The 112,971-nt window shown below is 65.9% G+C and carries 108 protein-coding genes, 1 tRNA gene and 1 pseudogene (2 of these 110 only partly in view); 77 read left to right on the top strand and 33 right to left on the bottom strand.

The window, feature by feature from the left end:
• Positions 1–644: the 3' portion of an aldolase gene (locus QF040_RS10695; RefSeq protein WP_429610994.1), read on the top strand. Its footprint begins 112 nt before the window's first position; only the last 644 of its 756 coding nucleotides appear in the window; the start codon falls outside the window, past its left edge; the stop codon is at positions 642–644.
• Positions 641–1,954, top strand: a complete 1,314-nt coding sequence (locus QF040_RS10690; RefSeq protein ID WP_429610993.1) for an MFS transporter — start codon at positions 641–643, stop codon at positions 1,952–1,954. The genes QF040_RS10695 and QF040_RS10690 overlap by 4 nt, the downstream gene beginning before the upstream one ends.
• 20 nt (positions 1,955–1,974) lie before the next feature.
• Here QF040_RS10690 and QF040_RS10685 read toward each other — a convergent pair whose 3' ends face one another.
• On the bottom strand, positions 1,975–3,714 hold the full coding sequence (locus tag QF040_RS10685) for a hypothetical protein (RefSeq protein ID WP_429610992.1): 1,740 nt from the start codon (positions 3,712–3,714) through the stop codon (positions 1,975–1,977).
• 13 nt (positions 3,715–3,727) lie between these two features.
• Positions 3,728–4,141 carry a response regulator gene (locus QF040_RS10680; RefSeq protein ID WP_307607488.1) on the bottom strand — a complete coding sequence of 138 codons (414 nt, stop codon included), beginning with the start codon at positions 4,139–4,141 and terminating at the stop codon, positions 3,728–3,730.
• Between the two features lie 143 nt (positions 4,142–4,284).
• On the opposite strand from QF040_RS10680, the gene QF040_RS10675 reads away from it, so the two are divergent.
• The 3 genes from QF040_RS10675 to QF040_RS10665 all read left to right on the top strand — a co-directional run bounded on the left by QF040_RS10675 (position 4,285) and on the right by QF040_RS10665 (position 6,697).
• Positions 4,285–4,641, top strand: a complete 357-nt coding sequence (locus QF040_RS10675) for a response regulator (RefSeq protein ID WP_429610991.1) — start codon at positions 4,285–4,287, stop codon at positions 4,639–4,641.
• 62 nt (positions 4,642–4,703) lie between these two features.
• Positions 4,704–5,678, top strand: a complete 975-nt coding sequence (dusA, locus tag QF040_RS10670) for a tRNA dihydrouridine(20/20a) synthase DusA (RefSeq protein ID WP_429610990.1) — start codon at positions 4,704–4,706, stop codon at positions 5,676–5,678.
• A gap of 233 nt (positions 5,679–5,911) precedes the next feature.
• Positions 5,912–6,697 (top strand): IclR family transcriptional regulator, encoded by a 786-nt coding sequence (locus tag QF040_RS10665; protein WP_429610989.1) that lies wholly within the window; start codon positions 5,912–5,914, stop codon positions 6,695–6,697.
• Between the two features lie 119 nt (positions 6,698–6,816).
• On the opposite strand, the gene QF040_RS10660 is transcribed toward QF040_RS10665, so the two are convergent.
• Positions 6,817–7,464: a GntR family transcriptional regulator gene (locus QF040_RS10660; protein ID WP_429610988.1), complete on the bottom strand. Its 648-nt coding sequence runs from the start codon at positions 7,462–7,464 to the stop codon at positions 6,817–6,819.
• Positions 7,465–7,597: 133 nt separating this feature from the next.
• On the opposite strand from QF040_RS10660, the gene scpA reads away from it, so the two are divergent.
• From scpA to QF040_RS10625, 7 genes are read left to right on the top strand one after another with little or no spacing between them, the layout of a single operon-like run.
• Positions 7,598–9,760: a methylmalonyl-CoA mutase gene (gene scpA, locus QF040_RS10655; protein WP_429610987.1), complete on the top strand. Its 2,163-nt coding sequence runs from the start codon at positions 7,598–7,600 to the stop codon at positions 9,758–9,760.
• A gap of 14 nt (positions 9,761–9,774) precedes the next feature.
• On the top strand, positions 9,775–10,251 hold the full coding sequence (locus QF040_RS10650; RefSeq protein WP_429610986.1) for a GNAT family N-acetyltransferase: 477 nt from the start codon (positions 9,775–9,777) through the stop codon (positions 10,249–10,251).
• Positions 10,245–11,294: a methylmalonyl Co-A mutase-associated GTPase MeaB gene (gene meaB, locus QF040_RS10645; protein WP_429610985.1), complete on the top strand. Its 1,050-nt coding sequence runs from the start codon at positions 10,245–10,247 to the stop codon at positions 11,292–11,294. The genes QF040_RS10650 and meaB overlap by 7 nt, the downstream gene beginning before the upstream one ends.
• A gap of 37 nt (positions 11,295–11,331) precedes the next feature.
• Complete coding sequence (locus tag QF040_RS10640) at positions 11,332–12,876, top strand: acyl-CoA carboxylase subunit beta (protein WP_013542168.1); 1,545 nt, start codon at positions 11,332–11,334, stop codon at positions 12,874–12,876.
• A gap of 17 nt (positions 12,877–12,893) precedes the next feature.
• Entirely contained in the window at positions 12,894–14,942 is a 2,049-nt protein-coding gene (accC, locus tag QF040_RS10635) for an acetyl-CoA carboxylase biotin carboxylase subunit (RefSeq protein WP_429610984.1), read from the top strand.
• Positions 14,942–15,973, top strand: coding sequence for a biotin synthase BioB (gene bioB / locus QF040_RS10630; RefSeq protein WP_306878443.1), 1,032 nt, complete (start codon positions 14,942–14,944; stop codon positions 15,971–15,973). The genes accC and bioB overlap by 1 nt, the downstream gene beginning before the upstream one ends.
• On the top strand, positions 15,970–16,458 hold the full coding sequence (locus QF040_RS10625; protein ID WP_429610983.1) for a VOC family protein: 489 nt from the start codon (positions 15,970–15,972) through the stop codon (positions 16,456–16,458). Before bioB ends, QF040_RS10625 begins: the two co-directional genes overlap by 4 nt.
• 81 nt (positions 16,459–16,539) lie before the next feature.
• Here the strand turns inward: QF040_RS10625 and QF040_RS10620 are convergent, their stop codons facing one another.
• Positions 16,540–17,037 (bottom strand): Lrp/AsnC family transcriptional regulator, encoded by a 498-nt coding sequence (locus QF040_RS10620; RefSeq protein ID WP_307644200.1) that lies wholly within the window; start codon positions 17,035–17,037, stop codon positions 16,540–16,542.
• 121 nt (positions 17,038–17,158) lie between these two features.
• Between QF040_RS10620 and yedA the strand changes: the two genes are divergently transcribed.
• A complete protein-coding gene (gene yedA, locus QF040_RS10615; protein WP_429610982.1) occupies positions 17,159–18,070 on the top strand; it encodes a drug/metabolite exporter YedA in 912 nt (303 codons plus the stop codon).
• Positions 18,071–18,084: 14 nt separating this feature from the next.
• Here yedA and QF040_RS10610 read toward each other — a convergent pair whose 3' ends face one another.
• The 4 genes from QF040_RS10610 to QF040_RS10595 all read right to left on the bottom strand — a co-directional run bounded on the left by QF040_RS10610 (position 18,085) and on the right by QF040_RS10595 (position 22,166).
• Positions 18,085–18,723 carry a LysE family translocator gene (locus QF040_RS10610; RefSeq protein WP_429610981.1) on the bottom strand — a complete coding sequence of 213 codons (639 nt, stop codon included), beginning with the start codon at positions 18,721–18,723 and terminating at the stop codon, positions 18,085–18,087.
• On the bottom strand, positions 18,720–19,355 hold the full coding sequence (locus QF040_RS10605) for an RnfABCDGE type electron transport complex subunit B (RefSeq protein WP_429610980.1): 636 nt from the start codon (positions 19,353–19,355) through the stop codon (positions 18,720–18,722). The genes QF040_RS10610 and QF040_RS10605 overlap by 4 nt, the downstream gene beginning before the upstream one ends.
• A gap of 17 nt (positions 19,356–19,372) precedes the next feature.
• Positions 19,373–20,812 (bottom strand): polyhydroxyalkanoate depolymerase, encoded by a 1,440-nt coding sequence (locus QF040_RS10600; protein WP_429610979.1) that lies wholly within the window; start codon positions 20,810–20,812, stop codon positions 19,373–19,375.
• 157 nt (positions 20,813–20,969) lie between these two features.
• Positions 20,970–22,166, bottom strand: a complete 1,197-nt coding sequence (locus QF040_RS10595) for an amino acid aminotransferase (RefSeq protein ID WP_429610978.1) — start codon at positions 22,164–22,166, stop codon at positions 20,970–20,972.
• Between the two features lie 105 nt (positions 22,167–22,271).
• Here QF040_RS10595 and uvrB point away from each other — a divergent pair, with 105 nt between their 5' ends.
• From uvrB to QF040_RS10545, 10 genes are all read left to right on the top strand, one after another.
• Positions 22,272–24,389 carry an excinuclease ABC subunit UvrB gene (gene uvrB, locus QF040_RS10590; protein ID WP_307505193.1) on the top strand — a complete coding sequence of 706 codons (2,118 nt, stop codon included), beginning with the start codon at positions 22,272–22,274 and terminating at the stop codon, positions 24,387–24,389.
• A 234-nt stretch (positions 24,390–24,623) separates the two neighbouring features.
• On the top strand, positions 24,624–25,160 hold the full coding sequence (gene iscR / locus QF040_RS10585; protein ID WP_007828186.1) for a Fe-S cluster assembly transcriptional regulator IscR: 537 nt from the start codon (positions 24,624–24,626) through the stop codon (positions 25,158–25,160).
• A gap of 88 nt (positions 25,161–25,248) precedes the next feature.
• Positions 25,249–26,469 carry an IscS subfamily cysteine desulfurase gene (locus tag QF040_RS10580; RefSeq protein ID WP_093431823.1) on the top strand — a complete coding sequence of 407 codons (1,221 nt, stop codon included), beginning with the start codon at positions 25,249–25,251 and terminating at the stop codon, positions 26,467–26,469.
• 50 nt (positions 26,470–26,519) lie between these two features.
• Positions 26,520–26,939, top strand: coding sequence for a Fe-S cluster assembly scaffold IscU (gene iscU / locus QF040_RS10575; protein ID WP_013542156.1), 420 nt, complete (start codon positions 26,520–26,522; stop codon positions 26,937–26,939).
• A 1-nt stretch (position 26,940) separates the two neighbouring features.
• The gene (gene iscA / locus QF040_RS10570; RefSeq protein WP_007828190.1) at positions 26,941–27,264 is read left to right on the top strand and encodes an iron-sulfur cluster assembly protein IscA; all 324 of its coding nucleotides are present in this window, start codon (positions 26,941–26,943) and stop codon (positions 27,262–27,264) included.
• A 63-nt stretch (positions 27,265–27,327) separates the two neighbouring features.
• A complete protein-coding gene (hscB, locus tag QF040_RS10565; RefSeq protein WP_429610977.1) occupies positions 27,328–27,846 on the top strand; it encodes a Fe-S protein assembly co-chaperone HscB in 519 nt (172 codons plus the stop codon).
• Positions 27,847–27,852: 6 nt separating this feature from the next.
• Complete coding sequence (gene hscA, locus QF040_RS10560) at positions 27,853–29,715, top strand: Fe-S protein assembly chaperone HscA (RefSeq protein WP_429610976.1); 1,863 nt, start codon at positions 27,853–27,855, stop codon at positions 29,713–29,715.
• A 9-nt stretch (positions 29,716–29,724) separates the two neighbouring features.
• Entirely contained in the window at positions 29,725–30,063 is a 339-nt protein-coding gene (gene fdx, locus QF040_RS10555; RefSeq protein WP_013542153.1) for an ISC system 2Fe-2S type ferredoxin, read from the top strand.
• Between the two features lie 85 nt (positions 30,064–30,148).
• Positions 30,149–30,871, top strand: coding sequence for a DNA polymerase III subunit epsilon (dnaQ, locus tag QF040_RS10550; protein WP_429610975.1), 723 nt, complete (start codon positions 30,149–30,151; stop codon positions 30,869–30,871).
• Positions 30,872–30,928: 57 nt separating this feature from the next.
• Positions 30,929–31,003, top strand: a tRNA-Val gene (locus QF040_RS10545).
• 51 nt (positions 31,004–31,054) lie between these two features.
• Here the strand turns inward: QF040_RS10545 and QF040_RS10540 are convergent.
• Positions 31,055–32,020 carry a DUF1266 domain-containing protein gene (locus QF040_RS10540; RefSeq protein ID WP_429610974.1) on the bottom strand — a complete coding sequence of 322 codons (966 nt, stop codon included), beginning with the start codon at positions 32,018–32,020 and terminating at the stop codon, positions 31,055–31,057.
• A 23-nt stretch (positions 32,021–32,043) separates the two neighbouring features.
• On the opposite strand from QF040_RS10540, the gene QF040_RS10535 reads away from it, so the two are divergent.
• From QF040_RS10535 to QF040_RS10520, 4 genes are all read left to right on the top strand, one after another.
• The gene (locus QF040_RS10535) at positions 32,044–32,166 is read left to right on the top strand and encodes a hypothetical protein (protein ID WP_013542150.1); all 123 of its coding nucleotides are present in this window, start codon (positions 32,044–32,046) and stop codon (positions 32,164–32,166) included.
• 31 nt (positions 32,167–32,197) lie between these two features.
• Positions 32,198–33,301 (top strand): NAD(P)/FAD-dependent oxidoreductase, encoded by a 1,104-nt coding sequence (locus tag QF040_RS10530; protein ID WP_429610973.1) that lies wholly within the window; start codon positions 32,198–32,200, stop codon positions 33,299–33,301.
• A 130-nt stretch (positions 33,302–33,431) separates the two neighbouring features.
• Positions 33,432–33,728, top strand: coding sequence for a glycine zipper domain-containing protein (locus QF040_RS10525; RefSeq protein WP_013542148.1), 297 nt, complete (start codon positions 33,432–33,434; stop codon positions 33,726–33,728).
• Positions 33,729–33,797: 69 nt separating this feature from the next.
• The gene (locus QF040_RS10520) at positions 33,798–34,508 is read left to right on the top strand and encodes a phage holin family protein (protein WP_429610972.1); all 711 of its coding nucleotides are present in this window, start codon (positions 33,798–33,800) and stop codon (positions 34,506–34,508) included.
• A 19-nt stretch (positions 34,509–34,527) separates the two neighbouring features.
• On the opposite strand, the gene QF040_RS10515 is transcribed toward QF040_RS10520, so the two are convergent.
• A complete protein-coding gene (locus QF040_RS10515) occupies positions 34,528–35,601 on the bottom strand; it encodes a quinone-dependent dihydroorotate dehydrogenase (RefSeq protein WP_429610971.1) in 1,074 nt (357 codons plus the stop codon).
• 45 nt (positions 35,602–35,646) lie between these two features.
• On the opposite strand from QF040_RS10515, the gene rpiA reads away from it, so the two are divergent.
• A complete protein-coding gene (rpiA, locus tag QF040_RS10510; RefSeq protein ID WP_429610970.1) occupies positions 35,647–36,360 on the top strand; it encodes a ribose-5-phosphate isomerase RpiA in 714 nt (237 codons plus the stop codon).
• Positions 36,361–36,379: 19 nt separating this feature from the next.
• Here the strand turns inward: rpiA and QF040_RS10505 are convergent, their stop codons facing one another.
• From QF040_RS10505 to QF040_RS10485, 5 genes and pseudogenes are all read right to left on the bottom strand, one after another.
• Positions 36,380–37,027, bottom strand: a complete 648-nt coding sequence (locus tag QF040_RS10505; RefSeq protein WP_429610969.1) for a glutaredoxin family protein — start codon at positions 37,025–37,027, stop codon at positions 36,380–36,382.
• A 30-nt stretch (positions 37,028–37,057) separates the two neighbouring features.
• Positions 37,058–39,116 (bottom strand): annotated as a pseudogene (locus QF040_RS10500) (M3 family metallopeptidase).
• A 5-nt stretch (positions 39,117–39,121) separates the two neighbouring features.
• The gene (folD, locus tag QF040_RS10495) at positions 39,122–39,973 is read right to left on the bottom strand and encodes a bifunctional methylenetetrahydrofolate dehydrogenase/methenyltetrahydrofolate cyclohydrolase FolD (protein ID WP_429610968.1); all 852 of its coding nucleotides are present in this window, start codon (positions 39,971–39,973) and stop codon (positions 39,122–39,124) included.
• Between the two features lie 76 nt (positions 39,974–40,049).
• Positions 40,050–40,682 (bottom strand): response regulator transcription factor, encoded by a 633-nt coding sequence (locus tag QF040_RS10490; protein ID WP_012747279.1) that lies wholly within the window; start codon positions 40,680–40,682, stop codon positions 40,050–40,052.
• Complete coding sequence (locus tag QF040_RS10485; RefSeq protein ID WP_013542141.1) at positions 40,679–43,219, bottom strand: PAS domain-containing sensor histidine kinase; 2,541 nt, start codon at positions 43,217–43,219, stop codon at positions 40,679–40,681. The genes QF040_RS10490 and QF040_RS10485 overlap by 4 nt, the downstream gene beginning before the upstream one ends.
• A gap of 217 nt (positions 43,220–43,436) precedes the next feature.
• Here QF040_RS10485 and aceE point away from each other — a divergent pair, with 217 nt between their 5' ends.
• From aceE to lpdA (QF040_RS10465), 4 genes are all read left to right on the top strand, one after another.
• Positions 43,437–46,166 (top strand): pyruvate dehydrogenase (acetyl-transferring), homodimeric type, encoded by a 2,730-nt coding sequence (aceE, locus tag QF040_RS10480; protein ID WP_429610967.1) that lies wholly within the window; start codon positions 43,437–43,439, stop codon positions 46,164–46,166.
• Positions 46,167–46,215: 49 nt separating this feature from the next.
• Complete coding sequence (gene aceF, locus QF040_RS10475) at positions 46,216–47,892, top strand: dihydrolipoyllysine-residue acetyltransferase (RefSeq protein WP_429610966.1); 1,677 nt, start codon at positions 46,216–46,218, stop codon at positions 47,890–47,892.
• A gap of 70 nt (positions 47,893–47,962) precedes the next feature.
• Positions 47,963–48,556, top strand: coding sequence for an MFS transporter (locus QF040_RS10470; RefSeq protein ID WP_013542138.1), 594 nt, complete (start codon positions 47,963–47,965; stop codon positions 48,554–48,556).
• Entirely contained in the window at positions 48,553–50,376 is a 1,824-nt protein-coding gene (gene lpdA / locus QF040_RS10465) for a dihydrolipoyl dehydrogenase (RefSeq protein ID WP_429610965.1), read from the top strand. Before QF040_RS10470 ends, lpdA (QF040_RS10465) begins: the two co-directional genes overlap by 4 nt.
• An 81-nt stretch (positions 50,377–50,457) precedes the next feature.
• Here the strand turns inward: lpdA (QF040_RS10465) and QF040_RS10460 are convergent, their stop codons facing one another.
• Positions 50,458–51,045 carry a C40 family peptidase gene (locus QF040_RS10460; RefSeq protein ID WP_013542136.1) on the bottom strand — a complete coding sequence of 196 codons (588 nt, stop codon included), beginning with the start codon at positions 51,043–51,045 and terminating at the stop codon, positions 50,458–50,460.
• A 241-nt stretch (positions 51,046–51,286) separates the two neighbouring features.
• Here QF040_RS10460 and QF040_RS10455 point away from each other — a divergent pair, with 241 nt between their 5' ends.
• On the top strand, positions 51,287–52,417 hold the full coding sequence (locus tag QF040_RS10455) for a PQQ-dependent sugar dehydrogenase (RefSeq protein ID WP_429610964.1): 1,131 nt from the start codon (positions 51,287–51,289) through the stop codon (positions 52,415–52,417).
• A gap of 7 nt (positions 52,418–52,424) precedes the next feature.
• On the opposite strand, the gene QF040_RS10450 is transcribed toward QF040_RS10455, so the two are convergent.
• Both QF040_RS10450 and QF040_RS10445 read right to left on the bottom strand, forming a co-directional pair.
• Positions 52,425–53,198 carry an alpha/beta hydrolase gene (locus tag QF040_RS10450; RefSeq protein ID WP_429610963.1) on the bottom strand — a complete coding sequence of 258 codons (774 nt, stop codon included), beginning with the start codon at positions 53,196–53,198 and terminating at the stop codon, positions 52,425–52,427.
• 10 nt (positions 53,199–53,208) lie between these two features.
• On the bottom strand, positions 53,209–54,828 hold the full coding sequence (locus tag QF040_RS10445) for a 4-hydroxyphenylacetate 3-hydroxylase family protein (protein WP_429610962.1): 1,620 nt from the start codon (positions 54,826–54,828) through the stop codon (positions 53,209–53,211).
• Between the two features lie 113 nt (positions 54,829–54,941).
• Here QF040_RS10445 and QF040_RS10440 point away from each other — a divergent pair, with 113 nt between their 5' ends.
• From QF040_RS10440 to QF040_RS10405, 8 genes are all read left to right on the top strand, one after another.
• Positions 54,942–55,646, top strand: coding sequence for a TetR/AcrR family transcriptional regulator (locus QF040_RS10440; protein WP_429610961.1), 705 nt, complete (start codon positions 54,942–54,944; stop codon positions 55,644–55,646).
• A gap of 12 nt (positions 55,647–55,658) precedes the next feature.
• Complete coding sequence (locus tag QF040_RS10435; RefSeq protein WP_429610960.1) at positions 55,659–56,261, top strand: isochorismatase family protein; 603 nt, start codon at positions 55,659–55,661, stop codon at positions 56,259–56,261.
• 112 nt (positions 56,262–56,373) lie between these two features.
• Positions 56,374–58,311: a propionate--CoA ligase gene (locus tag QF040_RS10430; protein ID WP_429610959.1), complete on the top strand. Its 1,938-nt coding sequence runs from the start codon at positions 56,374–56,376 to the stop codon at positions 58,309–58,311.
• Positions 58,312–58,491: 180 nt separating this feature from the next.
• Positions 58,492–61,368, top strand: a complete 2,877-nt coding sequence (locus tag QF040_RS10425) for a 2-oxoglutarate dehydrogenase E1 component (protein WP_013542129.1) — start codon at positions 58,492–58,494, stop codon at positions 61,366–61,368.
• Between the two features lie 55 nt (positions 61,369–61,423).
• Positions 61,424–62,689, top strand: a complete 1,266-nt coding sequence (gene odhB, locus QF040_RS10420; RefSeq protein WP_429610958.1) for a 2-oxoglutarate dehydrogenase complex dihydrolipoyllysine-residue succinyltransferase — start codon at positions 61,424–61,426, stop codon at positions 62,687–62,689.
• A gap of 146 nt (positions 62,690–62,835) precedes the next feature.
• A complete protein-coding gene (gene lpdA, locus QF040_RS10415) occupies positions 62,836–64,263 on the top strand; it encodes a dihydrolipoyl dehydrogenase (RefSeq protein WP_429610957.1) in 1,428 nt (475 codons plus the stop codon).
• A 96-nt stretch (positions 64,264–64,359) separates the two neighbouring features.
• Positions 64,360–65,457 carry a cell division protein ZapE gene (gene zapE / locus QF040_RS10410; RefSeq protein WP_429610956.1) on the top strand — a complete coding sequence of 366 codons (1,098 nt, stop codon included), beginning with the start codon at positions 64,360–64,362 and terminating at the stop codon, positions 65,455–65,457.
• Positions 65,454–66,119, top strand: coding sequence for a hypothetical protein (locus QF040_RS10405; RefSeq protein WP_429610955.1), 666 nt, complete (start codon positions 65,454–65,456; stop codon positions 66,117–66,119). Before zapE ends, QF040_RS10405 begins: the two co-directional genes overlap by 4 nt.
• 17 nt (positions 66,120–66,136) lie before the next feature.
• Here QF040_RS10405 and QF040_RS10400 read toward each other — a convergent pair whose 3' ends face one another.
• Positions 66,137–66,931 (bottom strand): PP2C family protein-serine/threonine phosphatase, encoded by a 795-nt coding sequence (locus QF040_RS10400; RefSeq protein WP_429610954.1) that lies wholly within the window; start codon positions 66,929–66,931, stop codon positions 66,137–66,139.
• A gap of 108 nt (positions 66,932–67,039) precedes the next feature.
• Here QF040_RS10400 and QF040_RS10395 point away from each other — a divergent pair, with 108 nt between their 5' ends.
• Positions 67,040–67,243 (top strand): YdcH family protein, encoded by a 204-nt coding sequence (locus QF040_RS10395; protein ID WP_041943815.1) that lies wholly within the window; start codon positions 67,040–67,042, stop codon positions 67,241–67,243.
• Complete coding sequence (locus tag QF040_RS10390) at positions 67,240–69,306, top strand: ATP-dependent DNA helicase (protein ID WP_429610953.1); 2,067 nt, start codon at positions 67,240–67,242, stop codon at positions 69,304–69,306. The genes QF040_RS10395 and QF040_RS10390 overlap by 4 nt, the downstream gene beginning before the upstream one ends.
• A gap of 67 nt (positions 69,307–69,373) precedes the next feature.
• On the opposite strand, the gene QF040_RS10385 is transcribed toward QF040_RS10390, so the two are convergent.
• Positions 69,374–70,180 carry an outer membrane protein assembly factor BamD gene (locus QF040_RS10385; RefSeq protein ID WP_307644229.1) on the bottom strand — a complete coding sequence of 269 codons (807 nt, stop codon included), beginning with the start codon at positions 70,178–70,180 and terminating at the stop codon, positions 69,374–69,376.
• Positions 70,181–70,251: 71 nt separating this feature from the next.
• On the opposite strand from QF040_RS10385, the gene QF040_RS10380 reads away from it, so the two are divergent.
• From QF040_RS10380 to QF040_RS10285, 20 genes are all read left to right on the top strand, one after another.
• On the top strand, positions 70,252–71,220 hold the full coding sequence (locus tag QF040_RS10380; protein WP_429610952.1) for an RluA family pseudouridine synthase: 969 nt from the start codon (positions 70,252–70,254) through the stop codon (positions 71,218–71,220).
• A gap of 129 nt (positions 71,221–71,349) precedes the next feature.
• Positions 71,350–72,249 carry an SMC-Scp complex subunit ScpB gene (scpB, locus tag QF040_RS10375; protein WP_429610951.1) on the top strand — a complete coding sequence of 300 codons (900 nt, stop codon included), beginning with the start codon at positions 71,350–71,352 and terminating at the stop codon, positions 72,247–72,249.
• Positions 72,236–74,032, top strand: a complete 1,797-nt coding sequence (locus QF040_RS10370; RefSeq protein ID WP_429610950.1) for a pseudouridine synthase — start codon at positions 72,236–72,238, stop codon at positions 74,030–74,032. Before scpB ends, QF040_RS10370 begins: the two co-directional genes overlap by 14 nt.
• Positions 74,033–74,184: 152 nt before the next feature.
• Positions 74,185–74,610, top strand: coding sequence for a nucleoside-diphosphate kinase (ndk, locus tag QF040_RS10365; protein ID WP_013542117.1), 426 nt, complete (start codon positions 74,185–74,187; stop codon positions 74,608–74,610).
• 21 nt (positions 74,611–74,631) lie between these two features.
• Complete coding sequence (rlmN, locus tag QF040_RS10360) at positions 74,632–75,777, top strand: 23S rRNA (adenine(2503)-C(2))-methyltransferase RlmN (RefSeq protein WP_429610949.1); 1,146 nt, start codon at positions 74,632–74,634, stop codon at positions 75,775–75,777.
• A gap of 13 nt (positions 75,778–75,790) precedes the next feature.
• Positions 75,791–76,645: a type IV pilus biogenesis/stability protein PilW gene (pilW, locus tag QF040_RS10355; protein WP_429610948.1), complete on the top strand. Its 855-nt coding sequence runs from the start codon at positions 75,791–75,793 to the stop codon at positions 76,643–76,645.
• Entirely contained in the window at positions 76,638–77,603 is a 966-nt protein-coding gene (locus tag QF040_RS10350) for a helix-turn-helix domain-containing protein (protein ID WP_429610947.1), read from the top strand. The genes pilW and QF040_RS10350 overlap by 8 nt, the downstream gene beginning before the upstream one ends.
• Entirely contained in the window at positions 77,600–78,877 is a 1,278-nt protein-coding gene (ispG, locus tag QF040_RS10345; RefSeq protein WP_429610946.1) for a flavodoxin-dependent (E)-4-hydroxy-3-methylbut-2-enyl-diphosphate synthase, read from the top strand. The genes QF040_RS10350 and ispG overlap by 4 nt, the downstream gene beginning before the upstream one ends.
• Positions 78,878–78,892: 15 nt before the next feature.
• The gene (gene hisS / locus QF040_RS10340) at positions 78,893–80,203 is read left to right on the top strand and encodes a histidine--tRNA ligase (protein ID WP_429610945.1); all 1,311 of its coding nucleotides are present in this window, start codon (positions 78,893–78,895) and stop codon (positions 80,201–80,203) included.
• A gap of 6 nt (positions 80,204–80,209) precedes the next feature.
• Positions 80,210–80,902: a YfgM family protein gene (locus tag QF040_RS10335; protein WP_429610944.1), complete on the top strand. Its 693-nt coding sequence runs from the start codon at positions 80,210–80,212 to the stop codon at positions 80,900–80,902.
• Between the two features lie 7 nt (positions 80,903–80,909).
• Positions 80,910–82,052: an outer membrane protein assembly factor BamB gene (bamB, locus tag QF040_RS10330; RefSeq protein ID WP_429610943.1), complete on the top strand. Its 1,143-nt coding sequence runs from the start codon at positions 80,910–80,912 to the stop codon at positions 82,050–82,052.
• A gap of 60 nt (positions 82,053–82,112) precedes the next feature.
• Complete coding sequence (der, locus tag QF040_RS10325) at positions 82,113–83,456, top strand: ribosome biogenesis GTPase Der (RefSeq protein WP_429610942.1); 1,344 nt, start codon at positions 82,113–82,115, stop codon at positions 83,454–83,456.
• Between the two features lie 174 nt (positions 83,457–83,630).
• The gene (gene hfq, locus QF040_RS10320; protein ID WP_012747311.1) at positions 83,631–83,876 is read left to right on the top strand and encodes an RNA chaperone Hfq; all 246 of its coding nucleotides are present in this window, start codon (positions 83,631–83,633) and stop codon (positions 83,874–83,876) included.
• Between the two features lie 55 nt (positions 83,877–83,931).
• Positions 83,932–85,101 carry a GTPase HflX gene (hflX, locus tag QF040_RS10315; RefSeq protein WP_429610941.1) on the top strand — a complete coding sequence of 390 codons (1,170 nt, stop codon included), beginning with the start codon at positions 83,932–83,934 and terminating at the stop codon, positions 85,099–85,101.
• 74 nt (positions 85,102–85,175) lie between these two features.
• On the top strand, positions 85,176–86,549 hold the full coding sequence (gene hflK, locus QF040_RS10310) for an FtsH protease activity modulator HflK (RefSeq protein ID WP_013542107.1): 1,374 nt from the start codon (positions 85,176–85,178) through the stop codon (positions 86,547–86,549).
• Between the two features lie 17 nt (positions 86,550–86,566).
• Positions 86,567–87,466 (top strand): protease modulator HflC, encoded by a 900-nt coding sequence (hflC, locus tag QF040_RS10305; protein ID WP_013542106.1) that lies wholly within the window; start codon positions 86,567–86,569, stop codon positions 87,464–87,466.
• 16 nt (positions 87,467–87,482) lie between these two features.
• The gene (locus tag QF040_RS10300; protein ID WP_013542105.1) at positions 87,483–87,671 is read left to right on the top strand and encodes a DUF2065 domain-containing protein; all 189 of its coding nucleotides are present in this window, start codon (positions 87,483–87,485) and stop codon (positions 87,669–87,671) included.
• 44 nt (positions 87,672–87,715) lie between these two features.
• A complete protein-coding gene (locus tag QF040_RS10295) occupies positions 87,716–88,876 on the top strand; it encodes an ATP phosphoribosyltransferase regulatory subunit (RefSeq protein WP_429610940.1) in 1,161 nt (386 codons plus the stop codon).
• 22 nt (positions 88,877–88,898) lie between these two features.
• Positions 88,899–90,230, top strand: a complete 1,332-nt coding sequence (locus QF040_RS10290; RefSeq protein WP_307644240.1) for an adenylosuccinate synthase — start codon at positions 88,899–88,901, stop codon at positions 90,228–90,230.
• A 16-nt stretch (positions 90,231–90,246) separates the two neighbouring features.
• Positions 90,247–90,771, top strand: a complete 525-nt coding sequence (locus QF040_RS10285) for a phosphoribosyltransferase (protein ID WP_013542102.1) — start codon at positions 90,247–90,249, stop codon at positions 90,769–90,771.
• 11 nt (positions 90,772–90,782) lie between these two features.
• Here the strand turns inward: QF040_RS10285 and QF040_RS10280 are convergent, their stop codons facing one another.
• The 3 genes from QF040_RS10280 to QF040_RS10270 form a co-directional block, all read right to left on the bottom strand.
• Positions 90,783–91,247, bottom strand: coding sequence for a VOC family protein (locus QF040_RS10280; protein ID WP_429610939.1), 465 nt, complete (start codon positions 91,245–91,247; stop codon positions 90,783–90,785).
• Positions 91,248–91,310: 63 nt separating this feature from the next.
• On the bottom strand, positions 91,311–92,177 hold the full coding sequence (locus tag QF040_RS10275) for a helix-turn-helix domain-containing protein (protein WP_429610937.1): 867 nt from the start codon (positions 92,175–92,177) through the stop codon (positions 91,311–91,313).
• A 65-nt stretch (positions 92,178–92,242) separates the two neighbouring features.
• Positions 92,243–92,584 (bottom strand): DUF5713 family protein, encoded by a 342-nt coding sequence (locus QF040_RS10270; protein ID WP_429610936.1) that lies wholly within the window; start codon positions 92,582–92,584, stop codon positions 92,243–92,245.
• A 115-nt stretch (positions 92,585–92,699) separates the two neighbouring features.
• Here QF040_RS10270 and QF040_RS10265 point away from each other — a divergent pair, with 115 nt between their 5' ends.
• The 3 genes from QF040_RS10265 (at position 92,700) to QF040_RS10255 (ending at position 95,141) form a co-directional block, all read left to right on the top strand.
• Positions 92,700–93,893, top strand: coding sequence for a PLP-dependent transferase (locus QF040_RS10265; protein WP_429610935.1), 1,194 nt, complete (start codon positions 92,700–92,702; stop codon positions 93,891–93,893).
• Positions 93,894–93,908: 15 nt separating this feature from the next.
• A complete protein-coding gene (locus tag QF040_RS10260) occupies positions 93,909–94,868 on the top strand; it encodes a hypothetical protein (protein ID WP_429610934.1) in 960 nt (319 codons plus the stop codon).
• 69 nt (positions 94,869–94,937) lie between these two features.
• Positions 94,938–95,141 (top strand): hypothetical protein, encoded by a 204-nt coding sequence (locus QF040_RS10255; RefSeq protein ID WP_013542096.1) that lies wholly within the window; start codon positions 94,938–94,940, stop codon positions 95,139–95,141.
• Between the two features lie 80 nt (positions 95,142–95,221).
• Here the strand turns inward: QF040_RS10255 and QF040_RS10250 are convergent, their stop codons facing one another.
• Positions 95,222–95,869 (bottom strand): arylesterase, encoded by a 648-nt coding sequence (locus QF040_RS10250; protein ID WP_429610933.1) that lies wholly within the window; start codon positions 95,867–95,869, stop codon positions 95,222–95,224.
• Positions 95,870–95,905: 36 nt separating this feature from the next.
• Between QF040_RS10250 and QF040_RS10245 the strand changes: the two genes are divergently transcribed.
• From QF040_RS10245 to rlmB, 4 genes are read left to right on the top strand one after another with little or no spacing between them, the layout of a single operon-like run.
• The gene (locus QF040_RS10245; protein WP_280807105.1) at positions 95,906–96,628 is read left to right on the top strand and encodes an ABC transporter ATP-binding protein; all 723 of its coding nucleotides are present in this window, start codon (positions 95,906–95,908) and stop codon (positions 96,626–96,628) included.
• A gap of 46 nt (positions 96,629–96,674) precedes the next feature.
• Positions 96,675–97,181: a ribosomal protein L7/L12 gene (locus QF040_RS10240; protein WP_429610932.1), complete on the top strand. Its 507-nt coding sequence runs from the start codon at positions 96,675–96,677 to the stop codon at positions 97,179–97,181.
• Between the two features lie 4 nt (positions 97,182–97,185).
• Positions 97,186–98,166 carry a hypothetical protein gene (locus QF040_RS10235; RefSeq protein WP_429610931.1) on the top strand — a complete coding sequence of 327 codons (981 nt, stop codon included), beginning with the start codon at positions 97,186–97,188 and terminating at the stop codon, positions 98,164–98,166.
• 42 nt (positions 98,167–98,208) lie between these two features.
• Entirely contained in the window at positions 98,209–98,955 is a 747-nt protein-coding gene (rlmB, locus tag QF040_RS10230; protein ID WP_307505315.1) for a 23S rRNA (guanosine(2251)-2'-O)-methyltransferase RlmB, read from the top strand.
• A 7-nt stretch (positions 98,956–98,962) separates the two neighbouring features.
• Here rlmB and QF040_RS10225 read toward each other — a convergent pair whose 3' ends face one another.
• The 3 genes from QF040_RS10225 to QF040_RS10215 all read right to left on the bottom strand — a co-directional run bounded on the left by QF040_RS10225 (position 98,963) and on the right by QF040_RS10215 (position 101,165).
• On the bottom strand, positions 98,963–100,162 hold the full coding sequence (locus QF040_RS10225; RefSeq protein WP_429610930.1) for an NAD(P)/FAD-dependent oxidoreductase: 1,200 nt from the start codon (positions 100,160–100,162) through the stop codon (positions 98,963–98,965).
• A gap of 131 nt (positions 100,163–100,293) precedes the next feature.
• Entirely contained in the window at positions 100,294–100,464 is a 171-nt protein-coding gene (locus tag QF040_RS10220) for a hypothetical protein (RefSeq protein WP_176656803.1), read from the bottom strand.
• 101 nt (positions 100,465–100,565) lie between these two features.
• Positions 100,566–101,165 (bottom strand): helix-turn-helix domain-containing protein, encoded by a 600-nt coding sequence (locus tag QF040_RS10215; protein WP_429610929.1) that lies wholly within the window; start codon positions 101,163–101,165, stop codon positions 100,566–100,568.
• Positions 101,166–101,207: 42 nt separating this feature from the next.
• On the opposite strand from QF040_RS10215, the gene QF040_RS10210 reads away from it, so the two are divergent.
• A complete protein-coding gene (locus QF040_RS10210) occupies positions 101,208–101,729 on the top strand; it encodes an N-acetyltransferase family protein (RefSeq protein WP_429610928.1) in 522 nt (173 codons plus the stop codon).
• On the opposite strand, the gene QF040_RS10205 is transcribed toward QF040_RS10210, so the two are convergent.
• From QF040_RS10205 to QF040_RS10190, 4 genes are read right to left on the bottom strand one after another with little or no spacing between them, the layout of a single operon-like run.
• Entirely contained in the window at positions 101,726–102,208 is a 483-nt protein-coding gene (locus QF040_RS10205) for a DUF3237 domain-containing protein (RefSeq protein ID WP_429610927.1), read from the bottom strand. The two genes, QF040_RS10210 and QF040_RS10205, sit on opposite strands and share 4 nt — an antisense overlap.
• A gap of 14 nt (positions 102,209–102,222) precedes the next feature.
• On the bottom strand, positions 102,223–103,188 hold the full coding sequence (locus QF040_RS10200) for an aldo/keto reductase (protein WP_429610926.1): 966 nt from the start codon (positions 103,186–103,188) through the stop codon (positions 102,223–102,225).
• A gap of 49 nt (positions 103,189–103,237) precedes the next feature.
• Entirely contained in the window at positions 103,238–103,837 is a 600-nt protein-coding gene (locus tag QF040_RS10195; protein WP_176656808.1) for a chromate transporter, read from the bottom strand.
• A gap of 58 nt (positions 103,838–103,895) precedes the next feature.
• Positions 103,896–104,486 (bottom strand): chromate transporter, encoded by a 591-nt coding sequence (locus tag QF040_RS10190; protein WP_429610925.1) that lies wholly within the window; start codon positions 104,484–104,486, stop codon positions 103,896–103,898.
• 82 nt (positions 104,487–104,568) lie between these two features.
• Between QF040_RS10190 and QF040_RS10185 the strand changes: the two genes are divergently transcribed.
• Complete coding sequence (locus QF040_RS10185) at positions 104,569–105,492, top strand: YihY/virulence factor BrkB family protein (protein WP_307598708.1); 924 nt, start codon at positions 104,569–104,571, stop codon at positions 105,490–105,492.
• A 135-nt stretch (positions 105,493–105,627) separates the two neighbouring features.
• On the opposite strand, the gene QF040_RS10180 is transcribed toward QF040_RS10185, so the two are convergent.
• Entirely contained in the window at positions 105,628–106,179 is a 552-nt protein-coding gene (locus QF040_RS10180; RefSeq protein WP_429610924.1) for a DUF924 family protein, read from the bottom strand.
• A 116-nt stretch (positions 106,180–106,295) separates the two neighbouring features.
• Here QF040_RS10180 and QF040_RS10175 point away from each other — a divergent pair, with 116 nt between their 5' ends.
• The 4 genes from QF040_RS10175 to QF040_RS10160 all read left to right on the top strand — a co-directional run bounded on the left by QF040_RS10175 (position 106,296) and on the right by QF040_RS10160 (position 109,685).
• Positions 106,296–106,745 (top strand): CHRD domain-containing protein, encoded by a 450-nt coding sequence (locus QF040_RS10175; protein ID WP_013542080.1) that lies wholly within the window; start codon positions 106,296–106,298, stop codon positions 106,743–106,745.
• Between the two features lie 76 nt (positions 106,746–106,821).
• Positions 106,822–108,030: a patatin-like phospholipase family protein gene (locus QF040_RS10170; protein WP_429610923.1), complete on the top strand. Its 1,209-nt coding sequence runs from the start codon at positions 106,822–106,824 to the stop codon at positions 108,028–108,030.
• A gap of 79 nt (positions 108,031–108,109) precedes the next feature.
• The gene (locus QF040_RS10165) at positions 108,110–108,859 is read left to right on the top strand and encodes an acetoacetate decarboxylase (RefSeq protein WP_013542078.1); all 750 of its coding nucleotides are present in this window, start codon (positions 108,110–108,112) and stop codon (positions 108,857–108,859) included.
• Positions 108,860–108,902: 43 nt separating this feature from the next.
• Entirely contained in the window at positions 108,903–109,685 is a 783-nt protein-coding gene (locus QF040_RS10160; protein WP_306878338.1) for a 3-hydroxybutyrate dehydrogenase, read from the top strand.
• A gap of 3 nt (positions 109,686–109,688) precedes the next feature.
• Here QF040_RS10160 and QF040_RS10155 read toward each other — a convergent pair whose 3' ends face one another.
• Complete coding sequence (locus QF040_RS10155; RefSeq protein ID WP_429610922.1) at positions 109,689–110,639, bottom strand: bifunctional helix-turn-helix transcriptional regulator/GNAT family N-acetyltransferase; 951 nt, start codon at positions 110,637–110,639, stop codon at positions 109,689–109,691.
• A 162-nt stretch (positions 110,640–110,801) separates the two neighbouring features.
• On the opposite strand from QF040_RS10155, the gene QF040_RS10150 reads away from it, so the two are divergent.
• Positions 110,802–112,971 carry the 5' portion of a YgiQ family radical SAM protein gene (locus tag QF040_RS10150; protein WP_429610921.1) on the top strand. Its footprint extends 233 nt past the window's final position, so only the first 2,170 of its 2,403 coding nucleotides appear in the window; it begins with the start codon at positions 110,802–110,804; the stop codon falls past the right edge of the window.

Genomic DNA, 112,971 nt, shown 5'->3' with positions numbered 1-112,971 from the left:
CCAAGGAAGGGCACTCCGAAACATTGGCCGGGCAGGTCACGGTGCGGCAGGCCGACGGCACCTTTCTCACGACGCCGCTCGCGCACGCCTTCAGCGAGATTCGCCCGCAATCGGTGATGCGCATCGACGATTCGCTGCGCGTGCTCGAAGGCAGCGGCGTGCCGAACCCTGCTGTGCGTTTCCACCTCTGGGTCTACAGGCGAAGGCCCGATGTGAACTGCGTGATGCACACGCATCCACCGTATGTGTCGGCCCTGTCGATGACCGGCGAGCCGCTGCAGATCGCGCACATGGATGCCACGCCGTTCTTCGACGACTGCGCGTTCCTCGCCGAATGGCCCGGCCTGCCGATTGCGGATGTGGAGGGCGAAATCATCTCGGCCGCGCTGGGTAAGAAGCGCTGCGTGCTGCTCGCCAATCACGGCTTCCTCGCCGCAACGCAGAGCATCGAGGAATCGCTTTACATGTCGGTGCTCATCGAGCGCGCGGCGCGCAACCAGCTGATCGCGCAGTCGGCCTACGGTCGGCTCAAGCTGGTAGACCCGGTGCTGGCGAAGGAGTCGCACGACTTCCTGCTGCAGCGGAGCATCGTCAATGCCAGCTTCGCGATGTTCGCAAGGCAGATCACCGGGGAGCAGCCATGAGCAGCATCGCTTCGCCATCCTCGAGTCTGCAGGGCGCTGCCGTGGAGATGAAGCGCCAGAGCGTGTGGAAGATCGGCGCCGCTACCATGGTCGGCACGGCCATCGAGGCCTTCGACTTCCTGGCCTACGGGACCGCCGCGGCGCTGGTGTTCAACAAGCTCTTTTTCCCCAACTTCGACCCGACCGTCGGCACGCTGGCCGCGTTCGGCACCTTCGCGAGCGGCATGCTGGCGCGGCCGCTGGGCGGCATCGTCTTCGGGCATTTCGGCGACCGTCTGGGGCGCAAGTCGATGCTCACGCTGAGCCTGTTGATGATGGGCATCTGCACCGTGCTGATCGGCCTGTTGCCCACCTATGAATCGATCGGCCTCTGGGCCGCGGTGCTGCTGGTGCTGCTGCGCATCGGGCAGGGCTTGTCGTTCGGCGGCGAGCTCGGCGGCGCGATGCTGATGGCCGTGGAGCATGCGCCGCCCAAGTGGCGCTCGCTGGTGGGCAGCATGCCGCAGATGGGCGCACCCATCTGCGTGCTGCTGTCCTCGGGCGCCTTCGCGCTGGTGACGCAACTGCCCGAGGCGAGCTTTCTGAGCTGGGGCTGGCGGCTGCCGTTCCTGGCGAGCGCGGTGCTGATCGTGCTGGGCGTTTTCATCCGCATGAAGGTGGAGGAGTCGCCCGAGTTCATGCAGGTGAAGGTGCACCGGAAGACGGCGGTGCTGCCGGCGCGCGAAGTCGTGGTGGCGCATTGGAGGCCGTTGCTGCTGACCATCGGCGGCAAGCTGGCCGAGGTGACGCTGATCTACACGATCCTGGTGTTCTCGATCTCGTATGCGACGAGCCGCCTCGGGTTCTCGCGGGCCGATGCGCTGCACGCGCTGATTGCGGGCTCGGTGGTGATGGTCTTCACCATTCCGGCCAGCGGCTGGCTCGCGGACAAGGTGGGCGCGCGGCGGCTCTATGTGTTCGGCGGGGTGCTGCTGGCCCTCATGGCGGTGCCGCTGTTCCAAGCCATCGGCAGCGGATCGCTCACGGCGTACACGGTGGCAATGGTGGTGGCGCTGTCGATCAACTATGCGCTGATGTTCGCGCCGCAGTCGAACCTGTATGCGGCGCAGTTTCCGGCAGAGCTGCGCTACTCGGGCATTTCCATCGGCATCCAGTTTGCGGCGGCCATCGGCGGCGGGCTGGCGCCGATCATCGCGGCAACGCTGGTCGCGAAGTATTCGAGCATCGTGCCGGTGGGGATTTATGTCGCGGTGCTGGGGGCGATCGCCGCAGTGTGCGCGTACCTGATGCGGCCTGCATCGAACGAGTGAATCGAACGAGTGCGCGGTTTTCAGGAGTGGCCATCCACTCGCATCTGGAAAAGGAAGTAGGGCGGAATGCACGCGCCGCGCCCTTCAGGCTGGCCTTCGGCCTGCGCGCAGATGTAGTCGTCGCGGCAGGGCTGTTGCGCCGAGCAACTGCGCAGGTTGCCGGGGCGCGTGTGTTTGGCGAGGCACTCGCCGAAAGGCTTGTTCGCGGCGAGGCACTGGTTGAAGTCGCTGAGGACGGCGATGCCGCCGCAGGTGCCGTTCTTGTCGAGCGGATCGCACGGCCCCGAGCACATGCCGCCGGGGAAGCCAACGGAGGTTTTCTCGCACACGGAGAGCACGCCTTCGCAGGCGACGCGCGGCAGCTTCTCGGCGCGGTCCAGCCACGGGTTGGCGGACTGCGTGATGCGTGTGGGTTCGCAGCTTGCGCCGACGGTGGCTCTCGCCGGCGCGGCGTTCGCGACATCCGGTTCGGCGAGCGGCCGGAACGGATCGGGCTGCGGCGTCGACAGCGCGGCGTGCACGTACGTGCCGCGACGCGCCAGTTCGTCCTGCAAGTGCGGCGAGTGCGGCAGGGCGAGTGCGTTGCCCGTCGTGAAGGTGCGCGATGCGCCGCGCCGGTCGATGCCCAGCAGATGAAAGCCCGCGACCGCGCGACTCTGGTGGCAACCCGCGCAGCTCAGATCGTCGAGCCGGCGCAGCACGGCCTGCGGCGATTGCAGCGTGCGGCTGTCGGGAACGGCCTGCCACTCGCCGGGCGAGAAGACCTGCGCGAACGGCCGGTTCGCAAGGCGCGCAAGGCCGCGCGGTGCGACCGAGATCGATTCAGTCGCGAGGAATTTTTCGGGGATCTGCACGGTTGCTTCGTCCAGCGCGCGCAGGTTGGCGGGCTGCTGCAGCCACTGCTGAAGTTCCTTGCGCAGTGGCGCATTGGCCTTGAGGCGCGCGACATCGGGCGTGTTCTCGAGCGGTGCCACGTCGAAGCGCTTGGTGCCGGCATTCCATCGGAAGGCGCGCAGCATGTACTCGGCATGGCCACCGAGATCGGGCCGCACCGCGGAAGGCCAGCGCACGCTCTGCAGGTTGGTGGTGACCTGCGCGATGCGCGCGGGTGCGAGTCGCTGCGGTGCGAGCGGACCTTCTGCCGACACCAGCCAGCGGCCGAGCGCCTCGTCCTTCATCGAAGGCTGCGGCGGCTGCCAGAGCCGCGCGGCGGCAGCGCAACTGCCGGTTGCATCCGGTGCGTCGCCGCGCAGTTCCACGTTGATGGTCATCGGCAGGCGCGACTGCATCGCGGCGGTGCGATACGCGAGCCGGTACACGAGCCGCGTCTCGCCGCATGCGCCGTTCTGGAAAGGCCGGCGGTCCATGCGGTTGGCCACGCCGACGAGTTCGAAAAAAGCATCGGGGCTCGCGAGCCAGCGCGCATCGAACAGCCGGTGCGGATAGCGCGAGATGCCGACGCCGGCCTGCTTGTCCGTGCGCTGGATGCGCGCGAGGCTTTCGCCGAGCGGCGTGGCGATGGATTGCCAGGCCGCGGAGCGCATCAAGGACTGGTTGGTGGCGATGCCATCGGGGGACGCGGGCGCATCGCCGATCCAGTGGGCGAAGCTGGCGCCGGATTTTTCGGCGGCTTGCAGGGCGGCAGGCGAAGTGACGAGGAGCAGCGGGTCGCCCGCGTGCGCGAGGGCCGGCGTGAGCGTCAGTGCAAGAGTGCTTGCAAGGGTGGTTGCAAGGGAAAGGCAGTGTTTGAAGAGCGGCACGCGGCCGATTGTGTCAGCGCCGGGGCGTGATGTTCAGCTTCGCGCAGAAGTCGTAGAAGGCCTCCAGTTGCAGCGACTTGTCGAACACCGCGTCGACCCCCGCCGACAGCGCGCCTTCGCGCACCTCCGAGGTCGCATAGTTCATGAGCACCACGGTGCGCTGCTCGGGCAGCTTGTTGTCTTTCAGGTATTGCGCCACGGTCAGGCCGTTGCCCTTGGCGAGAAATACATCGATCACCGCCGCATCCCATTCGCCGGGGTTGGCCTTGAGCCAGTCGATGGCTTCATCGGAAGTGGTTGCGGTGCCGATGACATCGCATTCGGAAAATTCTTGCAGCCCGTCGGTCAGCGTCGTCGCGATCAGAGGGTTGTCTTCTATGAGATAGATGCGGGTCATTGTTGTGTACGAAAGCGAGGTGCGGTCCATCGGCTTGTCTCGGCCGAGGAAGTCATTGTCGGGACGGACTCCCGGCGCCGAGTAAGACAACGCCGCCATCTGTCGTACATCCCTGTAGGGTGGTGGGCCCAGGTGGCTGCAGCAGGCCTTGTTGTCTGGAAAAATGTCACGCAATGACAAATGCCCCGCCACCCAAGCTTCGTGTACTGCTCGTGGAGGACGACGCCGACACGCTCGCTGCCACCCTGAAACTGCTCGAGGCTCTGGGGCACTGGGCCACGGGCGTCAAAAGCGCCGAGGCCGCGATCTCGCGCTTCTTCGAGGGCGCCTTCGATGTGGTGATGGTGGACATCGGCCTGCCCGCGCTGTCGGGACACGACCTGGCCGAGCGGCTGCTGCGCGACTACCGCGTGCCCGTGATCTTCGTGACCGGGCAGGCGCAACCCGCGAAGCCAATGGCGGGAACCGCCTGGCTGCGCAAGCCCTATACGGTCGAGCAGTTGACCGAGGCGCTCGCGCTGGCCGCGTGAGAAAATCGCCGCCTTCTCTGCCCGATGTCCGGGCCGATGTCGACACCACAGGATCACGCGTTTTGGAAGAGAAGGTCATCTCCGTTGCCCCGATGATGGACTGGACGGACCGTCATTGCCGGTACTTCCACCGCCTGATGTCCCGCCACGCGCTGCTCTACACCGAGATGGTGACGACCGGCGCACTGGTGCATGGCGACGTGCCCCGCCACCTTCGCTTCAACGCCGAAGAACACCCCGTGGCGCTGCAGCTCGGTGGCAGCGAGCCGGCCGACCTCGCGCACTGCGCCAAGCTCGGCGAGGAATGGGGCTACGACGAGATCAACCTCAACTGCGGCTGCCCGAGCGAGCGCGTGCAGCGCGGTGCGTTCGGCGCCTGCCTCATGAACGAGCCGCAGTTGGTGGCCGATTGCGTGAAGGCGATGGTCGATGTGGTGAGCGTGCCCGTCACGGTCAAGCACCGCATCGGCATCGACAAGATCGAGCGCTATGAGTTCGTGCGCGACTTCGTAGGGCAGGTGAGCGAAGCGGGGTGCGATACCTTCATCGTCCATGCGCGCAATGCGTGGCTGCAGGGCCTGAGCCCGAAGCAGAACCGCGAGATCCCGCCGTTGCGCTACGCGCTGGTGCATCGGCTGAAGCACGACTTTCCCCACCTGAAGTTCTCCATCAACGGCGGCATTTCCGTCAACGAACAAGTGCATGAACACCTGCGCCTGCTCGATGGCGTGATGGTCGGGCGGGAGGCGTATCACAACCCCTGGTGGCTGGCCGAGTGGGACGCCGAATTCTTCGGCGCCGTACCGCAGCCGCTGACGCGCGAAGAGGTGGAGTCGCTGATGTGCGACTACATGGTTCGCGAGGCGGCCGAGCACGGCACGCAATGGTCGTCGATCGCGCGCCACATGCTGGGCCTGCGCAACGGCCTGCCCGGCGCGCGCCGCTGGCGGCAGGTCTGGAGCGACCATCGCATGAAGACGCGCCCGCCGCACGAGGTGATGGCGCTGGCGCACGAGCCGGTCGCGCAGGCTGCCTGACCGGGCCGGCCGCCCCGGCCGGTTTCTCTGCTTTCGCCGTTCACTCAGGCCATCTCCAAACTCGGAGATTTCGTGTTTTTGTTTGCCCGAATACGCCCTTTTTAGCCGCTGAATCGGTACCTTTCATCGACTTTTAACGGAACATGGTTCCGAAACAATGCAGCAACAAGTGTGGCTTGTGCGCCTGTTTTTGCTCAAGAATAAAGAGGTCAGGGAAACAAAAAAGGTTCTTCATGAGTGAAGCTGTTGGCAGCAAAGAGGAAGTGAGCGCGCTCGCACGCGGCTTGTCACTGCTCAAGACCATCGGGATGGCTGCCGCCCCGATGGGCAACCGGGATCTGGCCGACACGACGGGCATTCCCAAGGCCACCGTCTCGCGGCTGACCGCGACGCTGGTAGGCGCCGGCTACCTGCGCCAGTCTCGCGACAGCGAGCGCTTCAGCCTGGGGCCGGCGCTGCTCGACATGAGCAGCCGGTATCTGCGGCATTTCGACCTGCGAACGGTGGCGCGGCCGCATTTGACGGAGCTGTCCGAATTCGCGGGCGCCAGCATCCACATGGGCGTGCGCGACGATCTCGACCTGCTCGTCATCGATTCGCTGCGGCCGCGTTCGGCCCTCATCAGCTCGCGCATCGAGGTCGGCTCGCGGCTGTCGATCACCACGTCGGCCGCCGGCCGGGCCTACCTCGCGGCACTGCCTCAGCCCGAGCGCGACGCGCTGCTGGAGCAGATCCGCATCGAGACGGGCGAGAACTGGTTTGCCGTGGCGCCGCGGCTGATGGCGGGCATCGAGGAATACGAGCGCCTGGGCTATTGCAGCTCGTTCGGCGAGTGGCATCCCCACATCCACGCCCTCGGCTTTGCGCTGCAGGGGCCGCGCGGCGAACGCTACGGCCTGAGCTGCGGCGGCCCAGCCTACCTGCTGCCCAAGGACGTCATGCTGGAGCGCGTGGCGCCCCGGCTGCTGGAAGCGGCGCGGCGGATTGCGGCCGAAGCCGGCACCATCAGCCGCGACTGAACGCGAATAAGGCGTGCCTTTTCGCGGGATACCGCGGAACCGGCTTTGCCGGGCCGCAGGTATCGCCCCCGGAAGGGGGAAGGCGAAGCGACACGAAGTGCGCGAAGCCTGGGGGGAGCCTATGCGGCCGCTTCGAGGCCGCTCTTGAAGTGCTCGCGCATGCGGGCCATGGCGGCCGCCGCGTCGCGTGCCTCGATGGCGGCCATCACCGACCGGTGCTCCGCCAGCGACTCGGCAATGCGCCCCGCCTTCAGCAGCGAGTTGTGCCGGTTGAGCTTCATCACCTTGCGCAGGTCCGCCACCATCTGGTCGCGCCACTTGTTGTTGGCGATGGCCAGGAGGCGCATGTGAAAGCGCTCGTTCACCGCAAAGAAATGCTCCCGGTCTTCCTTGCCCGGCGCGGCGGCGGCTTCGAGCTCGGTGTGCAGCTTCTTCAGTTCGGCGCGCTCGGCTTCGGTGGCGCGCTCTGCGACCACGCCTGCGGCATCGCTCTCCAGCAGGGAGAGCAGGTGGTAGACGTCCGCCAGGTCCTGCTCGGACACCTCGGTCACGTAGGCGCCGCGGCGCACCTTCATCGTCACCAGCCCTTCGGCGGCCAGCACCTTCAGGGCTTCCCGCAGCGGGGTGCGGCTGATGCCGTATTCCTCGGCCAGCTTGAGTTCGTCGATCCAGCTGCCGGGCTCCAGCTCGCGGCGGAAAATCCGCTGGCGCAGCAGCTCGGCCACCTCTTCGTAGAGGGCTCGCGGGGTGAGGGTGACAGCGGACATGGGCAGGAATGTACCGCAAAAACTGGGTTTGAATTAATAATTACGGATCGGTTAGACTCGCGGCCGGCCTGCAAATCCCTGCGGGCGAAATTGCGAATTCCCTGCAAGACAACTGCAAAGCGGCGTCCTTCTCATGAGCAGCACACCCGAACCCACCTTCAAGCCCGCCGACCTCGACGCCTGGGCGAAGTTCGCCGCCAAGTCCGCGCCCGGTGGCGATGTGAATGCGCTGAACTGGATCACGCCCGACGGCATCACCGTCAAGCCGCTCTACACCGCGGCCGACCTGCAGGGCCTGAAGTACACCGACACGCTGCCCGGCTTCGAGCCCTACCTGCGCGGCCCGCAGGCCACCATGTACGCGGTGCGCCCGTGGACCATCCGCCAGTACGCGGGCTTCTCGACCGCGGAAGAGTCGAACGCCTTCTACCGCAAGGCACTCGCTGCGGGCGGCCAAGGCGTGAGCGTGGCCTTCGATCTGGCCACCCATCGCGGCTACGACAGCGACCATCCGCGCGTGACCGGCGACGTCGGCAAGGCCGGCGTGGCAATCGATTCGGTGGAGGACATGAAGATCCTGTTTGACCAGATCCCGCTGGACAAGGTCTCCGTGTCGATGACGATGAACGGCGCCGTGCTGCCGGTGCTCGCGGGCTACGTGGTCGCGGCCGAAGAGCAGGGCGTGGCGCAGGACCAGCTGAGCGGAACCATCCAGAACGACATCCTCAAGGAGTTCATGGTCCGCAACACCTACATCTTTCCGCCGGCGCCGAGCATGCGGATCATCGGCGACATCATCGAGTACACGGCAGAGAACATGCCGAAGTTCAACTCGATCAGCATCAGCGGCTATCACATGCAGGAGGCCGGCGCCAACCAGGCGCTCGAGCTCGCATTCACGTTGGCCGACGGCAAGGAATACGTGAAGACCGCGTTGGCCAAGGGCCTCGATGTCGACGGTTTCGCCGGGCGCCTGAGCTTCTTCTGGGCCATCGGCATGAACTTCTATCTCGAAGTGGCCAAGATGCGCGCGGCGCGCCTTCTGTGGTGCCGCATCATGAAGGAGTTCGAGCCCAAGAACCCCAAGAGCCTGATGCTGCGCACGCACTGCCAGACCTCGGGCTGGTCGCTCACCGAGCAGGACCCGTACAACAACATCGTGCGCACCACCATCGAGGCGATGGCCGCGGTGTTCGGCGGCACGCAGAGCCTGCACACCAACGCGCTGGACGAAGCGATTGCGCTGCCCACCGAGTTCAGCTCGCGCATCGCGCGCAACACGCAGCTCATCATCCAGGAAGAGACGCACATCACGAACGTGGTCGACCCCTGGGCCGGCAGCTACATGATGGAAAAGCTCACGCAGGACATGGCCGATGCGGCCTGGGCCATCATCGAAGAGGTCGAGGCCATGGGCGGCATGACCAAGGCGGTCGACAGCGGCTGGGCCAAGCTCAAGATCGAGGCGGCCGCCGCCGAGAAGCAGGCGCGCATCGACTCGGGCAAGGACGTGATCGTGGGCGTCAACAAGTACAAGCTCAAGAACGAGGACGCGATCGACAGCCTTTCGATCGACAACGTGATGGTGCGCGACCAGCAGGTGGCGCGGCTGCAGAAGATCCGCGCCTCGCGCGACGCCGCCAAGGTGCAGGCCGCGCTCGATGCACTCACCGAAGCGGCCGAGAACGGCACCGGCAACCTGCTCGCGCTGAGCATCGACGCGGTGCGCCTGCGCGCCACGGTGGGCGAGATTTCGGACGCGCTCGAAAAATCATTCGGCCGCCATCGGGCCGACACGCAAAAGGTGACCGGTGTGTACGCAGCTGCCTATGACTCGGCCGAAGGCTGGGAAAACCTCAAGACCGAAATCAACGCCTTCGCCGAAGCGCAGGGGCGCCGTCCGCGCGTGATGATTTCCAAGCTCGGGCAAGACGGACACGACCGCGGCGCCAAGGTGGTGGCGACCGCCTTCGCCGACTTGGGCTTCGACGTGGACATGGGCCCGCTCTTCCAGACGCCCGAAGAGTGCGCGCGGCAGGCCATCGAGAACGACGTGCATGCCGTCGGCGTGAGCACCCTCGCAGCCGGCCACAAGACCCTCGTGCCCGCCATCATCAACGAGCTGAAGAAGCAAGGCGCGGACGACATCATCGTGTTCGTCGGCGGCGTGATTCCGCGGCAGGACTACGACTTTCTCTACGAGGCCGGGGTCAAGGGCATCTACGGACCGGGCACGCCGATCCCGGCCAGCGCGAAGGACGTGCTGGAGCAGATCCGCGCGGCGGTCGCGGCCTGAGCGGGACGCCAGACGTGGGCGATCTCCTGTCGCGGCTGTCGCTGCAGCCCGTGGATTCCAGCGATTTCGAGGACATGCTGGCCGTGCGCATCGATGCGATGCGCCCGAGCCTGGAGCGTCTCGGTCGCTTCGACCTCACGCGTTCGCGCGAACGGCTGAGCGCTGGTTTCATCGTGCCGTTCATGCATCACATCGTGCTGGACGGCGATCAACGCGTGGGCTTCGTCACCCTCAAGCCCGAGGGCGCCGATGCGCTGCGGCTGGATCACCTGTACCTGCGCACCGGCTTTCAGGGCCGCGGCATCGGCGAATGGGTGATGCGCTGGGCGAAGGCCGAGGCAAGAGAAAAGAACCTCGACATCAAGCTCACCGCGCTCGTGCAGAGCGATGCCAACCGCTTCTACCTGCGGCACGGCTTCGTGCTCGAAGGCGAGGAGGGCGTCGACCTGCATTACCGCTGGCGCGTGACGACTGCGGAGGCCGCGTGCTGAGCACGGTGCAGGCGCTGGAAAGCGCGGTCACCGATTCGCCGGGCATGGCGCAGCGCCGTGCGATCGCCAAGGCCATCACGCTGCTCGAATCGACCCGCACCGACCATCGCGCGCAAGCAGACGAACTGCTCACCGCGCTGCTGCCGCGCACCGGCAATTCCTTTCGCCTCGGCATCTCGGGCGTGCCCGGTGTCGGCAAGTCGACCTTCATCGAAACGCTCGGCCTGCTGCTGATCGACAAGGGCCATCGCGTCGCGGTGCTCACCATCGATCCGTCGTCCACGGTTTCGGGCGGTTCCATCCTCGGCGACAAGACGCGCATGGAGCGTCTCTCGGTGCACGAGCGCGCCTACATCCGCCCGAGCCCGTCGAGCGGCACGCTCGGCGGCGTGGCCGAGAAGACGCGCGAGGCGATGCTGGTGTGCGAGGCCGCCGGCTACGACATCGTGATCGTCGAGACCGTGGGCGTGGGCCAGAGCGAAACCGCCGTGTCCGGCATGACCGACATGTTCGTGCTGATGCAGCTCCCCAATGCCGGCGACGACCTGCAGGCGATCAAGAAGGGCGTGATGGAGCTGGCGGACCTTGTGGTCATCAACAAGGCCGACATCGACAAGGACGCCGCCACGCGCGCGCAAGCGCAGATCACCTCGGCGCTGCGCCTCTTCGGCCACCAGGGCAACCCCGACCACGCGCATGCGGTGCACGACGCGCACAGCGGCGCCGAGGTGCGCTTCTGGCTTCCCAGGGTGCTGCAGCTCAGCGCGCTGGCGGGCACGGGCGTCGATGCGTTCTGGGATGCCGTCACCGAATTCAGGCAACTGCAGACCGCCAACGGCAAGCTCGCCAAGCGCCGCGAAAAGCAGGCCACCGCATGGATGTGGGAACGCATCGACGCGGGGCTGAAGCAAGCCTTCAGGCAGCACCCGCAGGTCCGCGAACTGCTGCCGCAACTCACCCTGCAGGTGGCGCAGGGCGCGCTGCCCGCATCGACCGCGGCGCGCAGCCTGCTCGCCGCAGCGGCCATCACGGCCAGGCCCTGAGCCATCTCATTCAAGACCACAGCTTCGGAAGCACACCATGCAAGAACTGATCGAACAACTCGAAAAGCGCCGCGCCCAGGCGCGGCTCGGCGGCGGGCAAAAGCGCATCGACGCGCAGCACGCCAAGGGCAAGCTCACCGCGCGCGAGCGCATCGAGCTTCTGCTCGACGACAACACGTTTGAAGAATGGGACATGTTCGTCGAGCACCGCTCGGTCGACTTCGGCATGGCCGAGCAGAAGATCCCGGGCGATGGCGTGGTCACCGGCTACGGAATGATCAACGGTCGCCTGGTGTTCGTGTACAGCCAGGACTTCACCGTCTTCGGCGGCGCGCTCAGCGAAGCGCATGCCGAAAAAATCTGCAAGGTGATGGACCAGGCGATGAAGGTCGGCGCACCGGTCATCGGCCTCAACGATTCCGGCGGCGCGCGCATCCAGGAAGGCGTGGCCTCGCTCGGCGGCTATGCCGATGTGTTCCAGCGCAACGTGATGGCCTCGGGCGTGGTGCCGCAGATCAGCATGATCATGGGACCGTGCGCGGGCGGCGCGGTGTATTCGCCGGCCATGACCGACTTCATCTTCATGGTGAAGGACTCCAGCTACATGTTCGTCACCGGCCCCGAAGTCGTGAAGACCGTGACGCACGAAACCGTGACGGCCGAGGAGTTGGGTGGCGCCGTCACCCACACCACCCGCAGCGGTGTGGCCGACATGGCATTCGAGAACGACGTCGAGGCGCTGATGATGCTGCGGCGCCTGTACAACTACCTGCCGCTCAACAACCGCGAGAAGCCGCCGGTGCGACTGGGCAACAACGGCCAGGGCGATCCGGCGGACCGGCCCGACTACTCGCTGGACACGCTGGTGCCCGACAACCCGAACAAGCCCTACGACATCAAGGAACTGATCCTCAAGGTGGTGGACGACGGCGACTTCTTCGAGCTGCAGCCCGACTACGCGAAGAACATCGTGATCGGCTTCGCGCGCATGGAAGGCCAGACGGTCGGCATCGTGGCGAACCAGCCGCTGGTGCTGGCGGGGTGCCTGGACATCAAGAGCAGCATCAAGGCCGCGCGGTTCGTGCGGTTCTGCGATGCGTTCAACATCCCGGTCGTCACCTTCGTCGACGTGCCCGGCTTCATGCCTGGCACCGGGCAGGAGTACGGCGGCATCATCAAGCACGGCGCCAAGCTGCTGTATGCGTATGCCGAATGCACGGTGCCGAAGATCACCGTCATCACGCGCAAGGCTTACGGCGGTGCGTACGACGTGATGGCGTCCAAGCACCTGCGCGGCGACGTCAACCTCGCCTGGCCGCGCGCCGAGATCGCGGTGATGGGCGCCAAGGGTGCGGTGGAAATCATCTTCCGCGAGGACAAGAACGACCCCGAGAAACTCGCCGCACGCGAAGCCGAATACAAGGCGCGCTTTGCGAACCCGTATGTGGCCGGCGCGCGTGGCTACATCGACGACGTGATCCTGCCGCACGAGACGCGCAAGCGCATCTGCCGCTCGCTCGTGATGCTGCGCGAGAAGAAGCTCGAGAACCCGTGGCGCAAGCACGGGAACATCCCCCTTTGAGCGGCCTGGAGAAGAACATGTTCAAAAAAATCCTGATCGCCAACCGCGGCGAAATCGCTTGCCGCGTCATCCAGACCGCGAAGAAGATGGGCATCCTCACCGTCGCCGTCTATTCCGACGCCGACAAGGAAGCGCGCCACGTCGAGCTGGCCGACGAAGCCGTGCACATCGGCGCCGCGCCCAGCCGCGAGAGTTATCTGCAGGCCGACCGCATCATCGCGGCCTGCAAGCAGACGGGCGCCGAGGCGGTGCACCCGGGCTACGGCTTCCTCTCGGAGAACGAAGCCTTCGCCCGCAAGGTCGAGGAAGAGGGCATTGCCTTCATCGGACCGAAGCACTATTCGATTGCCGCGATGGGCGACAAGATCGCCTCGAAGAAGCTCGCGAACGAAGCCAAGGTCAACACGATTCCAGGCTGGAACGACGCCATCGAGACGGCCGAGCGTGCTGTTGAAATCGCCAAGGACATCGGCTATCCCGTGATGATCAAGGCCTCGGCCGGTGGCGGTGGCAAGGGCCTGCGCGTGGCCTTCAACGACAAGGAGGCCTTCGAGGGCTTCACCTCGTGCCGCAACGAGGCGCGCAACAGCTTCGGCGATGACCGCGTGTTCATCGAGAAGTTCGTCGAGGAGCCGCGCCACATCGAGATCCAGGTGCTGGGCGATTCGCACGGCAATGTGATCTACCTGAACGAGCGCGAATGCTCGATCCAGCGGCGCCACCAGAAGGTGATCGAAGAGGCGCCTTCGCCCTTCATCACCGATGCCACGCGCAAGGCGATGGGCGCGCAGGCGGTGCAACTGGCCAAGGCGGTGAACTACCAGAGCGCGGGCACGGTGGAGTTCGTGGTCGGCAAGGACCAGAGCTTCTATTTCCTGGAGATGAACACGCGGCTGCAGGTGGAGCATCCGGTCACCGAGTGCATCACGGGGCTGGACCTCGTCGAGCTGATGATCCGCGTCGCGGCCGGCGAGAAGCTGCCACTCACGCAGGCCGAAGTGAAGCGCGACGGCTGGGCCATCGAGTGCCGCATCAACGCCGAAGACCCGTTCCGCAGCTTTCTGCCTTCGACCGGCCGCCTCGTGAAATTCCAGCCGCCCGCCGAGACCATGTTCGCGAGCGACACCGAGCACCTGAACGGCGTGCGCGTGGACACCGGCGTGTACGACGGCGGCGAGATCCCGATGTACTACGACTCGATGATCGCCAAGCTGATCGTGCACGGCAAGGATCGCCAGCACGCGATTGCCCGCATGCGCGAAGCGCTCAACGGCTTCGTGATCCGCGGCATCAGCAGCAACATCCCGTTCCAGGCGGCGCTGCTTGCGCATCCGAAGTTCGTGGCGGGCGATTTCAACACCGGCTTCATCGCCGAGCACTACGGCAAGGGCTTCCATGCGGAAGACGTGCCGCACACCGATCCGTCGTTCCTCGTCGCGCTCGCGGCCTATGTGCATCGCCGCTATCGCGCGCGCGCCTCGGGCATCAGCGGGCAGCTCGAGGGCCATGGTGTGAAGGTGGGCGAGCAGTTCGTTGTGGTGGAGCTCGGGCCGGAGGGCAAGCATGTGCATCACCCGGTGTCGGTGACCGACTTCCACGGCAAGACCGGTGCGAGCGCCATTGCCGTCGGCGGCAAGAACTACAAGATCGACAGCGGTTCCGCGCTCGGCGCGATCCGCGTGCAGGGCATGGTCAACGACAAGCCCTTCACCGCGCAGGTCGAGCGCGGCGCGGGCAAGAACCCGCTGGCGCTGCGCGTGTCGCACGACGGCACGCAGATCGAGGCCATGGTGCTGTCGCCGCTGGGCGCGCGCCTGCTGGAGCTGATGCCCTACAAGGCGCCGCCGGACCTGAGCAAGTTCCTGATGTCGCCGATGCCGGGCCTCCTGGTCGAGGTGTCGGTGGAGCCGGGGCAGCAGGTGCGCGCCGGCGAGAAGCTGGCCGTGATCGAGGCGATGAAGATGGAAAACGTGCTCTTCGCCACGCAGGACGGTGTGGTCGGAAAAATCTCGGCGGGCAAGGGCGAATCGCTCGCCGTCGATCAAATCATTCTGGAGTTCAATTGATGGGTGCCAACGACCTGCAACAGACGATCACGCTGCACCGGCCCGCGAAGCCGGTGACGCCGCAAGGCCCGTGGTCTGTCGAGGCGATCCAGGCGCTGCTCGACAAGCCGCTGATGGACCTGTTGTTCGAGGCGCAGACGGTGCACCGACAGCACTTCCCTGAGGGCGATATCGAGCTCGCGACGCTGCTCTCGGTCAAGACCGGCGGCTGCCCCGAGAACTGCGGCTACTGTCCGCAGTCGGCCGAGTTCGACACCGGCGTGAAGGCGCAGAAGCTCATGGAGGTCGATGAGGTCGTGCGCGCCGCGCAGGCCGCCAAGGACGCGGGCGCCACGCGCTTCTGCATGGGCGCCGCATGGCGCGCGCCGAAGGACCGCGACGTGGAGAAGGTGGCCGTGCTGGTCGAGGCGGTGAAGGGTCTCGGCATGCAGACCTGCGCCACGCTCGGCATGCTGGAACCGCATCACGCGCACCAGCTGAAGGCTGCCGGCCTCGACTACTACAACCACAACCTCGACACCGCGCCCGAGTACTACACCGACATCGTCGACACGCGCAGCTATCAGGACCGGCTCGACACGCTGGCCCATGTGCGCAGCGCTGGCATCAGCGTTTGCTGCGGCGGCATCGTCGGCATGGGCGAGCAGCCGGTGCACCGCGCGGGGCTGATCGCGCAACTGGCCAACCTGAATCCGTACCCGGAGTCGGTGCCGATCAACAGCCTGGTGCGCGTGCCGGGCACGCCGCTGGCCGATTCGGAGCCCGTCGATCCCTTCGACTTCGTGCGCATGATCGCGGTCGCGCGCATCACGATGCCGACGGCGCGCGTGCGGCTGTCGGCCGGGCGCCAGCAGATGGGCGATGCGGTGCAGGCGCTGTGCTTCATGGCGGGCGCGAATTCGATCTTCTATGGCGACAAGCTGCTGGTCACCGGCAATCCCGATGTGGACGCCGACGTGCAGTTGCTGCGCAAGCTCGGCTTGCAGTCGCGCCGTACCACGACGACTGAAACGGTGGAGGTCTGCGCATGACGACCACGACGGCACGTCCCTTCAAGGTGCTGGGCATCCAGCAGATCGCCATCGGCGGGCCCGACAAGATGCGCTTGCAGAAGCTCTGGGTCGACATGCTGGGGCTCGAAGTCACCGGCACCTTCAAGAGCGAACGCGAGAACGTCGACGAGGACATCTGTTCGATGGGCAGCGGTCCGTTCAAGGTCGAGGTCGACCTGATGCAGCCGCTGGACCCGGAGAAGAAGCCTGCGGTGCACGCGACGCCGCTCAACCACGTGGGGCTGTGGATCGACGATTTGCCCAAGGCGGTCGAATGGCTCACCGCGCAGGGCGTGCGCTTTGCACCCGGTGGCATCCGTCAGGGTGCGGCGGGTTTCGACATCTGCTTCCTGCACCCGAAGGCGAACGAGGAGTTCCCGATTGCGGGCGAGGGCGTGCTGATCGAGATGGTGCAGGCGCCGCCCGAGGTGGTGAAGGCTTTCAACGCGCTCGCGAACCACTGACTTCCAACAACCGTTCGGGCTGAGTTTGTCGAAGCCTTGCGCGAGGCTTCGACAAGCTCAGCCCGAACGGTTTGAGGGCTATCAGGCGTTCAGCACCTTCCTGATCGGCGGCCGCACATCGGAGCGGTGCGGCGGCAGCATCGGCTGGTGCTCGCGCGCCGGGTTCAGGATGATCGAGGTCGCCGTCTCGGTGAGGATGCAGAACTTGGTGACCACCGCGTCGAGGTGGCTCACATCGATCACGGCGATCTCGAGGATCCAGCTGTCCTCGCCGGTCACGTTGTAAGCATTCACGCATTCGGGCGTGTCCTGCACCAGCTTCACGACAAGGTCGTAGTCGGCGCGGCCGACGCGGATGATCGCGCGGATGCCATAGCCCAGCTTGCCGAGGTTGACGGTGGCGCGGTAGCCGCTGATGACGCCCGCGGCTTCCAGCTTCTTCACGCGCTCAGTCACGGCCGGCTGGCTCAGGTGCACGCGGCGGCCGAGCTCGGCCATGGTGAGGCGCGCATCGTTCTGCAGCTCGGCGAGGATGCGGGTGTCGTGGGCGTCCAGCGCGGGGTTCAAGGTGAAGTCCATGGAACTCCTTTAAATCGACGGTGGTGAAGCGGTAGAACCGTGGAATCTCCATGGCTCGACGAAGGCGGCTTTCATACCATGGGCGGCGCTTCAGTACCAACAAAAACAGAGACCCCTCGATATGCCGACCCTTGCCGCTCCCGCCACGCCCGGCGCCAACCGTGGCGCGCTGCCGCCTCTGCTATGGCTCTGCCTTGCCGCCACCTGGGTGGTCTGGGGCTCGACCTACTTGGCGATCAAGTACGCGCTGATCAGCTTTCCGCCGTTCCTGCAGATGGGCTCGCGCTTTCTCTTTGCGGGCGTGCTGCTCGCGGTGTGGATGCGTTGGCGCGGTGCCGCGTGGCCCTCGCGGCTGCAATGGCGCAATGCGCTGGTGGTCGGCGCGTTGATGCTCGGCGGGGGCATGGGCGGTACGGCCCACGCCGAAGTGACGATCGGCTCGGGGCTCGTGGTGGCGTTCATCGCGGTGGTTCCGCTCTTGATCGCGTTGCTCAATTTGATCTGGGGCATCAAGCCGACGCGCATGGAAGCGGCGGGCATCGCGCTCGGCCTCGTCGGCGTGCTGATGCTCACGCAAGGCAGTGGTTTCCAGTCGTCGCCCGCGGGGCTGGCGGCGATTTCGATCGCCTGCATCTGCTGGTCGATGGGCAGCGTGCTGAGCCAGCGCAGCCTGCCGCTCGCGCCCGGTGCGATGGGCTTTGCCAGCGAAATGATCTGCGGCGGCGTGGTGCTGCTGGTGCTGGCGGCCGTCTCGCGCGAGAGCCTGGTGTGGCCGCCCGCGCCCGAGGCCGTCTGGGCCTGGCTGTACCTGGTGGTGTTCGGCTCGCTGATTGCCTTCAACGCCTACATGGTGCTGCTCGCGAAGGCGCCGGCTGCGCTGGCGGCGAGCTACACCTTCGTGAACCCGGTGATCGCGATGCTGCTGGGCGTGTGGATCGCCAACGAGACCGTCACGCGCTTCGAGTGGTACGCGGTGGCGGTGGTGCTGGCGGGGGTGCTGTTGCTGCTCTTCAAGCGTCCGAAGAAGGACTGAAGCGCTGAAGGCCTTCAGGTCCCTGGGCGGCGCCAGAACGCGAGCGTGGCGGCGAGAAGCCACATGCCGGCCGCGCAACTGCGGTTCAGCACCTTGAGGCCGCGGCGCGAGAGCCAGCGCACGGCCTGCGTGCCGGCAGCTGCGTAGGCCAGCATCACGCAGGTGTCGAGCACCACGAAGATCGCGCCGAGCAGCAGGTACTGCGGGCCTTGCGGCTGGGCGATGTCGATGAACTGCGGCAGGAAGGCCGCGAAGAACAGCACCGTCTTCGGATTCGAGAGCGCCACGAGCAGGCTGCGCATCAGCGCGACGCGGCCATGCGGGCGGACCTCGATGGCGGACTTTGCTAGCGCCGTGCCGAGGTCGGTCGCTTCGCTGCGCCAGAGCTTGATGCCGAGCCAGACGAGGTAGGCGACGCCCGCAATGCGGATCGCGTTGAAGAGCACTTCCGATGCCGCGAGCAGCGAGCCCAGCCCGAGCGCAACGACCGCGATCAGCGTGATGCTGCCGAGGGATGCGCCTGCAATGCCCCAACTCGCGCGCCGCATGCCGCCGTCGATGCCGTTGGACAGCGCCAGCAGCATCGTGGGGCCGGGAATCACGGCGAGGGCGAGCGAGGCGACGACGTAGATCAGGAGGGTGTCGAGTGTCATGGCTTGGGGGCGGTTTTTTCGCGTTGTTCGGCGGCGGCGCGGGCGCGCGCCAGGGCGGCTTCGACGATGGAGCGCTTGCGGGTATCGGCGGCTTGCGGCTCGGCGAGGACAGGGGCTGCTTCGGCCTCGCGCTTTATGGCAGCGCGGTGCTGGCCATGGAGCTTGTAGCGTTGCAGCGCGGCCTCGGCCTGTGCCTCTGACCATGCCTGCCAGCCGCTGCGGCCGGGCGTTTCGATTTCGAGCGAGATGCAATCGACGGGGCAGACCGGAATGCAAAGCTCGCAGCCGGTGCAGTGCGCCTCGACGACCGTGTGCATGCGCTTGTTGATGCCGACGATCGCATCGGTCGGGCAGGCATCGAGGCAGAGCGTGCAGCCGATGCACCACGCCTCGTCGATGACGGCCATGGCGCGCGGGCCTTCAGTGCCGAATTGCGGATCGAGCGGCAACGCGGGGCGGCCGGTGAGCAAGGCGAGGCGCTCGATGCCTTCGGCGCCACCGGGCGGGCATTGGTTGATGCCCGCTTCGCCATCGGCCACGGCTTGCGCGTAGCCGGCGCAATCGGGGTAGCCGCACCGTGTGCACTGCGTTTGCGGCAGTGCGTCGTTGATGCGTGCGGCCAGCCCGTTCACGATGGGTTGCGCGCGCCTCAGCGCGTGGTGCGCGCGCGCGGCTTCTTGGCTGCGGCCACGGATTTCTTGGCGGGGGCGGCCACAACAGCCTTCTTTGCGGCCGGTGACTTCTTGGCAGCAACGGCGGGGATCTTCCGACCCGGCTTGATCCGGTCTTCGGCCGCGAGGCTTTCGCGCGCACCGGCACGGCTTTGCGGCTGGTCGTTGGCGGCGATGAACTTCACCAGCTTCGGATAGACCAGTTCGCGCCAGCGGCGGCCGCTGAAAATGCCGTAGTGGCCCGCGCCCTTGACTTCGTAGTGCTCGCGCTTCGAATCGGCGACGCCGGTGCACAGGCTGTGCGCGGCTTCGGTCTGGCCCGAGCCGGAGATGTCGTCCAGCTCGCCTTCGACCGTCAGCAGCGCGGCGGTGCGGATGTCCTGCGGACGCACGCGCTCGATCTGGCCTTCGGGGTTCTTGACGTCCCAGGTGCCGTTCACGAGTTCGAACTGCTGGAACACGGTGCGGATGGTGTCGAGGTAGTAATCGGCGTCCATGTCGAGCACGGCGTTGTACTCGTCGTAGAACTTGCGGTGCGCCTCGGCACTCGCGTCGTCGCCCTTGATCAGGTCCTTGAAGTAGTCGTAGTGGCTCGATGCGTGGCGGTCGGGGTTCATCGCGACGAAGCCGGTGTGCTGCAGGAAGCCCGGGTACACGCGGCGGCCTTCACCCGGAAAGCCCTGCGGCACGCGGTAGATCACGTTGTTCTCGAACCATTCATAGCTCTTGTTCATCGCGAGGTTGTTGACCGCGGTGGGCGACTTGCGGGCGTCGATCGGGCCGCCCATCATCGTCAGCGTGAGCGGCAGCGGCTCCTTGCGGCTGGCCATGAGCGACACGGCGGCGAGCACCGGCACGGTGGGCTGGCACACGCTCACCACGTGGCAGTTGCCGTACTCGGCCTGCAGGCGGCGGATGAACTCCTGCACGTAGTTGATGTAGTCGTCCAGGTGGAATTCGCCTTCCGACAGCGGCACGAGGCGCGCGTTCTTCCAGTCGGTGATGTAGACCTTGTGGTCCTGCAGCATGGTGCGCACGGTGTCGCGCAGGAGCGTGGCGTAGTGACCCGACAGCGGCGCCACGATCAGCACCACGGGCTGGCTCTTGAGCGTCTTGAGGATGTGCGGCTCGTCGGTAAAGCGCTTGAAGCGGCGCAGTTCGCAGAACGGCTTGTCGAGCTCGACGGCCTCCTGGATGACGACTTCTTCGCCATCGACCTTCACCGACTTGATGTTGAACTCGGGCTTCTCGTAGTCCTTGCCCAGGCGATAGAGCAGGTCGTAGCCGGCGGCCATGCGCTGTGCCATCGGCAGCTGGCCCCACACGGCACCCTGGCCGTAGAGCTTGGAGGCCGCTTGTGCGAAGTCCGAAAACGGCTCCATCAGGGAACGCTGGGCTTCGTAGAGTTGATAGAGCATCGCTGGTCTTGGAGTGGAATGTTGCGGTGCAATATATCAGTGCATCTGCGGGCACGCAGGGGGCCTAACCCCTAGTCCGACCCGGCTGCGTGGACCCTTCTGGCGAAAGGTGTGAAGGAATCGTCGGAAGACGGATTCCTCCACACGTTGCTGTCACCTAGATGACTTTGGCGATCGACGCGCAGACGTAGTCGATGTTCTTGCTGTTGAGCGCAGCCACGCACATGCGGCCGGTGTCGGTGCCGTACACGCCGAACTCATTGCGCAGGCGCACCATCTGGTCCTTGTTGAGGCCCGAGTAGCTGAACATGCCGATCTGCGTGGTGATGAAGCTCATGTCTTCCTTCACGCCCGCCGCCTTCAGGCCATCGACCAGCTTCTGGCGCATGGCCTTGATGCGCACGCGCATCTCGCCGAGTTCCTTTTCCCACAGGGCGCGCAGTTCGGCGTTGCCGAGCACCGCGGCCACCACGGCGCCACCGTGGATCGGCGGGTTGCTGTAGTTGGTGCGGATGGCGATCTTGAGTTGCGACAGCACGCGGCCGGCTTCTTCCTTGTTCTCGCACAGCACCGAGAGGGCGCCGACGCGCTCGCCGTACAGGCTGAAGCTCTTGGAGAACGAGGTCGAGACGAAGAAGGTGAGGCCGGCGGCGACGAACTTGGCGACGGCTGCGCCGTCTTCCTTCAGGCCGTAGCCGAAGCCCTGGTAGGCCATGTCGAGGAAGGGCACGAGGCCCTTGGCCTTGACCGTGGCGACGACCTGGTCCCACTGCTCGGACGTGATGTCGTAGCCGGTCGGGTTGTGGCAGCAGGCGTGCAGCACGACGACGGTGCCCGCGGGTGCCGCATTGAGCGCGGCCAGCATGCCGTCGAAGTTGATGCCGCGCTTGGCGGCGTCGTAGTAGGGGTAGCTCTCGACTTCGAAGCCCGCGTTGGTGAACAGGGCGCGGTGGTTTTCCCAGCTCGGGTCGCTGATCAGCACCTTGGCCTTGGGGTTGAGCTTCTTCAGGAAGTCGGCGCCGACCTTCAGGCCGCCGGTGCCGCCGATCGCTTGAATGGTGGCCACGCGGCCCGAGGTGACGGGTTCGCTGTCGGCACCGAAAACCAGCGTCTTCACGGCGTTGTCGTACGCCACGATGCCGTCGATGGGGAGATAACCGCGCGCCGAGGGCGCTTTCATCATGTCCTGCTCGGCGGCCTGCACGCACTGGAGCAGGGGCAGCTTGCCGTTGTCGTCGTAATAGACGCCGACGCCGAGATTGACCTTGTTGGGGTTGGTATCGGCTGCAAATTGCTCGTTGAGGCCGAGGATCGGGTCGCGCGGTGCCATTTCGACCGCGGTGAACATAGACATGGAAAGGTCCTTTGGGATGAAAGCTTCGCTGGCAACCGGACTTGCGCTACGCTTTCCGGTTGCCTTGAATTTTACCGGCGCCATCGCCACCTGTCGGGAACAGCCATGCCAGAGAACACCGAAGCCATAGCAGACCTGAAGAAACTGGACCCGATCGGTCCGGTCAAGCAGGGCGAATTCGTCAAGTACCCCGACTCCCCGTTCGAGCTTTTCCAGCCCTATCCACCGGCCGGCGACCAGCCGAAGGCGATCCAGGGGCTGGTTGATGGCGTGATCGATGGCGAGGTGTTCCAGACGCTGCTGGGCGTCACGGGTTCGGGCAAGACCTTCACCATGGCCAACGTGATCGCCCGGTTGGGCCGGCCGGCCATCGTGTTCGCGCCCAACAAGACGCTGGCGGCGCAGCTCTACAGCGAGTTTCGCGAGTTCTTTCCGAAGAACGCGGTCGAGTACTTCGTGAGCTACTACGACTACTACCAGCCCGAGGCCTACGTACCGCAGCGCGACCTGTTCATCGAGAAGGACTCCTCGATCAACGAGCACATCGAGCAGATGCGTTTGTCTGCCACCAAGAGCGTGCTGGAGCGCCGCGACACGGTCATCGTGGCCACGGTGAGCGCGATCTACGGCATCGGCACGCCCGAGGACTACACGCAGATGCGTTTCATCATGCGGGTGGGCGACAAGATCGGGCAGCGCGACGTGATCAGTCGGCTGATCCGCATGCAGTACACCCGTAACGAACAGGACTTCGCGCGCGGCACATTCCGGGTGCGCGGCGACACCATCGACGTGTTTCCGGCCGAGCACAGCGAGCTGGCGATCCGCATCGAGCTGTTCGACGACGAGATCGAGTCGCTGCAACTCTTCGACCCGCTCACGGGGCGCATCCGCCAGAAGATTCCGCGGTTCACGGTGTACCCGTCGAGCCATTACGTGACGCCGCGCGACAAGGTGCTGGGTGCAGTCGAGACCATCAAGATCGAGCTGGCGGAGCGCCTCAAGGAATTCGTGTCGCAGGGCAAGCTCGTGGAGGCACAGCGCCTGGAGCAGCGCACGCGCTTCGACCTGGAGATGCTGGCCGAGATTGGCCATTGCAAGGGCATCGAGAACTACTCGCGCCACCTCTCGGGCGCTGCGCCCGGCGACCCGCCGGCCACGCTGACGGATTACCTGCCGAAGGACGCGCTGATGTTCCTCGACGAGAGCCACCAGATGATCGGCCAGCTCAACGCCATGTACAGCGGCGACCGCGCGCGCAAGACCACGCTGGTCGAGTACGGTTTCCGGCTGCCTTCGGCGATGGACAACCGGCCGCTCAAGTTCGAGGAGTTCGAAACGCGGGTGCGGCAGGCGATCTTCGTCTCGGCCACGCCCGCGCAGTACGAAAAAGACCATTCGGGCAATGTCGTCGAGCAACTGGTACGGCCTACGGGTCTGATCGATCCCGAGGTCGAGGTGCGTCCCGCAACGCACCAGGTGGATGATGTGTTGGGCGAGATCCGCATCCGCGTCGAGAAGAACGAGCGCGTGCTGATCACCACGCTGACCAAGCGCATGGCCGAGCAGCTGACCGATTACCTGGGCGACAACGGGGTGAAGGTGCGCTATCTGCACAGCGATGTGGACACGGTCGAGCGGGTGGAGATCCTCCGCGACCTGCGGCTGGGCACTTTCGACGTGCTGGTGGGCATCAACCTGCTGCGGGAAGGCCTGGACATTCCTGAGGTATCCCTGGTGGCGATCCTCGATGCGGACAAGGAAGGATTCCTCCGCGCCGAGCGCTCGCTGATCCAGACGATCGGCCGCGCCGCGCGGAACCTGCACGGCAAGGCAATCCTGTATGCCGACCGGATGACCGACTCGATGAAGAAGGCGATCGACGAAACCGAGCGCCGTCGTGCCCGGCAGATTGCGCACAACGAGGCCAACGGAATCACCCCGCGCAGCATCGTCAAGCAGGTGCGCGACCTGATCGACGGGGTCTATAGCGAGAAGACAGGCAAGGAAATGGCCAAGCTCGACCTGGAGCGCGCCAAGGTCGAGGACATGAGCGAGAAGGACATCGCGCGGGAAATCAAGCGACTGGAGAAGCTCATGCTCGAGCACGCCCGCAACCTCGAATTCGAGAAGGCAGCGCGGGTGCGGGACCAGTTGGCGCTGCTGCGCGAGCAGGCGTTCGGGGCTTCAGGCGGCGACAACATCGTGATCTTGCCGTCGTAGGCTGGAAGTCCGCGTTCTTCAAGTGGTTGGCGCTGGGGTTTACCCCAGCAGAGTTGAGGGCCTTCTGCTATACTTGACCGAAACACTCAACAACAAAAACTAGAACTTCGCGATGAAGGACCGACTCCTACCGACTGGTTCACCAGCGTCAAGGGTCGGGCAGGGCGGAGACGAAGTCACCGCGGTCCAGGACCACGGTGTCATTTCAACGGTAAGCACTTGAAGGAGCTTGCGATGCGTCTCACTACCAAAGGCCGTTTTGCGGTCACCGCCATGATCGATCTGGCCCTGCGCCAGAACACCGGTCCGGTCACCTTGGCTGCAATCAGTCAGCGGCAGCAGATTTCGTTGTCGTACCTCGAACAACTGTTCGGCAAGTTGCGCCGTCATGAATTGGTCGAGTCGACCCGTGGCCCCGGCGGCGGCTACAGCCTTGGCCGCAAGGCTGCGGATATTACCGTGGCCGACATCATTGTCTCCGTTGATGAGCCCATCGATGCCACGCAATGCGGTGGCAAGGAAAACTGCCTCGGCGAAGCCGGCCGTTGCATGACGCACGAACTCTGGGCTTCGCTGAACCAGCGCATGGTCGAGTTTCTCGACTCCGTCACGCTGCAGAAGCTCGTTGACGATCAGATCGCCAAGGGCGTGCAGATCGAAAACAAGCCGGTCGTCAAGCGCGCGATCTCGGCCCAGCCGGTGGTCAAGCCGATTCGCGTGAATGCGCCGAATTCGGTTTTTGCCCTCGGTAACGCCTTCGCCAAGTCCTGATGCCCTGAATCGCGGCAAGCGCCGTCGGGCGCTGCCGCGAGAGAAGCCCAGACCAAAGAACAACCCCCCACGCCAGCCCGAGCCAGCCATGGACGTCACTCCTCATTTCCCGATCTATCTCGATTACGGCGCGACCACGCCGGTCGACCCGCGTGTGGTCGACGCCATGATTCCCTGGTTGCGCGAGCATTTCGGCAACCCGGCGTCGCGCAGCCATGCCTGGGGCTGGGAGGCTGAAGAGGCTGTCGAGAAGGCGCGCGGCCAGGTGGCGGATCTGATCAATGCGGACCCCCGCGAGATCGTCTGGACCTCCGGTGCGACCGAGTCGATCAACCTCGCGCTCAAGGGTGCAGCCCAGTTCTACAAGGGCAAGGGCAAGCACCTCATCACGCTGAAGACCGAGCACAAGGCCGTGCTCGACACCATGCGTGAACTCGAGCGCCAGGGCTTTGAAGTCACTTACCTCGACGTCGAGGAAAACGGCCTGGTCGACCTCGATAAGTTCAAGGCTGCGATTCGCCCTGACACGATCCTGGCCAGCGTGCTCTTCGTGAACAACGAAATCGGCGTGATCCAGGACGTGGTCGCTCTCGGCAACGTCTGCCGCGAGAAGGGTGTGATCTTCCACGTCGACTCGGCCCAGGCCACCGGCAAGGTCGACATCGACATCACGAAGCTGCCCATCGACCTGATGAGCCTCGCCTCGCACAAGACCTACGGCCCCAAAGGCATCGGCGCGCTGTACGTGCGCCGCAAGCCGCGCATTCGCCTCGAAGCGCAAATGCATGGCGGCGGTCACGAGCGCGGCATGCGCTCGGGCACGTTGCCGACGCACCAGATCGTCGGCATGGGCGAGGCCTACCGCATCGCCAAGCTTGAGATGAAGGACGACATTGCCCATGCGCGCCGCCTGCAGCAGCGCTTGCTCGATGGCCTGAAGGATGTCGAACAGGTGTTCATCAACGGCGACCTCGAACGCCGCGTGCCGCACAACCTGAACATGAGTTTCAACTACGTCGAAGGCGAGTCGTTGATCATGGGCATCAAGGGCCTGGCGGTGTCGTCGGGTTCGGCCTGCACCTCGGCCAGCCTGGAGCCAAGCTATGTGCTGCGCGCACTGGGCCGCAGCGACGAGCTGGCTCACAGCAGCCTTCGCATGACCATCGGCCGTTTCACGACCGAAGAAGAAATCGACTACGCCATCTCGACCATCAAGCACAACGTCGCGAAGCTGCGCGAGCTGAGCCCCCTTTGGGAGATGTTCCAGGACGGCGTCGACATCAGCACGATCCAGTGGTCGGCCCACTGACCCAGGCCCGCCCAAGGCTCCACGATTGAACAAAGTTTGAGAGGTACACCATGGCATATTCTTCCAAGGTCATCGACCACTACGAAAATCCACGCAACGTCGGCTCTTTCGAAAAGGGCGACGATTCGGTGGGCACCGGCATGGTCGGCGCACCGGCCTGCGGCGACGTGATGAAGCTGCAGATCAAGGTCAACCCCGAAACCGGCGTGATCGAAGACGCACGCTTCAAGACCTACGGCTGCGGCTCGGCCATTGCCTCGTCGTCGCTCGTGACCGAATGGGTCAAGGGCAAGACGCTCGACGAAGCGGCTGCACTCAAGAACGCACAGATCGCCGAAGAACTGGCGCTGCCGCCGGTCAAGATCCACTGCTCGATCCTCGCGGAAGACGCCATCAAGGCGGCCGTGAGCGACTACAAGGCCAAGCACGGCGCCAAGACCGCCGAGTCGGCCGCCGAAGCCGTTCACTGAAATGGCCGTCACGCTGACCGAAGCCGCTGCGCGCCACGTCACCCGCTACCTCGGCAAACGAGGCAAGGGCGTGGGCGTGCGGCTGGGCGTGAAGACGACTGGCTGCTCGGGTCTGGCCTACAAGCTCGAGTACGTCGACGAGTTCACGCCTGAAGACGTGGTGTTCGAAGATCACGGCGTGAAGGTGCTGGTCGATCCCAAGAGCCTGGCCTATATCGACGGCACGCAGCTCGACTTCGTGCGCGAAGGCTTGAACGAAGGCTTCAAGTTCATCAACCCCAACGAGCGCGATCGCTGCGGTTGTGGAGAGAGTTTCCGCATCTGATGCGTCGTCGCTGATTGCGACCACAGCCGCCACCATGTCATGTGCTGGCGGTTTTTTCTTGCCATGAACCTGAACGACACCGACTTTGAACTGTTCGCCGTCCCGGCGACTTTCGCGCAGGACCGCGCCGCGCTCGACGCGCGTTGGAAAGAGCTGCAGCGCGAAGCGCACCCGGACCGCTTCGCCGCGCAGGGCGCCGCGGCGCAGCGCGTGGCGATGCAATGGTCGGTGCGCATCAACGAGGCCTATCAGCGGCTGAAAGACCCGATCCGCCGCGCAAGCTACATCTGCGAGCTGCACGACGCGCCGCTGAACGCCGAGAACAACACGGCGATGCCGCCCGATTTCCTGATGCAGCAGATGGAATGGCGCGAGGCGCTCGACGATGCAGGCGACATCGCCGCGGTCGAGAAGCTGCAGGCCGAGGTCGAGGCTGCGCGCACTCGTGCGCTGTCGTCCCTCGACTGGCTGATCGACGAGAAGGGCGATTACCCCGCTGCCGCGCAGCAGGTGAGAGCCCTCATGTTCATTGAGCGCTTCGGACACGACGTCGAAGCCAGATTCGATCAGTTGGGACAATAGGCCCTTATGGCTCTTCTTCAGATTTCCGAACCCGGCCAGGCGCCCGATCCGCATCAGCGCCGCATCGCCGTGGGCATCGACCTCGGCACCACGCATTCGCTGGTGGCCGCAGTGCGCAATGGCGTGGCCGAGTGCCTGCCCGACGACCAAGGCCGTGTGCTGTTGCCTTCGGCCGTGCGTTACCTCGATGGCGATCGCCGCCAGATCGGCTTCGATGCGCTCGCCGCACGCGCAGAGGACCCCGCCAACACCATCACCTCGGTGAAGCGCCTCATGGGCCGCGGCCTTGCCGACATCGCGAACCGCGAATCCATGTCGTACCGCATCGGCGGCGACGAGGGCGGCATGGTGAAGGTGCAGACCTCGGTGGGCGAGAAGTCGCCGGTCGAGATCAGCGCCGAGATCCTGGCCACGCTGCGTTTCCGCGCCGAAGACACCTTCGACGACGAGCTCTACGGCGCCGTCATCACCGTGCCGGCCTACTTCGACGAAGGCCAGCGCCAGGCCACCAAGGACGCCGCGCAGCTTGCCGGCCTCAACGTGCTGCGCCTGATCAGCGAACCCACGGCCGCGGCCATTGCCTACGGCCTCGACAACGCGAGCGAAGGCGTCTACGCGGTCTACGACCTCGGCGGCGGCACCTTCGACATCTCGATCCTGCGATTGACGCAGGGCGTGTTCGAAGTCATCTCGACTGGCGGCGATTCGGCGCTCGGCGGCGACGACTACGACCACGCGCTCGCCGATTTCGTGCTCGCACAAACCGACGTGAAGGTCAGAAACGACAGCGACAAAGCAGCGGTGCTCGTGGCAGCCCGCGCTGCGAAAGAGGCGCTCACCGATTCGGACGCCGTCGCCTTCCACGTGGATTTGGCCGGTGGCGCTGTGCGATTCGATTTGACCCGCGCACATTTCGACGCAGCAACCAAGCCGCTCACGGACAAGACCATCGCCGCCGTCCGCAAGGCCTTGCGTGATGCCAAGCTCAAGGCCGACGACCTGCAAGGCATCGTGCTCGTCGGCGGTTCCACCCGCATGCCGCAGATCCGCGAGGCCGTGGCTGCGTTCTTTGGCCGCGAGCCGTTGGTCAACCTGAATCCCGATGAAGTCGTCGCGCTCGGCGCAGCGATCCAGGCCAACCAGCTGGCCGGCAACAACGGCGCGGGCGATCTGCTGCTGCTCGATGTGATCCCGCTCTCGCTTGGCATCGAGACGATGGGCGGCCTGGTGGAGCGCATCGTGCCGCGCAACCAGACCATTCCGACCGCGATGGCGCAGGACTTCACGACATATCAAGACGGCCAGACGGCCCTCGCGCTGCACGTGGTGCAGGGCGAGCGCGACCTGGTGTCCGACTGCCGCAGCCTTGCGCGCTTCACGCTGCGCGGCATCCCGCCGATGGCGGCCGGCGCGGCGCGCATCCGCGTGACTTTCACTGTCGATGCCGATGGCTTGCTGAGCGTCAGCGCGAAGGAGCAGGGCAGCGGCGTGGAAGCCAGCGTGGCGGTCAAGCCGTCGTACGGTCTTTCGGATGACCAGATCGCGACCATGCTGCAGGAGAGTTTCTCCACCGCGCAGCAGGACATGCAGGCCCGCGCGCTCGTCGAGGCGCGTGTCGACGCCGACCGCATGCTGCTCGCCACGCAGAGCGCGCTGGATGCCGACGGCGGCCTGCTGAACGAGAACGAGCGCGCCGTCATCGACGCGTCGATGGCCAAGCTGCGCGAAGCCGCCAAGGGCAGCAGCGAAGCCGCCGCCATCGAAGCCGCCACCAAGAAGCTGGCCGACGACACCGAAGCCTTCGCCGCCCAGCGCATGAACGCGGGCATTGCGCGTGCACTCGCCGGCCGCAAGGTCGAATCCCTCTAGAACAACAACATGCCCACGATCAAGATCTATCCGCATCCCGAATACTGCCCGCAAGGCGCCGAGATCACCGCGCCCGCCGGCACCTCGATCTGCGAGGCGCTGCTCGATAACCACATCAACATCGAGCACGCCTGCGAGATGAGCTGCGCCTGCACCACCTGCCACGTGATCGTGCGGGAAGGTTTCAATTCGCTCAACGAGGCGGAAGAGGGCGAAGAAGACCTGCTCGACCGCGCTTGGGGGCTGGAGCCGCAATCGCGCCTGAGTTGCCAATCGATCCTGGCGCAGGAGAATGTGACGATCGAGATTCCGAAGTACTCGATCAACCACGCCAAGGAAAACCACTGATGAGCGCAGCGCCGGGCCGCCCCAAGCAAGCTCGCACCCCCTCGGGGGGCGACGAGGACACGAAGTGCCGAGACCGGGGGCACGCATGAGTCGTCAGATCGTCCTCGACACCGAAACCACCGGGCTTTCCGCCGAGAACGGCGACCGCGTCATCGAGCTCGGCTGCGTCGAGTTGTTCGCCCGCAAGCTCACCGGCAACGACCTGCACATCTACTTCAACCCCGAGCGCGAGAGCCATGAGGACGCGCTCAAGGTGCACGGCCTGACAACCGATTTCCTGCGCGACAAGCCGAAATTCGCCACGCTCGCCAACGACATCATTGAGTACCTGCGCGGCGCTGAGCTGATCATCCACAACGCGGCATTCGACGTCGGGTTCCTCAACAAGGAATTCGAGCGCGCGGGTCTGCCGCCGCTGCGCACCTTCGTTGCCGAAGTGACCGACACACTGGCCATGGCGAAGCTGGTGTACCCCGGCAAGCGCAATTCGCTCGACGCGTTGTGCGACCGCTTTGGCGTTGACCGCTCGAACCGCACTTTCCACGGCGCCAAGCTCGACGCGCAGCTGCTGGCCGACGTCTACATCAACCTTACGCGCGGGCAGGATGCGCTATTGATCGACGTGGCATCGAACGAGCCGGCGCAGGGCACCACGGTGGTGGCGATCGACCTGAGCCAGTTCGAACTGCCGGTGATCGTGGCAGGCGAGCAGGAACTGGCGGCGCACGAGGCGGTGTTGTCGCAGCTCGACAAATCCAGCGGCGGCCGCACGCTGTTTCGCCAAAACAGCGGAAATGCTGTGGCATAATCGAAGGCTTCGCAGACAACGCGATTGATTCCACGGCACAGCAACTCGCTGTGCCACGGGCGGTTAGCTCAGGGGTAGAGCACAGCATTCACACTGCTGGGGTCGGAGGTTCGAAACCTCCACCGCCCACCAAAATTTCACGACACGGCACCTTCGGGTGCCGCTTTCGTTGGCGCCGCCGTTTCAGCGAAAGGGCACGCTGCGATAGGGGCTGCGGGCGTCGTTCAGCAGCATGCGGTTCGCGCGCAGCAGGTGTTCCTCGCGGGCGTCGGAATAGCGCCAGATCAAGCCGGCGGCAATGTACGCGACGCTCACCTGCGACCAGTCGGCATACGCCTCGCGCACCTGCGCATTCAACGCGCCCGCGAAACCGGCGAATTCCTCGCGCCCGATGAAGCCGAGCTGAACCGCCCATCGCGAAAGGCTCGCCAACCGCACGGCATCCCAGGCGACCAGGTTGGAAATCTGAGACGGCGAAACCTTGAAGTGCTTGCGCAAGGCATTGACCCAACTCGGGCTGCCCGATACCAGTTGGCTCAAGTCCGTCACCGACCGTCCGCTTTCCGCCCCCAGCGCGCGGTAGTCCAGGCTCTTGCGCGCCTTGATCTGAAAGAACGCCGGAAACCATGCATCCATGACCAGCCGCAGCACCGCCGGCGTGCTCTGGGTCGCCGCATCGACCGCGGCGACGGCCTGCCAGGTAGACAGATAAGTCGAACGCTGTCCTTCCTCCGCCAGCCACCGCGCCGTTTCCTCGAAGCTCTCACGGTCGTGAACGCTCCAGACTTGCGAGATGCCGCCGCGCAACTCGTCGTCATCTTTCCCGGTAGCCACGGCATTCACGAAATCGCCGTTGAACGCGGACAACGGTGCGCTCAGCGTGACCAGCCATTGCTCTTCGGCTGTGAGCGTCTCTGCGGTGCCGTAATGAAGCTTCTCGTTGTCGAGCAGCGCATGCCCGAGCGTGTCTCTGATGCCCATTGATTTCCCTCCAGTTTTCTTGAAACATGAATGCATCCGGATTGGATGCCAGCTGAATCGGCGTCGACGGCGAATCTTAAACAGCAGTTCTCGCCTGTATTTGCACTGTCGGCCCGCGCTGACGCGAAGTGCCGTTGCATGCTGGCTGGCCACTGGCGGCAACGGCATAGAAGGAGGGAAAGGAGGCGACCATGGCTACACATCCCGATATTCCAGCTCCCGTGTCACCCAAGTTGCCGGTGGAGCCCGACGAAGGGCCGAGCACGCCGCCCGACGAGCCTACGGATCCGGAGCCGCCGCCCTCCATCTCGTGATCCGCTGGGTCGGCCGCGATAAGCTCGCGCCATGGACGAACTCGATTGCGCCGTCATCGGCGGTGGTGTGGTGGGGCTGGCAGTGGCGCGCGCCTTGGCGCTCGCGGGCCGGGAGGTGCTGGTGCTCGAAGCCGAAGGTGCCATCGGCACAGGAACCAGTTCGCGCAACAGCGAAGTCATTCATGCCGGCATCTATTACCCGCAGGGCTCGCTGAAGGCGAAGCTGTGTGTGGAAGGGCGGAACGCGCTTTACGCATATGCGGCGGAGCGCGGTGTGCCGCACCGGCGTTGCGGCAAGCTCATCGTGGCGACCTCCGCCGAGCAGGTGGGTCAACTCGAATCGATCCGCGCGAAGGCCGAGGCCAACGGTGTCGACGACCTCGTGCAGATCACCGCGCAGCAGGCACTGGAGATGGAGCCGCAACTGCATTGCACGGCGGCGCTGCATTCGCCCAGCACCGGCATCATCGACAGCCACGCACTCATGCTGAGCCTGCTCGGCGACCTGGAGAACGCAGGCGGCATGCTGGCGCTGAAGTCGCCCATCACGCGCGCCGAATGCAGCGACCAGGGCATCGTCCTGATCGCCGAGGATGGAACGGCGCTGCGCTGCCGCAGCGTCGTCAATGCGGCGGGGCTCGGTGCGCCGGCGCTGGCCAGGCGCTTCGAAGGGCTGCCTGCGTCGGCGATCCCGACCGAGTATTTCGCCAAGGGCAACTACTTCACCCTCTCGGGCCGGGCTCCCTTCAGCCGTCTCATCTACCCGGTGCCCGAGCCCGGAGGCCTCGGCGTTCACCTGACGCTCGACCTCGGTGGCCAGGCGAAGTTCGGCCCTGATGTGCAGTGGGTCGAGTCGGCCGACGACCTCGTGGTGAACCCCGCCCGCGGCAACGGCTTCTATGCCGAGGTGCGCAAATACTGGCCTGCGCTGCCCGATGGTGGATTGATTCCGGGCTATGCCGGCATGCGGCCGAAGATATCGGGCCCCGGCGAGCCGGCGGCCGACTTCAGGATCGACGGTCCCGCGTCGCACGGCGTACGGGGGCTGGTCAACCTGTTCGGCATCGAATCGCCGGGGCTCACCAGCAGCATCGCGATCGGCGCCCATGTCGCCCGGCTGCTGGCCGATGCGTGAGCCATCGCACGCACAAGTCTGCACACCTGCCGCGCATGAGGGGCTTTCGAGCCTGTAACATGACACCACGCCATATGCTGGCGTGAAGCCGCCGGCGCGGTGCCGGTGCCATCACGGAGGAAAGATTCCAATGAGTGCATCCAACAATCTTGAAGCAGCAGCCGAAGACATCGCAAGCGACGTGCGCGGCGTGCTGGCCAGCAAGGACCTGGATTCGGTTCCCCACATCAAGGCGCTGCGTCAGCGCATCGATACCAAGCTCGCCATCGCGCGCGAACTCGCCGCCGAGAAGAGCAAGCTCGCCGCCAAGAAGGCGCGCGAGGCGGCCACCGCCACCAACGCCTACGCCCACGACGAACCTTGGCAGATCGCAGGCGCCGCACTGGCCGTCGGCGTGCTGGTGGGTCTGTTGCTTGGCCGCCGCTGATCGCGCTGATCCAAGCGCGCACTGCCGGGTCGTTCGTTTCCGCGCGTTGAGCGGGGCTGGAGCATGCCCATGAGGCTGCTCTCGCTACTGGGGCTGAGTGGCCGCATACGGCAACTGCGCATTGCTGCCGCCGAAGGCGCGCTGGCAGCCGAAGACCGGGTGCAACTGCTGCGCATGGCCTGGGAAGACGAGAAACAGCGCCTGAAGCTGATGCTCGTCCTCGTGGTGGCCGTGCTCGGGCTCACCACGGTCACCGTCGCGCTGCTGTCGGTGGCGGTGGTGGTGCATTTCTGGGAAACGCCGCACCGCATCACGGCCGCATGGTCGGTGGCCGGTGTCTGGGTCGTGCTCTGGCTGGCTGCGGCAATCGGGCTGCTGCAGACCTTGCGCAATGCCTCCAACAGCTTCACTCCGGCGCGCCAGGAGTTCGAGCGCGACTGGGCCTGGGTGCAGGACAGTTTCGGGCTCGGCAAGGACCCGGAAGACGAGGAAGCGCCGCGACCCCCGCGCCCGTCCACACGCGAGGAGTTGCTGGCACGCATGGAGCGTCAACGCGAGCGCATCGCGACACTGCAAGGTGGCCGCGAAACAGAGCCTGCCAGTCCGGAGCGCGCAGCGCCTCCGCCCAATGAGACGGCTTCTGCCGCCGCATTGCGAATTGCGCGGGCGCATCCGGTGGCCACCGGCGTTGTCGCAGCCGCTGCCGTGGTGGTGCTCCGCCCGAAGCGCCTGCTGCGCTGGGCAGCAGTCATCGCGCCGATTCTTTGGCGCATGCGCTGACGAAGAAGTGTGAAAGGTCTCAGGCCTTGCTGCGATCACGCAGCAGCGCCTGGGCCGTCTCGCGGACCAGTGCCGGGCCGCGGTAGATGAGGCCGGTGTAGATCTGCACCACGTCCGCGCCCGCGGCGATCTTGGCCCTGGCATCGGCCGCGCTCAGGATGCCGCCCACGCCGATGATCGGAAAGTCCTTCCCCAACGCCGTACGCAGCTGCGCAATCACGCGGTTGCTTGCTTCGCGCACCGGCGCGCCCGACAAGCCACCGGCTTCTTCCGCATGCGGCAGTCCGGCCACCGCATCGCGAGCCAGCGTGGTGTTCGTCGCGATCACGCCGTCCATCCGGTGGCGTTGCAGGGTTGCGGCAATGACCGCGATCTGGGCTTCATCGAGATCGGGCGCGATCTTCACGAACAGCGGCGAGCGCTTGCCGTGGCGCGTGGCCAGTGCCTCGCGGCGCTCGGCCACTGCGCCGAGCAGCGCATCGAGCGCTTCGTCGCTCTGCAGCGTGCGCAGGTTGGCCGTGTTGGGGCTCGAGATGTTGATCGTCACGTAGTCGGCATGCGGATACACGCCGTCCAGACAGGCGAGGTAATCGTCCACCGCGCGCTCGATCGGCGTGGCAGCGTTCTTGCCGATGTTGAGGCCCAGCAGCATCGGTGATTTGCCGCCGCCGCTCTTGCGAAAACGTGCCTTCTGCACATTGGCCAGGAAGGCGTCGAGCCCTTCGTTGTTGAAACCGAGCCGGTTGATCAGCGCATCGCGCTGCGGCAGGCGGAACATGCGCGGCTTCGGATTGCCCGGCTGCGCTTTCGGCGTGACCGTGCCGACTTCGACGAACCCGAAACCCATGGCTGCAAAGGCGTCGATGCAGCGGGCGTTCTTGTCGAGCCCTGCAGCCAGGCCCACGCGGTTCGGAAAGGTCAGCCCGGCCAGCGTGACGGGGTCGTCCACGCGCGGGGCGGAATAGGCGCAGGCCAGCGGCGTGTTCTGCGTACGGGCGAGGCCGTCGAGGGTGATTTCATGGGCGTGCTCGGGATCGAAACCGAACAGGAAAGGGCGGGCCAGGCCGTAGAGCGAAGAGGGCAGCAGGGGCATCGGATAATTCTCGTCTCGACTTCAATGAGCCAAGGATTCTCCGCGATGACCGCACCCGCCTCCCCATCCCCCGCGACCCCTGTCCTGTCCCAGGACGAACTCAAGACCCAGGTCGGCCTTGCCGCGCTGGCCTATGTGGTCAAGGGCGAGATCGTCGGCGTTGGCACCGGCTCGACGGTCAACAAGTTCATCGATGCGCTGGCGACGATCAAGGACGAGATCAGGGGTGCCGTCTCGAGCTCGGTGGCATCGACCGAACGCCTGCGTGCGCTGGGCATTCAGGTGTTCGACAGCAACGAGGTGGAAGAACTGGCCGTCTACATCGACGGTGCCGATGAAATCGATCACCGCGGCTTCATGGTGAAGGGCGGCGGCGCGGCGCTCACGCGCGAGAAGATCGTCGCGGCGCAGTCCAAGCGCTTCGTCTGCATCGCCGACGCCTCCAAGCTGGTCGAGACGCTGGGCGCCTTCCCGCTGCCGGTGGAGGTGGTCCCGATGGCGGTGCGCCGCGTCATGCGCCAGTTCGCCAGGCTGGGCGGAATCGCCCAGGTGCGCGAGAAGGACGGCCTGCCGCTGGTCACCGACAACGGCCAGCACATCGTCGACGTGACGGGCCTCCAGATCGCCGATCCGCTCGCTTTCGAGTCCGAGGTGAGCCAATGGCCCGGCGTGGTGACGGTCGGTGTCTTTGCCCACCAGAAGGCTGACGTGTGCCTGTTGGGCACCGCGACGGGCGTGAAGACGATGCAGTTCGCCTGAGAAGGCGAACCGCCCGGCGTCAGAACTTGATGCCGGCCGGGTTGCCCGCACCCGGATCGCTCGGTGCAGCGGGCGGCGGCGCGGGCTGCGCGGCGGGTGCTGCTGCGGCGCGGGGAGCCGGCGCTGCCTGCTGTGCGGCGACCAGAGGGCGGGCCGGCGCATTGCGGTAGCCCGCGGGCAGGCTGTTGCTCTTGGGGTAGCCCGCCGCATCGAGGTACTGCGACCACTCGGCGTCACCGTAGCCCTTGAGCTGCTGCGAGCCGATGGTGAGCAGCGGCAGCGAACTCTGGCTGCTCAGCCGCTGCAGCGCCTCGATTTCTTCATTGCTCTTGACCGTGCGTTCCTCGAACGGAATGCCGCGCGTGGTGAGCAGCGTGCGGGCCGCGCTGCAGGGTGCGCAGTCTTCGCTCGTGTACAGCGTGACCGGATACCGCTGCGCCACCTGCCGCAACTCGTAGGCCAGCCCGGCCGTGTTGGCCGGTGAACTGGCGCCTTGCGGGGCCGCTGCCGGTTCGGTGCTGGCAGTTGGCGCGCGGTCCGAGAAAGTGACCTTGCCGTTCTTGTCGACGTTGCGATAGATCGGCTGGGCCATCGCGCCTGCGGCGACGAGCAGCAGGGCGAGACCGGTCAGGCGATGCGACGGGAATTTGTAAGGCGTCAGATACATGTCCCGAGTATCGCAAGCTTCAGCGCCGCATCAAGCAGGCTGGGCCTCGGCCATGCCCTGATGTCGCAGCAATGCATCAAGCTGGGGCTCGCGGCCGCGGAAAGCCTTGAACGAATCCATGGCGCTGCGGCTGCCGCCAGCCTCCAGGATGGCCTGGCGGTACTTGCGGCCGGTCTCGATGTTCGGCTCGCCGTCGGCGCCCACGGTTTCCTCGAAGGCCGCATAGGCGTCGGCGCTCAGCACCTCGGCCCACTTGTAGCTGTAGTAGCCGGCCGCGTAGCCGCCCGAGAAGATGTGGCTGAAAGTATTCGGCGTGCGGCTGAACGGCGGCGAGGGCATCACCGCCACTTCGCTGCGCACCTTGCCCAGCAGCGCCATCACGTCGCCCGGCTTCGCGGCGGCCGCGTGGTATTCGGTGTGCAGCAGCATGTCGAACAGCGAGAACTCGATCTGGCGCAGCGTCTGCAGGCCGCTCTGGAAGTTCTTGGCGGCGGTCATCTTGTCGAAGAGCGCGCGCGGCAGCGGCTCGCCGGTGTCGACGTGGGCCGTCATGTGACTGAGCACGTCCCACTCCCAGCAGAAGTTCTCCATGAACTGGCTCGGCAGCTCGACCGCGTCCCACTCCACGCCGCTGATGCCCGAGACGTCGCGCTCGTTCACCTGGGTGAGCATGTGATGCAGGCCGTGGCCGAACTCGTGGAAGAGGGTGGTCACGTCGTCGTGCGTGAGGAGCGGTGGCTTGCCGTCCACGCCGCTCGCGAAGTTGCAGACCAATTGCGCGACCGGCGTCTGCAGCACGCCGTTGTCGGGGCGCAGCCACCGGGCGCGCACGTCGTCCATCCAGGCGCCGCCGCGCTTGGCGGCGCGGGCGGAGGGGTCGAGATAGAACTGGCCGACCTTCTGGCCGGCGCGCTCGATGCGATAGAACTCGACACTCGGATGCCACGTCGGCGCGCTGTCGCGACGTATCGACACTTCGAAGAGCGTCTCGACGATCTTGAAAAGACCCGCCATCACCTTCGGCGCGGGGAAGTACTGCTTCACCTCCTGCTCGCTGAAGGCATAGCGCGCTTCCTTGAGCTTCTCGCCGATGTAGCTCCAGTCCCAGGGCTGCGGATCGGTGATGCTCAGTTGTTCGGCGGCAAAGGCACGCAGGTCCGCGAGATCGCGTTCGCCATACGGCTTGGCCTTGGTCGCCAGATCGCGCAGGAACTTGACGACCTGCTCGGGCGATTCGGCCATCTTCGGAACGACCGACAGCTCGCCGAAATTCTTGTAGCCCAGGAGCTTCGCCTCTTCTTCGCGCAGCGCGAGGATCTCGGTGATGAGAGCCGTGTTGTCGAAGGCGGCATCGCCGAACTCGCTGGCACGCGTGACGTAGGCGCGGTAGAGCGTTTCGCGCAAGGCGCTGCTCTTGGCGAACTGCATCACCGGCAGGTAGCACGGCATCTTGAGCGTGAGCTTGTAGCCGTCCTTGCCGTCGGCTTCGGCGGCAGCGCGCGCGGCGCTCACCACGTCTTCAGGCACGCCTTCGAGTTCGCCGAGCTTGGCGTAGTACGCAAAGGCATCGGTGGCATCGAGTGCGTTCTCGCTGAACTTCTGGCTGAGTTCGGCCTGGCGCTCCTGGATGTCGGCAAAGCGCTTCTTGGCGTCGCCCTGCAACTCGGCGCCGCCGAGCACGAAGTTGCGCACGGCGTTGCGATGCGCCTGGCGCTGCTCGGCATTGAGCGTGGCGACGTCGATGGCCTTGTACTTCGCGTAGAGCCGTTCGTCGGAGCCCAGGCGGGTCCAGAAGGCGGTGACGCGCGGCATCGCCTCGTTGTAGGCGGCGCGCAGCTCGGGCGTGTCGGCCACGGCATTGAGATGGCCCCACGGCGCCCCATGCGCGGCTGAAGCGCTCGGAAGCCACGTCGAGCACCTTCGAGATCGCGTTCCAGTCGGCGGGAAATTCGGGCGCCGTCACGGCCTGCAGGGCGGTCTCGGCATCGGCCAGCAGCGTGTCTACGGCCGGCGCCACGTGCTCGGGCCTGATGCGGTCGAACAGCGGGAGGTCGTTGAAGTCGAGGAGGGGGTTGTTCGTGGTGGCCATGAAAGTTACTTTGCGGCGCGTTCGGCGGCTTCAAGGGTGTTGGCGAGCAGCATGGCGCGGGTCATCGGGCCGACGCCGCCGGGCACGGGAGTGATCCAGCTGGCCACTTCCTTCACGCCGTCGAAATCGACGTCGCCTGCCAGCTTGCCGTCCGCCTTGCGGTTCATGCCGACGTCGATGACGACCGCGCCGGGCTTCACCATGTCGGCCGTGAGCAGGTTCAGCTTGCCGACGGCGGCGACGATCACGTCGGCCTGCCGCGTGATCGCGCCCAGGTCTTGCGTCGCACTGTGGCAGATGGTCACGGTGGCGCTCTTGGCCAGCAGCATCATCGCCATCGGCTTGCCGACGATGTTGCTGCGGCCGACGACCACCGCATGCTTGCCGCGCAAGTCGTAGCCGATGGCTTCGAGCATCTTCATGCAGCCGTGCGGCGTGCAGGGCCAGAAGCCAGGAGCGCCGGTCATCAGTGCACCGGCGCTGGCGACGTGGAAACCGTCGACGTCCTTGGCGGGCGAGATGGTCTCGATGACCTTCTGGCTGTCCATGTGCTTCGGAAGCGGCAGCTGCACCAGGATGCCGTGCACCTTGGGGTCGTCGTTGAGCGCGCGGATGCGGGCCAGCAGGTCGGCCTCGGTCATGTCGGCGGGGTAGGTCTCCAGCGTGGCTTCGAGGCCCGTCTGCGTGCTGTCGTTGACCTTGTGCTTCGTGTAGACCTGGCTGGCCGGGTCTTCGCCCACGAGGATGATGGAAAGAGCCGGGTTCACGCCACGGGCCTTGAGTGCGGCGGTGCGGCCTGCGACTTCGGCGCGGATGGTTTTGGCGAGGGCGTTGCCGTCGATCAGTTGGGCGGTCATCGGTTTCGATTTTCCAAGTAAAAACGCCCGCTTGCGCAGGCGTGAGGGATATGCATTCCTATCGGGGAAATAGCGTCTAGGCCTTGGCCGCGGGGGCTGCCTGTCCGAGCGCGATCTTCAGCAGGTCGGCCACCGTGTTGGCGTTGAGCTTTTCCATGATGTTGGCGCGGTGCGCCTCCACCGTCTTGATGCTGATGCCAAGGTCGTCGGCGATCTGCTTGTTCAGGCGGCCGGCGACGATGCGCTCGAGCACCTGCGCCTCACGGCCGGTGAGCTTGGACAGCAACGCATCGCGGCTGGCCGACTGCTGGTGCTGCGTGAAGGCGCCGCGCGCATGTTCGAGCATGCGCTCGACCAGCGTGACGAGCTCTTCGTCGTTGAAGGGCTTCTGGATGAAATCCATCGCGCCCTTCTTCATGCTGTCCACCGCCATCGGCACGTCGCCGTGGCCGGTGATGACCACGATCGGCAACGGGGAGCGCCGCTCGATCAGCCGATCCTGCAATTCGAGGCCGGTCATGCCGGCCATGCGGATGTCGACGATCAAACAGGCGACTTCGCGCGGGTCGTATCGGGAGAGAAAGGATTCGGCGGAATCGAAACAGCGGACTCTGTAGTCCTTGCCTTCGAGCAGCCATTGCAGCGAATCGCGTACGGCTTCGTCGTCGTCGACGACATAGACCGTGCCCTTCTTCGGAATCAAACTCATGCAGGTACCTTTGCCTCGTCGCTAGCTACGGAACTGATAGCGTCCAACACCGGAATCCAGAAGGAAAAACGGCATCCGATCACATCCGGGCCATTGTAGATGTTCTCCGCCTGCATCCGGCCGCGGTGCGACTCGACGATGGTGCGGCACAGATTCAGCCCGATGCCCATGCCTTCGGGCTTGGTGGAGAAGAAGGCTTCGTAGAGCCGGTCCATGACCTCGGGCGAGAGGCCCTTGCCCGTGTCCTGCACCGAGAACTCGATGGCGTTCTGCCCCTCGATGGTCTTGGGCAGCACGCGCAGCTCGACGCTGCGGCGCGCGAGCGGGCGGTCGGCGAGGTCGATGGATTCGGCCGCGTTCTTCAAGAGGTTGACCATCACCTGCTCGATCAGGATCGGGTCTACCCGTACCACCGGCAGCCGCGCAGCCACGTAGTGGTTCAGGCGCACGTTGCGTCGGCGCAGTTCGATGCCCGCGAGTTCGACCGCTTCGCTCACCATGGTGGCGACGTCGGCGGGCGTGCGGTTCGGTTCGCTGCGTTTCACGAAGGAGCGGATGCGCTGGATGATCTGGCCGGCGCGCTGGGCCTGCTTCGATGTCTTCTCCAGCGCCGCGAGCAGCGCCTCGGTGTCGATCGTCTGCCCCTTGATGCGCGACATCATCCCGTTGCAGTAGTTGGTAATGGCGGTGAGCGGTTGGTTGAGCTCGTGCGCGACGCTCGACGCCATCTCGCCCATCGTGATGAGGCGGCTCGCGGCCTGCGCCTTGTCGGCCTGCGCGGCAGCCTGTTCCTCGGCGTCGCGGCGCGGTGTGATGTCGGTGGCGATCACGAGTTGCGCAAGGCGGCCGTCCACCCACGTCAGGTAGCGCGAGCGCACTTCGAGCCATTTGCCGAGGTGGGGCACGAAGATTTCGTTGTTGGCGGCTTGCGCGGCGGTGAGCGTGTCGATGGGAAGACCGGCGTACGGGTCCACGTCGTCCAAGCCTTCGTCGTGCGCGTTCGATGCCGGCACGCCGGCCTGCGCCACCATGCCGAGATGGCCCACAGTGTCGGAGCCGAACCAGAGGCGATACAGCTTGTTGGCGAACAGCAGTTCCTCGCTGCCGATGGGTGCGACCGACACGGCCGCATCGAGCGCTTCGAGCACCGTGGTGAAGCGCTCGTACGACGCCGACAGCTGCTCTCGGATACGCGTGGGCTCGGTGATGTCGGTCATCGACGTCATCCACCCAGTCTGATGGCCGCGCGCGTCGATCAGCGGAGAGACATAGAGCCGCGCGTTGAACACACTGCCGTTCTTGCGTTTAACCCGCACCTGGAAGCCGCCGGGCAGGGCGCGGCCGTGCAGCTCTTCTTCGAGCCGTTCGTTCATCACTTCGCGGTCGGATTCCAGCCAGTAGGGGAAGGGCGGCGATTGACCGACCAATTCGGCTTCGCTCCAGCCGGTCATCGCGCAGAACGCGGCGTTCACATAGGTGATGCGGCCTTGCAGATCGAGCACGCGCATGCCGGTCAGCATGGAGTTTTCCATCGCACGCCGGAAGTTGGTCTCGGCGACCAGTCGTTGCTGGGCCTGCAGGCGCCGGCGCGTGTGGCGCCAGGTGCCGATCAGCATCCAACTCGTCAGCACGCTGAGCGCACAGACCAGCCAGAAGAGGCCGTTGCCCACCACGCCTTGCGAGGTGCGATAGGCCTGCGCTCGAAGGATCAGCGCATTGCCGACGGGCGATACGGGCACCTCGTATTCGTTGGTGCGCTCCGACCAAGGCAGCAGTCGCGTGCCGCTGTCCTTCAGGTTGGTCGTGTTGCCTGCGATGACGTTGCCCTTGGCGTCGAGCAGCGAGACCGCGTAGCGCGCCTGCACTTCAGAAGGCATGCCGTAGCGCAGCAATCCGTCGACCGAGAACTCGCCGAGCACGACGCCCGCGAACAGGCCCTGGTCGAAAAGAGGAATGTGCAACTGCAGCATCGCGGCCGGGTCGCCGCCGGCCACGGGTTGCGAATACACCGGCTGGCGCAGTTCGCGCGCCAGGGCGTAGTTGCTTTCTATGTCGCCGGGCCGCAGCACATCGCCGATCAGGTGCTGCTGCGCGGGATGCACGCTGGGCGCCGCATAGCCGGCCTTGAAGCGGCGGCGGTCGTCGATCCAGGTGATGGTCTGCAGCTCGGGGAACTGACTCACGAGCGATTCGGCGCGGCTCGTGAACTCGGTGGGATCGATCTCGCGGTTGGACGCATCGCGCGCAATGCGCATCAGCTGTTCCTGGCGCTCCAGCAGCCGCAGGCGCATGCGCTGCTGGGCGTATTCGACGTCGCGGCGCACCGACTCCTGTTCGCGCTCGACCTCCTCGGTGCGCAGGTACCAGAAGGCGGACACGATGGCGGCAAGGAACAGCAGCACCGCCGCCATCGGCGCCAGCATGGCGACCGCGTCCTGCAGCACTGGCGTTTGTCGACGCCACCAGCGGCGCCACCAGGAGAGCGGCGAGGCATTCACGGCACTGCGGGCGACCGCCAGCGGGGAGGAGAGGGGCATCCGGCGAGTTTAGGGGATGCCCTTTGGGAAACGACGGAAAAGCGCCAGTGCCATTGATCCCGTCGCGGTCGCGCTTTGATTGGTAAAAGTCACCGAAATATCACAATAAGAAATCACCATGCGCCATTTGAAATAACGGGATTTCTATGCGAAACTCGCCCGCGTTTATTGCAGAGCGCACTAAATTACAGCCACAGCCCTAAAAGGAGAGACAAGCATGTCGGCAAATCCCGAGAACCTGTTCGGCTCGGCCGCAAACGATGCGGACGCCCAGGAGACCCGTGAATGGATGGATGCACTGTCTTCCGTCATCCAGAGCGAGGGTCCGGAGCGGGCCCACTTCCTTCTCGAGCAGCTGCTCGAACATGCCCGGCAGCACAGCATCGACAAGCCGTTCTCTGCCAACACCGCCTACGTCAACACCATCGAGCCCGATCAGGAAGAGCGCTGCCCCGGCAACCTCGAGATCGAGGAGCGCCTGCGCGCCTACATGCGCTGGAACGCGATGGCGATGGTGGTCAAGGCCAACCGCCACCACCCTCCTGAAGGCGGCGACCTCGGCGGCCACATCGGCTCCTTCGCCTCGCTGGCGAACATGTTCGGCGCCGGCTTCAACCACTTCTGGCATGCCGAGAGCGAGAACCACGGCGGCGACTGCCTCTACATCCAGGGCCACGTCTCTCCCGGCATTTACGCCCGCGCCTACCTCGAAGGCCGCCTGACCGAAGAGCAACTGCTCAACTTCCGCCAGGAAGTGGACGGCAAGGGCCTCTCCAGCTACCCGCATCCGAAGCTGATGCCCGAGTTCTGGCAGTTCCCCACGGTGTCGATGGGCCTCGGCCCGCTGATGGCGATCTACCAGGCCCGCTTTCTCAAGTACCTGCATGCCCGCGGCATTGCCAACACCGAGAACCGCAAGGTCTGGGTGTTCTGCGGCGACGGTGAAATGGACGAAGTCGAATCGATGGGCGCCATCGGCCTCGCAGCGCGCGAAGGTCTCGACAACCTCGTTTTCGTCATCAACTGCAACCTGCAGCGCCTCGACGGCCCGGTGCGCGGCAACGGCAAGATCATCCAGGAGCTCGAAGGCGAATTCCGCGGCTCGGGCTGGAATGTCATCAAGCTGATCTGGGGCAGCGGCTGGGACCAGCTGATCGCACGCGACAAGGAAGGGGCCCTCCGCAAGATCATGATGGAAACGAACGACGGCGATTACCAGTCGTTCAAGGCCAACGACGGCGCCTACGTTCGCAAGCACTTCTTCGGCCGCGATCCGCGCACGCTGGAGATGGTCGCCAAGATGAGCGACGACGACATCTGGCAACTGCGCCGCGGCGGCCACGACTCGCAGAAGGTCTACGCGGCCTTCGACGCGGCCGTCAAGCACAAGGGCCAGCCCACGGTGCTCCTGATCAAGACGGTCAAGGGCTTCGGCATGGGCAAGATCGGCGAGGGCAAGAACAACGTCCACCAGACCAAGAAGCTGAGCGACGAGGACATCATGGCCTTCCGCGACCGCTTCAACATCCCGATCCCGGACAGCCAGATCGCCGACCTGCCGTTCTACAAGCCGGCCGACGACACCCCGGAAATGAAGTACCTGCACGAGCGCCGCAAGGCCCTGGGCGGTTACCTGCCGCACCGCCGCACCAAGGCCGACGAGAGCTTCACGGTGCCTTCGCTCGAGACTTTCAAGTCGGTGATGGAGCCCACGGCCGAAGGCCGCGAGATTTCGACGACGCAGGCCTACGTTCGCTTCCTCACGCAGCTCCTGCGCGACAAGGCGCTCGGCCCGCGCGTGGTGCCCATCCTGGTGGACGAGGCCCGCACCTTCGGCATGGAGGGGCTGTTCCGCCAGATCGGCATCTACAACCCCGCAGGCCAGCAGTACACCCCGGTCGATAAAGACCAGGTCATGTACTACAAGGAAGACAAGGCCGGCCAGATCCTGCAGGAAGGCATCAACGAAGCCGGCGGCATGTCCAGCTGGATCGCGGCGGCCACCTCGTACAGCACGAACAACCGCATCATGGTGCCGTTCTACGTGTACTACTCGATGTTCGGCTTCCAGCGTATCGGCGACCTGGCCTGGGCTGCCGGCGACATGCAGGCGCGCGGCTTCCTGCTGGGTGGCACCTCGGGGCGCACCACGCTCAACGGCGAAGGCCTGCAGCACGAAGACGGCCACAGCCACATCCTGGCCAACACCATCCCGAACTGCGTGAGCTACGACCCGACCTTCGCGCACGAAGTCGGCGTGATCCTGCACCACGGCTTGAAGCGCATGGTCGAGAAGCAGGACAACGTCTATTACTACCTGACGCTGCTCAACGAAAACTACGCGATGCCCGGCCTCCAGCCTGGCACCGAAGAGCAGATCATCAAGGGCATGTACCTGTCCAAGCAGGGGCCGGTGGTCAAGGCGGCCAGGGGCAGCAAGGAAGCGCCGACCGTGCAACTGCTCGGCAGCGGCACCATCCTGCGCGAGAGCTTCGCGGCGCAAGAGCTGCTCGAGAAGGACTGGGGCGTATCGGCTTCCGTGTGGAGCTGCCCGAGCTTCAACGAGCTGACCCGCGACGGCCAGGACGCCGACCGCTGGAACCTGCTGCACCCCGACCAGACCCCGCGCGTGCCCTTCGTGGCCGAGCAACTCGCGCCCACGACCGGCCCGGTGGTCGCATCGACCGACTACATGAAGGCCTACGCGGAACAGATCCGCCCCTTCATTCCGAAGGGCCGCACCTACAAGGTGCTGGGCACCGACGGTTTCGGCCGCAGCGACTTCCGCAACAAGCTTCGCGAACACTTCGAGATCAATCGTCACTACATCGTGGTGGCCGCGCTCAAGGCGCTGAGCGAAGATGGCACCGTGCCGGTGGCCAAGGTGGTGGAAGCGATCAAGAAGTACGGCATCAATGTCGACAAGGTCAACCCGCTCTACGCTTGAACATCAACAACCAACGAACGAACGGCGCCTCGCGGCGGGAGACAACGATATGGCAGCAGTGGAAGTGAAGGTGCCGGACATCGGCGATTTCGATGAAGTCGCGGTGATCGAGGTGCTGGTGAAGGTGGGCGACACGGTCAAGGCCGAGCAGTCGCTCATCACGGTGGAATCGGACAAGGCCTCGATGGAGATTCCTTCGTCGACGGCCGGTGTGGTGAAGGAAATCAAGGTTGAGGTCGGCGGCAAGGTGAAGGAGGGCTCGGTGGTGCTCGTGCTCGAGGCCGAAGGCGCAGCCGCTGCACCGGCCCCCGCGCCTGCAGCAGCCCCGGCTCCGGCGGCTGCCGCTCCGGCGCCCGCAGCCGCAGCGCCCGCACCGGTTGCCGCACCTGCGGCAGCCTCCGGTCCGGTCGAGATCAAGGTGCCGGACATCGGCGATTTCAAGGATGTCGCGGTCATCGAACTGCTGGTGAAACCCGGCGACACGATCGCGTCCGACCAGTCGCTGATCACGGTGGAGTCGGACAAGGCCTCGATGGAGATTCCGTCGTCCGGTGCCGGCGTGCTGAAGGAACTCAAGGTCAAGGTCGGCGACACGGTCAACATCGGTGACCTGATCGCGATCCTGGAAGGTTCGGCCGGTGCGGCGCCCGCGCCAGCTCAAGCAGCCGCAGCAGCCCCGGCCGCGGCAACCGCCAGCGCCCCTGCGCCGGCCACTGCTTCGCCGGCTCCGGCCGCAAGCCCGGCAGCCGCCGCTGCACCGCACGATCCCACCACGGCGCCCAGCGCCAACCTGCCGCACGCTTCGCCGTCGGTGCGCAAGTTCGCCCGCGAACTCGGCGTGCCGCTCGAAGAGGTCAAGGGCTCCGGTCCCAAGGGCCGCATCACGCAGGAAGACGTCCAGGGCTTCACCAAGGCCGTGATGAGCGGCCAGGCCAGCACCAAGGCCTCTGCGGCCAAGGCGCCGGCCGGCGGCGGCAGCGCGGATGGCGCGGCGCTGGGCCTCATTCCGTGGCCGAAGGTCGACTTCGCCAAGTTCGGTGCGGTCGAGCGCAAGGATCTCTCGCGCATCAAGAAGCTCAGCGGCGCGAACCTGCACCGCAACTGGGTGATGATTCCGCACGTCACCAACAACGACGAAGCCGACATCACCGAGCTCGAGGCCTTCCGCGTCTCCACCAACAAGGAGAACGAGAAGTCGGGCGTGAAGGTCACGATGCTGGCCTTCGTGATCAAGGCGGTGGTCGCGGCGCTGAAGAAATTCCCCGACTTCAACGCCAGCCTGGACGGCGACCAGCTCGTCTACAAGCAGTACTTCAACATCGGCTTCGCCGCGGACACGCCCAACGGGCTCGTGGTGCCGGTGCTGAAAGATGCCGACAAGAAGGGCATCCTGCAGATCAGCGCCGAGATGGGCGAACTCGCCAAGAAGGCGCGCGACGGCAAGCTCGGCTCGGCCGACATGCAGGGCGGCTGCATGTCGATCAGCTCGCTCGGCGGCATCGGCGGCACGCATTTCACACCCATCATCAACGCCCCGGAAGTGGCCATCCTCGGCCTCTCCAAGGGCCAGATGAAACCGGTGTGGGACGGCAAGCAGTTCGTGCCGCGCCTGACGCTGCCGCTGTCGCTGTCTTACGACCACCGCGTGATCGACGGAGCCCTGGCTGCGCGCTTCAACGCCTACCTGGGCCAGGTGCTCGCGGACTACCGTCGCATTCTTCTATGACCCCCCGAGCACCTGCGGTGCTCCCCCCTGAGGGGGGCGCCTCCCTTGGGGCGGCCCGGCGGGAGGCGCTATGACCACCGTAGTGGCCGTCCGCAAAGGCGGCCAGGTCACGATGGCAGCCGATTCTCTGGTGACCTTCGGCGACACGCGGCTCTCGCACCGCGCCGAGAAGAACCAGAAGATCTTCACCGTCGAGGACGCGGCGGGCACCAGCCTGTTCGCCATGGCCGGCGCCGCGGCGCATTTTTTGGTGCTGCAGCATGCGCTGGCCGCGCAGGAGCGCGAGAAGCTCCTGTTCGGCAGCAAGCACGAGATCTTCCGCACCTTCACGATGCTGCATCCGGTGCTCAAGGACTCGTTCTTCATGCAGACCAAGGAAGACGACCACGAGCCCTACGAGTCGAGCCAGTTCACGATGCTGATGGCCAACCAGAGCGGCATCTACGGCATCTACAGCTACCGCGAGGTGTTCGAGTTCAAGGAGTTCTGGGCCATCGGCTCGGGACGCAGCTTTGCGCTCGGCGCCATGCACGCGGCCTATGACATCAAGTCGCGCAGCGCGCGCGACGTGGCGGAGGCGGGGATCGCCGCCGCCTGCGAATTCGATCGCAATTCGGCCCCACCGGTCGACGTTCTCACACTCAAACTGAAAGTGTCCAAATGAGCGAACAACAAATCAAGGTGCCCGACATCGGCGACTTCGACGAAGTCGCGGTGATCGAGGTGCTGGTCAATGTCGGAGACACGGTCAAGGCCGAGCAGTCGCTGATCACGGTCGAATCGGACAAGGCCTCGATGGAGATTCCGTCGTCTGCCGCCGGCGTGGTGAAAGCCATTGCCGTGAAGGTGGGCGACAAGGTCAAGGAAGGCTCGGTCGTGCTGACGCTGGAGGTGGAGGGTGCCGCAGCGGCTGCACCGGCTTCCGCCGCGCCAGCGCCTGCTGCTGCGGCTCCTGCGCCCAAGGCTGCGGCACCTGCTCCGGCTGCAGCGCCTGTCGCTTCCACCTACGGCGGCAAGGTCGATGTCGAATGCGACGTGATCGTGCTCGGTGCCGGTCCTGGCGGCTACTCGGCCGCCTTCCGCGCTGCTGACCTGGGTCTGAAGGTCGTGCTGATCGAGCGCTACGCCACCCTCGGCGGCGTGTGCCTGAACGTCGGCTGCATCCCCTCGAAGGCGCTGCTGCACGTGGCGTCCGTCATGGATGAAGTGAAGCACTTCGCCGACTTGGGCGTGAGCTTCGCCGCGCCCACGGTCGACCGCGCCAAGCTGCTCGGCCACAAGAACAAGGTGGTGGGCAAGCTCACCGGCGGCCTCACGGCCATGGCCAAGATGCGCAAGGTGACGGTGCTGCGCGGCGTCGGCAACTTCATCGATCCGTACCACCTGGAAGTCGAAGAGACCTCCGGCACGAGCTGGGACACCACCGGCAAGAAGCAGACGGTCAAGTTCCGCAACGCGATCATCGCGGCCGGCTCGCAGTCGGTCAGCCTGCCGTTCATGCCCAAGGGCGATCCGCGGATCGTGGATTCCACCGGTGCGCTCGAAATGGGCACCGATCCCAAGCGCATGCTCGTGCTGGGCGGCGGCATCATCGGCCTCGAAATGGGCACGGTGTATTCGACGCTGGGCGCGCGTCTCGATGTGGTCGAAATGCTCGACGGCCTCATGCAGGGCGCCGACCGCGACCTGGTGAAGGTCTGGCAGAAGATGAACGCCCCGCGCTTCGACAACATCATGTTGAAGACCAAGACGGTCGGCGCCGAAGCCACGAAGGAGGGCATCAGGGTCACCTTCGAGGGCGAGAACGCGCCCAAGGAGCCGCAGGTGTACGACCTCGTGCTGCAGGCCGTGGGCCGCAGCCCCAACGGCAAGAAGATCGGCGCCGAGAAGGCCGGCGTCACGGTGAGCGACCGCGGATTCATTCCGGTCGACATCCAGATGCGCACCAACGTGCCCCACATCTTCGCCATCGGCGACATCGTGGGCCAGCCCATGCTAGCGCACAAGGCGGTGCACGAGGCGCACGTGGCGGCCGAGGTGATCGCCGGCGAGCAGAAGGGCGACAAGGAGCTCTCCAGCGCCGCCTTCAACGCCCGCGTGATCCCCAGCGTGGCCTACACCGACCCCGAGGTGGCGTGGGTGGGCCTCACCGAAGACCAGGCCAAGACCGAAGGCATCAAGGTCAAGAAGGGCCACTTCCCGTGGACCGCTTCGGGCCGGGCCATCGCCAACGGCCGCGACGAGGGCTTCACCAAGCTGCTGTTCGATGCAGAGACGCATCGCATCCTGGGCGGCGGCATCGTCGGCACGCATGCGGGCGACATGATCGGCGAGATCGCGCTGGCCATCGAGATGGGCGCGGACGAGATCGACATCGGCAAGACCATCCACCCGCACCCGACGCTGGGCGAAAGCATCGGCATGGCGGCCGAAGTGGCGCACGGCACCTGCACCGACCTGCCGCCGGCGAAGAAGGCGGCCTGATCAGCCAGAGGCGCCATCGAGCGCCCACAAAAAATCCCGCCGCGGCGGGATTTTTTTCGTCTTGGATTCGGAGGCGGGCGATCAGTCGTCGCCGGTGCGGGCGTTGGCCGCTGCGGCCTTGATCTCTTCGGTCGGTACTGCGCCGCCGAGCACGCGGCGGGCGCCGTCGAAGCGGCGCTGCCAGTAGCTGCCGTTCATGTCTTCGACACGAACCTGCGCGCCGGAGCGGGGGGAATGGATGAACTTGCCTTCGCCAACGTAGATGCCGACATGGCTGAAGGCGCGGCGCATGGTGTTGAAGAACACGAGGTCGCCGGGCTTGAGCTGGCTGCGGTCGATTTTCTCGGTGGCGGCGGCTTGCTCTTCGGCGCGGCGGGGGAGCATGTGGCCGACGGTCTGGTTGTACATCGCGCGGACGAAGCCGCTGCAATCGAAACCGGATTCCGCCGTGTTGCCGCCGCGGCGGTAAGGAACTCCGAGGAAACCGATGGCAGTCACCACCAGGTCTGAAGTTCGTTCGGTGACGGTTTGACGGACCTGCTTGAGCTGGCTGATCAGACCTTTGTCTGCGAGCAAGCCGGCCAATTCGTCATCGGGTCGGTCCTGTTGAGGGGCTGCATGAACAGCGACGGCAAAGAGGAGGGACGCGGGTAGGACGAAAAAACGCATGGCGCGTAGGATATTGATGACGCGCGGTTATGTCAATTTAATCTGGATTAGCGAATGTGGCTGCAAATCGTTGATTCGCCTGAAGTTTTTCGATCTGGCCGAAGAAAAAATGTAACGGTCGATCTTTATGGGCCATAAGTGGTTCGTTTCGAATGGGCCCTCGTGACTGGGGTGAAATGGCCAACGGTCTGGATTCGGGCGCTATTTATCTTCAAGATCGTGCCAACTCTTCGGAAAAGACATGAACTTGCAAATTCAGACGGCCTTTCGCCTTGCGCGCCGTGCCACGGTCATTGCCGGATTCGGATTTTGCGGTCTCGCTCTGGCGCAAGCACGGTCCGAAATCCTGGCGTCAGGCCTGGAGAACCCATGGAGCGTCGCCTTCCTGCCGGGCGGCCGCTATGTGGTCACGGAACGCCCGGGGCGGCTGCGGTTGATCGGTGCGGACGGCAAAGTGAATGCGCCCATTGCTGGTTTGCCCGCCATCGCCGCCGGCGGCCAAGGCGGTTTGCTCGATGTGCTGGCCGACTCGGGCTTCGAGAAGAATCGCACGCTGTACTTCTGCTTCTCCGAACCCGAGGCCGGCGGGTCGGGCAACAGCACGGCGCTGGCGAGCACGCAACTCTCGGCCGACGGTGCCCGGCTCGAGAACCTGAAGATCATCTTCAGCCAGAAGCCCAAGGTGGCGAGCCGCGCGCATTTCGGCTGCCGCATCGTCGAAGCGCGCGACGGCACGCTGTTCCTCACGCTGGGCGACCGCTTCAGCCGCAAGGAAGATGCGCAGAAGCTCGACAACCATCTGGGCAAGGTGGTGCGCGTCAACAAGGATGGCTCGGTGCCGAAGGACAACCCCTTCGTTGGCAAGGCAGGCGCGCTGCCCGAGATCTGGAGCTACGGCCACCGCAACGGTCAGGGCGCCACGCTCGCGCCCGATGGCCGCTTCTGGATGACCGAGCACGGCCCGCAGGGCGGCGACGAAATCAACATCCCGCAGGCCGGCCGCAACTATGGTTGGCCGGTGATCACCTATGGCGAGAACTACGGCGGCGGGAAGATCGGCGACGGCATCACGGCCAAGGACGGCATGGAGCAGCCGCTGCATTACTGGGTGCCGTCGATCGCGGCATCGGGCATGGCGTTCCTGACGAGCGACCGCTATGGCGCCGGCTGGAAGGGCAACCTCTTCGTGGGATCTCTGAAGTTCGGCTACCTCGACCGCATCGAGTTGAAGGACGGCAAGGTGGTCGCCGAGCACAAGTTGCTGGCCGACGGGAAAGCCCGCATCCGCGACGTGAAGCAGGGGCCCGATGGCCTGCTCTACGTGTTGACGGACGAATCCGACGGCAAGCTGCTGCGCCTGCGTCCGAACTGAGCGCGCTTCAGCCGGGGCAGCCCGGCAGCGGCAGGGTCGGCAGCATGCGGCGCCAGAGCCGCGTCCACTCGGGCCAGTCGTGGCCGCCTTCCGTCGTGAAGACGCGATCCGCAGGCAGCGCGGCTCCCAGCAGCCGGTGGCTGAAGGCGAAGCGGTCCTCGAGCGCGTACCCAAGATAGAGCGGCGGCCGCGCGCCGAAGGTGGCGGTGGTGCCGACGTAGCCGCGCAGCCATTGCCTGAGCTGTGTTTCGTTCGGGGTGCGTGGGTCGCTGCCGGGTGGGGCGCCCAGCGGTCCGGTCCAGTGGGCGATGCCGCCGGCATTGGCGATGTCGGTGCTGAGGCTGCGTTCTCCGAGGTAGGGCGCAAGGGTGACGAGGCCCGCGAGTTCGCCGGGGTGGGTTTGCGCATAGAGCAACCCGCCGAAGCCGCCGACCGAGATGCCGACGATCCAGATCGACCTGTAGCCCTGGCTGCGCGCCGGTGCCATCACGTCCTGGCTCAGGCGCTCGAGGATGGTCTTGCTGTTGTAGTAGCCGAGATGGGCGTCGACCCGCATCACGTCCACCGCGAGCCGGTTGTCGTTCAGTGCGCTGACGAAGCCTTCGCGCACGAACTCGTCGGGGTGCGAGTACGCGCCAGGCAGCATCACGAGGAGCGTGTCGGCGTTCGGCGTGCAGGTGCTTTTTTCGAGCGTGGTGTCCAGCGGAACCTTGGTCGTGCGCAGGCCGCCGCAGCCGGTGGTCAGAACAGTCGCGCAAAGAGCAGCAAGAAGAAGCCGCATTCGCCGGAGTCTAGGTGCGCAGCGAGGTTGGCAGGTCGACCATCACCGGCTGACCGGGCGCGGTGCAGCCGGTGTCGCAGCATTTGCCAGGCTGGCGGTTCTTGGTGATGGCGCGTGCCGGGTCGTGCGGCGCCGCCGCGGGCGAGCCGTTCGCCGCGATGCCGCGTTCCAGGATGCGTTCGACCAGCTCGACCTTCGAACCGACCGGGTAGTTGCGCCAGATCTCCTGCTTCATCGCCGCTGGAGAGCCGCCGCCATGCAGGCTGATCACGCTGTACCAGCCGCCCTGGTAGCCGGCCGTGAGGTCTTCGATGAAGCGGGCTGTCTCGATGCGCTGTTCGTACGGAATCGCCGGATTGGCGCGCAGCACGTCCGACAGGCGCGCGGCGGTTTCGGGGTTGTGGTCTTCGTCGGGGCCGGGCAGGGTGACGATCAGGCCGCCGCTCACGGAGTGCGCGATGCGGTGCATGTCGTAGATCTTCGTGGCCAGCAGCAGCTTGCCGATGTTGCTGAACACAGGGTCGGGCATGAAGACTTCGCAGTGTTCGTCGGCCTTGCTGTAGACGCTGGCCGCCACGCCGCAGGCGAAGAAGCTCTCGGTGATGGTGATGAGTTCGACCATCTGCTCGCGCAGGTGGCTTTCCTTGCCGGGGTCGAAGCCGTTGGCCTCGCACATCAGCGCGCCGGCGCCGATCAGCAGGTCGCCGAAACCGGCGCGGGCGCCAATGCAACTGTGGCGATGGTGCGTGGCGTAGCTGTAGGTGAGGTGGCCGGAGTGCTCCCATTCGCCGGCGTAGAACACGCGCTCCCACGGCACGAAGACGCGGTCGAACATGCACACGCCGGTGCTCTGGCCGTACTTGCGGCTGAAGAGGGCGTCGCCGTGCTCCAGTTTTTCGCCGGGCCGGCCGGCCGGTCGCGCGACGATGGTGAGGCCGGGCGCATCGAGCGGCACGGCGCAGCAGACGGCGAAGTCGGCGTCTTCACGGCCCATGTTGCGGCAAGGCATGACGAGCAGTTCGTGCACATAAGGCGCGCCGGTCACGATGGCCTTGGTGCCAGAGATGACGATGCCGCGCGCATTGCGCTCGACCATGTGCAGGTAGCTGTCGACATTCGCCTGCTCGTGCGGCCGGCGGCTGCGGTCGCCCTTGGCATCGGTCATGGCGACGCCCAGGGTCAGGTCCTGGTCCTGCACGCGGTGCAGGTACTCGTGGAAGCGCGCGGTGTGCTCGGTGCTGCCACGCGCGTCGTCGATGCGCGCCGACACTTGGGCGATGGCGTTGAGCGCGTCGTGGGTCAGGTAGCGCTGGGCGCAGCCGGTTTCCTGGCAGACCAGCCGCACGGCCTCCAGCTTGTTGAGCAGATCGCCCGAGCTGGTGTTGATGTGCGAGAGCCGGTTCACCCGCTTGCCGCTGGTGTGCTGCACGGCGGTCATCAGGGGCTCGTACTCGGCCTTCAACGCGTAGTCGTAAGTGAGAGCGATGGCATTGATGCCGGGTTGGAAGGCAGCTTCGTCGGCCACGCTGTCGACACGTCGGCCGTCGACAAACACATGGGGGCTGTAACGGCGCAGCGATTCGCGGTAGTCGGCGCCAGACATGAGGGTGGCGGGGAGCGGGGCGTTCATCGTTTGTCTCCGGTTTTTTGATCGTCGGCATAAATATTTGAACATTGTTCATTTTTTATATCAATGTTAAAAAATATGAACCAGAACGTAATCCGAGACTTATAGTGCCGCCCATGCACGCCAAGCTCCAACGTCGCCAGACCCTCACCGACGCCCGCCGCGCCCTGGTGCTCGACGCCGCCCGCACGGTGTTTTCGGAAGCGGGAATCGAGGGCGCGAGCATCCGGGAGATCGCGAAGAAGGCCGGCTACACGCCGGGCGCCATCTATTCGTACTTCGAGAGCAAGGAGGCGATCTACGCCGCGCTGCTCGACGAATCGCTGCTGCGTCTGCAGGCCGCGGTGGCCGAGGCGAAGGTGTCCAGGAGTCGACCGGACAAGACCCTGGCGGCCAAAGCCCACGCCTGGTTCGACTTCTACGCGGCGAACCCGCGCGACCTCGACCTCGGTTTCTATCTGGTGCACGGCATGCGCCCCCGCGGGCTGACCAGCGAGCTGGACCACGAACTGAACGATCGCCTCTACGACGCGCTGCGCCCCTGCGAAGACGCATTGCTCGCCATGGGCCTGGACGATGCCCTCGCGCTGCAGGAAAACACGGCCCTTTTCGCGCACGGCGTTGGCCTGCTGCTGATGCAGCACACCGGCCGCATCCGGATGTTCCGGCAGTCGGCCGATGCCTTGTTCAAGACCTATCTGGCGCAACTGACGCAGCGTTCCGCCGCCACGGCGATGAATGAAGATGCCGGCGAACCGGCCGAGGCGGGCCAACCCGATCTTTTCGGTGGTACGGTTCAGCCCAATTCAACCGATACCTGAAAGATCCCGTTCATGCTGCTCGACGTCTCGCTCTCCCAACTCGTTCTGGTCGACTACCAGGCGCGGCTGATGCCGGCGATCTTCGAGAGCGAATCGGTCGCGCAGAACGCGGTGCGGCTGGGCAAGCTGGCGCGGCTGTTCGAGGTGCCGGTGTTCGGCACCGAGCACAACCCTTCCAAGCTGGGCGAGAACGTGCCCGACATCCGCGCGCTGTGCCAACGCACCTTGCCGAAGATGCATTTCAGCGGCGTGGAAGAGGGCCTGGGCGAATGGCTGCGAGTGCCGGCCAAGGCGCCGCAGGGCAATGCCCGCAGCCTTCCAAAGCATCTGCAGAAGCCGGCGGCCGCCGCCGAAGAACGCAACACCATCGTGATCGCCGGCTGCGAAGCTCACGTCTGCCTGCTGCAGACCGCGCTCGACCTGCTGGAAGACGAGTTCGAGGTCTGGGTCGTCACCGACGCCTGCGGCTCGCGCACCGAGCGCAACCGCGACGCCGCCTTCGACCGGCTGGCCGGCGCCGGCGCCGAGCTCGTGACGACCGAGATGGTCGCCTTCGAGTGGCTGCGCACGGCGGAACATCCCGCATTTCCTGAAGTGCTCGCGCTGGTCCGATAGCCGGATCGCGGCTTGGGGGACAGGGCTCGGCCGGATTGTTCCGGCCGTCAGCTTGCTGCAAGATCGGTCTCCATAATTATGAATTCAGTTTTGGCGAGGCAGCCGGAACGGAATGAATAACAGGAGACAAGTCCAGATGAGCCGCTACGAAGATTTCTATCGCCAGTCCGTCGACGCGCCCGAGGCCTTCTGGGCCGAGCAGGCCAAGCTGATCGACTGGCAGACCCCCGCAGAGCAGATCCTCGACGCCAGCCAGCCGCCGTTCGCGCGCTGGTTCGTCGGCGGCACGACGAACCTCTGCCACAACGCGGTCGATCGGCACTTGGCCGCGCGGGGCGACCAGCCGGCGCTGATCTTCGTTTCCACCGAAACCGGTGTCGAGAAGAGCTACAGCTTCAAGGAGCTGCACGCCGAGGTGCAGCGCACCGCCGCCAGCCTGATCGAACTGGGCGTAGTGAAGGGCGATCGCGTGCTGATCTACATGCCGATGATTCCCGAGGCCGCCTTTGCGATGCTGGCCTGCGCGCGCATCGGCGCGATCCACTGCGTGGTGTTCGGCGGATTCGCGAGCGGCTCGCTTGCTACACGCATCGAAGATGCCGAGCCCAAGGTCGTCGTGAGCGCCGATGCCGGCTCGCGCGGCGGCAAGGTCATCGCATACAAGCCGCTGCTGGACGAGGCGATCCGGCTGTCGAAGTACAAGCCGGCCGCCGTTCTTCTTGCCGACCGCGGCCTCGCGCCGATGGAGCTGACCGCTGGCCGCGACCACCTGGCCAGCGAACTGCGCCAGAAGCACATCGATGCGCAAGTGCCTTGCACATGGCTGGCCTCGACCGACATCAGCTACACCATCTACACCAGCGGCACTACCGGCAGGCCCAAGGGCGTGCAGCGCGATGTGGGCGGCTATGCAGTGGCGCTGGCCGCGAGCATGAAGCACATCTTCGACGGCCGGCCCGGCGAAACGTACTTCTCCACCAGCGACATCGGTTGGGTCGTGGGCCACAGCTACATCGTCTACGGCCCGCTGATCGCCGGCATGGCGACGATCATGTACGAGGGCCTGCCGACCCAGGGCATCGACCAGCAGCCCGACGGCGGCATCTGGTGGCGTCTGGTCGAGAAGTACAAGGTGACGGTGATGTTCAGCGCGCCCACCGCGGTGCGTGTGCTCAAGAAACAAGACCCGGCGCTGCTGAAGAAATACGACCTCTCGACCCTGCGCGCGCTGTTCCTGGCGGGCGAACCGCTCGACGAGCCAACGGCGCGCTGGATCAGCGAGGGCCTGGGCGTGCCGATCATCGACAACTACTGGCAGACCGAATCGGGCTGGCCGATGATCACCATCGCCAATGGCGTGGAAGCCAAGCCGAGCAAGTTCGGCAGCCCGGGCGTTCCGATGTACGGCTACCGCATCAAGATCCTCCACGAATCGACCGGCGAGGAACTGACGGCGCCGAACGAGAAGGGCGTGGTGGTGGTCGAGGGCCCGACGCCGCCCGGCTTCATGCAGACCGTGTGGAAGGACGACAAGCGCTTCGTCGACACCTACTGGAAGAGCGTGCCGGGCAAGATGGTCTATTCGACTTTCGACTGGGGCATCCGAGACGCGGACGGCTACTTCTACATCCTCGGCCGCACCGACGACGTGATCAACGTCGCGGGCCACCGGCTCGGAACGCGCGAGATCGAGGAGAGCATTTCGGGCCACGCCAACGTGGCAGAGGTCGCGGTGGTCGGCGTGGCGGACGCGCTCAAGGGGCAGGTGGCGATGGCTTTCGTCGTGCCGAAGGACGGGCGCGCCGCGACCGATGCCGAGGCGGCGCTGAAGCTCGAAGGCGAGATCATGAAAGTGGTGGCCGATCAGCTCGGTGCCCTTGCAAGACCCGCCCGCGTGCGCTTCGTCTCGGGCTTGCCCAAGACCCGCAGCGGCAAATTGCTGCGCCGCGCCATCCAGGCCGTGTGCGAGCAGCGCGACCCGGGCGACCTGACCACCATCGACGATCCCGCGACGCTGCAGCAGATCAAACAGTTACTCGATAAGGGCTGAGATCTCTCTGATGGGGGTTGCAGACCCCCATCGAGCCGTCATATGGTTGACGTGGCACAATGCCAAGGTACTCAGGCCCTTCCCCAGCCACAGTCGCATCCGCCAACCGGTTCAGCCGTGTCGCGGAAGGTTTCTTAAACCAGCTAGTGCTTCCTTCAGGGAAGCGAAGGTCAGCGGATCATGAGCGATTCCTCTACGCCCACGGCGTACACCGCCTATCAAGGCAACACCTACCTCTTCGGCGGCAATGCGCCCTATGTCGAAGAGATGTACGAAAACTACCTCTCCAACCCCGGCAGCGTTCCCGACAATTGGCGTTCGTACTTCGACGCCCTGCAGAACGTTCCTGCGGCCGACGGCACCAACACCCGCGACGTCCCGCATCTGCCGGTCATCAACGCTTTCGCCGAACGCGCGAAGCAGGGCACGACCAAGGTCGTGCAGGCCAGCGGCGCCGACTCCGAACTCGGCCGCAAGCGCACCGCCGTCCAGCAGCTGATCGCCGCCTACCGCAACGTCGGCGCACGCTGGGCCGACCTCGATCCCCTGAAGCGCGCCGAGCGTCCGGCCATTCCGGAACTCGAGCCCTCGTTCTACGGCTTCGCCGATGCCGATCTCGAGACGGTGTTCAACACCAGCAACACCTTCTTCGGCAAGGAGACCATGTCGCTGCGCGACCTGCTCAATGCCTTGCGCGAAACGTACTGCGGCACGATGGGCGCCGAGTACATGTACACCACCGACCAGAACCACAAGCGCTGGTGGCAGCAGAAGCTCGAAAGCGCGCGCACCAACCCGAAGCTGAGCGCCGAGCAGAAGAAGCATGTGCTCAACCGCCTGACCGCGGCCGAAGGCCTGGAGCGCTTCCTGCACACCAAGTACGTCGGCCAGAAGCGTTTCTCGCTCGAAGGCGGCGAGAGCTTCATCGTCTCGATGGACGAGCTCATCACCCAGGCCGGCGTCAAGGGCGTGCAGGAAATCGTGATCGGCATGGCCCACCGCGGCCGCCTGAACGTGCTGGTCAATTCGCTCGGCAAGATGCCGGCCGACCTGTTCGCGGAGTTCGACCACACCGCGCCCGAAGAACTGCCCAGCGGCGACGTGAAGTACCACCAGGGCTTCAGCTCGGACGTGACCACCCCCGGCGGCCCGGTGCACCTGAGCCTCGCGTTCAACCCCTCGCACCTTGAAATCGTGAACCCCGTGGTCGAAGGCTCGGTGCGCGCCCGCATGGACCGCCGTGCCGACCCGCTGGGCAAGCAGGTGCTGCCCGTGATCGTGCACGGCGACGCCGCCTTCGCAGGCCAGGGCGTCGTGATGGAAACGCTGGCGCTGGCCGAAACCCGTGGCTACTCCACCGGCGGCACGGTGCACATCGTCATCAACAACCAGATCGGCTTCACCACCAGCGACCCGCGCGACAGCCGCTCGACGCTGTACTGCACCGACATCGTCAAGATGGTCGATGCGCCGGTGCTGCACGTGAACGGCGACGATCCCGAAGCCGTGGTGCTCGCCACCCAGCTCGCGCTGGAGTTCCGCATGGAATTCCAGAAGGACGTGGTCGTGGACATCATCTGCTTCCGCAAGCTGGGCCACAACGAGCAGGACACGCCCTCGCTCACCCAGCCGCTGATGTACAAGAAGATCGCCCAGCACCCCGGCACGCGCAAGCTGTACGCCGACAAGCTGGCCGCTCAGGGCCTGGGCGACACGCTCGGCGATGACATGGTCAAGGCGCAGCGCGCCGCGTTCGACGAAGGCAAGAACACCGTCGATCCGGTGCTCACCAACTTCAAGAGCAAGTACGCCGTCGACTGGAGCCCGTACCTCAACAAGAAGTGGACCGACGCCGGCGACACCGCCATTCCCTCGTCCGAGTGGAAGCGCCTGGCCGAGAAGATCACCACCGTGCCGCAAGGCTTCACGGTGCATCCGCTGGTGAAGAAGGTGCTGGACGACCGTGCAGCCATGGGCCGCGGCGACGTCAACGTCGACTGGGGCATGGGCGAGCACATGGCCTTCGCCTCGCTGGTGGCCAGCGGCTACCCGGTGCGCCTGTCGGGCGAAGACTCGGGCCGCGGCACGTTCACGCACCGCCACGCCGTGCTGCACGACCAGAACCGCGAGAAGTTCGACGAAGGCACCTACACGCCGCTGCAGAACGTCGCTGAAAACCAGGCACCGTTCGTCGTGATCGACTCGATCCTGTCGGAAGAAGCCGTGCTCGCGTTCGAATACGGCTACGCCTCGAACGACCCGAACACGCTCGTCATCTGGGAAGCCCAGTTCGGCGACTTCGTGAACGGCGCGCAAGTGGTGATCGACCAGTTCATCGCTTCGGGCGAAGTGAAGTGGGGCCGCGTCAACGGCCTCACGATGATGCTGCCGCACGGCTATGAAGGCCAGGGCCCCGAGCACAGCTCGGCACGCCTGGAGCGCTTCATGCAACTGAGCGCCGACACCAATATGCAGGTGGTGCAGCCCACCACGGCCAGCCAGATCTTCCACGTGCTGCGCCGCCAGATGGTGCGCAACCTGCGGAAGCCTTTGATCATCATGACGCCGAAGTCGCTGCTGCGGAACAAGGACGCGACCTCGCCGCTGTCCGAGTTCACCAAGGGCAGCTTCCAGACCGTCATTCCCGACAGCAAGGGCCTGAAGGCAGAGAAGGTCAAGCGCCTGATCGCCTGCTCGGGCAAGGTCTACTACGACCTGGCCAAGAAGCGCGAAGAGCAGGGCAACGACGACGTGGCGATCATCCGCGTCGAGCAGCTCTATCCGTTCCCGCACAAGGCCTTTGCTGCGGAAATCAAGAAGTACCCGAACCTCACGGACGTGGTGTGGTGCCAGGACGAACCGCAGAACCAGGGCGCCTGGTTCTTCGTGCAGCACTACATCCACGAAAACATGCAGGAAGGCCAGAAGCTCGGCTACTCCGGCCGTGCCGCTTCGGCGTCGCCGGCCGTGGGGTACTCGCACCTGCACCAGGAACAGCAGAAGGCGCTCGTCGATGGCGCATTTGGCAAGCTCAAGGGCTTCGTGCTGACCAAGTAATCAAGAGCCTCTTTTCACACGAACACCCTCAAGAAAAACACGGAGCAATCTCCAAATGTCTATCGTAGAAGTCAAAGTCCCCCAGCTTTCCGAATCCGTGGCCGAAGCCACCATGCTCACCTGGAAGAAGAAGGCCGGCGAAGCCGTCGCCGTCGATGAAATCCTGATCGAGATCGAGACCGACAAGGTCGTGCTGGAAGTGCCCGCGCCCTTGGCTGGCGTGCTGGCCGAAATCGTGCAGCCCGATGGCGCCACCGTGGTGGCGGATCAGCTGATCGCCAAGATCGACACCGAAGGCAAGGCCAGCGCCGCTGCCCCGGCTGCCGCACCTGCTGCCGCTGCGCCGGCTGCTGCCGCGCCTGCTCCGGCAGCCGCTGCCGCCGCCACCGGCGGTTCGAAGTCGGACGTTGCCATGCCCGCCGCGGCCAAGCTGCTGGCCGACAACAACCTCAAGACCGGCGACGTAGCCGGCACCGGCAAGGACGGCCGGGTCACCAAGGGCGACGTGCTCGGCGCCGTGGCTTCGGGCGCCAAGCCTGCCGCTGCCGCCATCCCCGCACCGGCTGCCAAGCCCGCACTGCCGCAGGTCGCCTCGCCGGTCGGTTCGTCCGACCTCGGAGAGCGCCCCGAGCAGCGCGTGCCGATGAGCCGCCTGCGCGCCCGCATCGCCGAGCGCCTGATCCAGTCGCAGTCGACCAACGCGATCCTCACGACCTTCAACGAAGTGAACATGGCGCCCGTCATGGAGCTGCGCAAGCGCTTCCAGGACAGCTTCACCAAGGAACACGGCGTGAAGCTGGGCTTCATGTCCTTCTTCGTGAAGGCCGCGGTGCATGCGCTGAAGAAGTACCCGGTGATCAACGCCTCGGTCGACGGCAACGACATCCTGTACCACGGCTACTTCGACATCGGCATCGCCGTGGGTTCGCCGCGCGGCCTGGTGGTGCCGATCCTGCGCAACGCCGACCAGATGAGCTTTGCCGACATCGAGAAGAAGATCGCCGAGTACGGCAAGAAGGCGCAAGACGGCAAGCTGGGCATCGAAGAGATGACCGGCGGCACGTTCTCCATCTCGAACGGCGGCACCTTCGGCTCGATGCTCTCGACGCCGATCATCAACCCGCCGCAGTCGGCGATCCTCGGCGTGCACGCCACCAAGGACCGCGCTGTGGTCGAGAACGGCCAGATCGTCATCCGTCCGATGAACTACCTGGCCATGAGCTACGACCACCGCATCATCGACGGCCGCGAAGCCGTGCTGGGCCTGGTCGCCATGAAGGAAGCGTTGGAAGATCCGTCGCGCCTGCTGTTTGATATCTGACCCACCCCCAGTCTTCGCGCACTTCGTGTCGCTTTCGCCAACCCCCTCAAGGGGGCAACACCTGCGGCCCGGCAAAGCCGGTTCCGCGGTGTTCGCGAAGGAAGCCTGATCCACGCTGCGCGATGGACAACTGAAACGGAAACCCTATGAGCAAACAATTCGACGTCATCGTCATCGGCGGCGGCCCCGGCGGCTACATCGCCGCGATCCGTGCGGCGCAACTCGGCTTCAACGTGGCCTGCATCGACGAGTGGAAGAACGCCAAGGGCGGTCCTGCGCTCGGCGGCACCTGCACGAACGTGGGCTGCATTCCTTCGAAGGCGCTGCTGCAATCGTCGGAGCACTTCGAGCACGCCGGCCACGGCTTTGCGGACCATGGCATCAAGGTGTCGGGCCTCGAACTCGATATCGGCAAGATGCTGGCCCGCAAGGACCAGGTCGTGAAGCAGAACAACGACGGCATCACCTACCTGTTCAAGAAGAACAAGATCACGTCGTTCCACGGCCGTGGCTCGTTCGTGAAGGCTGCCGAAGGCGGCTACGAGATCAAGGTGGCGGGCGCCGCCGAAGAAACCATCGTCGGCAAGCACATCATCGTGGCCACGGGCTCCAACGCCCGCGCGCTGCCGGGTGCGGCCTTCGACGAAGAGAACATCCTCTCGAACGACGGCGCGCTGCGCATCGGCGCCGTGCCCAAGAAGCTCGCGTTGATCGGCTCTGGCGTGATCGGCCTGGAAATGGGCTCGGTCTGGCGTCGCCTCGGCTCGGAAGTGACGGTGCTCGAAGCGCTGCCCACGTTCCTGGGCGCAGTGGACGAACAGATCGCCAAGGAAGCCAAGAAGGCATTCGACAAGCAGGGTCTGAAGATCGAGCTGGGCGTTAAGGTCGGCGAGATCAAGTCGGGCAAGAAGGGCGTCTCGATCGCCTGGACCAACGCCAAGGGCGAAGCCCAGGTGCTGGACGTCGACAAGCTGATCGTGTCGATCGGCCGCGTGCCCAACACCATCGGCCTGGCGGCCGACACCGTGGGCCTGGCGCTCGACGAGCGCGGCGCCATCACCGTGGACGGCGACTGCAAGACCAACCTGCCCAACGTGTGGGCGATCGGCGACGTGGTGCGCGGCCCGATGCTGGCGCACAAGGCCGAGGAAGAGGGCGTTGCCGTGGCCGAGCGCATTGCCGGCCAGCACGGGCACGTCAACTTCAACACGATTCCCTGGGTGATCTACACGCACCCCGAAATCGCGTGGGTCGGCCAGACCGAGCAGCAGCTCAAGGCCGAAGGCCGCGCCTACAAGGCCGGCACGTTCCCGTTCCTGGCGAACGGCCGCGCACGCGCGCTGGGCGACACGACCGGCATGGTCAAGTTCCTGGCCGATGCCACGACCGACGAGATCCTGGGCGTGCACATGGTGGGCCCGCAGGTCAGCGAACTGATCTCCGAAGCCGTGGTGGCGATGGAGTTCAAGGCGAGCGCCGAAGACATCGCGCGCATCTGCCATGCGCACCCGTCGCTGTCGGAAGCCACGAAGGAAGCCGCGCTCGCCGTCGACAAGCGCACGCTCAACTTCTAAGGATGTTCGCCCCCGGCTTGCCGCTTCGCGGACTGCGCCACCCCCCGTGGGGGAGGCTCGGTCGCCTTGGGGCGGCCCGGCGGCGACCTTGATATCTTGAGCGTCAAAGAGGCTTACGAAAAGGAACTCGCCGCGCGCGGGTTCCACAGCGATCCCGCGCAACTGCGCGCCGTGGAGGCGCTGGACCGCTGTGCGAACGAATGGGCCGAGTACAAGGCCCAGCGTTCGAATGCGCTGAAGAAGTTCATCAACCGGCCCGAGCTGCCGCGCGGCGTCTACATGTACGGTGGCGTCGGGCGGGGCAAGAGCTTCCTGATGGACCTGTTCTTCAACGCGGTGCCGCTGCGCCGCAAGACGCGGCTGCACTTTCACGAATTCATGCGCGAGGTGCACCGCGAGCTGCGCGAGCTCCAGGGCACGGTCAACCCGCTCGACGAGCTGGGGCTGCGCATTTCGAAGCGCTACAAGCTGATCTGCTTCGACGAGTTCCACGTGGCGGACATCACCGACGCGATGATTCTTCATCGGCTGCTGGTGTCGCTGTTCGAGAACGGCGTGGGCTTCGTCACCACGTCCAATTTCAAGCCCGACGACCTGTACCCCGGCGGGCTGCACCGCGACCGCATCCTGCCCGCGATCGCGCTGCTCAACGAGAAGCTCGAAGTGCTGAGCGTGGACAACGGCACCGACTACCGGCGCCGCACGCTCGAGCAACTGCGCATGTATCTCACGCCGAACGATGCGTCGGCCGAGAAGGAAATGCGCAAGGCCTTCGACAAGCTGGCCGAGACGGCCGACGAGAACCCGGTGCTGCACATCGAGGCGCGCGAGATCCGCGCACGGCGCAAGGCCGGCGGCGTGGTCTGGTTCGATTTCAAGACGCTGTGCGGCGGACCGCGTTCGCAGAACGACTACCTCGAAATCGCGAGCCAGTTCCACACGGTGCTCCTGTCCGACGTGCCGCACATGCCGGTGCGCATGGCCTCGGAAGCACGCCGTTTCACCTGGCTGGTGGACGTCTTGTACGACCGGCGCGTGAAGCTCATCATGTCGGCAGAGGTTCCGCCCGAGGCGTTGTACACCGAGGGTCCGCTGGCGCACGAGTTTCCGCGCACGGTCTCCAGGCTCACCGAAATGCAGTCGAGCGAGTTCCTCTCCCTGGAACGCCGCATCGTCGATACCCGACTCACATGAAAAAAATTGCCCTTGCCCTGCTGATGACCCTGGCCAGCCTGCCGCTCTGGGCGCAGTCGAATGCTGCGGCGGGCAACGCCAATCTCGAAGCCGAGCGCACCCGGCTTTCTGCCGAACGCGAAGCGATCGAAGCGCGCTTCCTGCAGGAGCGAACGGCTTGCTACAAGAAGTTCGCGGTCGAGGATTGCCTGCGCGAAAGCCGCGGTCGCCGGCGCACGGAGCTCGACAGCATCAAGCGCCAGGAAACGGCGATCAACGACATCCAGCGCCAGCGCGCCGGCGCGGCGGAGCAGCAGAAGCTCGACCAGAAGGCCGCCACGCAGCGCCCGGCGGACACCCAGGAAAAGCGCGACCAGTCGGCCAAGGACCAGAAGGACCGCGAACAGCGCGCAGCGGACCATGCCGCCAGCCGGGCCTCCACAGCGGCCGAAGCCGCCGAGCGGCAGAAGCAGTTCGACGACAAGCAGAAGGCGCACGCTGACGCACAGACCAAGGCCGCGCAGCGCCGCGCCGAGGCGCCCGCTGAGGCCGAGCGTTTTGCAGAAAAGCAGCGCAAGGCGGAAGAGCACAGGGCGAGCCGCGAGCGCCAGAACGCCGATCGCACGAAGCCACGCGGCGCACCGTTGCCGCCAGCGGCGCCCGCGTCATCTCCGGCGCGCTGAGGGCGCTGCTGCTGCGATCAGGCCGTTGTTGCGGTGGTTGCCGTTGCCGTCGCCGGCAGCGAATCGAGCTTCAGCACTGCAATGGAAATGTTGTCGCCCGTGCCGCGGGCTCGGCGACGCGCTTCTCCCACCAGGATTTCGACCGCATCACGCGGCGACTGCGCGTACAGCACGCTCGCCAGTTCCGCGGGGCTGAAGTAGTGCCAGAGCCCGTCGCTGCATGCCATCAGCAGGTCGCCCGGCTGCATCTTCGGGATGTAGTGCGGATCGATGGGCGGCGGCGTCGTCGCCATGCCCAGGCACCCGAGCAGGATGTTGCCCTGCGGATGCACATTGGCCTCGGCCTCGCTGATCTGGCCGCGATCGACCAGCGCCTGCACGTACGAATGGTCGCGCGTGCGCTTGACCAGTTGCCCGTCGCGGAAGTGATAGATGCGCGAGTCGCCCGCATGAATCCAGGCGCAGTCGCCCTTGGGGTTCATGAGGAAGGCCGCGAGCGTGCTGTGCGGCTCCTGCTCGCTGGAGATCGCGGTGAGCTTGATGACCGTGTGCGCGTCGTCGAGCAACTGGCGCAGGATGGCCTCGGGGTCGTCGCGTTCGGGGTGGTAGCGGGTGAAGAGCTGGCGCGCCGTCATCAGCACCTGGTCGGAGGCCTTGCGGCCCCCGCTGCGGCCACCCATGCCATCGGCGATGACGCCAAGGACACAGCCCGGCGTGCGCGGATGGCTCATCATCAACACCTGGTCCTGTTGATAGGGGCGGTCTCCCTTGTGGAGTCCGGTGGCGGCGGCAAGTCGAAAGCCTTGGGTCATGAGCACATGTGCGCCGAAGGCGCGCTTCCTGTCTTCTCGTAAATTCGTATCAGGACGTATTATCGAATGAACATGCGCCGCGCAAACCTCGCGTTCGCACACCCACCGTTGGACTCCAATCTCCACTCCCTTTCCCGCCAGCTGATCGAACTGCGCATCGAGCACGCCGATCTCGACGCCACCATCGACCGCCTCGCCGAAGCCTCGCCGCAAGACGAGCTCCTGCTGCGGCGCCTGAAGAAGCGCCGTCTTGCGCTGCGCGACCAGATCACGCGCGTGGAGAACATGCTCGATCCGAGAGAGCCCGCGTGACCGAGACGCTGGAGGACAAGGTGCGCGATGCGTTCGCGCAGGGCGGGGTGCTCTCGCACGCCGCCGATCAGTTTCGCGAACGTACGGGCCAGACCGATATGGCGATGGCCGTGGCCCGGACGATCGACCAGGGCGGGGTGCTGGTGGTCGAGGCCGGCACCGGCGTCGGCAAGACTTTTTCGTACCTTGTGCCAGCGCTGTTGAGCGGCGAACGCGTGCTGCTGTCGACGGCCACCAAGACCTTGCAGGACCAGTTGTTCGGCCGGGACCTGCCGCGCTTGGTCGAAGCATTCGGCCTGCCGGTACGCACGGCGCTCCTGAAGGGGCGGGGTAGCTACCTGTGCCTGCACCGTCTCGACACGGCGCGTCACGATGCCTCGCTGCCCGAACGCGGCAGCCTGCGAACGCTCGCCAAGATCGAGCAATGGTCCAAGGCCACGCGCACCGGCGACCTGGCCGAACTGCCCGGGCTCGACGAGCGCTCGCCGCTGATTCCGCTGATCACCTCCACACGCGAAAACTGCCTGGGCGCGCAGTGCCCACAGTTCAAGCCCTGTCACGTGAACCTGGCGCGGCGCGAGGCGCTGGCGGCCGACATCGTGGTCATCAACCACCACCTGTTCTTTGCCGATCTCGCGGTGCGCGAGACCGGCATGGCCGAACTGCTGCCGAGCGTGAGCGTGGTGGTGTTCGACGAGGCCCACCAGCTCAATGAAACCGGCGTGCAGTTTCTCGGTGCGCAGCTGGGCAGCGGCCAGGCGCTCGATTTCGCGCGCGACATGCTGGGCGCCGGCCTGCAGCATGCGCGAGGGCTGGTCGATTGGCAGCAGCTGGTGGCGGCGGTCGAGCGGGCTGCGCGCGAATTGCGGCTCGTGGTCGGCAAGCAATGGCCGGGCGCCAAGCTGCGCTGGCTGGGTGAGTCGCCGGAGGGCGTCGATCCGGGCGCCTGGCAGAAGGCGCTCGAAGACCTGCAGCATTCGTTCGAACTTGCAGCCGAAGGGCTCGATACCGTCAGCGAAATTTCTCCCGACTTCGTGCGTCTGCACGAGCGGGCCCAGCAGCTCGCCAAGCGCTCGGCGCGCTTCGCATTGCCGTGTGCGGTCGATTCAGTGCGCTGGGTGGACGTGGGTTCGCAGCTGCGGCTCATCGAGTCGCCCCTCGACATTGCCGAGGCGATGCGCAAGCGCGTGCTCAAGATCAGCGAACCGGACGACGAAGACGACAGCGACACCGACGCGTATGGTGAGCGCCCCGCCGTACAGGAGCGGGAGCACGATCGCCGCGCCTGGGTCTTCACCTCCGCCACGCTGGGCGATGAACCGACGCTGCGCTGGTTCACCGAGCCCTGCGGCTTGGGCGATGCCGAGGTGCTGCGCGTGCAGAGCCCGTTCGACTACGCATCGCAAGCGGCGTTGTACGTGCCGCGCGTCTTTCCGAAACCCAACGATCCATCGCACAGTGCGAAGGTCGCGCAACTGGCCGCACGCGGCGCCGCGGAGCTCGGCGGGCGCACGCTGGTGCTGACGACCACGCTGCGCGCATTGCGCACCATCGGCGATGCGATGAAACAGCATTTCGAGCTGCTCGATGCGGCGGCTCGACCCGAAGTATTGGTTCAGGGCGAACTGCCCAAGCGTGTGCTCATGGAGCGATTCCGCGAAGGCGCGAACGAAGGGCGTGCCGGCTGCGTGCTGGTGGCGTCGGCGTCGTTCTGGGAGGGCTTCGATGCGCCCGGCGATGCGCTGCAGTTGGTGGTGATCGACAAGCTGCCGTTTCCGCCGCCCAACGATCCGCTGGTCGAGGCGCGTTCGCAGCGCCTCGAAGCGCAAGGGCGCAGTTCGTTCAGCGACTATTCGTTGCCCGAGGCGGCCGTGGCGCTCAAGCAGGGTGCGGGGCGTTTGATTCGCCGCGAGACCGACAGCGGCGTGCTGGCGATCTGCGACACCCGGCTGGTGGCCATGGGCTACGGGCGCCGCTTGCTGGCGGCGCTACCGCCGATGCGGCGGCTCGAAACCGAGGCGGATTTCGAGAGCGCCATCGGCGCCCTCAAGAACCCCTACTGATTGATGGTGCCTCCCTTTGCGGGAGCTGCACGAAGCGAAGTGAAGAGCCGCCGGAGGCTCTCTTACTTCACCAGACCTTCCACCAGGGGTCGTTGCTGCCCTTGAAGCCGTTCGCCAGGTAGGTGCTCTGCGGATAGTTGGTGGTCAGCACGCGCTGGGCATCGTCGCGCAGGTCCTTCATGCCGAGGGCGTCGTACGACTTCACCATGATGTACAGGGCTTCTTCGAGCGCCGGCACTTCGCGGTAGTCGGCCAGTGCGATCTGTGCCCGGTTGATGGCCGCCAGATAGGCGCCACGCGTGTAGTAGTAGCGGGCCACGTGAACCTCGTACTGCGCGAGCGAATTCACGATGTAGTTCATGCGCTGGCGCGCGTCGGGCGCGTAGCGCGAATCGGGGAAGCGCGTCACGAGGTCGCGGAACGACTCGAACGATTCCTTGGCGGCCTTCTGGTCACGCTCGGACAGGTCCTGGCGCGTGAGGAACGCGAACATGCCCAGGTCGTCGTTGAAGTTGATCACGCCCTTGAGGTAGAGCGCGTAATCGAGCGCCGGGCTGGCTGGGTGCAGCTTCATGAAGCGGTCGATGGTGGCGATGGCACTGGCCTTTTCGCCGCTCTTGTACTGGGCGTAGGCCTTTTCCAGTTGGGCCTGCTGCGCGAGCGGCGTGCCGGCGGCGCGGCCTTCGAGCTTCTCGTACAGGGGAACCGCCTTGTCGTAGGCGCCCGAACTGGACTCTTCCTTGGCTTCCGAGTAAATGCGGTTGGGGCTCCAGGACGCGGTCTTGTCTTCCTTGGTGGAGGAGCAGCCGGTAGCGAGCAAGGCCGCCGCGCTGAGCGCGATCCAAGCAGGGACCGATAATTTGGCGCGAAACATCACATACGGCTTTCGTGAAACAGTTGCCTTCAATTATATCGACCGACCCTTTGGCCGATCCCCCGGAAACCATGGAGCTCGAAGAGGGCGCCGATCCGGCCGAGCCGAGCGAACTGCGCCCCTTTGCGATCGGTCAGGCAGAGCATGGCCAGCGGCTCGACCGAGCCCTGGCGGCCCTGGTGCCCGAGTTTTCCAGAAGTTACCTGCAGCAGTTGATCGAGGCCGGTGCCGTCGAGTTCCAGGGCCGCACGCTCACCAAGGCCTCGGCCACGGTGCGCGCGGGGCAGGCGGGGCGCATCGAACTGCGCCCGACGCCCCAGAGCCAGGCCTTCCGGCCCGAGCCGATGGACCTCGTCACCGTGTTCGAGGACGAGCACCTGCGCATCGTCGACAAGCCGGCTGGCCTCGTCGTGCATCCGGCACCGGGGCACTGGAGCGGCACGCTGCTGAACGGGCTGCTGGCGCTGGACCCGAAAGCCGTGCTGCTGCCCCGCGCGGGCATCGTGCACCGGCTCGACCGCGACACCAGCGGGCTGATGGTCGTCGCGCGCACGCGTGCCGCGATGGACGCGCTGGTGGCGCTGATCGCCGCGCGCGAGGTCAAGCGGCAATACCTCGCCATCGGGCACAAGCCGTGGGTCGGCGCCGCGGCCCGCCAAGTCGATGCGCCGATCGGGCGCGATCCGCGCAACCGGCTGCGCATGGCCGTGGTCGACCTGGAGCGCCATTCGGGCAAGACGGCCCGCACGCTGATCGAGCGGCTCGACAGCCATTCGGAAGGCTGCGTGGTGCGCTGCACGCTGGAAACGGGCCGCACCCACCAAATTCGGGTGCACATGGCGTCGATCGGCCACCCGCTGGTCGGCGATGCGCTCTACGGCGGCGCTCCGGCAGTGGGGCTGGCGCGTCAGGCGCTGCATGCGTTCCGGCTGGCCTTCGTGCATCCCGTCACGCAGGCGGCGCTCGAGTTCCGCTCGCTGCCGCCGCCGGACCTCGTTCAGGCTTTGCAGTCCTGGGGGCTGGACTACAATCGCGCCTGACGGCCCAAGGGCCGCGCCGGCCCCCCGAAGCCGGCCCTGCGTTGCACTCGCCGCGTGCCGGCAACGCCTCCTTCTTTCATCCTTCTGAACAAGCGCCCCTGAGGCGCCTTTTCCCGGATAACGCGAACCATGAATACGGCGGATGCCAAGCGCATTCTCGAAACCGCCTTGATCTGTTCGAGCCAGCCGTTGCCGGTGCGCGATCTGCGCGTGCTGTTCGACGACGAGCTGGGTGTGGACACCATCAAGGTGCTGTTGCTTGAACTGCAGGAAGACTGGGCGCAACGCGGCCTGGAGCTTGTGAGCGTCGGCAGCGGCTGGCGCTTCCAGAGCCGGCCCGAGATGCGCGACCACCTCGATCGCCTGCATCCGGAGAAGCCGCCGCGCTACACGCGCGCTGCACTCGAGACGCTGGCCATCATTGCCTACCGTCAGCCGGCGACGCGCGGCGACATGGAAGATATTCGGGGCGTCACGATCAACTCGCTGATCCTGAAGCAGCTCGAGGACCGCGGCTGGGTCGAGGTGATCGGCCACCGCGAAACCGTCGGCCGTCCCGCGCTCTACGCAACCACGCGCCAGTTTCTCGATGACCTCGGTCTGGCCTCGCTCGACCAGTTGCCGTTGATCGAAACCCCCGCGCAGCAGGCTGCATTGGTCGATGCGCTCGAGCAGGCGTCCGGCAGCCAGCAGGGCCTGCCCATGGACGCCGTTGCCGAGTCGGATGCCGATACATCCGCCGATGGCGATGCGGACGTGATGCCGCAAGAGCCACAAGAGGCGCCGCTGTCCGCCGGCGACTCCGTCGAAGCAGCTCCCGAAGTGCTGGAAGCCGCCGCAGCGCAAGTAGCCGAAGACGCCGCGTCCGCCGAAGCGGACGAAGCCCCGCTTTCCGCAGGCCAAGAGGTCGAATCTCCCGCGGAAGCCGAGCCCACCCCCGTTACCACCGATTCCGACCCCGATGCCGCGTCCCAGGACGAGGTCGATCCCCACGCAGTTCCTCCGGAAAAACCCCATGAGCCCATCTGACATCGACGACGCGGGAAACCTGCCGATCGCGCCTGAATCCGAGAAGAAGGAGGCGCCGGCGCCTGAGCAAGCTGCGGATGCTGGCATCGACTCCGCAGCGCCTGCCGATGGCGAGGCTCCCAAGAAGCGGCGCCCGCGCAAGAAGAAGGTCGTCGAGGCTGTGGCCGATGAGGCCGAGGCATCTCCAGCAGTCGAGCAAGCCGAACCTACGGAGCCGGCGGTCGAGTCGCCGGTGGCTGCGTCTGAAGAAGCCGCTCCGGTAGCGGTTGCTCGCGAGGAGCGTGCGGCAGAAGAGGTTCCCCGTGGTGATCAAGGCGATCGGGGCGACCAGGGTGACGATGAGGACGAAGACGAAGAGCCCGACGAGGAAGAGGACGACCTCGACCGCGCCCGTCGCGCCGCCGAACGCGAGCAACGCAACGCCCCGCCGACCGAGCCGATCCGCTTCTCGGACGTCATCTCGGGCCAGTTCGATGCCGACGAGGAAAGCCCCGAAGTGCCGCCGCTCAAGCGCGTGTTGCTGCCCGAGGCCGATTCGCCCAAGCTGCACAAGGTGCTCGCACAAGCCGGCCTGGGTTCGCGGCTCGAGATGGAGGCGCTGATCCTGCAGGGCCGCATTTCCGTCAACAACGAACCCGCCCATATCGGCCAGCGCATCCAGTACGGCGACCAGGTCAAGATCAACGGCAAGCCGATCCGCTACCGCATCGCACCGCCGCCACCGCGCGTGATCGCGTACCACAAGCCGGTCGGCGAAGTGGTCACGCATGACGACCCGCAGAACCGGCCCACCGTGTTCCGCAAGCTCCCGCGGCTGCAGCAGGGCAAGTGGCAGTCGGTCGGCCGGCTCGACCTGAACACCGAAGGCCTGCTGCTGTTCAGCAGTTCCGGTGATCTGGCCAATCAACTGATGCACCCGCGCTTCGGCCTGGAGCGCGAGTACGCGGTGCGCGTGCTGGGTGCGCTCAGCAGCGAGGAAAAGCAGAAGCTGCTCGACGGCGTGCGCCTCGAAGACGGCATGGCCCAGTTCGGCACCATCGAAGAGGGTGGCGGCGAAGGTTCCAACTGCTGGTACCGCGTCACTATTTCCGAAGGCCGCAACCGCGAAGTGCGCCGGCTGTTCGAGTCGGTGGGCCATGCGGTCAGCCGGCTGATCCGCATCCGCTATGGCGCGATGGTGCTGCCGCGCGGTCTGAAGCGCGGCGCCTGGATGGAACTCGACGAACGCGATATCCGTGCGCTGTTTCAGGCCTCGGGCGGTGCGGCTGCCCGCCCTGCGGCGCCTCAGCAACGTGGCCCCGGCGGTCCCGAAGGCGGCGGCCGCAACGGACGCAACAAGAAGCGCCGCGGCAACCGCAATGGCGGCGGCCAAGGTCAGGGGCAAGGACAACAACAGCCGCGCGAGATGCGCGATGACGGACGCGAGGCGCCGATTCCGAATCCGCTGGGCGACGGTCGTCCGCCGCGCGGTGATCGCGGTGGCCGTGCCAACCGCGGTGGCGGTGGTGGCAACGGCGGCCCGCCGCAGCAGCGCCGCGGCGGCAATGCCGGCGGCAACAACCGCCAAGGGCAGGGCGGCGGCAACCGGCAGGGCGACGATCGCCAGCCGAGCGGCGCCAACCAGCCCGATCCGATGAAGACCTCGTTGGGCTATATCGGCGCCGACAGCTTCTCGCGCCAGCGCAAGGAGCAGCGCGGAGGGCAGGGGCGCCGCAGCGGTGGCGGTGGCGCCCCGGGCGGCGGCTACGGCGGTCCGGCAGGCTCGCGCCGCCGCGGACGCTGAAAGCCAGCCGTCACGGCGCGGCTTTCGCGGGGTTTTCACCAATCCCGAAGGCCGCGCCGGTTAAAATCAGAGGCTTTGTCGACTGGTGACGAAACAAATTCGTTGCAGTTGTGACAAAACACTTCAAAATCAAAGCTGCAGGAAGCATTTCAATGGCTATCGAACGTACCCTCTCCATCATCAAGCCCGACGCCGTTGCCAAGAACGTCATCGGCAAGATCGTTTCCCGCTTCGAGGCCGCCGGCCTCAAGATCGTCGCCGCCAAGCTGGTGCATCTGTCGCGCAATGAAGCCGAACAGTTCTACTCGGTGCACAAGGAGCGTCCCTTCTTCAAGGACCTCGTCGAGTTCATGATCTCGGGCCCCGTGTTCGTGCAAGTGCTCGAAGGCGAAAACGCCATCGCCAAGAACCGTGACCTGATGGGCGCCACCGACCCCAAGAAGGCAGCCGCCGGCACCATCCGCGCCGACTTCGCCGACAGCATCGACGCCAACGCCGTGCACGGTTCGGACGCTCCTGAAACCGCAGCGAACGAAGTCTCGTTCTTCTTCGCCGGCCTCAACGTCTACGCACGCTGAGGCTGTCTGCCGACTGATTCCATGACCACGGCCAACCTGCTCGACTTCGATCTCGAGGGACTGGCCGCGTTCTGCGAAAAACTCGGCGAGAAGCGTTTCCGCGCCACGCAGCTGTTTCGCTGGATTCACCAGCGTGGCGCCAGCGACTTCACCCAGATGACCGATCTGGCCAAGTCGCTGCGCGAGAAACTCGCGACCACCGCGCGCGTGGAGGCCTTGCCGGTCCTCACGCAGCACGAATCCAAGGACGGCACGATCAAGTGGCTGTTCGACGTCGGCGATGGCAATGCCGTCGAAGCCGTATTCATTCCCGAGGACGACCGCGGCACGCTGTGCGTGTCGTCCCAAGCCGGCTGTGCGGTCGGTTGCCGCTTTTGCTCGACCGGGCATCAGGGCTTCAGCCGCAACCTCAGCACGGGCGAAATCGTCGCCCAGCTCTGGTTTGCCGAACACTTCCTGCGCAAGCATTTGAAGCGCGACGAACGTGTCATCTCCAACGTGGTGATGATGGGCATGGGCGAGCCGCTGCAGAACTACGCCGCGCTGGTGCCCGCGCTGCGCACCATGCTCGACGACAACGCCTACGGGCTGTCGCGCCGCCGTGTCACCGTGTCGACCTCCGGCGTCGTGCCGATGATCGATCGCCTGGGCGCCGACTGCGCCGTGGCCATGGCCGTTTCGCTGCACGCGCCCAACGATGCGTTGCGCGACGACCTCGTGCCGCTCAATCGCAAGTACCCGATTGCCGAATTGCTCGAGGCCTGCAAGCGCTATCTCGCGCATGCGCCGCGCGACTTCATCACCTTCGAGTACTGCATGCTCGACGGCGTGAACGACCAGCCCGAGCATGCGCGCCAGTTGGTCGAGCTCGTGCGCAAGCACGACGTCTCGTGCAAGTTCAACCTGATTCCGTTCAACCCCTTTCCGGCCTCGGGCCTGCTGCGTTCGCCGCAGCCGCGCGTGCTGGCGTTCGCCCGGACGCTGAGCGAAGCCGGACTCGTGACCACCGTGCGCAAGACGCGCGGAGACGACATCGATGCCGCCTGCGGGCAGCTCGCTGGCGACGTCAAAGACCGCACCCGTGCCGCCGAGCGCATGGCTCAGCGCCGTGCCACCGAACGTCCCGTTGTCTTGCACCCGATGCGCAAGAACCCCACCGTCTCCTAGGAGCATTGAACCGATGAGCAAGGCCTTTCCGATGATCACCGCGAGCACGCAGCGCATGCTGGCTGCGAGCCTTGCCGGTGTCGCCGTGGCGTTTCTGCTCACGGGCTGCGTGAACACGCGGACCACCACCACCAGCCTGGCCGACACCAGCTCGGGCAAGGGCACCGAGATCGTCACCGAATCCGATGAGACCAATCGCCAGCGCCGCGCGCGCCTGCGCATGGAGCTCGCGTCTGGCTACTTCGAGCACGGCCAGACCACCGTGGCGCTCGACGAGATCAAGCAAGCGCTCGTGGCCGACCCCAACTACGCAGACGCCTACAACCTGCGCGGCCTCGTCTACATGCGCCTGGAGGATGCCGGCCTGGCCGAAGACAGCTTCCGCCGCGCGATCGCGATCGCTCCGCGCGACCCCAACATCCGCCACAACTACGGCTGGCTGCTGTGCCAGCAGAACCGCTTCGGCGATGCGGCGCAGCAATTCACCGAGGCGCTCGCCGTGTCCAGCTACGCCGACCGTGCCAAGACGCTCATGACGCAGGGCGTCTGCGAGCTCAAGGCCGGGTTGCGCCCGCAGGCGGAGCGCAGCCTGATGCAGGCCTATGAAATCGATGCCGGCAACCCGGTGGTCGGCTTCAACCTAGCGTCGGTGCTGGCGCAGCGCGAGGAGTGGCAGCGCGCGCAGTTCTACATTCGCCGCGTCAACAACAGCCCCTCGGCCAGTGCCGAGACGCTGTGGCTCGGCATCAAGATCGAACGGAAGCTCAACAACCGCGAGGCCATCGCGCAGTTGGGAGGCCAGCTGCAACGCCGCTTCCCTCAATCGCGGGAGGCATCAGCGTACGAGCGCGGGAATTTCAATGACTGAACGGGTTTCGGAGTTCGGAACCTCCGCGGCACTGCCGCTCGAGGAAAGCGACGTTGCGCAAAAGACAGCCGGCGATCTGCTGCGCGAGGCACGAGAGGCGCACGGACTGCACATCGAAATGGTGGCGGCCGCACTCAAGGTGCCGCCGCAAAAGCTCGCGGCGCTGGAAGCAGACGACATCGATTCACTGCCCGACCCGGTCTTCGCGCGCGCCCTGGCCAGCAGCGTCTGCCGCGCCTTGCGCATCGATCCGGCGCCGGTGCTCGCCAAGCTGCCGAACACCAGACAGGCGGGTCTGGCGGTGGCCGACCGGACTCTCAAGACCAACATCGTCTCCGGCACGCCACGCTGGAATGGCGGGCGCTCCAGCGTGCTGCCGTCGCGGGCGCTGCTGGCGGTGGTCGTGCTTCTGCTGATCGGCGCGGGCGCGCTGTTCTGGCTGCCGCAGTCGGTTTTCGACCAGATCGGCGCCTCGGTGTCGCGCCTCACATCGCGCGGCGAACCTGAAGCGTCTTCGACGGGCGAAGCGCCTGCGGGCGGAGCAGCCTCGGGAACGTCCGGCGTCGTGGCAGAAAACGTTCCCGTGCAAGCCGTGGCGCCCACCGGACCGGCGGGTGTCGCACCCGCCGCTGCCGCCAATGGGCCTGCGCCCGCGGCGGCCGCCCCTGCAACTGTCGCGCCTGGCGCGGCATCTCCCGTGGCCGTCGCGAGCAGCAGCCAGCAACTGGTTTTCGTGGCGCGCGAAGAGTGCTGGATTACCGTGACCGAAGCGGGCGGCAAGCAGCTGCTGCGCCGGAGCCTCCAAGCCGGTGAAACCGTCGGCCTGTCCGGCACGCTGCCGCTCTCGGTGGTGGTGGGCCGTGCGTCGGCTGTGGACGTGCAGGTCAGCGGAAAGCCCTACGATCTGAAGCCCGTCACCCGCGGTGGCGGCGTGGCGCGCTTCGAGGTGAAATCGTGACCGACTGCACACCCCAACCCATTGAATCCGCGGCGCCCAAGGCGCGCCGCTCGCGCCAGGCCAGCGTGGTCTGGGGCCCGCGTGTCGTCACGGTGGGCGGCGATGCGCCGGTGCGCGTGCAGTCGATGACCAACACCGACACGGTCGACGCCATCGGCACCGCGATCCAGGTCAAGGAGCTCGCCATCGCGGGTTCCGAGATGGTCCGCATCACGGTCAACACCCCCGAGGCCGCGGCCCAGGTGCCCTACATCCGCGAGCAGCTCGACCGCATGGGCATCGACGTGCCGCTGATCGGCGACTTTCACTACAACGGCCACCGCTTGCTCACTGACTATCCCGCCTGCGCCGAAGCGCTGAGCAAGTACCGCATCAACCCCGGCAACGTGGGCAAGGGCGACAAGAAGGACAAGCAGTTCGGCCAGATGATCGACGCCGCGATGCGCTGGAACAAGCCGGTGCGCATCGGCGTGAACTGGGGCAGCCTCGACCAGGAACTGCTCGCCAGCCTCATGGACACGAACAGCCAGCGCGCCGAGCCCTGGGACGCCAAGCAGGTGATGTACGAGGCGCTGATCACCTCGGCCATCGAATCCGCGAAGCTTGCCGAATCGATGGGCATGGCCGGCAACCAGGTCATCCTGTCGTGCAAGGTGAGCGGCGTGCAGGACCTGATCTCCGTGTACCGCGAGCTTGCGAAGCGTTGCGAGTACCCGCTGCACCTGGGCCTCACCGAAGCCGGCATGGGCACCAAGGGCACGGTGGCGTCGGCCACGGCGCTGTCGATCCTGCTGCAGGAGGGCATCGGCGACACGATTCGCGTGTCGCTCACGCCGCAACCGGGCGAGTCGCGCACGCAGGAAGTGCTGATCGCCAACGAAATCCTCCAGGCGCTGGGCCTGCGCGTGTTCGTGCCGAGCGTCACCGCCTGTCCGGGCTGCGGGCGCACCACGAGCACCACCTTCCAGGAACTGGCCAAGCAGATCGACGACTACCTGCGCCTGCAGATGCCGGTCTGGCGCAAGAAGTACCCGGGTGTCGAGACGCTGAAGGTGGCCGTCATGGGCTGCATCGTCAACGGTCCCGGCGAGAGCAAGCACGCCGACATCGGCATCAGCCTGCCCGGCACCGGCGAGGCGCCCGCCGCGCCGGTCTTCATCGACGGCGAAAAGGCCCTCACGCTGCGCGGCGACAATATCGCCAACGAGTTCCACCAGCTCGTCGAAACCTATATCGAAAAGCGCTTCGGCGGCGAACACGCCGTCGCCGCCTGACACCTCCGCAGACTCATGGCTGAAAAATTGAATGCCGTCAAAGGCATGAACGACATATTGCCGCCCGAATCGGCGCGCTGGGAGTGGCTCGAAGCCACGGTGCGCGACCTGATGGGGCGGTTTGCATACCGCAACGTCCGCACGCCGATCCTGGAGCACACCGCGCTCTTCGTGCGCGGCATCGGCGAGGTGACCGACATCGTCGAGAAGGAGATGTACTCCTTCCACGACCGCTCGGACAAGTACGGCGACAACGACCATCTGACGCTGCGCCCCGAGAACACCGCCGGCCTGGTTCGCGCGGTGATCGAGCACAACATGCTCTACGACGGCGGCAAGCGCCTCTGGTACATCGGTCCGATGTTCCGGCGTGAGAAGCCGCAGCGTGGGCGCTTCCGGCAGTTTCATCAGATCGGCGCCGAGGCGCTCGGCTTTGCCGGCCCCGACGTCGATGCCGAACTGATCCTGCTGGCCAACGCGCTATGGAAGCGGATCGGCCTGACCGACGTCCGTCTCGAGCTCAACAGCCTCGGGCAACCCGCCGAGCGTGCGCAACACCGCGCCCAGCTCATCGCCCACTTCGAGCAGCACGCCGACAAACTCGACGAAGACGGCAAGCGGCGCCTGCACAGCAATCCGCTGCGCATCCTCGATACCAAGAACCCGGCGATGAAGGACGTGGTCGAGTCGGCACCGAAGCTGATCGATTTCCTGGGTGCTGAATCGCTTGCGCACTTCGAGGGGCTCAAGGCCATCCTCGATGCCAACGGCGTGGCCTATACCATCAATCCGCGGCTGGTGCGCGGCCTCGACTACTACAACCTCAGCGTGTTCGAGTTCGTGACCGACCGCCTCGGCTCGCAGGGCACGGTGTGCGCTGGCGGCCGCTACGACGATCTGATTGCGCAGATCGGCGGCAAGCCCGCACCCGCGGTGGGCTGGGCCATGGGCGTGGAGCGCGTGCTCGACCTGATGAAAGAGCAGGGCACCGACATTTCCTTGCCTGTGCCCGACGTCTACGCGGTCGTTCCGGATGCATCCGCCATGCCCGTGGTGCTGCGCACGCTGCAACATCTGCGCGATGCCGGCGTGCGCGTGCAGATGCATGCGGCTACGGTCGACGGCCTCGGCAGCTTTAAATCGCAGTTCAAGCGGGCCGACAACAGCGGCGCCACCTACGCGCTGATCTTCGGCGCCGATGAACTTGCACGCGGCGAAGTGACTCTCAAGTCACTGCGCGACGGCAGCGGCGCGCAAATCGCCCGGCCCCTCGCCGAGGTGGCCACCTGGGCCGCCACCCTACAATCCCCGGCTCCCAACACCTGACAGCGCATGGCAACCCATCTCGACCTCGAAGAACAGGAACAGCTCGACCAGCTCAAGCATTTCTGGAACACCTACGGCACCCTGATCACCTGGGTCGTGCTGCTCATCGCCGGCGCCTTCGTGGCCTGGAACGGCTGGCAGTACTTCCAGCGGAACAAGGCAGCCCAGGCCGCGGCCCTTTACGACGAGGTCGAGCGCAGCACGCAGTCTGGCGACGTCGAGCGCATCCAGCGCGTGCTAGGCGACATGAAGGAACGCTTTGCCGGCACCGCGTATGCGCAGCAGGCGGGCCTGCTGGCTGCCAAGACGCTGTACGAAAAGGGCAAGGTCGAGGAATCGCGTGCCGCCCTGGGCTGGGTGGCGCAGAGCGCCGTCGACCCGGGCTACCAGGCCATCGCAAAGCTGCGGCTCGCGGCCGAACTGCTCGATGGCAAGTCGTACGACGAAGCCTTGAAGCAACTCGACGGCAATGTGCCGAAGGAGTTCGAACCGCTGGTGGCCGACCGCAAGGGCGACATCTACATGGCGCAGGGCAAGCGCGACGAGGCGCAGCAGGAATACCGCAAGGCCTGGACGGGCTTGGGCGCAACCTCCGACTACCGCCGCCTGGTCGAGATCAAGCTGAACGCGGTCGGTGTCGACCCGAAGAGCCTGGCGCCGACCATCACTGTCACACCCGCAGCCCCCAAAAACTCCTGACCGCATCATGAATTTCAAGCGTCTCATGCCTGAATCGGGCGCCTTGCGCGCAGGTTCCGCTCTTGTTTTGGTAGCACTGCTGGCCGCCTGTTCGGGCTCCGGCAAGCCGAAGCCGGCCGAGCTGCCCGTCAATCCCGCCACGCTCGGCGTGCGCCAGGCCTGGAGCGTGAAGATCCCGGAAGTGAGCTTCCCGCTCACCGCCGACGTCAGCGGCGACATCGTGACCGTGGCCGGCAACGACGGCACCGTCGTGGCCATCGACGCCCGTGCCGGCCGTGAAACCTGGCGTGCGAGCGCTGGCGCCACATTGGCGGCAGGCGTCGGCAGCGACGGCACGATGGCCGCAGTCGTCACCACCAACAACGAACTCGTTGCCATCGAAGGCGGCAAGGTCCTGTGGAAGCAGAAGCTGGCGGCCCAGGCCTTCACCGCACCGCTGGTCGCAGGCCGCCGCGTGTTCGTGCAGACCGCCGACCGCAGCATCAGCGCCTGGGACGGCCAGAGCGGCCGCCGCCTCTGGCTGCAGCAGCGCCCGGGTGAAAACCTCGTGCTGCGCAAGTCGGGCGTGCTGATCGCCGTGGGCGACACCCTGGTCGCGGGCATCGGCGGCCGGCTGGTCGGCATCAACCCGGCCAACGGCACCTCGCGCTGGGAGTCGCCCATTGCGGCGCCTCGCGGCACCAACGACGTGGAGCGCCTGGTCGATTTGACCGGCAGCGTGAGCCGCTTCGGCGACAGCGTTTGCGCGCGGGCCTACTACGCCAGCGTCGGTTGCGTCGAGACCCAGCGCGGTGCACTGGTCTGGAGCAAGCCGGCCTCAGGTGCGGACGGCGTCACCGGCGACGAAGGTTTTGTCTACGGCACCGAATCCGACGGCAGCGTCACAGCCTGGCGCCGCGGCGACGGCGAACGCGCCTGGCAAATGACCCGCTTCAAGAACCGTGTGCTGACCTCGCCGCTCGCGGTGGGGCGCTCGCTGATCATCGGCGAGGACACCGGCACGCTGCATTTCGTCTCGCGCGAAGACGGCGCGCTGCTCAATCGTGTCACGCCCGATGGCTCCGCCATCACCGTTGCACCGGTCTTGGCCGGCAACACGGTCGTGGTCGTGACTGCCAAGGGCGGCGTGTTTGGCTATCGCCCTGACTAATCTTTTCTTTTCCCACTCTCAAGGCCCGACCATGAAAACCGCGCCATCGAAAGGCCGGCCATGAAGCCGGTCGTGGCCCTGGTCGGCCGTCCCAACGTCGGCAAGTCGACGCTCTTCAACCGCCTGACCCAGACACGCGACGCCATCGTCGCCGACTACGCCGGCCTCACGCGCGACCGCCACTACGGCAACGGCCGCCTGGGCAAGCACGAGTTCATCGTGATCGACACCGGCGGCTTCGAGCCCGATGCCGGCAGCGGTATCTACAAGGAAATGGCCAAGCAGACGCGGCAGGCCGTGGCCGAGGCCGACGTGGTGATCTTTGTGGTCGATGCCCGCGAAGGCCTCTCGGCGCAAGACCACGACATCGCCAACGAGCTGCGCCGGCTGGGCAAGCCCTGCGTGCTGGCGGCCAACAAGGCCGAAGGCATGCACGACGGCACCAAGCTGGTCGACTTCTACGAACTGGGCTTCGGCGACGTGCACGGTGTGTCCGCCGCGCACGGGCAGGGCATGCGCGACCTGGTCGAGCTGGCCCTCGAGCCGCTGAACCTGCCTGACCCGGACGATGAGGCCGACGAAGACGACGTCAACAAGCCCATCAAGCTGGCGGTAGCTGGCCGGCCCAATGTCGGCAAGTCCACGCTCATCAACACCTGGCTCGGTGAAGAACGTCTGGTGGCCTTCGATATGCCGGGCACCACGCGCGACGCCATCTCGGTGCCGTTCGAGCGCAATGGCCAGCGCTTCGAGCTGATCGATACCGCGGGTCTGCGCCGCAAGGGAAAGGTGTTCGAGGCGATCGAGAAGTTCTCGGTGGTCAAGACGCTGCAGGCCATCGAGTCGGCCAACGTCGTGCTGTTGCTGCTCGACGCGACGCAAGGCGTGACCGATCAGGACGCGCACATTGCAGGCTACATCCTCGAGAGCGGCCGCGCGGTGGTGATCGCCATCAACAAATGGGATGCCGTCGACAGCTACCAGCGCGAGCAGATCCAGCGGCAGATCGAAACCCGATTGCCATTCCTGAAATTCGCGTCACTGCACTTCATCTCGGCCATCAAGCGCCAGGGGCTCGGTCCGGTGTGGCAAGCGATTGCGCAGGCGCACAAATCGGCCACCCGCAAGATGTCGACGCCGGTGCTCACCCGGTTGTTGCTGGAGGCGGTGCAATTCCAGGCGCCCCAGCGCGGTGGCATGTTCCGGCCCAAGCTGCGCTATGCGCACCAGGGCGGCATGAATCCGCCGGTGATCATCATCCACGGCAACTCGCTGGAGCACGTGACCGACGCGTACAAGCGGTTCCTGGAAGGGCGCTTCCGCAAGGAATTCGACCTGGTTGGCACGCCCTTGCGGATCCAGTTCAAGAGCTCGCAGAATCCCTTTGCGGACAAGGACAGCTGAATTACGTTTGGGGCGCTTGGCCGCCGATGGCGGCCGATGAGTTGCACCTGGAATGGAAGTTCCGTCTTTTGAGAACCGTTATTTTCTCAAGGCTTTTGGCTGCTATTGCTGCAGCGCAGAAACCCTGTGTTAAGGTCATCTCTCCAACAACTACTCTTGAACACGGAGAATATCGTGAGCAATAAAGGGCAACTTCTGCAAGACCCGTTTCTGAACACCCTGCGTCGCGAGCATGTGCCGGTTTCCATTTATTTGGTGAACGGCATCAAGCTGCAGGGCCAGATCGAGTCTTTTGACCAATACGTCGTGTTGCTCCGCAACACAGTGACGCAAATGGTCTACAAGCACGCCATTTCCACCATCGTGCCGGGTCGTGCCGTCAACTTCTCGGCTGCCGAGAACGACGACGCCGCAGCCTGATCGCGCGGAGCGCGACGGAGCCCCTCCGTCGCGCTTTTTCATTTTCTGATTCCGCTTGTCTGAACTGATCCACCGCCAGGAAGGCGCCGCCGTTCTCGTCGGCGTCGACTTTGGGCTGCCCCATTTCGACAGCGAACTCGAGGAACTCGGCCTGCTCGCGCAGACCGCGGGCCTCACGCCTGTCGCCCGACTCACCTGCAAACGCAAGGCGCCCGATGCGGCCTTGTTCGTGGGCAGCGGCAAGGCCGACGAGATCAAAGAACTCGCCGCCATGCATCAGGCGAGCGAGGTCATCTTCGACCAGTCCTTGAGCCCGGCGCAGCAGCGCAACCTCGAGCGCCAGCTCGACATCGCTGTCTACGACCGCACTTTCCTCATTCTCGAAATCTTTGCCCAGCGCGCACGTTCGCACGAAGGCAAGCTGCAGGTCGAACTGGCTCGCCTGCAGTACCTCAGCACGCGGCTGGTTCGCCGCTGGTCCCACCTGGAGCGCCAGACCGGCGGTGCAGGTGTGCGCGGCGGCCCCGGTGAGAAACAGATCGAACTCGACCGCCGGATGATCAGCGAGTCGATCAAGCGCACGCGCGAGCGTCTGGCCAAGGTGCAGAAGCAGCGCGGCACGCAGCGTCGGCAGCGCGAACGGCGCGAGACCTTCAACATTTCGCTCGTTGGCTATACCAACGCGGGCAAGTCGTCCCTCTTCAATGCGCTCGTCAAGGCGCGCGCCTATGCGGCCGACCAGCTCTTCGCGACGCTCGACACCACCACCCGCAACCTCTATCTTGGCGATGCAAAGCGCCAGGTGTCGATCTCCGACACCGTCGGATTCATCCGCGACCTGCCGCACGGCTTGGTCGACGCGTTCAAGGCCACGTTGCAGGAGGCGGTCGATGCCGATCTGCTGCTGCACGTGATCGATGCCTCCAACCCCCATTACCCCGAGCAGATGGCCGAGGTGCAAAGCGTCCTGCGCGAGATCGGCGCTGACACCGTTCCGCAACTGTTGGTATTCAACAAGCTCGACGCTCTTGAAAGTGCACAACGTCCGCTGCATCTGCAGGACGAGATGGAAATCGATGGCGTTCAGGCTCCCCGCATCTTCCTCAGCGCCAAGAGCGGCGAGGGCGTGCCGTTGCTGCGCGCCGAGCTGGCCCGGCTATCGGGCTCCGTAGCCGATACGATGACCCCTGCGGACGACACTGAATTGCACGATGCTGCCCTTTGATTGGGCACAATCCCGCCACTGACAAGAGAACGAAGCGAATGAATGCAAAGCCAGCGTGGAGAGGGTTTCTGGGCATGTTCAATCTGAACGATGGCCGATGGGGTCGCGGCGACGAGCCGTCGTCCTCCAATGGCGACCGCCCAGCCGGCAACCGGCCCCCCGATGCCGACCCTCCGGGCGCACCGACGCCCCCGCCTTCGGGCAACAACAATAACAACGGCAACCGCCCCCGCGGCCAAGGTCCCAACCAGGGTCCGCCTGACCTCGATGAACTCTGGCGCGACCTCAATCGCAAGCTCGGCGGATTCTTCGGCGGCGGCAAGGGCGGCGGCAACCGTCCCAACGGCAACAACAGCGGCGGTGGCGGCAACGGCTACAGACCCGATATGAAAAACGCAGGATTCGGCCTCGGCCTGGTGGCTGCCGTGGCTGTCCTGATCTGGCTCGGCACCGGCTTCTTCATCGTGAACGAAGGCCAGCAGGCCGTGGTCACGCAGTTCGGCCGCTACAAGTCGACCGTGAACGCCGGCTTCAACTGGCGCCTGCCGTACCCGATCCAGCGCCACGAGGTGGTGGTGACCACGCAGATTCGTTCCACCGACGTGGGCCGTGACGCCATCGTGCGTTCCACGGGCCTGCGCGAATCGGCCATGCTGACCGAAGACGAGAACATCGTCGAGATCAAGTTCGCCGTGCAGTACCGCCTGAGCAATGCACAGGCCTGGCTTTACGAGAGCAAGTCGCCGGCCGAAACCATCGTGCAGGTGGCCGAGAGCTCCGTGCGGGAAGTGGTCGGCAAGATGAAGATGGATGCGGCACTGGCCGAAGAGCGCGATCAGATCGCCCCGCGCGTGCGGCAATTGATGCAGACCATCCTCGACCGCTACAAGATCGGCGTCGAAGTGGTCGGCATCAACCTGCAGCAGGGTGGTGTGCGTCCTCCCGAGCAGGTGCAGGCCGCGTTCGACGACGTGCTCAAGGCTGGCCAGGAGCGCGAGCGCACCAAGAACGATGCCCAGGCCTACGCCAACCAGGTCGTGCCGCTTGCCTCCGGCACATCCTCGCGCCTCAAGGAAGAGTCCGAAGCCTACAAGGCGCGCATCGTGGCCCAGGCACAAGGTGACGCCGGCCGCTTCAGCGCGGTGCTGGCCGAGTACCAGAAGGCGCCGCAGGTCACCCGCGACCGCATGTACACCGATGCCATGCAGCAGATCTACGCCAGCACGACCAAGGTGCTGGTCGACACCAAGCAAGGCTCCAACCTGTTGTACCTGCCGCTGGACAAGCTCATGCAGATGAGCGGCAACAACGCCGCAACGCCCGTCGATGCTGCCAGCCCGAGCGTGGCCGGTACCGCACCGGCCCAGTCGTCGGTGATCCCGGTGGCCCCGCCCACGGGTGAAAGCCGTGGACGCGACGGCCGTTCGCGTGAACGTGACGTGCGTTGATAAAGGCCTAGAAGAACATGAACAGAATCGGATTCATCGCCTCGTCGATCCTCGTCTTGCTCGTGCTGCTGAGCTCGACCCTCTTCGTGGTCGACCAGCGCCAGTTCGGCGTGGTCTATGCCCTCGGCCAGATCAAGAGCGTCATCACCGAGCCCGGCCTCAACTTCAAGTTGCCGCCGCCGTTCCAGAACGTGTCGTACATCGACAAGCGCCTCCTGACGCTGTCGAGCATCGACACCGAGCCCATGCTCACGGCTGAAAAGCAGCGCGTGGTGATCGACTGGTATGTGCGCTGGCGCATCAGCGATCCACAGGCGTACATCCGCAACGTCGGCCTCGACGAGAACGCAGGTGCCATGCAGCTGAACCGCGTGGTGCGCAATGCGTTCCAGGAAAACATCAACAAGCGCACGGTGCGCGACTTGATCTCGGTGCGTCGCGAGGCCTTGATGGCCGACGTGCAGCGCGAAGTGCTGGCCGTGGTGAAGGGCAGCAAGCCCTGGGGCGTCGATGTGGTCGACGTGCGCATCACCCGCGTGGACTATGTGGAAGCGATCACCGAATCGGTCTACCGCCGCATGGAAGCCGAACGCAAGCGCGTGGCCAACGAGCTGCGCTCGACCGGTACGGCCGAAGGCGAAAAGATTCGCGCCGATGCCGATCGCCAGCGTGAAGTGATCGTGGCAAACGCCTATCGCGACGCCCAGAAGATCAAGGGCGAGGGCGATGCCCAGGCCGCCAGCGCCTACAGCGAGGCCTTCGGCCGCGACCCGCAGTTCGCCCAGTTCTACCGCAGCCTCGAGGCCTACAAGCAGAGCTTCAACAAGAAGAGCGACGTGCTGGTGGTCGACCCTTCGTCCGACTTCTTCCGTGCCATGCAGGGCTCCGGCTCCGCGGGCAACGCACCCCGCCGCTGATCTGCTCCGGGGTTCAGTGAGCGCCGAGACCTTCTGGAGTGCGCTGGCGCTCGTCCTGGTGATCGAGGGCATCCTGCCCTTCGTGTCGCCGGGAGGTTGGCGGCGCGGCTTCGGGCAGCTGATGCAATTGCGCGACGGGCAGCTGCGTTTCTTCGGTCTTTGCAGCATCTTGTTGGGCTTGGTACTACTTTGGGTTTTGGCGTAGCGCGGTCCCGGTAGAATCCCGGTTTAACCACGCCCCCGATCCCCATGTCCGCCTGGGTCCTCCCGGATCACATTGCCGATGTGCTGCCTTCCGAGGCGCGCCACATCGAAGAACTTCGACGCCAGCTGCTCGATACCGCCCGTGGCTATGGCTACGAGCTGGTGATGCCGCCGCTGCTCGAGCACCTCGAGTCGCTGCTTTCCGGCACCGGCGAGGCGCTCGACCTTCAAACCTTCAAGCTCGTCGACCAGCTATCCGGCCGCAGCATGGGCCTTCGTGCCGACACCACCCCCCAGGTGGCGCGCATCGATGCTCACCTGCTGAACCGCGACGGCGTGGCCCGGCTTTGCTACTGCGGCCCGGTGCTTCACACCCGGCCCGACCGCCCGCATGCGACCCGCGAGCCCCTGCAGTTCGGCGCCGAGATCTACGGCCACGCCGGCCTCGAAGCCGACACCGAAACCCTGCTGCTCGCGCTCGACTGCCTCGATGCCGCGGGCCTGCGCAACGGCGTGATCGTCGACCTGGCAGACGCCCGCATCGTGCGTGCGCTGTTCGCCGGCGTGCCGGTCGACGCCGCCGCGCTCGCCCGTGTGCACGCCGCGCTGGCCGCCAAGGACGCGAGCGAACTGCACCTGCTCACGAAGGATTTCCCGGCCGCTTCACGCGACGGGCTGCGCGCGCTGGTCCAGTTGTACGGCGACGCGTCGGTTCTCGATGAGGCAGCCAAAGCCCTGAAGGGCACGCCGTCCGTAAGCGCCGCGCTGGCCGACCTGAAGCAACTCGCCGCCGGCCTGAACGGCTCGGCCGGGCGCCAGATCAGCTTCGATCTGGCCGACCTGCGCGGCTATGCCTACTACAGCGGCATGCGCTTCGGCATCTACGTGCCTGGTGCCGCCGATTCGCTGGTGCGCGGCGGCCGCTACGACGAGGTGGGCGCCGTGTTCGGCCGCAACCGCCCGGCCGTCGGTTTCAGCCTCGATGTGCGCGAATTGGTCGGCGTGCTGCCGGCACGCCCGCTGCGCGCCGCCATCCGCGCGCCCTGGAGCGATGCGGCGGGCCTGCGCCAGGCCATCGCCCAACTGCGCAAGGCCGGTGAAACGGTTGTCTGTGTGCTGCCGGGACACGGCAGCGAAATCGATGAATTCCACTGCGACCGCGAGCTCGTCGAGCAAGCTGGCCAATGGAATGTCCGAGCGATCTGAATTTTTAAGCAATGGAACGAGCATGAGCGTAACCACCGGAAGAAACGTGGTCGTCGTCGGCACCCAGTGGGGCGATGAAGGCAAGGGCAAGCTGGTCGATTGGTTGACGGAAAGCGCCCAGGGCGTGGTCCGTTTCCAGGGCGGCCACAACGCGGGCCACACGCTGGTCATCAACGGCGTGAAGACCGCGTTGCACCTGATCCCGAGCGGCATCATGCGGCCCGGCGTCAAGTGCTACATCGGCAACGGCGTGGTGCTGTCGGCCGCCAAGCTCTTCGAGGAAATCGAAGGCCTGGAGAAAGCCGGCGTCGAAGTGCGCTCGCGCCTGCGCATCAGCGAGGCCTGCCCGCTGATCCTGCCGTTCCACGCCGCGCTGGACATCGCGCGCGAGGCCTATCGCGAGAAGGGCGGCGTCGAGAAGATCGGCACCACCGGCCGCGGCATCGGTCCGGCGTATGAAGACAAGATCGCCCGCCGCGCGCTGCGCGTGCAGGATCTGAAGCACCCCGAGCGCTTCGCCGCCAAGCTGCGCGTGCTGCTCGACCTGCACAACCACGTGCTCACGCAGGTGCTGGGCGCACCGGCCGTCGATTTCGACACCGTGTTCGACGAAGCCATGCGCCACGCCGTGCTGCTCAAGCCGATGATGGCCGACGTCTCGCGCGAGCTGAACGACGCCAACAAGGCCGGCGCCAACCTGCTGTTCGAAGGCGCTCAGGGCACGCTGCTCGACGTGGACCACGGCACCTACCCGTACGTCACCTCCAGCAACTGCGTGGCCGGCAACGCCGCCGCCGGTTCGGGCGTGGGCCCGGGCATGCTGCACTACATCCTGGGCATCACGAAGGCTTACTGCACGCGCGTCGGCGGCGGTCCGTTCCCGACCGAACTCGACTGGGCCACGCCCGGCACCCCCGGCTATCACATGAGCACCGTGGGCGCCGAAAAAGGCGTGACCACCGGCCGCAGCCGTCGTTGCGGCTGGTTCGACGCCGCGCTGCTCAAGCGCTCGGCGCAGGTCAATGGCCTGTCGGGCCTGTGCATCACCAAGCTGGACGTGCTGGACGGCCTCGAGAAGCTCGAGCTGTGCACCGGCTACGAACTCGACGGCGAAACCACCGACATCCTGCCGATGGGCGCTGACGAAATCGAGCGCTGCACGCCGATCTACGAAACCCTCGAAGGCTGGACCGAGAGCACCGTGGGCGTCACGCAGTACGACAAGCTGCCGGTCAATGCGCGCCTCTACCTGCAGCGCATCGAGCAGATCACCGGTGTGCCGATCCACATGGTGTCCACGAGCCCGGATCGCGACCACACGATCATGATGCGTCACCCCTACCTGGCCGACTGAAGAGGAACAAAGACCCATGTTGACCGAAGACGGCAAACATCTCTACGTCAGCTATGACGAGTACCACAACCTGATCGAGAAGCTCGCGATCAAGGTGCACCAGTCGGGCTGGGAGTTCGACACCATCCTGTGTCTCGCGCGCGGCGGCATGCGCCCGGGTGACGTGCTCTCGCGCATCTTCGACAAGCCGCTGGCGATCATGTCGACCAGCTCCTACCGCGCCGACGCCGGCACGGTGCAGGGCCATCTGGACATCGCGCGTTTCATCACGACGCCCAAGGGCGAGATCGCCGGCAAGGTGCTGCTGGTGGACGACCTGGCCGACTCGGGCCACACGCTGCATGCCGTGATGGACATGCTGCGCAACAACTACAAGCCGATCACCGAGCTGCGCAGCGCCGTGATCTGGACCAAGGCGCTGTCGACCTTCACGCCCGATTACTCGGTCGAGTACCTGGCGACCAACCCCTGGATCCACCAGCCCTTCGAGGGCTACGACTCGCTCGGCGCAGAGAAGCTGCTCGAGAAGTGGTCGGTCTGATCAAGCCCTGATCAGGCCCCGCACGAGCCGTCGCCGGAAGTGAGCATTGCGGTGTAGCGCCGCTGCATCTCTTCCGGTGTCAGTTTTTCGATGCTGTGCCCCACGTTCCAGCGATGGCCGAAGGGGTCGCGAAACACCCCGGAGCGCTCGCCGTAGAACTGGTCCTGCGGCGCCATGTCGAGCGTTGCGCCGGCCGCCACGGCCCGTGTCACCACCGCATCCGCATCGTCCACATGCAGGTGCAGCGTCACTGCGCTGCCGCCCAGCGTCTTGGCGCTGCGGATGTTGTATTCGGCGAACTCGTCCGAAATCATCAGGATCGCGCCGTTGTGGAAGTCCAGCTCCGCGTGGCCGATGCGCCCGCTGGGCTCGGTGAGGCGGAAGATCTCCTTCACTTCGAAGACCTGGCAATAGAAGTCGATGGCCGCTCCGGCATCGTCGACGCAGAGGTACGGGAACAGTTCGTGGATCGCCATGAGGATTGCCTTTCGAGAGAAGGAAAGCAGTTGTCGTGGCGCCGATTCTGGGTTGCCGCGCCGCTAGCGTCTTGAACGAATTTGACCTGCTGTGGTGCCCGCGGGCACATGCCGCGGCGACGTGGCCCCGGTCCGCCGCCACGCCTGCGGCGACATGCCCGCCAGCGCGGAGAACTCGCGGCTCAGGTGCGCCTGGTCGCTGTAGCCGGCGGTGAGCGCGATCTCGGCCCAGCTTTGTGCGGGGTCGCTTGCCAACGTCAGCGCGCGGTCGAAACGCATCACGCGCGCGTACTCCTTGGGGCTGAGGCCGACCGCGCCGCGAAACAGCGCGATGAAGCGGCGATGGCTGTACCCGCTGCGCGTCACCAGCCCGGCGATCGAAGGGTTCTCGCGGGCCAGCGGTCCGAGCGTGGCGGCGATGGCCGGATGCAGGCCGCGCAGGCCGGCACCGAGCGCGTCGATGACGCGCTGCGCGAGCAGGGCTTCGAAGACGTTCAGTTGCCTTTCGAGGTCGCCCGCCGCATGGACTTGTTCAAGCGCGGCATCGGTCTGCCGCGCGCCCCAGAGCGCGTCGAGCGGCGTGTGCTGGCTGGCCAGTGCGTCCTCGGGCGCGCCGAGCAACGCGCGCGCGGCGCCGGGCTGAAGCTGCGCGCCGACGGAGCGCGTGGCCACCGAAACATCGCGCATGTAGGAGGCGGCGCGCGCGCCACCGACGATCGCGTAGCCGCGGGTCTGGCCGCGTGTGTCGTCGGCGCTATCGAACAGCTTGAGCGGCGGGCCCGACAGGCGGAACACCAGGTGCATGCCGCCCGTGGGCAGCACATGCTCGCGCGCGCCCGGCCGTTCGGTCGGCATGCCTTCGGGCGCCGAGGCCCACAGCAGCTTGATGAATGGCTGCAGATGGGGAGGAGGGGGCCGCGTCAGCTGCATGCTGCGAACCCCGGTTGGAACAGGCTGTGGCCCATCGGGCGGATTGTGCGATGGCGCCGCCCGGCTTACCAGTCGCGCGTGGCGATCACATCCTCGATGTCCACATCGACGAACCCGTAGGCCCTGACGATGGTCTCGAAGTCCGCGCCAATGGCTTCGCGCGCGCCTGTTTTCAGTTCGCTGTCGTTCTCCTCGAATTCCTCGACCAAATCGTTGAACCGGTTCGTGGCGGCGTGCGTCAGCTTCAGCAGGTCGGCGTCGTTGGCTGGTTTTTTCGCCTCGATCGCCTCGCAGAGATCGACCAGGATCTGCTTGCATTTGTCCACCAGGAAGTCGGGAAAGTACGCGTCGCGGTACATGTCCTGAAGGAATGGGTGGTTCTGCAACTGCGGGTTCGTGATCGGCATCGACGGGCTCCTGGTGAGGGGTGTGTGGCGTGCTTCGCGAAAGCGCGAGGTCGCGAAGCCGCGAGTCTAGGGCGCCCGGTTTCCCCGCGTGTGACGGGCGCGCTAGCATCGGCACATGAGCAAGCCTTCGACGACCCTGATCCACCATCCCTACACCCCGCCGGCTACCTTCGCCGCGCCGCAGCCCGGCGTGTTCAAGGCATCGACCGTCTTCTTTGCCGACGTGGCCGCCATGCGTGCACGCGACTGGAAGACCAAGGCGGGCTACACCTACGGCCTGCACGGCACGCCGACCACGTTCACGCTCGAGGAGCGCCTGGCCACGCTCGAGGGCGGCACCGAATGCCTGCTGGTGCCCAGCGGCCTGGCGGCCATCTCGCTGGTTTCGTTCGCGTTCCTGAAGACCGGCGACGAGGTGCTGATTCCCGACAACGCCTACGGCCCCAACAAGGCGCTGGCCACGGGCGAACTGGCCAACTTCGGCATCACGCACCGCCTGTACGACGCGATGAACCCGGCCGACCTGGAGGTCAAGATCTCGCACCGCACGCGGCTGGTGTGGCTGGAAGCGGCGGGCTCGGTCACGATGGAGTTTCCGAACCTGCCCGCGCTCGTGGACGTGTGCCGCTCGCGCGGCGTGGTGACGGCGCTGGACAACACCTGGGGCGCGGGCCTGGCCTTCGCGCCCTTCGATTTCAACGGCACGGGGCAGGGCGTCGACATCTCGGTGCACGCGCTCACCAAGTACCCGAGCGGCGGCGGCGACGTGCTGATGGGCAGCGTGGTCACCAACGACGAGCGGCTGCACCGCGCGCTCAAGCTCGCGCACATGCGCATCGGCTTCGGCGCCGGCGTGGGCGATGTGGAGACGCTGCTACGCTCGCTGCCGAGCATCGGCCTGCGCTATGCGGCGCACGACCGTGTGGCGCGCGAACTGGCCGGCTGGCTCAACGGCTGCGAGGAGATCGCGCAGGTGCTGCACCCCGCGCTGGAAGATTCGCCCGGCCACGCCAACTGGCGCGCGCTGTGCGGCGCCAACGACCTGGCCGCGGGCCTGTTCTCGGTCGTGTTCGACGAGCGCTACAGCACCGAGCAGGTCGATCGTTTCTGCGACAGCCTGAAGCTCTTCCGCCTCGGCTATTCGTGGGGCGGCCCGATCAGCCTGGTGGTGCCCTACGACATCGGCCTGATGCGCGATGCCAGCGTGGCGCGCTGGCCCTACAAGGGCACGCTGGTGCGCTTCTCGATCGGGCTGGAAGACGTCGACGACCTTCGCGGCGACCTGCAGCAGGCGCTGGGGCAGATGTAAGGCCTGCTGCGCGCAGTGGGCAGAAAAAATCGCAAGAGCCGGTACGTCGCGCCGCGTGCTGCGCGCGACGTGGTGCCGCCCGCGTCGCAAGTCGTTGCGCCGCGGGTGCTGAACGTGCCCGCGCATGTGCTGGAAGCGCTCGCACAAGCGGGGCCGCTGGAAGGCGTGCCGGACCTGCGCGGGACGCGGCTCCTGATCGGTGGCCTCGTGGCGTTTTTCGTGTTGATGGCCGCGGTACTCGTCGCCGGTGCCGTGCTGCAGGAGGACTGGTCCAACGCGCGCGGCAACGAAGCGATCGTCGTGCTCCTCGGACTGGCGTTGTTCGGGCTGCTGGGCGGCGGCATCTGGTATCTGCTGCGCCAGTTTTCGCGGGTGGGCGAGGGGACGATGCTGCGGATCGATGCGCAAGGAATGCGCTGGGGCGACCCAGCATCGCCGCAGGCCGTGGCATGGCACGAGGTGTGCCGTGCGCGCATGGGTTTCGATGACGTGAAGACGGAGTTCGCATCGAGCGAAGCCATCGTCAAGCGGCTGGTGTTCCAGCAGGCGGTGCGGGGCGGCGAGCCCAGGGAAATCCGGCTGCCGCTGGCGCTAACCATCGACACCGGCCGCGTCCTTCGCTTTCGCAACCGGGCCGTGCTGCTGCGCGCGCTATTGCTGCATCTGGCGACCCGGCCCCGGCCGCGCCTGCGCTTCGATGCGGAGGTGTTCATCGATGCCGGCATCGACCCGCAGACCTGGGCGCCGATGCTCGCCCCGAGGCGCTGGATGTGGCTGTCGTCCCTCGGCGGACTGGTGCCGGTGCTGGGCGTGATCTTCCTCTGGCCGCTTGGCGAACACATCGGATGGATGGTGGCCGCGATGGTCTTGGCCATGGTGGCTGGCGCGGGCGCCATGGGCTGGTTCATGCACCAGCGCTACCCCGGTTTGCAAGGTGTGTTCGAGTTCGAAACGGCACCCGGCGCCACGCCTTGAGACTGCACCGTTATCGCTTACAGTAGGCGACGCACAGTCACCGTGACTGTCTCGCCTCAAGGAGAAGCAGTGGCAACACCAAATTACGGCTATGAGAAGCGCCAGAAAGAGCTGGCCAAGAAGAAAAAAAAGGAAGAAAAGCTCCGCGAGAAGCAATATCGCAAGCTCAGCCCGAGCAGCGACGGACTGGCTCCCGGAGACCCGGAGACCGACGTGGCATCGCTCGAACGCGATCCCCCCACGGTGCCCGAGTTGCCCACCAAGAACGGTTGATCCGCTCCTGGCGTCCCCATCGAAAAGCCGCCGCAGGCCTGCGCCTGCGGCGGCTTTTTTCTTTTCGCGCGCCGCCCGATTTACCTGGGCAGCAGCTTGCGCAGTTCGGGCCAGACGTTGTCGAGCAACTGCGGCTGCGCCACGGCGGTCGGATGAATACGATCGGCCTGGAACAGCGAGATGGCGTCGGGCGCATCGGCCACGCCCTTGAGCAGGAAGGGAACGAGCGCCGACTTGGTCGCACTCGCCACCTTGGAGAACACCGCCTCGAAGCGCCGCGTGTAGTCGCCGCCGTAGTTCGGCGGCACCTGGATGCCGACGATCAGCACCTTCGCGCCCGCGGCCTGCGCGGCCTTGGTGATCTGCAGCAGGTTGGCCTCGGTGTCCGAGAGCGGCAGGCCGCGCAGCGCATCGTTGGCGCCGAGCTCCACCACCACGTGGCTGGGCTTGTGTTGTGTGAGCAGGGCGGGGAAGCGGGCGCGTCCGCCGGAACTGGTGTCGCCGCTGATGCTGGCGTTGACCACGGTGGCCGCGATCTTCTGCTGGGCAAGCCTTTTTTCCAGCAAGGGTACCCAGCCTTCGCCACGCTTCAAGCCGTACTCTGCGCTCAGCGAATCGCCCAGCACCAGGATGACCGGCTTGTTGCCGGTTGCGTTGGTGGCCTGGGCGTGCGCCGCGGCCGTCCATGTTCCCGCGCTGCCCGCACCGCCTAGTGCGGCGGTGGTCAAGATAAAGTCACGTCGATTCAAAACCAAAGCCTTTCCATGTCCCAACCCCCGTCTGATGCCATTGTCGCCGTCGAGCATGTCTTCAAGTCCGTCACCGATTCGGCCGGCACGCTGGACATTCTGCAGGACATCGATTTCACCCTCGGCGCGCGGGAAACCGCCGCCATCGTCGGCGCCTCGGGCTCCGGCAAGAGCACCTTGCTGTCGATCATCGCGGGGCTCGATACGCCGACGCGCGGCACGGTCAAGCTCGCGGGCGACGACATCTTCGCCATCGACGAGGACGAACGCGCCGCCCTGCGCGCACAGCGCGTGGGCTTCGTGTTCCAGAGCTTCCAGCTGCTGGGCAACCTGAGCGCACTCGAGAACGTGATGCTCCCGCTGGAGCTGGCCAATCGCAAGGACGCCCGCAAGGCCGCCACCGAGATGCTCGGCCGCGTCGGCCTCGGCCAGCGCCTGGGCCACTACCCCAAGGTGCTCTCGGGCGGTGAGCAGCAGCGCGTGGCGCTGGCGCGGGCCTTCGTGGTCCAGCCGGCGCTGCTGCTGGCCGACGAGCCCACCGGCAGCCTGGACTTCGCCACCGGCGAGCAGGTGATGAAGCTGATGTTCGACCTCAACCGCGAACTTGGCACGACGCTGGTGCTGGTCACCCACGACCGCGGCATCGCGTCCCGCTGCGAGCGCCGCATCACCATCGAGGCCGGACGCGTGTCGCTCAACGAGAAAACGCCGGTTTCGACGGTCGAGCAGGCCGCCTGAGCCGCCTTGCCCCAGTACAGGGGCCGCAACACGAGGAGAGAGGACCATGGACAAGCAGCTTCCACCCGAAGCCATCGCTGCGGTGCAGCGCGGCAGCCTGATCGAGGCCATCAAGATCGTGCGCGACAAGACCGGCCTGGACCTCAAGTCGTCCAAGGAGGCCGTCGAGCGCTACGCCAATGGCGAGGGCGCACCGGCCGACTGGCAGGAGGGCGACTGGGGCCGCGGCGAACCCGAGGGCGCGGGCATGCAGGGCAACGGGCCCGCCGCAGTGCCGTCGGCTGCGCTCACTGCCCTGGCAAAGGGCAACAAGATCGAGGCCATTCGCCTCACGCGCGAAGCCACGGGCCTCGGACTGGCCGAGGCCAAGCAACTGGTCGAGAACCACCAGAATCCGGCGGCCGGCGATTTCGGGCATTTGCCGTCGGGCATTCCGACGAACCCGATGGCCGAACCGGGGCGGGTGTCGCAAGGGGGCTCGAAGCTGCTGCCCATCGTCATCGTCGTGCTGGTCGTGGTGCTGGCCTGGCTGTATTTCGTGAAGGGCGCCTGAAGCGATGATCGTTCCCCAGTTCTGGGCCGAAGGCCGCATCCAGGAGCGGGTGGACGGCAAGCAGATCACCGTGCGGCGCTATGGCTGGTCGGACGACAGCCCGCTGGCCGCGCAGGCGCATGCCGACCAGCGCACCCGCGAAGCCTTCGATCGCATCGTGAGCGGCGAAACGCTCGAGCGTCGCGAACGCAAGGTGGCCTACAACGGCGCCGACGGCATGCCGATTCGCGAGGAAATCGTCGAGCGGCAGGGCGAGAGCGTCGTCACGCGCAACGGCTACGGGGCACGCTGCCTCAATACGCCCGACGTGATGTTCGTCGACATCGATTTCGACGAACCCCTGCGCACCAGCGTGTTCGGCTTTGCGCTGGTGCCGGCGCTGATTGCGGGCATCGTTGGCGGATGGACAGCCAAGACCTGGGTGGGCGGGTTGATTGCCGCCATCGTCGTCTTCATCGTCGCCTACCGCATCGGCGTGGCCAAGAAGCGTGGGGAGGCCAGCACGAACCCCGCGCCCGAAAAGCGCGCGGCCGAGCGCATCGGGCGCTTCCTGCACCAGCATCCTGATTGGCACCTGCGGGTGTATCGCACGCCCGCGGGCTTTCGCCTGCTGGCGATGCACGACGTCTTCAGTCCGACCGACATGACGGTGGCCGACTGCTTCCAGGCGCTGGGCGTGGACAAGGTCTACGCGCGCATGTGCCGCAACCAGAACTGTTTTCGCGCCCGCCTGAGCGCCAAGCCCTGGCGCATCGGCATCGGAGAGCACATCCGGCCGCAGCCGGGCGTGTGGCCCGTGTCGCCCGAGAAGCTGCCGGTGCGCGACGCCTGGATTGCGCAGTACGAAAAGGCCGCCGAAGGCCATGCCGCCTGCCAGTACCTGGAGAGCGTGGGCAACACCGGGCGGGTGCATCCGAATGCGCAGGCGGTGCAGGAACTGCACGACGAGCGCACCCGGGCGCTCAGCGGTCTGCCGATCGCCTGAGGGCCTGAGGGGCGATCCCCGGGGGTAGGGATAATCGGGGGGATGTCTTCCCCCAAAGTGATCTTCGGCTTCCATGCCGTGGGCGTGCGAATCAAGACCGCGCCGAAATCGGTGCTCGAGGTTCTGTTCGATGCCAGCCGGCGCGATGCGCGCATGAAACAGTTCATCGCGCGTGCGCAAGAAGCCGGTGTGCGGCTGGTCGAGGCCGACAGCCTCCGCATCGCCAAGCTCGCCGGCAGCCACGGCCACCAGGGCGTGGCGGCGCGGGTCGAGCCCACGGCGCAAATCCATTCGCTCGATGAACTGCTCGAGGGCCTCGAAGAGGCCGGCACCGTGCCCCTCTTGCTGGTGCTCGACGGCGTGACCGATCCACACAACCTGGGCGCGTGCCTCCGCGTCGCAGACGGCGCCGGCGCCCATGCGGTGATCGCCCCCAAGGACCATGCGGCCGGCATCAACGCCACCGTGGCCAAGGTGGCGAGCGGCGCGGCCGAGACGGTGCCGTATTTCATGGTGACCAATCTCGCGCGCACGATGAATGAACTCAAGGAGCGCAGCATCTGGTGCGTGGGCACCAGCGACGACGCACCGGGCACGATCTACCAGAGCGACCTGAAGCGCCCCCTGGCGCTGGTGCTGGGCGCCGAAGGCGATGGGATGCGCCAGCTGACGCGCAAGACCTGCGACGAGCTGGTGAGCATCCCGATGGCCGGCGCGGTCGAGAGCCTGAATGTCTCGGTGGCGAGCGGCGTGTGCCTCTACGAGGCGATGCGCCAGCGCAGCGCCTGATCCGTCGCTAGCCCTTCTTCGGAAGCGGCCCGCCCTTGCGGTGGAAGTAGACGAGTTCCGCCATGCGCCGCATCTGCGGCGTGCCCAGCAGGTGGTTGAACATCCAGTCGCTCTGGAAATGATCGAAGGCCCAGCGCAGCGAGCGCTTGAGCAGGAAGCGCGGGTAGCTGCGCACGAACCACGTCGCAGGGTCGCCCACCTCGCCGCGCACGAAGCGCGCCACCGCCTCGCCCGCGCGCTCGCCGTGCTGCAGCGCGGTGTGGATGCCGCCCGCCGTGACCGGCGACACCATGCCGGCCGCATCGCCCACCAGCAGCGCCCGTTCGCGCGCCACGACGGGGAGCACGCCGCCGCAGGGAATCATTCCGGCGCGCACCGCCACCGGCGGTGCATCGCCCGGCGACACCACCGATTCGATCTTGTTCAGGAAAGGCGCGAGCCGCAGCGCGTTCGCATCGTTGTGGCCGAGGCGGCGGGCCAAGCCGATCTGGCTCACGCCCACGCCGTCGAGCGCCCAGCCGATGTAGCCAGGGGCGAGTTGGCGGTCGATGAAGCAATGAAGGAGGTCGGGCGCCATGCGGGCGCCCTGGTATTCGTGCTCGACGCCGTAGAGAAATCGCGTGTTGCGCGAAAGGCCCAGCGCCTTGGCGACGCGCGAATGCGGGCCGTCGGCGCCCACGAGATAGGTCGCGGTGATGCAGGGGCCGTGCGTCACGGGGACTTCCCAGCGGTCGTTCATCCAGAGCGCCTGCTCGAAGAGCGTGCCGAGCCGCACATCGACGCCGCAGGCCCGGGCGGAATCAACCATCCAGTCGAGCAGCGCGGGCGCATCGGTGGCCCAGAACCAGTAGCCGGGTGCGTGCAGGTCGACGTGCCGCATGTTCGGTGCATAGAGCCGCACGCCTTCGATGCGCCGGACCAGCGCGGGCAGCACTTCGGCCAACCAGGGGACGCTGTCGACCGCGTCCTTCACGATGATGCCGGTGGTGTGGAGCTTGGCGCCGGCGCTGGTTTTCTTCTCCAGCACCATCACACTGAGTCCGGCGAGCGCCGCGGCGCGGGCACAGGCGAGGCCCGCGAAACTCGCGCCGACGACGAGCAGGTCCACCTTGGTGTTGGCGAGGCCGGAGCTCGTGGCGGCCGGCGCCGGGCAGGGCGCCGAGGATGAAGTGGAGAGCGGGGAGAAGAAGCAGGAAGAGGAGTGCATGGGCAGCTGACTTGGCAATACGCACCACGGTTTGTGGTGCGCGTGCGAAGTTAGCTACGCCATGTGCGGGGGGTATGCGGGCGATGTGCGCGCGGCGTGAAGGCTGTGTGAACCCCCGCAGCCGCGGCGCGTCAGGATGGGTCTTTGCTGCGCGTGCGGCCCACCGCGCTGAAGATGCCGATGCCCAGAAGAATCAGCGCACCGATGCCGATGTAGAGCGTTGGAACACCCGCCACTGATGCACCCCAGGCGATGCCGCCCAGGAAGATCAGGAAACCGATCATGTAAAGCGCAAAAGACATCATGTCCTCCGGTAGCTGAGATGCCTGCAGTATCCCGACGCGCCGACTGCTCCGAACCAGCGCCGACCGCCTCTCTGTGTGGGAGGGTGCCTACCGCAAGGCTAGTCCGCAGACGCGGCCAGCAGGTAGCGGCAGGCCGTGCGCCCGAGCGCTTTGAAGACGAGGGGCCGGTCCACGCCGAAGTCCAGGCAGTCGCCGGGCGAGAGTTCGAAACGTTCGTCGCCGTAGTCCACACGCAGCGCGCCTTCGAGCATCCACAGGCATTGGCGATAGGGCTTGCCGCTCCACCGCGGATAGCCGACTTGCGCCGAACGCGGCAGCTCGACCTCGACCAGTTCCACCCCGCTGCCCGTCGCGCCGCGCTCGGCCACCTGGCGGCGCAAATAGCCCGCCTCGGGGTCGCGCCAGACTTCCTGCATCGCCTTCGTGCGAAGCCGCTGGGGCGCTTCCTTTTCCTTTTCGTCGGTGAGCAGTTGCGCCAGCGACACGCCAAGTCCCGCCGCCAGCCGGCCCAGCAGCACGGCCGTCGGGCTGCTTTGCGCGCGCTCCACCTTCGAGATCATGGCCTTGCTGACGCCCGAGAGCTCGGCCAGCTCGGCCAGGCTGAGTCCCTTGGCCTGCCGCAGCGCGAGCAGCCGGGTCGCGATGAGGGCGTCGATGTGGCCGGGGGCTTCGCCTGAAGGGGGTGATTCGTTTCTCATATGAGATTATTATTCTCTTATATTGAACGACAAAGAAGCACCATGCGCCTCATCACCTGCACCGAGGAAGCCCACGCCGGCGCCATCCTCGCGATCCTCAACGAAGCCATCGTCACTTCCACCGCGCTCTACGACTACAAGCCGCGCACGCCCGAGAACATGGTCGCGTGGTTCGCCACCAAGCGCGCCAACGGCTTCCCGGTGATCGGCGCGGAGGACGACAACGGCAAGCTGCTGGGCTTTGCAAGCTACGGCACCTTCCGCGCCTTTCCGGCCTACAAGTACACGGTCGAGCACTCGGTGTACGTCGAGGCCGGCCACCGCGGCGCGGGGCTCGGGCGCACGCTCATGGAGGCGATCATTGCCGAGGCGATCGCGAGGGACATGCACGTGATGGTCGGCGCCATCGACGCCGCGAATGCCGGCAGCATCGGCCTGCACGAGCGGCTGGGGTTCGAGCACTCGGGCACGGTGCGGCAGGCTGGCTTCAAGTTCGGCCGTTGGCTCGACGTGGCTTTCTACCAGCGCATCCTGGCAACGCCGTTGAACCCGGTCGACGGCTAGGCGAGCGCGAAGAATCGCATCACGACTTCGGCCGGATGCCTGACCCCGGCACCCACGAACATCCGCTCATTGATCCATCGCAGCGCAGGCGAGGCCGTCTCGAAGCGCGGGTTGCAGCGGAAGTAGACCTCTGCCGGATCGACCGGCTCGCCGCGCAGCAGCTTGGCCATCACCTCCGGCGCGGCCGAGCGCACCGCATGGTTCTGCACGTAGATCAGGTCGCCCGCGTCGGTCTCGAGGCCGTAGCGCGCATCGAGTTCGGAGAGCGTGTCGCTCACGATCAACTGGAAGTCGCTGCCGCCCGGCAGCACGCGTGCGCGCCAGCCGTGGCCCGACGCTTCGCCGCCCGTGATGGGCACGATGCGCCGCAGCCCGCGCGCGCTCTGGCCGAGCACCTGCGGCACGCCCACCTGCACGCGCAGGTCGGCGAAGTGCTCCAGCGTGGGCGCGGCGATCGAATCGAAGACGTTGTTGCTCATCGCTGAAGTACGGTTCAGGCGGCCGTCTCTGCGCTCGCGCGGTCGAGCATCTCGATGGTGCCTGCGTCGAGCTTCAACTGCGTGGCGACCACCAGCTCTTCGAGCTGCGCGATCGATGTGGCGCTGGCGATCGGCGCCGTCACGCCCGGCCGCGCGATCTGCCAGGCAATGGCGACCTGGCCCGGCTTGGCGTTGTACTGCTGCGCCACCTTGTCGAGCGCATCGAGGATGCGCAGGCCGCGCGCGTTGAGGTACTTCTTCGTGGTGTTGGCGCCGCGCGCGCTCTTCGATGCGTCGGCCTCGGTGCGGTACTTGCCGGTCAGGAAGCCGGCGGCGAGCGCGTAGAAGTTGATCACGCCCACTTCGCGCTTCAGGCACAGTGGCCCCAACTCGTTCTCGAACACCGCGCGGTCGTACAGGTTGTAGAGCGGCTGCAGGCTTTCGTAGCGCGCCAGCCCCAAGCGCTCCGACACGTCCAACGCCTCGGCCAGCCGGGGCGCCGTGTAGTTGGAGGCGCCGATGGCGCGCACCTTGCCTTCCTTGATGAGCGCATCGAAAGCGCCGAGCGATTCTTCGAGCGGCGTGTTGGCGTCGTCGTCGTGCGACTGGTAGAGGTCGATGTGGTCCGTCTGCAGGCGCTTGAGCGAAGCCTCGACCGCTTCGCGGATGTACTTGGGCGCGAGGCCCACCTTGCCTTCGCCCATCGGCTTGCCGACTTTGGTGGCCAGCACCACGCGGTTGCGCTTGCCGCTTTGCTTGAGCCACTTGCCGATGATGGTTTCCGACTCGCCGCCCGTGTGTCCCGGTACCCAGGCCGAGTAGACGTCGGCGGTGTCCACGAAGTTGAAGCCCGCGTCGAGCCAGGCATCGAGCAGCTTGAACGAGGCGGCCTCGTCGACCGTCCAGCCGAACACGTTGCCACCGAAGGCGAGCGGCGAAACCAGGAGGCCGGAGCGGCCGAGCGGGCGAAATTGAGACATGACAAGGTTTCCTGAAGAAGACAAATGGAAGGCAGATGGAGGGAAGAAATCAGACGAAGCCCACGGCGCCGAGCAACGCCCCCGCGCCCAGCAGCCAGAGCAGGTGGACGCGCGTGCGCCAGACGATAAGCGCGGCCACGCCGGTCAAGAGCCACAGGTGCCAGGCAGGCGCGTTGCCCGCATGGTTACCCGCGGCCAGCACCCAGCCGGTGGCGATGAGGAGACCCACCACCACGGGTGCCATGCCCTGCTTGAAGGCGCGCACCTCGCGGCGCGTGCGGTTGCGATGGCCCCAGCGGGTGGCGAAGTAGGTGAGGGTGGTGCTCGGCACCATGATGCCCACCATGGTCACCATCAGCCCGAAGAGGCCGAGCAGCCACGCCGTCGGCCCCGCGCCGATGCCGCCGCCCGCATTGAGCCCGACGTTCCAGCCCATCAGCGCGACGAACAGCACGTTGGGCCCGGGCGCCGCCTGGGCGATGGCGACCGACGAGCTGAACTGCGCGTCGGTGAGCCAGCCGTGCTGGGCGACGAGGTAGCGGTGCATGTCGGGCACCGTGGTGATGGCGCCGCTGATCGACAGCAGCGAGAGCAGCAGGTACTGGCCGAAGAGGGCCAGCCAATCGTGCCATTGCATAACGATGGTCATGCGAAACCCTCCGCCTTTGGCTGCGGTGCGAGCTTGCTGCGGGTGGCCCGGCACGCGCTCATGGGGCAATCCTCTTCCAGGTCCAGACGCAGGCCACGCCGCCGACCACCAGCAGCACCCAGCCGAGCGGCACCTTGAACACCGCGATCGCCGCGAACACCAGCGCCGTGAACGCGAGGCAGACCGGAAAGCCCAGCGGGTGCTTGCGCAACTGCGGAATCAGCTTGATGCCCGTGGCGGCGATCAGCCCGCCCGACACCGCCCCCATGCCCCGCAGCGCCGCCGCCACCTGCGCGTTGCCGGCGTAGTGCGCATAGAGCACGGCCAGCGCGAGGATCACGACGAGCGGAATGGCCAGCATGCCCGCCACCGCCGCGATGGCGCCGCGCAGGCCGAAGTAGCGGTCGCCGATCATCAGTGCGAGGTTGATCACGTTGGGCCCGGGCATCACCTGCGCCACGGCCCAGTCTTCGAGGAACTGCTCGGGCGTGAGCCACTTCTTCTTCTCGACCATCTCGCGCTGGACGATGGCGAGGACGCCGCCGAAGCCCTGCAGCGCGAGCCAGGTGAATGAAACAAAAAGGTCGCGCGGCGACCGGGGCTGTGGCGTGTCTTGCGGCGTGGCCGCATCGGAGAGGGGCGCTTGCATGTGGATGCGATTATCGTAGGCAGGCCTGCAACATGCCGGGCATCGCGCCGACATGACCCGGCCGGTTCAACAGGGAAATTCCATGCTCATGCAAATCCGCGCGCTCTTCGATCTGTGCAAACGAGCCTTCGCATCGTGGTCGAACGACTACGCCCCCAGCATGGGCGCGGCCCTCGCGTACTACACGGTGTTTTCCATCGCGCCGCTGCTCCTTATCGTGATCGCGGTGGCGGGCCTGGTGTTCGGTCAGGAGGCAGCGCGCGGCGAGATATTCGCGCAGCTCTCGGGCCTCATGGGAGCGCAGGGCGCGGCGGCGGTGCAGGGCATGCTGCAGGCGGTGAACAAGCCGACCGAGGGCATCGTGGCCACGGTGATCGGCATCGGCCTCCTGGTGGTCGGCGCGACGACCGTGTTCGGCGAACTGCAGGACGCGCTCGACCGCATCTGGCGCGCGCCGGCGCGCACCAAGAGCTCGGGCATCTTCAACCTGCTGCGGGTGCGGCTCCTGTCGTTCAGCATGATCATGGGCATCGGCTTCCTGCTCATGGTGTCGCTGGTGGCCAGCGCGGCGCTGGCGGCGCTCGGCAAATGGTGGTCGCCGATGTTCGGTGCGTGGGAGAGCCTGGCGCAGGTGGTGAACTTCGTCTTCAGCTTCGTGATGGTGACGGTGATCTTCGCGATGATCTACAAGATCATGCCGCGCGCGAAGGTGCAGTGGCGTGATGTGTGGGTGGGCGCGGCGGTCACCGCGCTGCTCTTCACGGTGGGCAAACACCTGATCGGCCTGTACATCGGCAAGAGCAGCGTGGCCTCGGGCTACGGCGCCGCGGGCTCGCTGGTGGTGGTGTTGGTGTGGGTGTATTACTCGGCGCAGATCTTCTTGCTGGGCGCCGAGTTCACCTGGGTCTATGCGCGCACCTACGGCTCGATGAAGGACAAGGCGGGCCTGCCCGATGCCAACCCGTCGCCGACGCGCGACGTACCGCTCGCGCACAACGACAGCTGAGAAGGTGTGAATAAACCTACTGCGCGGTCCGATCTCGCACCTGCGGTCCTCACCGTACAGAGTACGGCTCCGGTCCTCGGTGCAAGCTCGAACCGCTCGCTACGGTTTCTTCACACCTTCTGAGCGCTCATTGGGTCAACCGGCGAAGCCGCCTTCGTCGAGGAACTTCTGTTCTTCCGCGGTGGTGCTGCGCCCCAGCATCCGGTTGCGGTGCGGAAAGCGGCCGAAGCGCGCCACGATGTCCCGGTGCAGCACGGCGAAGCGCTGCGTGTTGGCATCGAGCGCTGCGTTGAGTTCGACCGAGCGCTCCTGCTCGGCCAGCACTTCGGAGTGCATGAAGGGCAGGTAGAAGAAGGGGCGCAATTCCTTTTCGAACTGCTGGTCGAAGCCCGCTTCGATTGCCTTCTTCGCCACGGCCAGGGCGAGGCCGTCGGTGGCGAGCATGTGCGGGTTGTTGCGCCAGGCGTTGCGCGGCAGCTGGTCGAGCAGCACCAGAAGGGCGAGCGTGCCTTCGGCATCGTCGGTCCAGTGATCGAGCTCGCCGCGGGCGGCGGCCTGGTGTGCATCCGAGAAGCGCGAGAGAAATTCGGCATCGAACGCATCGCTCTTGGCGAACCAGCGCGACGGACCGGCTTCGCGCCAGAAATCGACCACTTCGCGGGCGGCAGGGAGTGCTTGTGAGGTCATCGTTGCATTCTCTTTCACTCTGTGGCGGGCTCGCAAAGTCGGGGCCGTGGCCGACACGGGCGGGCGCGGGCGCTGCCTATGCTGTGGAAGCTTTCACAACTTCAGGAGACAAGCTCATGACCCGATACGGCACCTTTTTGCGCGCAGCCCTCATTACCGGCGTGGCCAGTGCTGCACTGGTCGGCTGCGGGATGATGTCCAAGTCGAACACCGCCAGCTTCAGCGGCGCGATGAACGCAGCCAGCGAAGTCCCGCCCAACATGACGCGCGGCAGCGGCATGGCCGAGGCCTGGCTCAACCGGGACACCAACGTCCTCAAATACAAGATCACCTACACGGGCCTCAGCGGCCCGGCCACCGCGGCGCATTTCCACGGTCCTGCCGCCGCCGGCGCGAATGCCGGCGTGGTGCTGCCGTTTGCCAACGCGGCCAGCCCGATCGAAGGCCAGGCCACGCTCACGCCGGCACAGGCGGCCGACCTGGTCGCGGGCAAGTGGTACGCCAACATCCACACCGCAGCCAACCCGGGTGGCGAAATCCGCGGGCAGATGCTGCCGAAGATGTGATCTTCTGAGGAGGGCTGGCCGCGGGACTTCGGTCTGCGGTCAGGTTGCTGTCGCGGGCGTGGTGTCAAATGAATGCATGACGACGACCCCCCAGAAGAAAGCCCGTGCGGCATCCACCCAGCCCCTCAACCCTTTCGCGTCGCGTCGCGAAGACATGCGCCAGGCCCGCAAGGCCCTGGTGCTGCAGGGCGGCGGGGCGCTCGGTGCTTACCAGGCCGGCGTGTATGACGCGCTCAGCGAGACCGAGCTGCAGCCGCACTGGATCGCCGGCGTCTCGATCGGCGCCATCAATGCAGCGCTGATCGCGGGCAACGCGCCCGAGCACCGGGTCGACAGGCTGCGCGAGTTCTGGCACCTCGTGTCCTCCGGGCCTTCGCAGCGCCTGCCCTCATGGTTTGGTGATCGGGCCACGCAGAACCAGTACAGCGCGGCGATGGCTTCGCTGGTCGGCATTCCGGGATTCTTCGAGCCGCGCTATTCGCCGGCCCTTCTGATGGGTGGTGCGGCGCCGCTCCTGAGCTACTACGACACCTCGCCGCTGAAGGCCACGCTCGAGCGCCTCATCGATTTCGACCGCATCAACGCCTGCGAAGCCCGCTTCAGCGTGGGCGCGGTCAATGTGCGCACCGGCAACTCGGTGTACTTCGACAACACGCGCCAGCGCATCGGCCCCGAGCACATCATGGCCAGCGGCGCGCTGCCGCCGGGCTTTGCGCCGGTGCATATCGACGGCGACGACTACTGGGACGGCGGCATCGTCTCGAACACGCCGCTGCAGTACGTGCTGGACATCCATCCGCGCAACGAACCCCTGGTGGTGCTGCAGGTCGACCTGTTTAATGCGCGCGGCGAGATGCCGCACAACATGGCGGGCGTGATGGAGCGGCAGAAGGACATCACCTATTCGAGCCGCACCCGCATGAACACCGATGCGATGGCCGCGAACATGAACCTGCAGCAGGCCATTGCCGACCTCATCACCAAGCTCCCGGCCAACCTGCGCAAGGACCCGAGCGTGCTCGCGGTGCAGTCGCAGCTCACGCACGAGCCCATCGACATCTTTCACCTGATCTATCGCGACAAGCCTTACGAGCTCGAGTCGAAAGACTACGAGTTCTCGCGCGCCGCGGTCGAGGAGCACTGGGAATCGGGGGCGCGTGACATGCGCACGACGCTGGCGCATCCGGAGACCCTGCGCGCCGACGCCACTGTGAATGGCGTGACGACGTTCGACCTTGGCGAGCATGGTGCGGGGCGCGTCAAGCGCCCGGGCCTGTCGCGCTGAAGAGATGCGACCGCGGTTCAGCTTCGACTAAGAAACCAGCGCCAGACTGGGCCAGTCACTTCACCAGGAGGAAATGTTCATGAACATTGAAGATGTACGGCGGCAGGCGTTCGCCATGCCGCTGACCAGCCCCGCTTTTCCGCCCGGACCGTACCGGTTCATGCGCCGCGAATTTCTCATCGTCACCTACCGCACCGACATGGACGCGTTGCGCGCCGTGGTGCCCGAGCCGCTCGAAGTGGTCGAGCCGCTGGTGAAGTACGAATTCATCCGCATGCCCGATTCCACCGGCTTCGGCGACTACACCGAGTCGGGCCAGGTCATTCCGGTGCAGCTGCGCACCGCCAAGGGCGTGGAGAAGGGCGCGTACGTGCATGCGATGTACCTGAACGACCATCCGCCGATCGCCGGCGGCCGCGAGCTCTGGGGCTTTCCGAAAAAGCTCGCCTCGCCCACGCTCGACTACGAGACCGATGTGATCGTCGGCACGCTCGACTACGGCAAGGTGCGCGTGGCCAAGGCGACGATGGGCTTCAAGCACCGCGCGCTCGACCCCGCGCCGATCCTTGCGGGCATCGCGCAGCCGAACTTCCTGCTCAAGATCATTCCGCACGTCGACGGCACGGCCCGCATCTGCGAGCTGGTGCGCTATCACATGGTCGACGTCACGCTGCACGGCGCGTGGACCGCGCCGGCCTCGCTCGAACTGCATCCGCACGCGCTGGCACCGGTGGCCGACCTGCCGGTGCTGAAGGTCGAATCGGCCGTGCACTACATCGCGGACATGACGCTCGCGCTCGGCACGGTCGAACACGACTATCTCGCCTGATTCTTGCTGTCTTCTTTCATCTCAACTTCAAGGAACATTCACCATGCAACTCAAGGACAAGGTCGCCTACATCACAGGCTCGGCCAGCGGCATCGGCAAGGAAATCGCCATCCTCTTCGCACAGGAAGGCGCCAAGATCATCATTGCCGACCTCAACAAGGAAGCCGCCGATGCGACGGCCGCCGAACTCAAAGCCACGGGCGCACAGGCCGTGGGCGTGGCGGTCGACGTGACCAACGAAGACCAGGTCAACGCCTCGGTGGAAGAGGGCGCGAAGGCCTTCGGCGGCATCGACATCCTGATCAGCAACGCCGGCATCCAGATCGTGCATCCGGTCGAGGAGTTCAGCTTTGCCGACTGGAAGAAGATGCTCGCCATTCACCTGGACGGCGCGTTCCTCACCACCAAGGCGTGCCTCAAGCACATGTACGCGCAGGGCCGGGGCGGCAGCGTGATCTACATGGGCTCGGTGCACTCCAAGGAAGCGTCGCTGCTGAAGGCGCCCTACGTCACGGCCAAGCACGGGCTCATCGGCCTGGCCAAGACGGTCGCGAAGGAAGGCGCCAAGCACGGCGTGCGCGCCAACGTGATCTGCCCCGGGTTCGTGCGCACCCCGCTGGTCGAGAAGCAGATTCCCGAGCAGGCCAAGACGCTGGGCATCAGCGAAGAGGAAGTCATCAAGAACGTGATGCTCAAGGAAACGGTGGATGGCGAATTCACCACCACCGAGGACGTGGCCCGTGTCGCGCTGCTGTTCGCGGGCTTCCCGACGAATGCGCTCACCGGCCAGTCGCTCGTCGTGAGCCACGGCTGGTTCATGCAGTAGGCGCTACAGCTTCATCTCCCACGTCTCGCCCACGAGCTGCTTCCCATAGCTCTCGTGCGGCTCCGACTTGACGAGCTGGAAGCCGCGCTTGGCATAGATGGCGCGCGCGGCCACGAGGTCGCTGTTGGTCCACAGCACCATCTTCTTGTAGCCCTTGCGTCGGGCGAAGGCGATGCACTCGTCCACCAGCTTGCCGCCAAGGCCGAGCCCGCGCGCGGCCGGTGACAGGATCAACAAGCGCAGTTGCGCGACGCTGGCCGACTTGCGCACCACGAAGATCGAGCCCATGCGCTCGCCGTTGAGTTCGGCGATCCAGCAGCGCTCCCATTCGGGCTGGAACTTGAGCAGGAACTCCCCCGCGATCTGCGCCACCAGCGCCTCGAAGCTGCTGTCCCAGCCGTATTCACGGGCATAGATTTCGCCGTGCTGCTGTACCACCCAGCCGATGTCGCCGGGCGCCGGGTCGCGCAGGATCGCGGCCTGGGGTTTGGCGGGCGCGGCGGCGGGATCGAGCAGCGATTGCATCGTGGACATCGCCTGCACCAGCTGGTTTCGCTGGGCCGGGGCAAGCGGGGCGAGCAAAGCGGCGGCTTCGTCGCGGGATTTCTGTTGCAGCGGCGCGAATGCGGCATGGCCGGCCTCGGTCAACCGCAGCACGCTTTGGCGGGCGTCCCGCGCATGGGGCTCGCGCGTGAGCCAGCCCTCGGATTCGAAGCGGCGCAGGATGCGGCTCATGTAGCCGGCATCGAGCCCGAGGTCGCGGCCGATCTCGCTGGCGACCGCTGTTTCGCGGTGCGCCAGCTCGTACAGCACCCGCACATCGGTGAGCGACATGGCGCTGCCGAGGTATGGATCGAGGGCGCCGATCTGGCGCGTGTAGAAGCGGTTGAACTGCCGGATGGCCTTGACGGCGGCAACGTCGATGGTGGGCGAGGGCGTGGACATGGTTGCCATTGTCATTCGATTATTTGACTTTGGCAATCAATTGAAGGCCATATTAGAGCCCGGTCACTGGATGTTTGTAGCGACAGGCATGCTCGAAAACCCTAAAATCGCGGGTTGCCCACGACAGCACCGCAGCACCGCCGTGCACAGGCTGTCCCTAACTTCCCACTGATGAACGCCCCCGTCGACGTCTCCTTTTTTGCGCGCGCCGCCAAGCCGCTGACCAGCTACCGCAAGTACTGGGCGGCCCGTTTCGGCACGGCCAAGTTCCTGCCGACCTCGCGCAAGGAGATGGAAGCCCTCGGCTGGGACAGCTGCGACATCATCGTGGTCACGGGCGATGCCTATGTCGACCACCCCAGCTTCGGCATGTCGGTGATCGGCCGGATGCTCGAAGGACAGGGCTTCCGCGTGGGCATCATTGCCCAGCCCGACTGGCAGAGCGCCGAGCCCTTCAAGGCGCTGGGCAAGCCGAATCTGTTCTTCGGCGTGACCGCCGGCAACATGGATTCGATGATCAACCGCTACACGGCGGACCGGAAGATCCGCAGCGACGACGCCTACACCCCCGGCGACATCGGCGGCGCGCGCCCCGACCGCGCGGCCATCGTGTATTCGCAGCGCTGCAAGGAAGCCTGGAACGACGTGCCGATCATCCTGGGCGGCATCGAAGGGTCGCTGCGCCGCATCGCGCACTACGACTACTGGTCGGACAAGGTGCGCCGCTCCATCGTCGTCGACGCCAAGTGCGACCTGCTGCTGTACGGCAACGCCGAGCGCGCCATCGTGGAGATCGCGCACCGCCTGGCCGCCAAGGAGCCGGTGCAGCAGATCACGGATGTGCGCGGCACCGCCTACGTGCGCCGCGAAACGCCCGAGGGCTGGTTCGAGATCAACTCCACCAGCGTCGATGAGCCCGGCCGCGTCGAGGCCCACGTCAATCCGTACCTGATGGTGTCGGACCAGGCCAAGGCGAACGGCGCCACCTGCGCGAAGGAAGACGAGGCGCAGGACGTGGCCAAGGCCGCGGAAGCCGCCGGATCGCCGGCGGTGCAGTCGGTGGTGAACCCCGCCATCAAGCCGCTGACCTTCATGCCCAACCCCGCGCTGCAAAGCCGCGGCAAGATCAGCGTTCCGCCGCGCGACCGCTCGGTGATCCGCCTGCCTTCGTACGAACAGGTGCGCAGCGACCCGGTGCTCTACGCCCACGCCAACCGCGTGCTGCACCTGGAAACCAACCCCGGCAATGCCCGCGCGCTCGTGCAGGCGCACGGCGAAGGAACCACGGCGCGCGATGTGTGGATCAACCCGCCGCCGATTCCGCTCACCACGGCGGAAATGGACTACGTGTTCGACCTGCCGTATGCGCGCAGCCCGCATCCGCGCTACGCCGACGAGAACGGCAGCCACGACGGCGCGACCAAGATCCCCGCGTGGGAAATGATCCGCTTCAGCGTGAACATCATGCGTGGCTGCTTCGGCGGCTGCACCTTCTGCTCGATCACCGAGCACGAGGGCCGCATCATCCAGAGCCGCTCCGAAGAATCGATCATCAAGGAGGTCGAGGCCATCCGCGATTCGGTCAGCGGCTTCACCGGCACCATCTCCGACCTCGGCGGCCCGACGGCCAACATGTATCGCCTCGGCTGCAAGAGCCCCGAGATCGAGTCGGCGTGCCGCAAGCCCAGCTGCGTGTACCCCGGCATCTGCCCGAACCTGGGCACGAACCACGATCCGCTCATCAAGATCTACCGCCGCGCGCGGGCGCTGCGCGGCATCAAGAAGATATTGATCGGCTCCGGCTTGCGCTACGACCTGGCCGTGCAGTCGCCCGAGTATGTGAAGGAGCTGGTGCAGCACCACGTCGGCGGTTATCTCAAGATCGCGCCCGAGCACACCGAGCAGGGTCCGCTCACCAAGATGATGAAGCCCGGCATCGGCAGCTACGACAAGTTCAAGCAGATGTTCGAGAAGTTCTCGGCCGAGGCGGGCAAGAAGCAGTACCTCATCCCGTACTTCATCGCCGCGCATCCGGGCACCAGCGACGAGGACATGATGAACCTCGCGATCTGGCTCAAGAAGAACGGTTTCCGCGCAGACCAGGTGCAGACGTTCTATCCGAGCCCGATGGCCACGGCGACGACGATGTACCACACCAACAAGAACCCGCTGCGCAAGATCACGCGCGAGAGCGAGACGGTGGACATCGTGCGCGGCGACAAGCGCCGCCGCCTGCACAAGGCGTTCCTGCGGTATCACGATGCCAACAACTGGCCGCTGCTGCGCGAAGCCCTGAAGAGCATGGGTCGCGCCGACCTGATCGGCAACGGCAAGCACCACC

The sequence above is a fragment of the Variovorax sp. W2I14 genome (assembly GCF_050435205.1).
Lineage (GTDB): Bacteria > Pseudomonadota > Gammaproteobacteria > Burkholderiales > Burkholderiaceae_C > Variovorax > Variovorax paradoxus_C.
Note: the sequence above shows the minus strand (reverse complement) of the source record. Positions and strands in the feature narration are given on the sequence as shown.

Bases quoted from the DNA above. Each gene is read 5' to 3' on its own strand.
- QF040_RS10610 (WP_429610981.1), bottom strand. From the start codon at position 18,723: ATGACACTCGACACCCTCCTGATCTACGTCGTCGCCTCGCTCGCCCTC.
- QF040_RS10155 (WP_429610922.1), bottom strand. From the start codon at position 110,639: ATGGCAACCATGTCCACGCCCTCGCCCACCATCGACGTTGCCGCCGTC.
- QF040_RS10505 (WP_429610969.1), bottom strand. From the start codon at position 37,027: ATGTATCTGACGCCTTACAAATTCCCGTCGCATCGCCTGACCGGTCTC.
- lpdA (WP_429610965.1), top strand. From the start codon at position 48,553: ATGAGCGAACAACAAATCAAGGTGCCCGACATCGGCGACTTCGACGAA.
- der (WP_429610942.1), top strand. From the start codon at position 82,113: ATGAAGCCGGTCGTGGCCCTGGTCGGCCGTCCCAACGTCGGCAAGTCG.
- hflK (WP_013542107.1), top strand. From the start codon at position 85,176: ATGTTCAATCTGAACGATGGCCGATGGGGTCGCGGCGACGAGCCGTCG.
- uvrB (WP_307505193.1), top strand. From the start codon at position 22,272: ATGCCAGAGAACACCGAAGCCATAGCAGACCTGAAGAAACTGGACCCG.
- QF040_RS10535 (WP_013542150.1), top strand. From the start codon at position 32,044: ATGGCTACACATCCCGATATTCCAGCTCCCGTGTCACCCAAGTTGCCG.
- QF040_RS10600 (WP_429610979.1), bottom strand. From the start codon at position 20,812: ATGCTCTATCAACTCTACGAAGCCCAGCGTTCCCTGATGGAGCCGTTT.
- QF040_RS10625 (WP_429610983.1), top strand. From the start codon at position 15,970: ATGACGACCACGACGGCACGTCCCTTCAAGGTGCTGGGCATCCAGCAG.
- QF040_RS10220 (WP_176656803.1), bottom strand. From the start codon at position 100,464: ATGTCTTTTGCGCTTTACATGATCGGTTTCCTGATCTTCCTGGGCGGC.
- QF040_RS10285 (WP_013542102.1), top strand. From the start codon at position 90,247: ATGTTGACCGAAGACGGCAAACATCTCTACGTCAGCTATGACGAGTAC.
- QF040_RS10205 (WP_429610927.1), bottom strand. From the start codon at position 102,208: ATGAGCAACAACGTCTTCGATTCGATCGCCGCGCCCACGCTGGAGCAC.
- QF040_RS10235 (WP_429610931.1), top strand. From the start codon at position 97,186: ATGATCGTTCCCCAGTTCTGGGCCGAAGGCCGCATCCAGGAGCGGGTG.
- iscU (WP_013542156.1), top strand. From the start codon at position 26,520: ATGGCATATTCTTCCAAGGTCATCGACCACTACGAAAATCCACGCAAC.
- aceE (WP_429610967.1), top strand. From the start codon at position 43,437: ATGTCGGCAAATCCCGAGAACCTGTTCGGCTCGGCCGCAAACGATGCG.
- QF040_RS10470 (WP_013542138.1), top strand. From the start codon at position 47,963: ATGACCACCGTAGTGGCCGTCCGCAAAGGCGGCCAGGTCACGATGGCA.
- QF040_RS10290 (WP_307644240.1), top strand. From the start codon at position 88,899: ATGAGCGTAACCACCGGAAGAAACGTGGTCGTCGTCGGCACCCAGTGG.
- QF040_RS10435 (WP_429610960.1), top strand. From the start codon at position 55,659: ATGCTGCTCGACGTCTCGCTCTCCCAACTCGTTCTGGTCGACTACCAG.
- QF040_RS10240 (WP_429610932.1), top strand. From the start codon at position 96,675: ATGGACAAGCAGCTTCCACCCGAAGCCATCGCTGCGGTGCAGCGCGGC.
- hisS (WP_429610945.1), top strand. From the start codon at position 78,893: ATGGCTGAAAAATTGAATGCCGTCAAAGGCATGAACGACATATTGCCG.
- iscA (WP_007828190.1), top strand. From the start codon at position 26,941: ATGGCCGTCACGCTGACCGAAGCCGCTGCGCGCCACGTCACCCGCTAC.
- scpA (WP_429610987.1), top strand. From the start codon at position 7,598: ATGAGCAGCACACCCGAACCCACCTTCAAGCCCGCCGACCTCGACGCC.
- bioB (WP_306878443.1), top strand. From the start codon at position 14,942: ATGGGTGCCAACGACCTGCAACAGACGATCACGCTGCACCGGCCCGCG.
- lpdA (WP_429610957.1), top strand. From the start codon at position 62,836: ATGAGCAAACAATTCGACGTCATCGTCATCGGCGGCGGCCCCGGCGGC.
- QF040_RS10215 (WP_429610929.1), bottom strand. From the start codon at position 101,165: ATGAGAAACGAATCACCCCCTTCAGGCGAAGCCCCCGGCCACATCGAC.
- fdx (WP_013542153.1), top strand. From the start codon at position 29,725: ATGCCCACGATCAAGATCTATCCGCATCCCGAATACTGCCCGCAAGGC.
- QF040_RS10690 (WP_429610993.1), top strand. From the start codon at position 641: ATGAGCAGCATCGCTTCGCCATCCTCGAGTCTGCAGGGCGCTGCCGTG.
- QF040_RS10680 (WP_307607488.1), bottom strand. From the start codon at position 4,141: ATGGACCGCACCTCGCTTTCGTACACAACAATGACCCGCATCTATCTC.
- QF040_RS10210 (WP_429610928.1), top strand. From the start codon at position 101,208: ATGCGCCTCATCACCTGCACCGAGGAAGCCCACGCCGGCGCCATCCTC.
- folD (WP_429610968.1), bottom strand. From the start codon at position 39,973: ATGACCGCCCAACTGATCGACGGCAACGCCCTCGCCAAAACCATCCGC.
- yedA (WP_429610982.1), top strand. From the start codon at position 17,159: ATGCCGACCCTTGCCGCTCCCGCCACGCCCGGCGCCAACCGTGGCGCG.
- QF040_RS10190 (WP_429610925.1), bottom strand. From the start codon at position 104,486: ATGCAAGCGCCCCTCTCCGATGCGGCCACGCCGCAAGACACGCCACAG.
- QF040_RS10580 (WP_093431823.1), top strand. From the start codon at position 25,249: ATGGACGTCACTCCTCATTTCCCGATCTATCTCGATTACGGCGCGACC.
- QF040_RS10405 (WP_429610955.1), top strand. From the start codon at position 65,454: ATGAAAAAAATTGCCCTTGCCCTGCTGATGACCCTGGCCAGCCTGCCG.
- QF040_RS10185 (WP_307598708.1), top strand. From the start codon at position 104,569: ATGCTCATGCAAATCCGCGCGCTCTTCGATCTGTGCAAACGAGCCTTC.
- hscA (WP_429610976.1), top strand. From the start codon at position 27,853: ATGGCTCTTCTTCAGATTTCCGAACCCGGCCAGGCGCCCGATCCGCAT.
- QF040_RS10200 (WP_429610926.1), bottom strand. From the start codon at position 103,188: ATGTCTCAATTTCGCCCGCTCGGCCGCTCCGGCCTCCTGGTTTCGCCG.
- QF040_RS10400 (WP_429610954.1), bottom strand. From the start codon at position 66,931: ATGACCCAAGGCTTTCGACTTGCCGCCGCCACCGGACTCCACAAGGGA.
- rlmB (WP_307505315.1), top strand. From the start codon at position 98,209: ATGTCTTCCCCCAAAGTGATCTTCGGCTTCCATGCCGTGGGCGTGCGA.
- QF040_RS10675 (WP_429610991.1), top strand. From the start codon at position 4,285: ATGACAAATGCCCCGCCACCCAAGCTTCGTGTACTGCTCGTGGAGGAC.
- QF040_RS10445 (WP_429610962.1), bottom strand. From the start codon at position 54,828: ATGAACGCCCCGCTCCCCGCCACCCTCATGTCTGGCGCCGACTACCGC.
- QF040_RS10385 (WP_307644229.1), bottom strand. From the start codon at position 70,180: ATGTTTCGCGCCAAATTATCGGTCCCTGCTTGGATCGCGCTCAGCGCG.
- QF040_RS10520 (WP_429610972.1), top strand. From the start codon at position 33,798: ATGAGGCTGCTCTCGCTACTGGGGCTGAGTGGCCGCATACGGCAACTG.
- QF040_RS10640 (WP_013542168.1), top strand. From the start codon at position 11,332: ATGCAAGAACTGATCGAACAACTCGAAAAGCGCCGCGCCCAGGCGCGG.
- QF040_RS10175 (WP_013542080.1), top strand. From the start codon at position 106,296: ATGACCCGATACGGCACCTTTTTGCGCGCAGCCCTCATTACCGGCGTG.
- rpiA (WP_429610970.1), top strand. From the start codon at position 35,647: ATGACCGCACCCGCCTCCCCATCCCCCGCGACCCCTGTCCTGTCCCAG.
- QF040_RS10440 (WP_429610961.1), top strand. From the start codon at position 54,942: ATGCACGCCAAGCTCCAACGTCGCCAGACCCTCACCGACGCCCGCCGC.
- QF040_RS10180 (WP_429610924.1), bottom strand. From the start codon at position 106,179: ATGACCTCACAAGCACTCCCTGCCGCCCGCGAAGTGGTCGATTTCTGG.
- hflC (WP_013542106.1), top strand. From the start codon at position 86,567: ATGAACAGAATCGGATTCATCGCCTCGTCGATCCTCGTCTTGCTCGTG.
- QF040_RS10280 (WP_429610939.1), bottom strand. From the start codon at position 91,247: ATGGCGATCCACGAACTGTTCCCGTACCTCTGCGTCGACGATGCCGGA.
- ndk (WP_013542117.1), top strand. From the start codon at position 74,185: ATGGCTATCGAACGTACCCTCTCCATCATCAAGCCCGACGCCGTTGCC.
- QF040_RS10370 (WP_429610950.1), top strand. From the start codon at position 72,236: ATGAGCCCATCTGACATCGACGACGCGGGAAACCTGCCGATCGCGCCT.
- QF040_RS10460 (WP_013542136.1), bottom strand. From the start codon at position 51,045: ATGCGTTTTTTCGTCCTACCCGCGTCCCTCCTCTTTGCCGTCGCTGTT.
- pilW (WP_429610948.1), top strand. From the start codon at position 75,791: ATGAGCAAGGCCTTTCCGATGATCACCGCGAGCACGCAGCGCATGCTG.
- QF040_RS10160 (WP_306878338.1), top strand. From the start codon at position 108,903: ATGCAACTCAAGGACAAGGTCGCCTACATCACAGGCTCGGCCAGCGGC.
- QF040_RS10660 (WP_429610988.1), bottom strand. From the start codon at position 7,464: ATGTCCGCTGTCACCCTCACCCCGCGAGCCCTCTACGAAGAGGTGGCC.
- QF040_RS10425 (WP_013542129.1), top strand. From the start codon at position 58,492: ATGAGCGATTCCTCTACGCCCACGGCGTACACCGCCTATCAAGGCAAC.
- QF040_RS10665 (WP_429610989.1), top strand. From the start codon at position 5,912: ATGAGTGAAGCTGTTGGCAGCAAAGAGGAAGTGAGCGCGCTCGCACGC.
- QF040_RS10170 (WP_429610923.1), top strand. From the start codon at position 106,822: ATGACGACGACCCCCCAGAAGAAAGCCCGTGCGGCATCCACCCAGCCC.
- odhB (WP_429610958.1), top strand. From the start codon at position 61,424: ATGTCTATCGTAGAAGTCAAAGTCCCCCAGCTTTCCGAATCCGTGGCC.
- QF040_RS10245 (WP_280807105.1), top strand. From the start codon at position 95,906: ATGTCCCAACCCCCGTCTGATGCCATTGTCGCCGTCGAGCATGTCTTC.
- QF040_RS10195 (WP_176656808.1), bottom strand. From the start codon at position 103,837: ATGACCATCGTTATGCAATGGCACGATTGGCTGGCCCTCTTCGGCCAG.
- hscB (WP_429610977.1), top strand. From the start codon at position 27,328: ATGAACCTGAACGACACCGACTTTGAACTGTTCGCCGTCCCGGCGACT.
- QF040_RS10490 (WP_012747279.1), bottom strand. From the start codon at position 40,682: ATGAGTTTGATTCCGAAGAAGGGCACGGTCTATGTCGTCGACGACGAC.
- QF040_RS10225 (WP_429610930.1), bottom strand. From the start codon at position 100,162: ATGCACTCCTCTTCCTGCTTCTTCTCCCCGCTCTCCACTTCATCCTCG.
- rlmN (WP_429610949.1), top strand. From the start codon at position 74,632: ATGACCACGGCCAACCTGCTCGACTTCGATCTCGAGGGACTGGCCGCG.
- dnaQ (WP_429610975.1), top strand. From the start codon at position 30,149: ATGAGTCGTCAGATCGTCCTCGACACCGAAACCACCGGGCTTTCCGCC.
- QF040_RS10275 (WP_429610937.1), bottom strand. From the start codon at position 92,177: ATGCAGCTGACGCGGCCCCCTCCTCCCCATCTGCAGCCATTCATCAAG.
- QF040_RS10265 (WP_429610935.1), top strand. From the start codon at position 92,700: ATGAGCAAGCCTTCGACGACCCTGATCCACCATCCCTACACCCCGCCG.
- QF040_RS10595 (WP_429610978.1), bottom strand. From the start codon at position 22,166: ATGTCTATGTTCACCGCGGTCGAAATGGCACCGCGCGACCCGATCCTC.
- QF040_RS10295 (WP_429610940.1), top strand. From the start codon at position 87,716: ATGTCCGCCTGGGTCCTCCCGGATCACATTGCCGATGTGCTGCCTTCC.
- QF040_RS10165 (WP_013542078.1), top strand. From the start codon at position 108,110: ATGAACATTGAAGATGTACGGCGGCAGGCGTTCGCCATGCCGCTGACC.
- QF040_RS10525 (WP_013542148.1), top strand. From the start codon at position 33,432: ATGAGTGCATCCAACAATCTTGAAGCAGCAGCCGAAGACATCGCAAGC.
- bamB (WP_429610943.1), top strand. From the start codon at position 80,910: ATGAATTTCAAGCGTCTCATGCCTGAATCGGGCGCCTTGCGCGCAGGT.
- QF040_RS10530 (WP_429610973.1), top strand. From the start codon at position 32,198: ATGGACGAACTCGATTGCGCCGTCATCGGCGGTGGTGTGGTGGGGCTG.
- accC (WP_429610984.1), top strand. From the start codon at position 12,894: ATGTTCAAAAAAATCCTGATCGCCAACCGCGGCGAAATCGCTTGCCGC.
- QF040_RS10485 (WP_013542141.1), bottom strand. From the start codon at position 43,219: ATGCCCCTCTCCTCCCCGCTGGCGGTCGCCCGCAGTGCCGTGAATGCC.
- QF040_RS10350 (WP_429610947.1), top strand. From the start codon at position 76,638: ATGACTGAACGGGTTTCGGAGTTCGGAACCTCCGCGGCACTGCCGCTC.
- scpB (WP_429610951.1), top strand. From the start codon at position 71,350: ATGAATACGGCGGATGCCAAGCGCATTCTCGAAACCGCCTTGATCTGT.
- QF040_RS10620 (WP_307644200.1), bottom strand. From the start codon at position 17,037: ATGGACTTCACCTTGAACCCCGCGCTGGACGCCCACGACACCCGCATC.
- QF040_RS10540 (WP_429610974.1), bottom strand. From the start codon at position 32,020: ATGCCGTTGCCGCCAGTGGCCAGCCAGCATGCAACGGCACTTCGCGTC.
- QF040_RS10380 (WP_429610952.1), top strand. From the start codon at position 70,252: ATGGAGCTCGAAGAGGGCGCCGATCCGGCCGAGCCGAGCGAACTGCGC.
- QF040_RS10270 (WP_429610936.1), bottom strand. From the start codon at position 92,584: ATGCCGATCACGAACCCGCAGTTGCAGAACCACCCATTCCTTCAGGAC.
- QF040_RS10335 (WP_429610944.1), top strand. From the start codon at position 80,210: ATGGCAACCCATCTCGACCTCGAAGAACAGGAACAGCTCGACCAGCTC.
- QF040_RS10515 (WP_429610971.1), bottom strand. From the start codon at position 35,601: ATGCCCCTGCTGCCCTCTTCGCTCTACGGCCTGGCCCGCCCTTTCCTG.
- aceF (WP_429610966.1), top strand. From the start codon at position 46,216: ATGGCAGCAGTGGAAGTGAAGGTGCCGGACATCGGCGATTTCGATGAA.
- iscR (WP_007828186.1), top strand. From the start codon at position 24,624: ATGCGTCTCACTACCAAAGGCCGTTTTGCGGTCACCGCCATGATCGAT.
- QF040_RS10450 (WP_429610963.1), bottom strand. From the start codon at position 53,198: ATGCGGCTTCTTCTTGCTGCTCTTTGCGCGACTGTTCTGACCACCGGC.
- QF040_RS10430 (WP_429610959.1), top strand. From the start codon at position 56,374: ATGAATAACAGGAGACAAGTCCAGATGAGCCGCTACGAAGATTTCTAT.
- QF040_RS10455 (WP_429610964.1), top strand. From the start codon at position 51,287: ATGAACTTGCAAATTCAGACGGCCTTTCGCCTTGCGCGCCGTGCCACG.